Genomic DNA, 115,343 nt, shown 5'->3' on the forward strand with positions numbered 1-115,343 from the left:
GAAAGGGGAGAATACAAATGAGCAAGCGTGATTTGTTATTGGAAATTGGATTGGAAGAGCTGCCTGCCCGTTTTGTGACAGCATCAATGAAACAGTTGTCAGATAAGGTGCAGCAATGGCTAACGGAAAAAGCGATTGAATTCGGAACGGTTGAAGCTTTTTCCACACCAAGACGTTTGGCCGTTCTGGTGAAAGACGTAGAAGAGTCCCAAGAGGATATCGAAGAAGAAGCAAAAGGCCCGGCTAAGAAAATCGCTTTGGACAGTGAAGGCAACTGGTCTAAAGCCGCATTGGGATTCGTCAGGGGTCAAGGCATGACTTCAGAGGACATTTATTTTAAAGAACTCAAGGGTGTAGAATATGCCCATGTGAATAAATTCATAAAAGGACAGCAGACCGTTCAGCTTTTATCTGAGCTTGCTGAAATCATCAGCGGCATGACGTTCCCGAAAAATATGCGTTGGGCCAATCAGGAGCTCCGCTTCGTCCGTCCGATTAAATGGCTGATTGCCTTATTCGGCAATGACATTGTGCCATTCAGCATTGCTGATGTGGAAACGGGCCGAGAAACAAAAGGACACCGTTTCTTGGGCGATAGCGCTAGCATCGAACTGCCGGAACTGTACGAAGATACGCTAAAAGAGCAATTTGTTATGGCGAATCCAGATAAACGCCGGCAAGTTATAATGGATCAGATTAAAGAACTTGAGCAGGAGAAAGGCTGGATCATCCCAGTCGATGAAGACCTGCTTGAAGAAGTCAATAATTTGGTAGAGTATCCAACGGTGTTATTTGGAAATTTTGAAGAAGAGTTCCTTGAGCTTCCAGCTGAGGTGCTTATCACATCGATGAAGGAACATCAACGTTATTTCCCTGTTAAAGATCAGGACGGGAAGCTGCTTGCTCACTTTGTAACCGTGCGTAATGGCGATGACCGCCATTTGGATAAGGTTTCTAAAGGGAATGAAAAAGTATTGCGTGCCCGCCTATCGGATGCAGCATTCTTCTACAAAGAAGATCAGAAAAAAGAAATTTCGGATGCTTTGAAAAAGCTTGACAGCATCGTTTATCATGAAGAAATCGGTACATTAGCCGAGAAAACTGCCCGGGTAACTGCTTTGACCGGTGACCTTGCGGATGCTTTGGATTTAAAGGCGGAAAAAGAAATGGCGCTTCGTACAGCGGCAATTGCCAAGTTCGATTTGGTGAGTCAAATGGTTTATGAATTCCCTGAATTGCAAGGGTATATGGGTGAAAAATATGCGCTCTTAAAAGGTGAAGCTAAAGAAGTGGCCGCCGCAATCAATGAACATTATATGCCAAGACATGCGGATGACAATGTACCGCCTTCAGTGATTGGCGCGGTTGTGAGTTTAGCTGAAAAAATGGATACTTTGTCTTCATTCTTCGCTATTGGCGTCATTCCGACAGGTTCCCAGGATCCTTACGCATTAAGAAGGCAGGCGAGCGGTGTCGTCCAAATCCTAGCGGAGAAGAAATGGAATATTTCTCTAGAGGAGCTTATTGTTTTAGGCCTTAAAGGACTGGAATCAAAAGGCATCTTAAAACGTGATCTTGAAGAAGTTAAAGCGGATATGTTCACATTCTTTAAAGCACGTGTCAAACATCTGCTTCAAGAACAGCAAATCCGTTACGATTTAATTGATGCAGTTCTGTTCAATGAGATCGGTTATATCCACTCTATCGTGGAACGTGCACATGTCTTGAATGCTAAAAAGGACGAAGCAGGGTTTAAAGAAAGCCTGGAAGCATTAAGTCGGGTCATGAACATTGCTGTTAAATGTGACAATAAGGTGACAGTTGATCCTTCTGCCTTTGAAAATGAACAAGAAAATGCGTTATATGTAAAATATCAAAAAGTGGCAATCCGTTATATGGAATCTAAAGATGAGAATGAGCGGTTTGAACAGCTTGTTTCGCTACAATCGGAAATAGAGTCATATTTCGAGAATACAATGGTCATGGCAGATGATGAAGCAATCCGTAATAACCGTTTATCCTTAATGAAGGAAATCAGTGATTTGGTTGCAGGCTTTGCTGCCATGAATAAAATCATCCTTACATGATCGAAAGGATGGATGGAAATCGGAAACACTTTAAATAGGGTTTCCGATTTCTTAAAAAGATAATGGTCAATAAATAGGACAAAAATGCCCTTATTAAATAATTTAGTATATAATTATTAAATGAATAAATTTTGTTACTTTACTCTGCGAAAGCAGTGGGGTGGTGATTATAATCCAATTGAACAAGCGTCAGGAGCAAATTTTACAAATTGTAAAAGAAAACGGACCGATTACTGGAGAACATATTGCGGATAAATTGAACCTAACCAGGGCGACACTTCGTCCAGATCTAGCCATTTTAACGATGGCAGGTTTTCTTGATGCCAGGCCGCGAGTGGGGTATTTTTATACAGGCAGGTCAGGGACACAGCTTTTGACCGACAGCCTTAACCATCTTTATGTACGAGACTACCAATCGATACCCGTCGTTGTTGACGAGGGCATTTCCGTATATGATGCAATCGTCATGATGTTTTTAGAAGATGTCGGAACAATGTTCGTGGTCGATAAGCATGCATTGCTAGTTGGTGTCTTATCAAGGAAAGACTTGTTGCGTGCGAGTATTGGGAAACAAGAGCTTAACTCCATTCCAGTCAATATCATCATGACTAGGATGCCCAATATTACAATGTGTTCAAAAGAAGACCTTTTGATTGATGTGGCCAAAAAATTGATTGATAAACAAATCGACTCATTACCGGTCGTCAAAGACACAGAAAAAGGCTATGAAGTGATTGGAAGGATTACAAAAACCAATATTACGAAAGCATTCGTAGCTTTGGCTGATGAAGGCTATTAGGGGGCTTGCAAAAGGAATGACGGAGAATATGAACGGTTCTATTATATATGTTGTATCGGATTCGGTAGGGGAAACAGCGGAATTGGTTACAAAAGCCGCTGCAAGCCAGTTCTCGGGATCTGCATTTTCCATAAAGAGAATTCCGTATATTGAAGATGAACAAAACGTGGATGAAGTGATATCACTGGCTAAGTTGGATGGGGCAATCATTGCTTACACTCTTGTGAAGCCGGCTATTAGAGCGTATATGAAAGCACAGGTCGAGAAAGAAAATTTGTCTGCTTATGACATTTTAGGGCCGCTCATGGACATCCTTGAGGAAAGGGCGCCAAAAGGGCCGCTTAATGAACCTGGTCTTGTAAGAAAGCTGGATGATGACTATTTCAAACGTGTGGAAGCCATTGAATTTGCCGTAAAATATGATGATGGACGTGACCCTCGGGGCATTTTACGTGCAGATATCGTCCTTGTCGGTGTTTCACGCACTTCCAAAACGCCGTTATCACAGTATTTAGCCCACAAACGATATAAGGTCGCGAACGTACCTTTAGTGCCTGAAGTGGAACCTCCAGAAGAGCTGTTCCTGGTACCTCCTGAAAAATGCATTGGTTTAAAGATCAGCCCGGAAAAGCTGAACCATATTCGTAAAGAACGATTAAAGTCGCTTGGGCTTAATGATCATGCGATTTATGCAAATGTGGAGCGCATAAAAGAAGAATTGACATACTTTGATACCATCATATCAAGGTTGAACTGTCCTATCATTGATGTAACCAATAAAGCTGTTGAAGAAACAGCCAATTTGATAATCAATATTCTTCAAAACAAAAACCGTTAATCCTTATAAGTAAGATAAATCAAGATGTGAGCTAGGCACTTTATGTGTCAGCTCACATTTTAATGCCAAGGTTAAATAGGGAATAAAAAGAATAAGTTCAAAAAAATTACATAAAATTCCTCGTTGTGTTCAACCGTTAAATCCTTTGATTTGCATGAAAACAAAAACGGAATTTAAATGTTGGCATCTTCTAAACAAATAGACTATAATAAAAAATTGTGAGAAAAAAGTAATCTTAAGGTTTAGACTTAATTAATAAGGAATAAACTAAAGGTTAATGAGATGTCAAGGTTTTTATCATAAAAATAATTCGACATGTTCCGTATAATTCAGGAGGGGCTGGTCTTTTTCAAGGCAAAAGATGTGCTTTCACTTAAATGAGCAGGTATTCCTTGGAGAATAATGTGTGCTCTTTTAGAGGAAACTCTCTGGAACAATGCTGAAAATTCACCATATCTTCATAAAGTTTAGGGGAGAAAAAGGATTATGCAGAAAGATGTAGAATTAGAAGTTATGAATAATAAACCTACGATACACGTCGATGCCGATGCATGCCCGGTGAAAGACGAAATCCTTCATTGTGCAAGTTTGCACGATGTTGAAGTCTGTTTTGTTGCATCATATAAAAATATGATGAATAACCCTGAAGGTAAATGGGTATATGTTGATGCAGACAAAGAAGCGGCAGATCTTTATATAGTAAACTCAGTAAAAAAGGGTGATATTGTCGTTACTGCAGATATTGGTTTGGCTGGAACCCTGCTTCCGAAAAACGTTTATGTCCTTTCGCCAAGGGGAAAAGAATACACGGACGAGAATATTTTCATGCTCTTGGATATGCGTTATCAGTCGGCGAAACTCCGCAGGCAGGGTAAGCATACAAAAGGGCCCAAAGCATTCACGAAGGAAGATCGTGCATGTTTTACAAATAAACTTTTGAAAACATTGTCGAACTTTGCAGGGAATTAGGAAACAGTATCGAATTAAAAACTATCACCAATATTGCAAGGTGGAAAAATGATAAATGGCCGTATAGAAGATGAGAAAATTAATCAAATTCGTGAAGCAGTTGACATTGTTGATTTAATTGGAGAGTATGTCCAGTTAAAGAAGCAGGGCCGCAATTACTTTGGCCTATGTCCTTTTCATGGTGAAAACTCGCCCTCGTTTTCCGTTTCTACGGAAAAACAAATCTTTCACTGTTTTGGTTGCGGGGCAGGGGGAAATATTTTTACCTTCTTAATGGATATAGAAGGCTACAGCTTTGTGGAATCTGCAAAAGTTTTAGCCGAAAAAGGAAATGTTCCTTTGGATGTTGAAATCAATAAGGATTCCAAGCGTTCTAACATGCCGGCAGGCTCGCAGCAAATGGTTGAGGCACATGACCTGCTGAGGAAGTTTTATCATCATCTCCTCGTTAATACGAAAGAGGGGCAGGATGCTCTCGAATATTTACTTAAACGCGGGTTTACTGAAGAGACGATAGAAAAGTTCCAAATTGGCTACTCTTTGGATTCATGGGATTTCGTGTCCAAGTTTCTTTTAAAACGCGGGTTTCCGGCGGAATACATGGAGCAGGCAGGGCTTATTATTTACAGGGAAAAAGACGAGTCATATTTTGACCGTTTCAGAAATAGAGTCATGTTTCCAATTATGGATCATCAAGGAAATACGATTGCATTTTCAGGAAGAGCGATGGGGGACGATGAGCCCAAATATTTGAATAGTCCTGAAACGCCAATCTTTAATAAAAGTAAAACTTTATATAATTTCCATCATGCAAGACCACACATACGAAAGAAAGAACAAGCAGTCATTTTTGAAGGCTTTGCCGATTGCATTTCAGCTGTTGGCGCAGGTGTGGAGAATGCTGTCGCTACAATGGGTACTGCCCTGACGGATCAGCATATACAGCTTTTAAAAAGAAATACTGACCAGATACTTATATGCTACGATTCGGACTCTGCGGGATTGAACGCTGCCAATCGTGCAGTTAATATGCTGCAGGACCACGAATTTTCCGTGAAAGTCGCTCTCATGCCTGATAACTTGGACCCCGATGACTACATAAAGGAATTCGGTGAAAAAAGCTTTGTTTCTGAAGTAATAGGGGCCAGTTTAACCTACATGGCATTCAAAATGCATTATTTGCGTCGAGGGAAAAATGTAAATAATGAAGGAGATCGAATTCAATATATCGAAGAAGTCCTTAAAGAAATTTCACGATTGCCAAATGCAGTGGAGAGGGATCATTATCTTCGGCAGCTATCCTCTGAATTTTCCCTATCATTGGATGCGCTGGAACAGCAGCAGCGTCAGGTGTTCTTTACGGAACGCAAGAAGGGGACACTGCCGCAGCCTGCAGCCCAAAAGCAAATGTCCCTGCAATATGAGCATAAATTAAAGCCTGCTCACCATAATGCTGAAATGAAGTTGATCGCCCATATGCTAAAAAGCAGGGATACGACTTTCAAAATTCAGCAATTGCTTGGACAAACGGTCTTTCATGTAGATGAACATCAGGCAATCATCACCTATTTATATGCGTTCTATGAAGATGGACACGAACCGGATACAAGCTTTTTCCTTACTTATTTACCGGATCCAAACTTGAGAAGGATCGTTTCGGAAATAGAAATGATGTCAGTGAATGAGGAAGTTACCGATAAAGAACTGACCGATTGTATAAATCAAGTGTTGAAATATGAAAAGTTGTTAAAGATAAAAGAAAAACAAGTTGAAGAAAAAGATGCAGTTAGGCGAAGTGATTATGTCACTGCTGCACAAATTGCCATGGAAATCATTAAATTGCGTAAATTGTTGTAGTCGTTTAGGTGTAAGTCCTGGAAGGAGGGGAACTAATGGCTGAAAAACCAGCACGTTCCAAACAAGTTGATAATGAATTTAGCCTTGAACAGGTGAAAGAAAAATTACTAGAGCTAGGTAAAAAACGAGGCTCTTTGACTTTAGAAAAAATCGCTGAAATGATTGGCGGTTTTGAATTGGATTCCGATCAAATGGATGAGTTCTATGAGGTGTTAGCAGAAAATGGCGTCGAAATACTCACTGATGGTGAGGAAGACGAGGATGAAGATGATCCGGATGAGAAGAAGCTTGCAAAAGAAGAAGAGTTTGACTTAAATGATTTAAGTGTTCCTCCTGGCGTTAAAATCAATGACCCAGTACGCATGTACTTAAAGGAAATTGGTCGGGTCGACCTTTTATCGGCAGAAGAGGAAATCTCTCTGGCGACGAGAATCGAAGATGGGGATGAAGAAGCGAAACGCCGTTTGGCAGAAGCTAACCTTCGTCTTGTTGTCAGTATCGCCAAACGCTATGTCGGACGCGGAATGCTTTTCCTTGATTTGATTCAAGAAGGTAATATGGGACTTATCAAGGCAGTGGAAAAATTTGATTACCGCAAGGGATTCAAATTCAGTACGTATGCAACATGGTGGATTCGCCAAGCGATAACCCGTGCCATTGCCGACCAAGCTAGAACGATCCGGATACCGGTGCATATGGTGGAAACCATCAATAAATTGATCCGTGTCCAAAGACAGCTTCTTCAGGATTTAGGACGTGAACCTTCTCCGGAAGAAATTGCGGAGGATATGGACTTAACACCTGAAAAAGTTCGTGAAATCTTGAAAATAGCTCAGGAACCGGTTTCATTGGAAACGCCAATAGGTGAAGAAGACGATTCACATTTAGGTGATTTCATTGAAGACCAGGATGCAACTTCTCCATCGGAGCATGCTGCATATGAACTATTGAAAGAACAGCTTGAAGATGTATTGGATACTCTTACTGACCGTGAAGAGAACGTCTTGAGACTCCGCTTTGGCCTTGATGATGGCCGTACCCGTACTCTTGAAGAGGTAGGTAAAGTATTTGGGGTCACCCGCGAGCGTATCCGTCAAATCGAAGCGAAGGCGCTGCGTAAACTGAGACATCCAAGCCGCAGCAAACGCTTGAAAGATTTCCTGGAATAGAATATATGCCCTTCACAGAGCCCTCTTTGAATGCCCAGCGTTCGGGAGCGGCTCTTTTTTTAGTTTCGATGTAAAAATATCCTGCAAGGACAATGATTACCCATTCAATGTAGAAAATTGTAAAAGCTAAGTCGTCAAAAGAAATGATCATCATGAGGATGTGAGATTCATGGATGAGATGAGAAAGAAAATCATCATTCAAGAAATAAACTCCTGGAAGGAAAGTCGTATGCTTCCGGAGCAATATTGTAATTATCTGCTAGCATTATACTGTCAAGGCGAAATGCCGCCATCCAATTCTGCTAAAACCGGGAGCGTAAAAAACGACATCTTTTCCGGGGTGTTGATTGGAGCCCTTTTTGCATTTATTGTATTTTTGAATTATTTTACTGAAATACCCATAAGAATGCAAATGCTTATGACAACAATTTCAATTCTTGTCTTTGGGCTGGCGGTCCGCCGCTTTACCGGCAGGAAAATCATTTTTCAAATGGCCTTGATGGGCATGGCGCTATCTTTGCTTTTATTAACAGTCAGTTTTGCCGAATTCATGGCGCCCGGCAAAGTGAGTATCCTTTATATTTTCTTGTTCATTAATTGCGGACTTTGGATTTTAATGGGCAAAAAACTGAAGCTGCTCCATTTTTCCATTGCGGGAGGCTTGGGAGCATTGGTCATTCTTTACTTTTTTTTAGTAAATTCTAGCGGTTTTAATTAGTAGTTTTAGGGTATTATTAAATATATGTAAGAAAAAGTAAAAGTGTTTGGAAATATACATAAGTTTTTGACAATTTTAAGAAATTATATAATATCTTCTATTTTTGGGCTTTTACTTGAAACCCTTTTCAAGTAAAATAATATATAGCTGTTTGTATATAATATTAAATATGGTAAGTTTAGGTTCTACATAGGGGAGGGAATACTATGAATCGCAATCCAGTAATGCCTTTTATTATTATCATGGTTTTTGGTATTGGACTTATGTTTTTACTTTCGTTTAAAGGTTTGGGTGATGCCAAAGATCTTGCTAAGGAAAAAGAGGGCGGCGGAAAGACAGAAGAAACAGAAAGTGCCTCAGCATCACCTGAGGACATCTATAAGCAAAACTGTATCTCTTGTCATGGTAACGCCTATCAAGGCGGCGTCGGGCCGGCTCTAAAAGGAGTTGGCGATCGTCTGTCGGTTGACGAGGTCAAAGACGTGATCACTAATGGACGAGGTGCGATGCCATCAGGTTTAGTCGAAGAACAGAACATTGACGCCATGGCCGAATATATTCATGGACTGAAATAATTCATGAAACTGACTCAAGAAATCGTTGGAAAGCGAACTTTTTGAGTCAGTTTTTATTTATTCAGAAAAGGAGATTCCAGATGGGAAGTTTCTTTTGCCCACTGATAGAAAGAGTCCTTATTCTCCTTTCTGTAATTTTCCGATTGAACTTGGTATAATCGAAAGGGAAACGAATTATAGTAAGACATTATTTGAATTAAGAGAGTTGATAAATATGAACCATGAAAAACTATCGATGAGATTAGAACGTGTTGCCATACATATACCAAAAGGAAGCATCCTTGCAGATATAGGTTCCGATCATGCTTATTTGCCGTGCTATGCTGTGACTAACGGCTTGTGTGACAGCGCAATAGCAGGTGAGGTTGTAGAAGGGCCATATCAGTCAGCACGCAAGCAAGTTGCAATGACGGGGCTTGGAGACAAGATAGAGGTCCGTAAAGGAGACGGGCTTGAAGTATTGAAGCCCGATGAAGCGACTTGCATAACGATTGCGGGCATGGGAGGTACTTTAATATCAAGTATATTGGAAAGCGGAAAAGGAAAACTCGGCAAGGCAGAAAGGCTTATTCTTCAGCCTAATGTCGGTGCAGCGAATGTTCGCAGCTGGCTTATTGAAAACGGCTTTGAACTTATTGGAGAGGAAATCCTTGAGGAAGATGGGAAAATCTATGAAATCTTAATTGCTGAAAAAGGGGACCCGCTCCGCCCTTATCGGGTAAACAAGCAAGCAGGCCTCACGTTCGGTCCATACTTAAGAGAGCAATTCAGTGACATTTTCATAAAAAAATGGCAGCTAGAGAAAAAACATTTGGAAAGAATCATCGAACAATTGGATGAAAGCGGAAGAAGCGGACTGGAAACGAAGCGCAACGAATTAAAATCCCAAATTTCCGTAATTGAGGAGGTGCTTAAAGGGTGAAGACAGTGAATGGTCACAAAATCATTGAAACGTTTGAACAATTCTCCCCAAAGCATTATGCAATGGAGGGAGATCCGATCGGGCTGCATGTAGGTCAGCTCAATAAGCCAGTTACTAAAGTGCTGATTGCCCTTGATGTGCTGGAAGAGGTTGTAGACGAAGCGATAGAACATGGCGCGGAATTGATCATCGCTCATCATCCGCTTATTTACCGACCTTTGAAAAGGATCGACACAAACACTGCTGGAGGCCGCATCATCGAAAAGCTGATCAAACATGATATCGCTGTTTATGCTGCACATACCAATTTGGATGTTGCTAAGGGCGGAGTAAATGATTTACTTGCCGAAGCGCTACAATTGCAGGACACAGAAGTATTGATTCCAACTACCGAGACAGCTCTAAAGAAATTGGTCGTATATGTTCCAAAGGCCGACGCACAAAAGGTGAGGGAAGCCATAGGTAAGGCGGGGGCCGGAGCGATCGGGAATTACAGCAATTGTTCGTTTTCCGGGGAAGGTACCGGACGCTTCTTGCCAGGTGATGGCAGTGAGCCGGTAATTGGTTCGCAAGGAAAGCTTGAAGAAGTAGCTGAAATGCGGGTCGAAACGATATTTCCGGAAAATATCGAGAAGAAAGTGCTAGCTGCGATGATCAAAGCCCATCCATATGAGGAAGTTGCTCATGATATATATAAACTGGAGAATAAAGGGGAGTCTCTTGGCTTAGGGAAGATCGGTGTACTTCCAGAAGAAATGACACTTGAACAATTTTCCGAACATGTGAAGCGGACACTTGATGTTGAAAAGGTGCGTGTCGTTGGTGACTTGCAAAGCCCAATCAAAAAAGTGGCCGTGTTGGGCGGAGATGGCAATAAATATTTTACGACAGCGAAATTCAAGGGAGCTGATGTATACGTTACAGGTGACATGTATTATCATACAGCCCATGACGCGATGATGCTTGGATTGAATATCGTGGATCCAGGCCACAATGTTGAAAAGGTGATGAAAAAAGGGGTGGCACGAATCCTTGAAAAAATGTGCCGCGAAAAGAACTACGATGTGGAATTCATTCCATCCAGGCTGAATACAGACCCTTTCCGTTTCATTTAAATATCACGAAAAAGGCAGCCAATAGTGGCTGCCTTTCTTTTTTTCATTTCTTCACTTTAATCTTAGGTAAAATTTTATGCAATGGCGTTTTCTTTTCGGTATTCCAAGTCGATTCATCATTTGCTTCATATTGCTCCAGAAATGCGATAACTTCCTTCGTGATCGGAGTAGGTGTTGAAGCTCCTGAAGTGACGGCAACTGTTTCTGCATCTTTTAGCCATTCAAGGTTCAGCTCGGAAATGTCAGCGATCCGATAAGCTCTCGTGCCGGCAATCTCTTGGGAAACTTGTGCAAGGCGGTTTGAATTATTACTCTTGGGGTCTCCGACAACGATTAAAACATCAGCTTCGCCAGCTTGCTCGGCAACCGCTTCTTGGCGAACCTGTGTCGCTAAACAAATTTCCTTATGGACTTCGGCATGTGGAAACTTTTCCTTGACCTTATCCATGATATCCAATACATCCCATTGGCTCATCGTTGTTTGATTGGTGACAATGATCTTATCACTATTCAATGTCAAGGCTTCCACATCTTCATCCTTTTGAACCAGGTGAACGACATCGGGAGCAACTCCGACAGCACCCTCTGGTTCCGGATGGCCTTTTTTGCCAATATAAATGATTTGATAGCCTTCCGCTTGTTTTTCCCGAATTAAGTCATGTGTTGCGGTAACATCGGGACATGTAGCATCGAGTGTGACAAGACCTTTTTTCTCGGCGATCTTCCTAATCTCAGGTGAAACGCCGTGAGCAGTAAAGATGACGGTTCCGCTGTCCACCTGTTCGATGATATCGTTGCGGTTGCTGCCGTCCAACGTGATGATGCCTTCTTCTTCAAACGCATCCGTCACATGTTTGTTATGAACAATCATTCCTAAAATGTAAATGGGACGTGGCAAGGTTTTATCTAAAGCCGCATTACGGGCGATGACCATGGCATCGACAACGCCATAACAATAGCCGCGCGGGGAAATTTTAATTACTTTCATCTATGTGTCCTCCTTCAAGGCAAGAAACTCTCACTTTTTATACCTTTCTATTATATAAGACCATAGATGATATTACAAAACATCATATTTACATAAAATCAGTTATTGGTAAATTTTTTGAAGCCTTTATATATAGAGCTTCGGACCGGATGACCTTTCCCTTTTGGTTTCGGTACGGACTTGGGCTATGGGGTTAGCCTCATTAGCTTCTTCTTTTTTCTTCGAATCCGTTTTTACCTCAATGTTTTTTTGTGCCTCAACATTTGGCTCGCTTTCAACGGAAGCTCCCTGATCCTCGTTATCACCGGCTGATGAAATGCTCCGGAAAACTTTCCACATGGAAGGAAGGTTTTTAATCACTGGTCCGTACTGTTCCACCATAGGCGTGAATTGTTCCGCCGCTTGTAACACTTTTTGCGTGTTGGAAAGCATGTTATTAAGGGACTCGGGGTTTTTTAATGTTTCTAAGATACCGCCTCCGCTGCTTCTTGAAGATCCGCTGCTTCTTGAAGAACTTTGGTTAGAGGAAGCGGCTGGCGCAAATAAATTTGGCGAAGCTGCTTTTTGTTTCGACTTACCGAGTATTTTTGACAATAACCCTTCTTTCTTTGCTGGCCGCATCTCCTGCCGCTGCGGCTGGTTGAAAGGGCCGCGGTAACCTTGAGGTCCCTGTGGCACTTGCCGTCCGTTTTGTACCATCGGCCGCTGCATCTGCTGATAAGGGTGGGGGATTTGCGGTGACTGTCTGAATGGTGCAGGGTGCTGCTGCATCCTTCGGCCATTTGGTGGTGGCTGAAAACCGGGTCCGGGTTGACGATTTCTATTTGGGAACATAGGTTTCACCTCCTCAGATATTATATGCTGGTGTAATCTTCTATATAAATTATGCAACTCGACAAAAAAGGTTTGAGGAAAGAGTGACTGGGCAGTTGTGAAGTAACCAGAAAGAAGGTAAGATGGTAACGGTAGTCTTTTAGCTCCATGTCTGCGGGGGATACGCTATGACCAGGACAGGGGCTTTTCGTTTGCAAGAGTCCATTTTAAGAGAACTAACCTCAGCGCTTGCGCTATTGTAAAGTAATGGGTCACATTGAAAAAGTAGATGGCCTGCCCCATTATGGGTCAATCCCTATTTTCTTCACGAGCAGCCCAGGCGCTTGCGCTTTTTGTGTAATCCAGTTTCAGCGCCTAGCTCGTTGTGAAAAAGAGGATCGCCCTCATAAGGCAAAAAGCGCCTTATGGGTCAATCCTTATTTTCTTCATGAGCAGCCCAGGCGCTTGCGCTTTTTGTGTGAAATTTATTATAATAACAGGACATGTCTAATGACTGACAGGATAAAGGAGTTTTTTGATGAAACAAAATCAATTTGAACGATTTAATTTGAAAAGCTACATTCTAGATGCGGTTCGTACTTTAGGGTTCGATAAGCCGACGGAAATTCAAGAACGCGTGCTTCCGTCGCTTTTAAAGGGAAGTAGCTTAATTGGACAGTCGCAGACAGGAACAGGAAAGACACATTCCTATTTGCTGCCGATCATGAACAGGCTTGATGCCGGTAAGAATGAAGTTCAAGCGATTATTTCCGCACCAACCCGTGAGTTAGCGAACCAAATCTACAAAGAAGCTTTGAAAATTGCTGACCATTTCCCTGAGGATGAGCAGATTCAAGTCCGTTGTTTCATCGGTGGTACTGATAAACAGCGAATGATAGATAAATTGAAGACACAGCCGCAATTGGTAATCGGTACGCCGGGCCGGATCAAGGACTTGGTTGAAGCTCAGGCATTACAGGTGTATACAGCTAAAATGCTTGTAGTCGATGAAGCGGACCTTATGCTAGACATGGGATTCATTGAAGATGTCGATTTATTTGCATCACGTATGGCTGAAAAGATACAAATGCTTGTCTTTTCGGCAACGATCCCAGAAAAATTGAAGCCGTTTTTGAATAAATATATGGAGAATCCAAAGTATGTTCAAGTGAATCCCAAGCAGGCGACCGCTTCGAAAATTGAACATGTTCTTATACCGCTTCGTCACCGTAACAAAGAGCAGTTACTTCATGATATCATCGTTCGTTATAATCCATATTTGGCGATTGTTTTCACGAACACAAAGAAAATGGCGGATCATGTGGCTAATTCTTTGAGCGAAAAAGGATTGAATGTCGGTCGTATTCATGGGGATTTAACGCCTCGTGAGCGTAAAAAAATGATGAAGCAAATCAATGATTTGGAATATCAATTCATCGTTGCGACAGATCTCGCTTCCCGTGGAATCGATATTGAGGGTGTAAGTCATATCATTAACTATGAATTGCCTTCAGATTTGGATTTTTATATCCATAGGACGGGTAGGACGGCTCGTGCCGGATATTCAGGCATTGCCACTACCATTTACGATACTTCTGATGAAGATTCATTGAACCGTCTTGAAAAAATGGGCATTCAGTTCCGGGATGCCGATATCCAAAATGGTGATTGGGTTGATATCGACGAACGTAATAAACGGAAAAACCGAAAAAAACAAAAATCTGATATCGATGTTAAAGCGAGCAGGCACGTCAAGAAGCCAACTAAAGTCAAGCCTGGATACAAGAAGAAAATTCAACGTGATGTGGAAAACTTTAAAAAACGCGAACGTCGTATACAGAGAAAGAAATAGGGGAGAAATCAGATGCTGAAGATTGGATCGCATGTTTCAATGAGCGGGAAAGGTATGCTTCTTGCTGCGAGTCAAGAAGCGGCTTCGTATGGCTCCAACACATTCATGATCTATACAGGGGCCCCTCAAAACACGAGACGTAAAAAAATCGAGGATTTAAATATCGAAGCCGGAAGACTGCATATGGAGGAGAATGGAATCAGCGATATCGTAGTCCATGCTCCGTATATCATTAATATAGGAAATACCACGAATCCAGCCACATATGAGCTTGGAGTCAACTTTTTACGCAGCGAAATCGATCGGACCGAAGCGATTGGCGCCAGGCAAATCGTACTTCATCCAGGTGCGCATGTTGGTGCAGGCAGTGAACTGGGAATCAAGAGAATCATCGAAGGTTTGAATGAAGTGCTGACTGCCGACGATAAAGTTCAGATTGCCCTTGAAACGATGGCGGGTAAAGGTTCTGAATGTGGCAGGTCTTTCGAGGAGCTGGCGATGATCATTGATGGTGTAACCCATAATGAAAAATTATCGGTTTGCTTCGATACTTGTCATACTCACGATGCCGGATATAATATCATCGAGGATTTTGATGGCGTACTGAATGAATTTGATAAATTGGTCGGTGTTGACCGCATCAAGGTCCTTCACATAAACGATAGCAAAAACGAATGCGGCACCCGCAAGGACCGGCATGAAAACATTGGATTTGGTCATATTGGTTTTAAGGCGTTGAATGCTATTGTCCATCATCCGCAATTAAGCAGTGTTCCGAAAATCCTGGAAACACCTTATGTAGGGGAAGACAAAAAAGACAAAAAGGCACCATATAAATTTGAAATTGATATGTTCAAGAATAATCAATTTGATGAAGATTTATTGGATAAGATCAGATCTCAACAATAATCATAATAGGACGATTCATCGAAAAAGATGAATCGTCCTTTCATTTGCAATTGAATTAAGTATGCTCAAATAAAGACTGAAGCTGGCTTAAGTTCTTTAAAAAGTGGAAGTAAGGTTGTTGAAGAGGGATTCTATTTCCCTGGCTGTGCTTGCTCCGGCAACTTTTGTAATTTGACCAAGCACGTTCTGTCTTTGACGTATATCAAAAATGTTAATATTTTTACCTGCTAGAAGTGCAGTGATATCCTGTGCTTGTTTTTGAGTGAGTGCAACCTTATGCTGTTTAGCAAGTGAAAGCAGTTCATCGGGGCGAATACTGTTGATTTTATGATTGACCATCATTTCAAATAATTTCAAACGATCTCCTCCTTTGTTAAAACATATGAAGGAGGAAGACGTATGTGAACATGAAACTTTGTTTGATTACAGGAAGTTTGGTTCAGCTCACATTTTTTTGTGGTTCTGGGCGTACCGGCACTTGTTCAGAGGACCGGATTCTTTACATCTGGCCTTCTTTGATTTATACTAACGATTGTTAATCGTAATGATTCTTAAAAAAAAGGTGATCTCTTTGGATAATGTAGTAAACCCCATAGTTAAATTTGAAGATATATCTTACAAATATACAAAAGATCTAGTGCTGGAACATGTTTCGCTTGAAATTCCTAGAGGGGCCTTCTTAGCAATCGTTGGGCCGAATGGATCCGGTAAGTCGACGCTTTTGAAGTTGCTGCTTGGTCTGTTCAAGCTCCAAAAAGGAAAGATTGAAATATTCGGGGATGACATACGACGGTTTAAAGATTGGCAAAAGGTCGGTTTCGTATCCCAAAAGGCGAACTCCTTCAACTCTGGGTTTCCTGCCACAGTTTTTGAAGTAGTTCAGAGCGGGTTGACCAAAAAAATCGGCTTGTTTAAGTTTGCAGGCAAAGAGGATAAGCAAAAGGTGAAGAAGGCTCTGGAATCCGTGGATATGCTTGAATATCAGAACCGCAATATCGGGGAATTGTCCGGAGGCCAACAGCAGCGGGTGTTCATAGCCCGTTCACTGGTCAGCGAACCGGAACTGATGATATTGGATGAGCCTACGGTTGGCGTTGATTCAAAACACGTCCACCAATTTTATGAAATGCTTGAGATGTTGAATGAAAAATTAGGAATAACCCTGATTTTAGTAACCCATGATGTTGGTACTGTGACCGATAAAGTCACACATGTAGCCTGTTTAAATAAAAAGCTTCATTTTCACGGGGATGCCTGTGAATATAATGAGTTGGATGAAGGTGAGCTCTCGTCCATTTATGGACATGGAGTCCAATTTTTAAATCATGATCATTAATATGTTTTGGAGGATAGCCCAATGATATCGGGGATATTGCAATTTGAATTTTTGCAGAACGCTTTCTTGACCGGGATCATCATCGGAGCGATTGCGCCATTAGTGGGCGTTTTTGTCGTGGTAAGGCGGATGTCGATGATTTCCGATGCGCTCAGTCATGTGGCGCTTGCTGGAATAGCGTGTAGTTTATTGCTGCAGAAGAGCTTTCTATCTTTAGCAGGATTGAATCCGCTTTATATAGGAATGGCATTTTCTGTAGGTGGTTCATTATTCATTGAAAAATTAAGAGGGGTGTACAAGCATTATCAAGAGCTTGCAATCCCGATCATAATGTCAGGCGGCATGGGTCTTAGTGTCATTTTCATATCCATTGCAGATGGTTTCAATACCGATTTATATGGTTATTTATTTGGAAGTGTCAGTGCCGTCAGTCGGGCGGACTTGTATGTCATTTTGGCAGTGGGGATAGTCGTAGCCTTGATGCTCACCCTGTTGTATAAAGAATTATTTCTGTTATCTTTTGATGAAGAGCATGCGAAAGCGTCTGGAATACCTTATAAAGCGATTCATTTTATTTTTATCGTCATGGTCGCATTGGTCATTGCCGCTTCCATGAAAATCATTGGCATATTACTTGTTTCTTCGCTCATGACTCTCCCGGTAGCTGCCAGTCTCCGCTTTGCGAAAGGTTTTAAGCAGATGATTGGTTATTCGGTATTATTCGGTGAAGTTTCCGTCATAGGCGGATTATTCTTATCATACAACCTTGATCTCGCTCCTGGCGGGACCATTGTAGTAATAGCTGTACTAATTCTCATCTTGTCAATTTTGTTTGATAAGTGGAAAAATCGATAGATGGGGTGATGTATTATGAACGTAACGACTGCCATGCAATTATTAAAAGATAAAGGTTTTAAGCATACAGGAAAGAGGGAAGAAATGCTTCAGCTTTTCTCTTCCAGTGATAAATATTTAACGGCCAAAGATGTATTGGAAAATATGAAACAGGATTATCCAGGTTTAAGCTTCGATACGATTTACAGAAATCTTTCCTTATTTGTCGAACTGGGCATCTTTGAAGCGACCGAGTTGGAAGGGGAAAAGCGTTTTCGTTTTACATGCGGTCATTCCTTCCACCATCACCACTTTATCTGTTTGAATTGTGGAAAAACGAAGGAAATCGAAGTGTGCCCGATGCAGGAACTTCAGGAAAGCTTGAAGGACTACGATGTTTCGGGACATAAATTTGAAATTTACGGACGCTGTCCCGCATGCAGCGTATCTTTGGAAGCATAAAAACCATTGACCTCCAGTCAATGGTTTTTTCTTGTTTCATTTTATGGTTGCCGGTTGCCCTGCCATCCAAATATTCACCCAGGCAGAGGCTTCTTGCCAATTGTTGACCCGAATCACCCTTTCAGGCACGGGATCTTGGTTGTAAGGAGTATTAAATAAAATCACAGGTATTTTACACTCTTCCGAAATCGCCACTGCATTATCGTGCTTGTCCTCTAAAAAGAGATCGACTTCGAATTTTTTGGCTGCAGCCACTTTATCGTGTGACCCTACAAGCTCAATATGATCATATAGGACTTCATTCGACGTGAACCAATTTTTGGTTACATCCAATAAACGATTGCTTCTGGCACTGATGAAATAAAGGTTGGCTTGTTCTGTCCATTTTTCCAATACATCTTTCGCACCTTCAGCCAATAATGATTCTGAATAGATGAGTGGCTCGCTCTCAATGAACCATTTAGTGAAATCCTCTTTTGGAACATTCACGAAGGGGAATAAGTCATATTCGGTAATGTCTTCATAAGATAAATTAAGCTGAAAAGCTTTATTTAAAAAGGGGACCATGGAATCAGGTCTTGTAACAGTCCCGTCTATATCGATGCCAAAACGTTTTTTCATGATGAATCTCTCCCTCATATTCAATACTTGTAATAGTGTAACATATCCCAACATAGCTTTGGAAAATACCCGTATTTATTTCCAAGACATGAAACCATTTTCACGATGGGTTCCGCGATTTTTTACATACACTATAAATGCTTCACAAATGAAAGTGAGGGATGCACGAATGGAAAAAGATCAATACTCCAGTATTGACGATGAAATGCAATTGGCGAAAGAGGGCAGTGAACCAACCGTTGTGGATGATCAGCATCATGAGCGGTATTATAATGAAGATACACCTGAAGATGACAGACGATATGAAAGTCGTGGGACCATAACCAATATGGATAACCGGTATCAGGAAGAAACGTCTGCAGAAATTTCAACACCGCCTCAGCGAATCAGGTCATATAAAAATGATGGGCCTGCAGAGGATAATGGTTCTGGGGATGTGGCATCGAGAGGGAAAGCGATTGGTGTCATAGCTTTGATCATCTCCATTTTATCTTTATTCATGATGCCTTTCATTTTAGGGATTGTGGGTATCATTGTAGGGATAGTCGCCAGAAGCCGGGGATCGAACTTGGGTACTTGGGCCATCGTCATTGGTGCAATCTCCATCATCGTTGGCATATTCATCCTGCCGTTCTTTTAACATCATTAAACCCTTTGATGTCATTTTCCAAAATGCATCAAAGGGTTTTTTAAATGGAATAAAACAAAAAATCCCGATAATGAAAATCCGGGATTTTTTTTGTTTTATTTATTTAGTAAAGCTGCAGCAGCTTCGGCTCTTTGTTTTTCATAGTACTCTTCCGCGATTTTGTCAATTTCCTTTTTAAGTTCCTCGACCATCGTTTCTTCAGGCACTTTACGAACAATTTGACCTTTTCTAAACAGTAAACCTTCACCACGTGCCCCGGCAATGCCGATATCAGCCTCACGGGCTTCCCCAGGGCCGTTTACCGCACAACCAAGCACTGATACCTTGATTGGCGCTTTAACCGTCTGGATGTACTCTTCAACCTCATTGGCGATGGAAATCAAATCAATCTCGATTCGACCGCAAGTAGGACAGGAAATTAAAGTGGCCATGTTGGAAGCAAGGCCAAATACTTTTAGAAGCTCCCTTGCCACCTTCACCTCTTCGACGGGATCGGCACTTAAGGAAACACGCATCGTGCTTCCGATGCCCTGACTTAGGATGGCACCTAGTCCGGCAGCGCTTTTTACGGTTCCTGAAAACAGTGTGCCCGATTCCGTGATCCCAAGATGTAGGGGATAATCGAATGCTTTTGAAGCTTTTTCATATGCCTCGATGGCTAAATTCACATCGGAAGCCTTCATGGAAACGATAATGTCATGAAAATCTAGATCTTCCAGGATCTTGATATGGTGTAAAGCACTTTCTACCATTCCATCAGCAGTCGGGAAGCCATATTTCTCGATGATTTTCTTCTCTAGAGAACCAGCATTGACCCCGATGCGAATTGGTATTCCTTTAGCCTTCGCAGCTTTCACCACTGCTTCAACCTTTTCACGGCGACCGATGTTACCAGGATTTATCCTGATTTTATCAGCTCCGCCCTCGATTGCCTTAAGAGCAAGTTTATAATCGAAATGAATATCGACTACAAGAGGGATGTTTATCCGTTTTTTTATCTCAGAGATTGCATCAGCTGCCCTTTCATCCGGGCAGGCGACACGTACGATTTGACATCCAGCTTCTTCAAGGCGAAGGATCTCTGCAACCGTTGCTTCAACATCATGTGTTTTTGTCGTTGTCATGCTTTGTACAATAACTTCATTATTGCCGCCAATCGTTAAGTTTCCGACTTTAATTGGCCGCGTCTTGGTGCGATGTATGATTTCACTCAAGTGGAATTCTCTCCTTTAGGAAAAAATCAGTTTTGATTTTTAATTTGTTTCTCTGAAATATTGTATCAATGTACATACCGCTTGACAAGGAAATAGGACGCATAATGTTTTTTCATCATGAGGAATTTCCTGATTTTGGATAAACTAAGTGCTGGGAAATCCCCTTAATGGTTCTTGTGAAGGGGCAGATTCCTATTTTGGGGGTTATTTGTAAACGGGAATCTTATATGTTTTGCCAATTTGCATATCCTCGGGCTTCAATCCTTCATTCAAACTTTGAAAGTCAGTGATGATCGTTTCGATTGGCTGATTGGATCCGCCTTTTTCCGTTTCGACGATGGAAAGTAAAGTATCACCCGGTTTTATGGTAATTTCTTTATAAGCGGCAGTTGGTGCGGATGCAGGCTGGCTGGCCGGGACCGCCGGTTCGCCTGTTGAGGCCGGTGGATGGGAAGCCGGCAGGGTACCTGTAGTCAAATCAAAATAAATAATAAATAAAGTGAAACAGAATGAGATAAAAAGCAGTAGCCGTTTCAATTTTCCATCCTCCCAAGCTTGTCTTTACTTCATCTATACTTGGAGGGGGCAAAAAATATGCCTAAAAATGGGCGATTTTTCAAATGAAATGTGAGAGTGGCCATTCAAATTTTTCTATTTCAATTGAGTAACATCATTATTATTTGAATGAGTGTTAAGAAAGGAGCGAATTTCCTTTGGAGTCAGACCACTCTTTTTTGCCTCCATTATGAGTAATAACCACTGTACATCAATATGACTCTCCTTCACGTCTATCACCTCTTAAATACTATTTCAACCATAAGTATAGGAATAACTTAGTGAGTATTTTGTCGAATTAAGTAGATATAAAAAAATGATGACTGTAGTCATATGCTGCAAAGGCATGGATTACCAACATATGGGGTTCTATCTAAATGTTAAACAAGCTGATTGAACAGGTGTGCGAGAGGAGACACCCCAGGCGCAAAGACCGCCCTGGTTTCAATCAACGTTTGAATTTTACAAAGCCTTAAAAGACTGTAGGCAAACCGATTCTCATCGCGTTTGCCTACAGTCTGAGTCCAATCTTATTAATGTCAATTTCCGATCTTATTGGCTGATGTTTCTTTAATGGATAAATATAACATCATCAAGGTCACAAACCAGCTAATGATGGAAGCGAACGGTACCATTGCTTGAAAAGCATCCATGATGGTGAAAAATACGGTGGCAAGCGTTATGCTGTAAGCACCGATTCTCCATAGATGTCTATAGGATAGAGGACGGCCAAGAGCATTTTTGAAAAAAAGACCGAAAGCGGCAAGGATTGTCACTTTAATGAAGATTCCGCTAGCAGTAAACAGGTATAATATAAGTAGAAGCAATGGAAGGATGATAGGCAGCACAGATTCAACTGAATCAAGCCAAGTGGATATTTCCTGATTATCTCCCTCCAGAACGGAATAAGGAGACGATTGAACGTTGCCTCCGGATACGAAAACCAGATCAGACTTTAAAAGCGCGACAGCTTCATCAGCTTTTTCGGCTACTTCTTCCGGGGTCATGGCTCCCGTGCCATCTACAAAAATTTGATATCCGTTTTTATTCAGGCTAAATGGCTCATCTTGTTCAGTTGTCAACGTGCCATTTTTGATTTCAAATGCCGGTAAGTCTTCGGATACTGTTTCGTGCATGGCATCTATCCCGTCAACTATCATTGTCCCGAAATAAAAAGCTGATGGGAGAAAGGCGATGAGACTTATAAAGAAAACGAATAAAATCGTTTTCCCGATACCTTGGTTTTTAAAGGAAGCGATATCTTTAGGAGAATACAAGCTTACCCATAGTTGTTTGAATATGTTCAATGTTTTCAGCACCTAACTATATAAGATTCCTAACCAATTTTAACTATATGGGAAAAATAAAACAACCTGTATTCCGCTTCATTGGTTTCAACCATCAGTAATGAGGTAATTATGGAGAGATAAAGTCAAAATATATCAAATGAGAAAGAGGCGTTTAGTAATGGATACACTATTTTGGATAATAATTACCCTCATGTTCATAATGGGGTTTGTCGGTCTGATTTTTCCAATCATCCCAAGTGTTTTATTCATTTTCGCCGGAATATTGCTCTATGGATTTTTTTATTCTTTTGAACCATTTGGCTGGTTTTTCTGGACGGTCCAAATTTTATTCGTCATCCTTTTATTCGCAGCTGATTATATTGCGAACATGGTCGGGGTCAAAAAGTATGGAGGCACGAAAGCGGGAATTTGGGGCAGTACGATCGGCCTTCTGGTCGGGCCATTCGTGATTCCGTTCCTCGGAATATTACTAGGACCATTCATTGGGGCATTCCTGGCAGAAATCCTAGTACATAAAAAAGACCCGGTTACTGCTTCGAAAATCGGCCTTGGTTCCGTTGTAGGCTTTATAAGCAGCGTCATCACAAAAGGCATCATCCAATTTCTTATGATTGGATATTTTCTATTCGTGGTATTCTCATAGGAAATATAATCGAAAAATGAAAAAATGAGGCATAAGGTTTGAAACGGTTACAAAAATTTGATACTCTATTTCTAGCGAGCTTTAGGATCTTTCGAGAACTGAAGCCCTCAAAAAAAACAGCTTACATAGGGAGGAATTTTATTATGGCTTTTGAACTTCCGCAATTACCGTATGCATATGATGCATTAGAACCACACATCGACAAAGAAACAATGAACATTCACCACACTAAACATCACAACACATATGTGACAAACTTGAACAATGCCCTAGAAGGTAACCAAGAACTTCTAAGCAAAAGCGTTGAAGAAATCGTCGCTAACCTTGACGCAGTACCTGAAGCTGTTCGTACAGCTGTACGTAACAATGGTGGCGGACATGCTAACCACACTTTATTCTGGGAAATCCTTTCACCTAACGGCGGCGGACAACCGACAGGTGAATTAGCAGATGCTATCACTTCAAAATTCGGAAGCTTTGACAGCTTTAAAGAAGAGTTCGCTAAAGCGGCTACTACTCGTTTTGGATCTGGCTGGGCTTGGCTTGCAGTCAACAATGGTGAGTTGGAAGTAACAAGTACACCAAACCAAGACAATCCATTATCAGAAGGTAAAACACCGCTTCTTGGATTGGACGTTTGGGAACATGCATACTACCTAAACTACCAAAACCGTCGTCCTGAATACATCAATTCTTTCTGGAATGTTGTAAACTGGGATGAGGTTGCAAAACGTTACAGCGCTGCAAAATAATTGGTAATTAAAAAAGACAGGATTCCTTTTGTGAAAAGGAATCCTGTCTTTTTTTTGTTTCTTTAATCCGAACGGAACAACGCACAAATTCACGAGTAAACTCTTCAAATTCACGAGTAAACTCTTCAAATTCACGAGTAAAAGCTCAAAACTCACGAGTAAAGGTCCGAAATTCACGAGTAACGCACAAATTTACGAGTAAACACTCCAATTCCTGAGTGAAATCTCGAAACTCACAAGTAAAATCCTAAATCTTATGAGTAAAAGCTGAAAATTCACGCTAAAAAGCTCAAAACTCACGAGTAAACACTCCAAATTCATGAACATCCCCTTCGTCTTCGCCAATCAAAGAGTTTTCTTTACACTGTTCTTTTTCAAATTCAAAAGGAAAACAGTGTAAGGGCAACTACTTTTCTGCCATCGCCATCCTGGCTCGCCAATCAAAGAGTTTTCTTTACACTGTTCTTGAATTAAAAGGAAGTGCTTTTAAGGAAAACAGTGTAAGGGCAACTACTTTTCTGTCTTCGCCATCCTGGCTCGTCAATCAAAGAGTTTTCTTTACACTGTTTCAGTAATGGGAAAGTCTATTAAGGAAAACAGTGTAAGGGCAACTACTTTTCTGTCTTCGCCATTCGAAGAGTTTTCTTTACACTGTTCTTGAATTAAAAGGAAGTGCTTTTAAGGAAAACAGTGTAAGGGCAACTACTTCTCTGTCTTCGCCATTCGAAGAGTTTTCTTTACCTTTTTTTACATAAATTCTTTTGTTTTTTCAAACACTAGAGTGGAATTTAAAGGAGAGTTAAAACAATGGGTATTTTAGAGAGATGGTTGGGTGAAGCGGGGGGAAAGAAGGATCTGCACCTCCTTTTGTTTATTGGAGGGCTGTACAGCCTAAGTATTGCTTTATCCAATACATTCGTTAATGTGTACTTGTGGAAACAATCCGGTCAAATTGTTGATATTGCCGTATATAATCTAACCGTGGTGCTTTTTCAACCGCTTACTTTTGTCTTTGCTGGCAGGCTGGCGAAAAAAGTGGATCGAATCATTGTTTTGCGTCTGGGTGTTATCTTTTTGGCTCTATTTTATTTATCAGTCCTATTGGTCGGTACACGGGCAACGGATTTTCTTTGGTTGCTTGGTGGACTGTTAGGAATCGGTTATGGGTTTTATTGGCTTGCCTATAATGTCTTGACTTTTGAGATAACTGAACCGGAAACAAGGGATTTCTTTAATGGTTTTTTAGGGATTTTGTCATCCCTTGGGGGAATGGTCGGTCCGATTCTTTCAGGGTTCATCATTTCGAGGCTTGAGAAATTCACGGGATATTCCATTGTATTCGGATTATCTTTGCTATTGTTTTCCATTGCGGTGTTTCTTAGCTTTTCGCTAAAAAGACGTCCGGCTCATGGCAGGTACTGCTTCCTTCGGATATTGCAGGAACGGAAAAATAATCGGAATTGGCTCTTGATCACACGTGCTCACTTTTTTCAAGGGATACGAGAGGGCACCTTCATGTTCATCATTTCGATTAACGTTTTCATTCAAACGGATAGTGAACTTGCCTTAGGGAGCTATGGTCTATTAAATTCTGCCATTTCATTCGTTGCGTATTTTTTCGCTTCACGATATATTAAACAGCCGATGCGGAAAAATGCCATTCTTATTGGAGGAATCCTGTTGTATGCAGGGGTCTTATTGATTGCATTTGATATCACATTCGGGAAGCTTCTCATTTATGGGGCAATTGTCGCTACCGCTTATCCTATTCTTTTGGTCCCTTATATATCGTTGACGTATGACATTATAGGCCGGGCTTGGAAAGCAGCGGAAATGAGGATTGAATATATCGTAGTTCGGGAACTATTCGTTCATATTGGAAGGATTGTATCGATATCAGGATTCATACTTTCGGTCATGTTATTCGACCTAAAGGAAGTACTGCCGATCTATCTGTTAATCGTCGGGGCAGGGCATACTGTGATATATTGGTTTGTACGGAAAATCGAGTTCATTGACCAAGATTGAAAAAGAGGCCTTAGAGGCCTCTTTTCCAATACAGGACCTACGGTTTTAGGATTTATGAGCCGTAAGTCACTTTTTATGTAAAGTTCAATAGATGTTTAATATTTCTAGAACACTAAGGTAGAAAAAAATATAAATGTTCTATAGAATAGTATAGGATCTATTATGACTATGTAAAAAGGATGTGTGGCTTAGTGTGAATAAAAAGAAAAAGAAAAAGACGCATGTGCCTTTCAGATTGAATATTCTTTTCTTTTTAGTGTTTGTTTTGTTTTCCGCTTTAATTTTACGCTTGGGTGTTGTACAGATTGTTTATGGCGATGATTACCGGCGTGAGATTGAAAGAACAGAGGAAGTGACCGTGAATAATTCGGTGCCCCGTGGGAAAATGTATGACCGTAATTTGAAACTGATGGTCGATAACCAACCACTGGATGCAATTACATATACACGAAAGCAAGGTACGAAACAAACAGAAATGGTGGAAACGGCTGAGAAACTCGCGAAGTTGATCGAAAAGGAAACAGACAAAGTGACTGAACGCGATAAAAAGGATTTTTGGATTTTGAAGAATCCAAAGCTGGCCGAGAAAAAGATTACCGATAAAGAGCGGAAAAAAGTGGAAGAGGGCGATATGGAAGAAAGTGATTTGTATAAGCTTCAGATTGATCGGATTACTGAAGAAGAAACAAAGCTTTCGGAAAAGGATCTTGAAGTTCTTGCCATCTATAGGGAATTTGCAAGCGGATATGCCCTTACCCCGCAAATTGTGAAAAACAAGAAAGTAACAAAAGAAGAATTCGCCAAGGTGAGTGAAAACCTTGATTCGCTCCCAGGGGTCGATATTTCTACAGATTGGGATCGTTTTTATACATATAATAAAACACTTAAATCTGTATTGGGTAAAGTTTCCTCATCTGAAGAAGGGTTGCCTAGTGAAAGCTTGAACTACTACCTCGCACGTGATTACAGTCGGAATGACCGTGTAGGTAAGAGTTATATTGAGGCGCAATACGAAGATATCCTCCAAGGGCAGAAAGCGAAAGTAAGGAATGTGACCGATAAATCTGGTAACGTCGTCGATTCAGAAGTGATTACCGAAGGTTCTCGAGGAAAAGATCTTATATTGACAGTTGATATGGATTTACAGCTTGCAACTGAGGAAATCATTGAAAAGCAATTAATTGCCAAGAAAAAAATGGGTAACACCAAATTCTTGGACAGGGCCTTTGTCGTCATGATGGATCCCGATACAGGGGAAGTATTGACGATGGCTGGTAAGAAATATGAGAAGGACCCAAAAACGGGGAAATCCTCCATCGAAGACTTTGCATTAGGAAATATCACGACTTCCTATACGATGGGTTCTGCGGTTAAAGGTGCTACGGTTTTAACCGGTTATCAGCAAGGTGCGATCCAGCCTGGTACGTACTTTTACGATACGAAGTTGAGAATCAAAGGTACACCGCCCAAAGGTTCATATAGTGACTTCGGGAACATAAATGATTTGACCGCATTGAAAGTATCTTCGAACGTTTATATGTTCAGAACGGCAATTAATATTGCAGGTGCGCATTATGTGCCGAATGAACCTTTGAATATTAGTTCAAGCGCGTTTTCGACCATGCGTAATTCATTTGCCCAGTTTGGCTTGGGTGTCCGCACGGGAATTGATCTTCCTAATGAAATGAGCGGGTTCAAAGGTTCCGAAGTATCTCCAGGTAAGCTGCTTGACCTTGCTATCGGACAGTATGATACGTACACACCAATGCAGCTCGTGCAATATGCTTCAGCGATTGCTAATGGCGGTAACCGGATGAAACCGCATATGGTTAAGGAAATCCGCGATCCGGTTGATAATAATGAGGAATTGGGACCTGTTGCCGAAGACGTTTCACCGACTGTCCTTAATCGTCTTGATATGAAGGAAGAATGGATTGAACGTGTTCAGAGCGGGTTCGAGAAAGTTGCGATGGAACAAGGCGGAACGGCTTATACCTATTTTGGGAAAAAATCGTATACAGTGGCAGCTAAAACAGGGACGGCGGAAGCATTCTATGACGGGCCGAACCGGACGAATTATAGCAAGCCCCAAGAAACGATGAACATCACGCTTGTTGGCTATGCCCCAGCTAAAAATCCTGAAGTCGCTTTTGCGGTCGTTGTGCCATGGGCATATCAAGGACATACGGGTCACAGCATGAGTAAAGAAATAGGTGAAGAAATCATGGATACTTATTTCGAACTGAAAAAAGAACGGGCTAAGAAGGAAAATACCGAAACCTCGACTGATTTGAGAGTGGAGAATGGTAAAGACGTTCAAAAGGACCAAGCTGAAGTTAGAAAAAGCCAGGAAAATGAATAAAAGGTTAAAAACACGTTTTTGGGTAAAACCGAAAACGTGTTTTTTTGTCATAAAGTAAAATTGCTCAGTGGTGTCATGCTATCAGTATGCCTCGACCCCTGCACTTTCCCCTTATGAAAAAGACTTATAATCACTTCAGTTGGAGTTGGAGTAATTTTCCGCTCATGTAAACAGCCACTTGGCACAAAATAAGGGAGTGATTAAAGTGTGAGATACTGTTGTTAATTACTTTCTGACTACCTTTACAATATATAAACAATTATTTACTGAACATTTACAATTGCTTTAAACGGAATTTACAGTCTGAAAGTATGATGTGATAGTAGGACAAAATATTCATACAAAATTCTTAGGGGGATATACAAATGAGACGTTTCAAATTTATGGCAATGACTGCAGTAATGGGTGGAGTAATCGCAGTGGCAGCTGGATGTGGATCTAATGATACTTCAAACAGCGGTAAAGGAAATGAAACGGCTTCAGATCAACTCAAGGGCGAAGTGATTATGGATGGTTCATCGACTGTGTTTCCAATCATGGAGGCAGTTGCTGAAGAATATATGGCAGAACAACCTGATGTTAAAGTATCTGTAGGATCATCGGGAACAGGTGGCGGATTTAAAAAATTCATCGCTGGTGAAACGGATCTAAGTAATGCGTCCCGACCAGTCAAAGACGAAGAAAGTGCGTTACTTGATGAAAAGGGAGTTAAGTATACAGAAATGAAACTTGCGTTTGATGGTATTTCTGTCGTTGTCAATAAAGATAATGAGTTCATCGATAAAATGACAGTTGACGAACTAAAAAAGCTTTGGGTTGACAATGGCTCAGTGAAGAAATGGTCTGATATACGTCCGGAATGGCCGAAGGAAGAAATTAAATTTTACTCTCCGGGAACTGATTCTGGCACATACGATTATTTCAACGAAGTTATTTTAGAGGAAAAACCAATGGTCGAAAATGCAACTCTTTCTGAAGATGATAACGTTCTTGTACAAGGGGTCGAAGGTGACAAAAATGCGATTGGTTTCTTCGGATTTGCTTACTATGCAGAAAATAAGGATAAATTAAAAGTTGTATCCATCGATAATGGTAAGGGTGCTGTCGAGCCTACCCATGAAACGATTAAAAGCGGAGAGTATGCACCACTGTCTCGTCCTCTTTACACATATGTATCCAATAAAAGTGTAGCTGAAAAGGAACAAGTGGCTGATTATACTCAATTCGTCATTGAAAATGCTGGAGAGCTTTCTGAAGAAGTAGGCTACGTCAGCTTACCTGAAGAAGAGTATAAGAAGGATCTTGAAAAATTGAAAGAACTAAAAAAATAATCTAATTAACAGGCTGCCCAATCTCTTCTTATAAATAGAGGGATTGGGTAGCCCCTTAATATTGCGTGTCTGAATGGAGGATACATGTTGGAACCGAAACAAACAGATGCCTATTCTGTACAGCGATTGATTCTAGAAAAGAAAAGCAAAAAAAGATGGAATATAGAGAAAATCATTCCTAAGCTGTTGTTCCTTACAGCAGTGATTTCAGTATTTATAACCATTGGGATAGTCCTTACGTTGATTTTTGAAACATTTATATTTTTTGAGAAAGTGTCCATCGTGGAGTTTTTAACAGGACATAAATGGTTACCCTTTGCATCCACGCCTTCCTTTGGGGTTATGCCACTTGTTGTTGGAACATTAAAGGTAACGGTAATAGCGGCGATAGTTGCAGTTCCGATAGGTCTTGCAACCGCCATTTTCTTGAGTGAATATGCATCTGAGAAAACACGGAGAATCATCAAGCCGATTTTAGAAGTTTTAGCTGGAATCCCTACTATCGTTTACGGCTTCTTTGCCTTAACCTTTGTAACGCCAGTATTGCGGGATATATTCCCTTCCCTTGACATGTTCAATGCTTTAAGTCCTGGGATCGTTGTAGGAATCATGATCATGCCGATGATTGCCTCTTTATCGGAAGATGCACTTGTCTCAGTACCGAAATCGATTCGTGAAGGTGCGTATGCTCTAGGTGCTACAAAGCTGGAAACGACGATTAAAGTGGTATTGCCAGCGGCCATGTCCGGTATCGTTGCTTCAATTGTCCTGGCTTTATCCAGAGCAATTGGAGAGACCATGATCGTAAGTGTCGCAGGTGGATCGACTCCAAGTATGAGTATGGACGTCACAAATTCTATTCAAACGATGACTGCCTATATCGTACAGGTGAGTACTGGAGACGCAGGGTATGGGACAACGATTTACTACAGCATATATGCGGTTGGAATGACACTGTTCGTCTTTACGCTTATTATGAATTTATTGGCGCAGTTCATCTCCCGCAAGTTCAGGGAGGAATATTAAAACATGAAACTGATAAACAAAAATCATGTTGTAAAAAAAATGCCCACTCGGCTGGCGGTTAACTCGATATGTAAAGGCTTATTCTTCTTAGCAACCTTATTTGGCCTTCTGGTATTGGCCATCTTATTTTATCGGATATTGACTCAAGGAATTGGTCATTTAAATTTTGATTTCTTCCAGAATTTCGCTTCTAGGAGACCGGAAGAGGCTGGTGTAAAGGCAGCTCTAATCGGTTCGATATGGTTAATGGCCGTCGTTACCCCAGTTTCCCTTCTTCTCGGTGTGGGAACGGCGATTTATTTAGAGGAATATGCACGAAAGAATTGGATCACATCTTTTATAAAGTTGAATATTTCAAACCTGGCAGGTGTTCCGTCAATTGTATTTGGATTGCTCGGTTTGACGGTTTTCGTTAGGGCTCTAGCCTTGGATCGCTCCGTGTTGGCAGCAGGTTTGACGATGAGTCTACTCGTCTTGCCAGTCATCATTGTTGCAGCTCAGGAAGCCATACGATCTGTACCGCGTGATTTAAGGGAAGCTTCTTATGGAATGGGTGCAACAAAATGGCAGACGATTTTGAAAGTGGTTCTTCCAGCTGCGATACCTGGTATTTTGACAGGTGGAATACTCGCTTTATCCCGGGCGATTGGGGAAACGGCACCATTAGTGGTGGTTGGTATCCCGTTGTTCATCGCCTTTTTACCGCAATCGGTCATGGATACATTTACGGTGCTACCGATGCAAATCTATAACTGGACATCCCGGCCACAGGAAGAATTTCAGCAGGTTGCGGCTGCAGGTATCATCGTTTTACTTGCTCTGTTAATTTTAATGAATTCGATAGCTGTCATAATCCGTAACAAATTCCAGAAAAGATACTGATTGGAGGAAGGAAAGAATGAATATGACATTAACGGGACCCAAAAAGGCTCCAACAGTTGGAATAGAAAATGCAAATGCAGATTCCGTTTTAAAAGAAACGGTGTATGAAACGTCAGATCTCAATTTATGGTACGGTGAAAACCATGCTTTAAAAAATATTAACTTAGATATGTATCAAAATGAAGTGACCGCCATTATCGGGCCTTCAGGATGTGGAAAATCTACCTACATCAAAACGTTAAACCGGATGATTGAGCTAGTCCCAGATGTTAAAACGACTGGGCAGATAAAATATAGGAACCGCAATATTCTAGATCAGTCTTACAAAGTAGAAGATTTAAGGACACAGGTTGGTATGGTTTTCCAAAAACCTAATCCCTTCCCTAAATCAATTTATGAAAATGTTGTATACGGACCAAAAATCCACGGTATCAAAAATAAAAAGATTCTAGACCAAATCGTAGAAAAGAGTTTAAAAGGGGCAGCCATTTGGGATGAAGTGAAAGACCGTCTGCATGAAAATGCGTATGGACTTTCTGGTGGACAGCAACAGCGCCTTTGTATCGCTCGTTGTCTGGCGATTGAACCAGATGTCATTTTAATGGATGAACCAACTTCTGCTCTTGATCCTATTTCCACTTTGAAAATAGAAGAATTAGTCCAAGAGCTAAAAAAAGATTTCAGTATCATCATCGTTACTCATAATATGCAGCAGGCAGCTCGTATCTCTGATAAAACGGCCTTCTTCTTAAATGGGGAAGTCATCGAGTATTCCGACACTAACACCATCTTCTCGAACCCGAATGATAAGAGAACAGAAGATTATATTACCGGACGTTTTGGCTGAATGAAAAGGAGATGCGACAATGGTTGTTCGTGAAAATTTTGAGCTTCAATTAAAAGAATTGCAAGAGAAAATAGTGAAGTTGGCTAATTTAGCTTCAGGTGCGATATCAAAATCATTTACCGCACTGGAAAACAAGAATTTTGAAGAGGCTCTTGAAGTTATTGATGATGATACAATAGCTGATTTACTAGAAGAGGAAATTAATGACTTTGCAATTTTGCTGATTGCTAAGCAGCAGCCGGTTGCGATTGATTTAAGGCGTATCATTGCTGCCATAAAAATAGCTTCAGATATTGAAAGGATGGCGGACTTTGGCGTGAATATCGCTAAATCAGCCATCCGAATCGGTGACCAGCCATTTATTCTGCCATTAACACCATTAAAGCAGATGCATGATATTACATTAAAGATGATTGAACTTTCGATAGATGCATTCGAGAAGGAAGATGTTGTTCTTTCAAGAGAAATCATTGAAATGGATGATGAGGTCGATCGCTTTTATGGAGAGATGATTCGAAGTCTCCTTCGACTTTCAGATGAAAAAAACCTTCAGCAGATCACACAACTTTCTTTAATAGCCCGTTATTTAGAAAGAACGGCTGACCATACAACGAATATAGCTGAAAACATTTATTTTCTGGTAAGAGGGAGATATATTGGCAGGAATGAATGAACCCTTCCTAATTTAAAAAAGAGAGGCTTTTTCTCGGACATCGTCCATTTAAAAGTCTCTCTTATTCTTTAATGGGTCAAAGTATTGGCCAATTGTCTATATGTCATATTATTCGTAACAACAAACTCGTCGATTTGTATTTTTTTTGAGAAATCACGGTCATTCATGTAAGCTTCAAATTCAGCAGCATCATCGATGATTTTTTCCTTGGCAAGGCTATCGGCAATTTCGGCTGTGGTCATATTCGTTTTCACTTTAATTGTATAGGTGACGATGGAGGGAACTTTTTTTGAAGTCCCTTTCTCCATTGAATCCATATCCGGATCCTTTGGCTGGACGGTCTTTTTAGCTTTCTCCATAGGATGTGTCACGACGTATCCTTTCTTCACGAGCAATTCCTTAGCTTCATCCGCAGTGGGAGTGGTGCCTTCGAATAATCCGGTGCCATAATAAAAGCCAGCAAAGAGTGTTGTTGTAATAATGATACCGGCGGAAAGACCTTGCAGTCTCGCTTTGTTCATTCTCATTCGCCCCGCAATCTTTGCTGCTCGATCACTGCAATGGTTTGTTCCTTCGTTAACGAGGATTGTCTGGCGATCTGGTCCAAAGGAAGACCTTGACTATATAAAGATAGAACCTGACTTTTCAGAATTTCATGAATGGGTTCGCTATCATTGGATTTGACAGTTGATTTAACCTTTACAGGGGGAACAGGTTCGTCCTGGATAACGAATTCCTCTTCAAGAATCTTCACCTTCTTCTTTAATTGGTAGATATCCTGCATATACGTTAGTGTCAACTGCTCCAAATCTTCCTCTAATTTGGCAACTTTATCTTTACCGAAAAAGGAAATGATGAGAAGGACGATCGCTAATGAAAAAAGAAGGATGATAAGTGTTTCCATGTTTTCACCTCAGAAGCTAATTTTCGACAATATATTTATATTTTACACATATTTTAAAAAAAATGGAGATTTTCATATTTTTATATTTTTCGAAGTGGGCAGTAAACTTCAATTATTGTCTGTTTTTTTTCAAATATTGTCGAAAAGCTATATGACCGTCGTTGAATAAAAAAAATCAGGCATTAAAATGGGAAAAAAACCTTTAAGAGATAACCTACATAAAATTCGACAAAATGTGTTTATTGTCCATCAGCCAATTCAGTGCTAACATAAAGATAGAATAAATCGAAAAAACGAAATATTTTGAATAGTTAAAAATCAGTGAAACTAGAAGAAAATGGTGTGCAGTTCCTAAAGTGGATAATCTCACTGTCAGCGCCTAACGATAAGCTATATAAGGATAAAGAAGGGAAGGGATGATAATATGAATTCGCTATTCGCGTATATGCCGCAAGATAACCCGGATATATTTCGTAAGGGATTAAAAGTCGGGTTATGGATGGATGAGAGTTTTGATTGGTATCCTGAGGAAGATATGATGAGTCATCCAAATGGAGAGATCCGGACGCTTTCACAAACATATACCCAAGGGCAGGTGACATTTTCGAAGTTCACGATTAGAAATACCTCATTCGAGACTAAGCGCCCAAAAGTGTTTTTTCACTATGAAAACGCTTTCGAAAGAGAGGCGGTGGCTTTTTACAGCCCGAATGAACGGGCGATTTTACATGTAGCCCCTCAATCGATTGCCTTATTGGGTGGATTGGTGAAAGGAAAAAGCATTTCCCAATATTGCATTCAAGGTAAGGGAAGCCTTTATCAAGAGGGATGCTTCAAATCATTGAAAGAGGGGCTCTTGGCTTTTTCACCGCTCGCCAAAGGGGAAGTTACCAGCGTGTTTACGCTAGAGACTGAAATCTTGCCGAAGGAATGTGTGGAAGCTGTGGCCTGGGTCATTCATGCTGAAACGAAAGAGGAAGCGAAAGTCATAAACAATCAGCTCCTCCTGACGATGCAAAACGTAAACATTTAGGAATTCAAAAAAGTTAAAGTTGGATTTCCCAAAAAACATACTAGCAATTCGCATCGAATAATGCTATTATAGAAAAGTCCTATGTGAAAAAGTCAATATGTTTGGAGGGAAATACACAATGCGCGTAAATATTACATTAGCTTGCACTGAATGTGGAGACCGTAACTATATTTCTAAAAAAAATAAACGTAACAATCCAGACCGTCTTGAGCTTAAAAAATACTGCTCAAGAGAAAAACGCAGCACGACTCACCGTGAAACAAAGTAAGCAACAGGATTTTTCCTGTTGTTTTTTTTATGTATTTTTTTAAACCCTTCTTCCTCTCTTTCCTTTAATGATTCGGGGATTTCCGACACCGTATTTTCGTAATTGAACAAATATTATGAGATAATGATAGAAGTAGATTAAAGGAGTCGGAAGAGATGAAAGAAAACAAAAAAAAGCTCCGCCAAGAAGTTAGGTCCCGTTTAATGATGCTGACTAAAGAGGAACATGTGGAACTATCGAACCAAATCGCTGAAAACTTATTTTCACTGGAGGAATGGAAAAAAGCAAAAACCATTGGCATCACCATCTCCGTACCGCCCGAAGTTCCAACGGTACGGATCATCGAACAAGCATGGAGTGAAGGAAAAGAAGTGGCAGTACCAAAATGTGATCCTGAAAAAAAGACAATGGAATTCAAGAAAATCTCGTCCTTCAATCAGCTGGAGTCTGTTTATTACGGGTTGCTTGAACCAGTGTCAGAAACAGCCAAGGCTCGGAAAGAGGAGTTGGATGCCTTGATCGTACCCGGTCTTGCTTTTACCAAGGAAGGGTATCGCCTAGGCTTTGGAGGCGGCTATTATGACCGTTTCCTATCTTATTACCGAGGAGATACATTGGCCCTTACATACGAGCTTCAATTAATGGATGAGCTCCCGATAGAGGTTCATGATATAGCAGTAGGCAAACTCATTACCCCTTCCAGGGTCATACGTACGTATGCACATTAGAAGAAGTTTATTAATTATCACTTTTAGCTCATAAAAATCCTGTCCTGTATCACACTATTGATAGGAGGGATTGTTATGCTTCGATTAATTATTCAAATCTTCTTGGTTGGTTTAGCTGTTTATGCAGGTTACAAAAACCGGTACCGCCTGATAAATGTTGCCTTGTCCAACGGCATTTTAAGAAGATTTCTAGTGACTAAATCCTTGGATATGCCAATGTTCAGGGATAAAATGATGCAAAGCATGTTCAGTCAGACCAAATGAGAATGCCGGCATCTTAAAAAGGAACCTTATCAGGGTTCCTTTTTTATTTTTAAAGACCGGGGAAACAGTCTCCTTTTTTACTTTTTTCATGATTTCGTCTATAGTTTTAATTAAGAAACAGGAATTTTAGAAGCTTAAGTTTCATTGGAAAGTGGGGAAGGCATTGGGATTTAAAGAGGATTATTTGTTTTGGGAAACCATAAGGGAGTTGTCTGCCCATTATGATTATCGAATGATCACTGTCACGGAAAATCATCAGGAGATTTGGCTTGAGAGCGATAAGAATAAAGAATTTCCAGTCATAAGACTCATTCGACATGATTTGGATTGGGCTAATTGGCTGAAACGCGATATCGACCGAACTTTGCAGAATGGGGAAAGGATCAGAAGGAAATTATACAAAAAGCCCATTAACATATTAAGTATCTATGTTAGTAAATTCGCCCCGGTGGATGATCATGACTTTAGCGCACATGTGGCTTCCTTTAAAAAAACGAATGTTAACACGTTTCTTTTGATTTGTGAAAACTTTCATGATTCGGTGCAAAATCTTGAACATGTTTTGAAAAAACCACTTTCAATTCACGTTCTTGAAGATCATGAAATAGATGAGGAAAAGATTCTCGCAGTAAAGAAAGACGCCATCTCGGAGTCAGTCAAAAAGGCTAAGGCCGAGCAGAAGGTATTTCAAAATGCCAATAAGCCATTCTTTACATATATATTCATGGCCTTACAAATAGCTGTTTTCATCTTAATGGAGTTTAATGGGGGCAGCACCAATTCCAAAACTTTGATTGAGTTTGGCGCTAAATTTTCCCCTTACATCATACAAGGGGAATGGTGGCGGTTCTTTACACCGATGATCGTCCATATTGGGTTCATTCATTTATTGATGAATACATTTTCATTGTATTTGATCGGAGCTGAAGTTGAAAGGATTTACGGTAATGCCAGATTCCTTTTCATCTATTTATTCGCTGGTTTCGCTGGAACTCTAGGCAGCTTCATCATGACCCCGAATCTTTCGGCAGGGGCGAGCGGAGCCATTTTTGGCTGCTTTGGGGCACTTCTGTACTTCGGCATCGTTTATCCGAAATTATTCATGCGCTCGATGGGCTCATCGGTGATTGTGTTGATCATCATTAACTTAATTTATGGTTTCACCGTTTCGGGAATTGATAATGCAGGGCATATCGGAGGTTTGATCGGAGGGTTCTTGGCTGCTGGAGTGGTGCATCTGCCAAAATCCAGGAATATCTTTCGGCAGCTGGCTTTTCTGATCGGGGCGGCAATACTGACCTATGCCCTGCTTCAATTTGGTTTCAATCATCAGGAAAGTGCAGCTATAGATGATAATACGATGGCCGTGCTGGCCCAAAAATATATTGATGATGGTGAAGAGGATAAAGCGGAAGACATGCTAAACAATTATGTTGATGCAAATCCTGATGCACCGCTATCGCTTTTTATGCTGGGTAATTTATCTTTTGATAATAAGGACATATATAAAGCCAGGGATTATTATGAAAAAGCGATCGAAAGCAATCCGGATTTGCATGAAGCCCATTACAATCTTGCCTTAGCCTACATGAATCTCGAATCATTCGATCAAGCTAAGGAGCAAGCTGTTCAGGCTATTGAGCTTGCCCCGGATAATAAATCATATACTAAACTGCTGGAGGAAATTGAAAATCGACTATAACTTTTGACGCAGCATGATTGGGGAACCGTCTTTCAGGGTAAACAAGACAAGTATTTCACTTTGATTGTTCGCCATAAGCAATAGGGGGATGGTGCTGCCTTTTGGACTCACAGTGGATCCATCCTCCTTTTTTATTCCCAACACATAATTTTTGTAAAGTCCTTCCCACAGTTTCCCCACAATTTCCTCCCTTTTGAATTGAGGGAAGTCGGCAAGCCATTGATTTTTCTTTGACGGCAGATCTGTTAAAGAGATGATTTTATACTGATCCAGATTAACCTGAAATGCTTGACCGGCTTTTTCCAAGCCATTTCGAACCGTTTGATCTGTCAGGCCGTCCAGCGTTTTTTTCCATTGAACCTGTTCTTCTGAAAGGGGACGGTGGAAATATTGAAAAACCGGTGTCGTTACTGTATAGAGTTTATCTTTACTGAGCTGCTGGGCACTGGTGAAAATTGTGTCACTCGGATGAACCTCGGCATAATGAAACGTTATCGCTTCATAACGACCGCTCTCGGTTTCTTTAGTTTTCGCCTTTTGAGAGAGCTCTTGTTTTTTTTGGCGCCAATTTTTTAAAGCTCCTGACAATTTCCCATTTTTGTATAAAAGCGATACGTCCTGACGCAAGTAAGCTGTCTGGTCCAATGAAGAATCCACCCTCCAAGTAATGGTATAGGTTGAATCCCCGGTACTCTCGGGTGCCAGGTGGGTGGAAGCATGTTCAAAATGGAGCGAGGAATCGATGGGAAAAAAAATGATGGTTTCCTCTGCCCTTTTATGATTTGATAAATATAGGATGACAAAAATGGTGGTCAAGACCAAAAAGACGGTATATTTCAATTGTACTCTCATTATTCCCCTCCGTTTTTACGCATGATGAGTGGTTAAAAACATTAATTGGTTGAATTATATTGAAAGAGTCCCACATTCTTGATATTTCATCATATGAATACAGTTGGACATGTATGAGGGGGGATGGTGGAAATTATCAAAAGGGGAATTGGTCGCTTGTTACAAAAAGGCTTATTCGATATACTTTCCCTAAAGAAAAGAGTAAAGAGGTTTACTATGAAAACATATTATGATCTTCAACAATACTTGAAAAGATTCGGTACATTTATCTATATTGGTGATCGCTTAGCCGAGCTTGAAATGATGGAAGCCGAAATAAGGGAAATCCACCGTATGCAGATGATGGATACGAAAGATTATCAAATGGCGATCCTTTTAATTAGACAGCAATTGTCTCTTGAAAGGGAAAAACAGAAAAAAAATTGATAAAAAAGGTGAGAATGATGGAAAAGTGGCTGATGGGTGTGGATTTAGGCGGTACAACTACCAAACTGGCTCTGATCAATTTATACGGAGAGATTATTCATAAATGGGAGATCGGCACGGACATCTCCGAAAAAGGAAAATTCATTACGATTAATATAGCCAAAGCAATTGATGCGAAGCTCGTGGAACTTAATGAACCGAAGAGTAAGATAGTAGGGATAGGAATGGGTGCTCCAGGCCCTGTGAATTTTGTTAACGGTTCCATATATGAAGCTGTCAATTTAGGCTGGAAGGACTATCCTTTAAAAGATTTACTGGAAGTGGAGACATCTCTTCCAGCTGTGATCGATAATGATGCCAATATGGCAGCTTTGGGAGAAATGTGGAAAGGCGCCGGTAATGGTGCCAAAGACCTCGTTTGTGTCACTCTGGGAACGGGTGTAGGCGGTGGGATCATCCATAATGGGCAAATCGTCCATGGTATCAGTGGGGCTGCTGGAGAAATAGGGCATATAACGGTCGTAACGGACGGAGGGGCACCATGCAATTGCGGCAAGACTGGTTGTCTGGAAACGGTTGCTTCGGCAACGGGAATCGTCCGTTTGGCTTTAGAATCCTTGAATACCGCTAATGAAAAGTCATTGCTTCAGCAGAAAGTCGACGAGGGAAATGCGGTTACTTCCAAACTGTTATTCCAATGCGCTGCAGCAGGTGATTCTTTGTCCAAAGCTGTGGTGGATGAGGTAGGCAATTATTTGGGGCTGGCTCTATCACATGTTGGGAATGTTATGAATCCAGATAAAATCGTCATTGGCGGGGGAGTTTCACAAGCGGGAGACATTTTGCTTGATCCTGTCCGTGCTGCCTTCGGAAAGTATGCATTCAAACGGGTTAGTAAATCAACGAAAATCAGCCTGGCCACACTAGGCAATGATGCAGGGGTGATAGGTGGAGCATGGCTCATTAAAAGCCAACTGAATACGTGATCCCTTTGCTGCCCTGTGTTAACAGGGTTATAATAAGAAAAAAAGATGGAATCTTCAAAAAATGCCCCCCTTTTGAGGGGCGGAGGCAATCGATCCTGCATTTAAATAGAGGGGAGAACCATGACCCATGATTGAGGCGCTCTGGCATGGCTCCAGCGCTTCTTCGATGAGGAGGGACCAGGATTGAAAAGGGTCTTCAAAAAACAGGGATATTCATTGTTTTGGGTCGTATTCATTTCACTTTGGCTTAAAACATATATTGCATATAAAACAAGCTTTGAGATAGATATTGATAATTGGTTCCAGGAGTTCATACTATTCATCAATCCTGTCAGTTTCCTTTTGCTTACTCTTGGCGTGCATATATTTTTAAAAGAAAATAGAAGGACAGCATATTTATTGATCATGAGTTTTTCCATCACCTTCGTCCTCTTTGCCAACCTTGTTTTTTTTCGCTTTTTCAATGACTTTTTAACCATTCCCGTTCTGTTTCAAACGAGCAATATGAACGATCTTGGAAGCAGTGTGCATGAATTGATCAATTGGAGTGACCTATTGTATTTTGCCGATATTCTTTTCTTGATGCTGCTGCTGAAATACAAACCAAAAACATTCCATGAATGTCGATGCAATCCAAAGGATCGTAAATTCTTTATGTTAATCGCTTTAGGAGTGACATTCTTTAACTTAGCTTTAGCTGAAGCGGCCCGTCCTGAACTACTGACAAGAACGTTTGACCGCGAAATCCTCGTTAAGAATATCGGTACGTACCATTATCACCTCTATGATGCAATATTACAGACGAAATCATCAGCTCAGCGTGCCCTTGCGGATGGCAGTGAATTGTCGGAAATTGAAAATTATGTCCATTCCAACCAAAAAGAGGTTAATGATGATCTTTATGGTCTGACAAAAGGGAAAAATGTGATACTTATATCATTGGAATCCACTCAAAGCTTTGTCATCAATAAAACAGTCAACGGTGAAGAAATCACTCCTTTTCTGAACGAATTCATTAAAGAGAGCTATTATTTCAAAAACTTTTATCACCAAACTGGCCAGGGGAAAACATCCGATTCAGAATTCATTATCGAGAATTCCCTCTATCCATTAGGTAGAGGTGCAGTGTTTTTCACTCATGCTCAAAATGAATACAAAGCCACCCCCGAAATCTTAACGGAAGAAGGGTACTATACGGCTTCCTTGCATGCCAATAATAAAAGCTTTTGGAATCGTGACATAATGTATGATTCTCTTGGGTACCAGCGATTTTATGACAGTGATGCATACAAAGTCTCTGAAGGGAATTCCATCAATTGGGGTTTGAATGATAAATCGTTCTTCAAACAATCAATCTCTCACTTGAAGAGGATGCCTGAGCCTTTTTATGCCAAATTCATAACGTTAACCAATCATTTTCCATTCACTTTGAATGAGGAAGATCGGACCTTGGAGCCATACGATTCAAATTCCAAAACATTGAATCAATATTTTCCGACCGTACGTTATACAGACGAAGCCTTGGAACAATTTGTCGGTGATTTGAAACGTGATGGCTTATATGAGGATTCCATAATTGTGCTATATGGGGACCATTATGGAATTTCGGAAAATCACAACTCTGCCATGAGCCAGTTCCTTGGCAAGGAAATCACGCCTTTCGAATCCATCCAACTTCAGCGTGTCCCTCTCATCATACATATCCCCGGCCAGAAGGGAAAAACGATTTCCACCGTTTCCGGCCAAATTGATGTAAGGCCGACACTCCTTCATTTATTGGGGATTGAAAATGATGATTATATCGAATTCGGCAAAGATCTATTTTCTGAAGAGAAATTAGAATTCACCGTTCTTCGCGATAGCAGTTTCATCACGAAGGATTATCTCTATACGATGGATACCTGTTATGATAAAAAGACCGGAGCGGCGACTGAAAAGGGTTCATGTGAGAAGTATTTGGAAAAGGCGAAACAGGAGCTTGATTACTCCGACAAAATCATTTACGGGGATTTGCTCCGATTTTATGAGCAACGTTGAAAAAAAAACCTGGCGCAATCCAGGTTTTTTTTGTTTTTCAGGAAAATCAGCAATTATGAAACACGTGAGACTTCCTGAACATCTTTCTGTCTTTCGCTTCATAAAGATAAAACAATGAAAGGGGCGGAGGCTGAATGAAAGTCGTGAGCAGAAGCGGGGATGATTTGGCATATTACAGTCAATTGTTCCAAATTCCCAGGATTTTGATAGAGGATGCCAATCCCGCCATTACTGGCGGGGTTTTGCCAAATGGCATAGAAGTACAGATACCGGGATACATTGTTCAGGAAGAGTCCCGGTTAGATATCGATTTTGCTGAAATTGCTTTACATTATCACCTGCCCATCGATGGGGTATCATTATTGAATCAAGGTGGACAAAAACCTTATTCCGTACCCGTCCGGGTCATGAATCCCATGATTGTCACCGACAAGCCCTATGATTATCAATCACTTCTTGACGATCTTGATACCCTATCTTTTCATTACCCGTTTATTAAGGTTGAATCGATCGGAAGGAGTGTGTTGGGAAAAGAACTTCTTGAGGTAAGGATCGGTCAAGGCGATAAGATCATACATTATAACGGTTCATTCCATGCAAATGAATGGATCACTTCGGCGGTTTTGATGAAATGGCTGAATGATTTTCTGCTGGCAGTAACGAATGATCGTGCACTTTGCGGAATGGATTGTATGCCCTTCTATCGGGATATGACGATTTCGATGGTTCCAATGGTGAATCCGGATGGAGTCGAGCTTGTCCTAAAGGGGGAGGACGCGGCAGAGGGGAAGGTCGATGTTTTAAAAATAAACAATGGCAATCCTGCCTTTTATGCTTGGAAAGCCAATATCCGCGGTGTAGACCTGAATAATCAATATCCTGCCAATTGGGAGATTGAAAAGCGTAGAAAGATTCCAAAAGCCCCTGCCCCAAGAGACTTTCCAGGAGAGGCCGCGTTATCAGAACCAGAAGCATTGGCCATGAAGGAGCTGGCAATGAGACGTAATTTTGAAAGAGTGCTTGCACTTCACACCCAGGGAAAAGAATTCTATTGGGGATATGAGGGACATGAACCTGAAGAGGCAGCGAATGTTGCAAGGGAGTTTGAGGAACGCAGCGGATATCGGGCCGTACAATACGTTGACAGCCATGCCGGGTATAAAGATTGGTTCATTCAGGAATTCAAACGCGGCGGTTTCACAATCGAATTGGGAAAGGGCATCAATCCGCTTCCGCTATCACATTTGCCTGGTATATATGAAGATACCGTCAAGATATTGGTGGCAGGCCTTTATATGTGATACATTTCCGACCAAGGGATATACTTCCAAAAAAATATAAGATCATTATTCGCCACATTTTCTCTTTTTTACTTTATAATGAAAGTCGTAAGGATTCGATTGGTTAATCCTTACTCTCTTTCTAATGTCTCGCTCACATATGCCAGGCGTTTTAGTTTTGAAGTGGGAGGTGTGTGGAGATTAAAGTATCCAAAGCAGCACTTTGTATGCGGCTTTCCATTTGTAAGATGTTGTGTTTCATCCCATTATTTATCTCCACTATCCTTCTTATCTCGGCTTGTGAGCCTTCCAAGGACCTTAGTAAACCCGTAAATGATACGGAAAAAGAACACTCCCAATCAAACCTGGAAACCTCGGTAAGAAATTTAAAGGTCCCGACTGCAGAAACGGATAAAATCGATTCCATTGTTGGATGGCTGGATTCTAAAACCATTTTATATTCTGTGAAGCGGGATGGTAATGAATTATCCCAGTTGATGGCATGGAATTTGGAAACGAATGATACTTCCGTTTTCTATCAGCCGGCTTTTGAGTCTTCTGAAGTATCGATCAGTCCGTCTGGAACGCATATTTTGTTATCGTCTTTCACCTCTTCGGGTAAAGCATCAATCACAATACTCGATAAAACGGGGAATCCACTGTATTCCGTGGCGATCCCAGCCTATGAATTAGCTTATGAGTGGAATTCATTTAAAGATGGCCAGCTTTTTTTATCAAGTTTTTATGAAGATTGGACATACAACAGTTATGTGTTAAATCCAGATGAACAAACAATGGAAACTCTGGACTTTCCGCAGCCCTTTGCTCAATGGGCAAGTGAAAAAGATTTGATGTTTCTCGATTGGGACAGGGAAGAACCTGCTTTGACGGCACCCCTAGAAAGAAAAGCGCTTAATGGGGATGGCACGGACAGCCTTATGCTCGATGTCATTCACTTTAAAAAAATGAAACAAGCGCTGATGACGATTCAAGTGGAGACAGAAAAACAAGATCGGGGTACATATGCATTTTATGATCAAACAAACAAGCCGATCCACTCTTTTTCCGTTCCGCTATTGAAAAGCTTTTCAGATTGGGTGATTCCATCCTATGATTTTATTGAAAAAGACAAGGAATTGATAACATTTATTCCTAATGAATCAAAAGATGCGGACCAATATGAGGGAAGGTTTACCTTAACTAAATTTAATTGGGAAAAAGGCACACAAGAAGAATTGATGAAGGACATGGAAAATGAACCATTAAGCTGTTCGCTTGATGGCAACTTCTGCTTATATGGATATCAATTTGAGAAAATCATTGATATGAAAACCCATCAAATACAAAGATTGTTCAAACAAACATGATGACTTAAAACAAAAGCTCGCCGGATGGCGAGCTTTTTTTCTTCAATGGGCAACAGGGAAACCGCTGTTGATGACAGTCATGACGGTAAACCAGCCAAACACGACTGCACTGCCGGCTGCAAAAATAAATCCTAAGAAGTTTCTCTTTTTTAATGAGGTAAACACAGCTGCTACTCCTAAAATAGCCACAAGACCGAAAACAACCATTAATATCATGTCAAAACCCCCTTTTTCGTAATGAATACCTAATCCCTAATAATATACCCAGAGAATAAAGCAACTACCAAAAATATGTAGAAAAGATTGCATTTGTTAATATCTTAATATTTTTTCAATTATTTGTCGAGGTTTAAAAGGTGACACTTCTATGACTTGAGTATACTGGATTAACATTAGCAGCTTAATTAGTGTAAGATGTAGATAGAAAATCATATTGGAGTTGATGGAAATGAAATGGATACAATTACCTCTAGGCCCGCTGCAAACGAATTGTTATGTAGTTTCTGATGGACAGGATTGCATCATTTTCGATCCGGGTGAAGAGCCGCAGAAAATCATACAGTACATACAAACAAAAAATTTAAAGCCTTTGGCGATTTTATTGACACATGCACATTTTGATCATATCGGTGCTCTTGATGCTATTGGGGATCATTATGGGATACCTGCATATATTCATGAAAAAGAGGCCAAGTGGCTACTTGATCCCGCATTGAATGGCTCTCAAAACTGGTTCCCGGAAAATCCAATGCGCATGAAGCCTGCCGATCACTTCCTGGCAAATGAGCAAGAACTTACTATTGGAGGATTCACTTTCGAAGTATTCGAAACCCCCGGACACTCACCAGGGAGCGTTTCGTATTATGCCAAGGAGCAACGGCTCCTCTTTTCAGGGGACGTCTTGTTCCAAGGAAGCGTAGGCAGAACCGATTTAATAGGCGGAAGCGAGGCAGTGCTGTTAAATAGCATTGAAACGAAGCTGCTGCCACTTTCTGATGATACGATCGTTTTTCCTGGTCATGGGCCTGTCACGACCATTCTGGATGAAAAGAATACTAATCCCTTTTTGAGATAATGACTTTTGCAGGTGCCGTATGGCACCTGTTTTTTAAGTTCTTAATTATGTATAAATATTGAAATGGGTCATTTCCAGAACTATACTGAATATAAAAACCAGGGCCTTGCCTCTGTGTGCATGACTTTGATCCAACTCTGAACTAAGATTTGTCGAAAACATTCATTTTGTAATGATGGCACGCTTAAGACTGCGGGTTGAAAAAATTGAACATTTTGTGAACTTTAAATTTTAGGTTTGAGTATGATTGTCGATAAAAAACGTATTTATGTAAGAAAAGAACATTTAATTTTCATATGATGGAAGATCATGGAGACGGAGGCATTGTGTTGAAAAATCACTTAAAGGAATTGATTGCAGGAAGCCCCCAAAAAAGAATTTCCTATCATGACTATATGGAAGCTGTTTTATATGCGCCAACTATAGGCTACTATGTACGCACAAAAAAGAAGATTGGCTCCAGAGGGGATTTTTATACGTCTGGCAATGTTGGGGATGCTTTTGGTAGATCACTGGCCAGATGGTTCGTTTATTTAATAAAAAGCTGTGGAGTATCACCAAAAATCATCGAGGTCGGCGCGGGGGACGGTAAGCTCGCTTATGATATCCTCGTTTCCATGAAGGAAATGGAACCGCAGATATGGGACTCTTTGACTTATATCCTTGTGGATGAAAGTCCATTTCATAGAAGGCTTCAGCAAGAACGTATAGGGATGTTCAAACAGGCAGTTTCTGCTGCCAGTTTAGAAAAATGGACGAAGGTAAATGGGATCCTCTTTTCAAATGAACTTTTCGACGCGTTGCCTGTACATGTGATTGAAAAGTATAAGGGAGCCCTTGTAGAGGTATTCGTTACTGAAAAGGAAGGCGATTTGGTGGAGGTAAGGGAACCTTTGGACAACCCTGCCATTCTTTCTTACCTTACAGAACGAACTATCACCTTGAATGAAAAACAACGATACGAAGTACCGCTAAAAATGGTTAGTGAATATGAGAAGATCGTTTCCTGTATCGAATCGGGTATACTCCTTACGATTGATTATGGCTATACCGAAAGGGAATGGAAGGAGCCAGCTCATCTTCAAGGGAGCTTGAGGGGCTATTATGAGCATCAAATGATTAAAGATCCACTTATGTATCCTGGTGAAATGGATCTGACGACACATATCCATTTTGATACATTAATCGAAATTGGAAAAAGAAAGGATCTTTCCAATCAGGGGTTTTTTCTTCAAAATGAATTCTTGCTTAAAGCAGGGATATTAGAGGAATTGAGGGACCATCAAGGAACTGATCCATTCTCGAAAACGGCGAAGCGGAATCGGGCAATTCGCGGGCTAATCGTTCCAGGGGGATTTAGTGAACATTTCAAAGTGTTGCTTCAATCGAAGAATTTAGCAGATGATGTAAGGATCTTTCCTGAATGGTGACAAGTAAAAACCCATGAATCAAAATTCATGGGTTATGTAATATTGCTTGTTCTTAATGCGCAGTACCCGGAGTCATCATAAATACGCTCCAGTAGGAAAATCCTGCAAAGAAAACGGTAAGATAGGCGCCGAAAACATAAATATACATGCGCTCAGATAATTTCAAATAACTTAAAAGTACAAAAAAGATCGTTTGTGCAAAGAAAAGCAAAGACGTTTGATGCATATGGCCAAGATAAAAGAAAATTGCCATAATTCCTGTCCAAAATCCACATACTCTGAACATGCGTTCCATCCGAATCCCTCCTTATGTCTAGTCGTGTACATTCTAAATAATTATAAATGAAATTGTAAGGTAATGTAAAGGATGCCTTTTGTTTCTATGTGAGAACCGAAGCCTGGTAAGAGCATGCTGCACAATTGGACATCATATTTTCTAATTCCACAATATTGACATTATTAAACAAGGCTTCGAACATACCTTCTAAAAATGAATTGTGTATGGAGCAGATTGTCCCTGGCTCCACTTCAGTAACTTCCTTGAACGGGCAATTGAAGATACGAAAGTATATTTTATTTTCTTCTTCGCTTGCTTGTATTTCAGGAGATAACCCTGCGATGGTAGCCGCATTTTTAAGCATGCTGACTTTTTCCGCAAAACCAATTCGATCGATCGACTTCGAGTTCAGGGCTAGGGCTAGTTGCTGCTTGATCAGTTCCTCCCCGAAAGCTTTTCCCGTTTCATAAAGAGCCTGTTTTCCTTGTTCCCCTAATGTCATCATCGTCTGGATTGCAATCCTGGAAAGAAGCTGATAGTTCCTGTATGGAAAATGAAGCTGAATGACTTTATCAGATAATCGATAAAGCCGGCTCGGGCGACCGCCTTTACCGGTCTTTCGGGCATTTGAGGTCAACATATCGATATCTTCCAGCTTTGACAAATGTAGACGGGCAACATTTGGATGGATGTTAAAAGAATCGGCAATTTGCTGTACCGATACATCGCCATGGTTGTTCACAATATGCTGATATATATAATATCTGGTGGGATCTGCTAACACGTTTGTTATTTTTAACGTTTGTTCCATTACACCCTCCTGTATTCCATAGTTTACCTATGTCCATTATAATGCAGGCAGAAAAAAATGGAATAATAGAAAGGGCTAACTCCCCTTAGTTTAAAAAAAGTTCACAATTTAACCTGTTTTATAGTGTAAAAAAATATACATCTATTGTACAAATGTTATACAATTGTTATATATATTAAAATTGTATACAAAATGTGAACGGGGAGTGATTAGTATGGCACAGTTAACTTTCTTTTCGTACCCAAGTTGTACATCTTGCCGTAAAACAAAAAAATGGTTAAGGGCCAATCATGTTTCCTTCGAAGAACGACATTTATTCAGAGAAACTCCAACTGCAGCAGAGTTAAAAAGAATACTTGAATTGACAACGGAAGGACTTGATGAAGTCTTAGCAACAAGAAGTGAAGCTTATAAAGACTTACAAGTTAATATTGACGAAATGATGCTATCTGATGTCATCCAATTATTAACAAAAGAACCGAAGTTATTAAGAAGACCCATCCTCATAGACGGGGAAAAACTGGTGATAGGTCATAATGTAGACGCTTTAAGAAATTTGGTTTCCCAAAGGCTTGAATTGAAAGTGAGCATGTAACATGATTCTCGAATTTCTTTTCGGGAATTTTTTTTATTCCGGAGCAGGAATTTGTCGTGGATTGTCGAATCCTTACAACAAGAAATATAGGAGGTGATGAATGAATTGATATCGATTGAAAAGACCGCAGAAAAAATATTAACCCGTGCCATTCAGGAATCTGCATCGGATATCCACATTTTTTTTCGGAGGGAGGGACCACTCATCCAATTCAGGATAGACAATAAGCTTGTACCCCAGGAAACATTATCATTCTTTGAAGCTGAAAGGCTGATCGCTCATTTGAAGTTCCTTGCCTCGATGGATATAGGGGAGAAAAGGAGGCCCCAGAGTGGTGCCCTCACCATTAATTTGGCTAGCCAGGTTGTCGGGCTCCGACTTTCCACTTTACCCACTGCCCATCTTGAAAGTTTGGTCATCCGCTTAATACCCCAACAGAATATCCTACCTCTCGAACAGTTATCCTTATTTCCAAACACCGCCCAAAAATTGATTGCACTCCTGAAGCATTCCCATGGCATGCTTATTTTTACCGGTCCGACTGGCAGTGGAAAAACCACGACATTATATTCCCTGCTTCACCATGCCCACGAAATGATCAATCGAAATATCATTACACTTGAAGATCCCATTGAAAATGTATCTGAAAAGGTACTGCAAGTCCAAATCAATGAAAAGGCGGGCATTACGTATTCTGTCGGTCTAAAAGCTGTCCTGAGGCATGACCCGGACGTGATCATGGTTGGGGAAGTCAGGGATGCAGAAACTGCCAAAATCGCAGTGCGTGCCGCATTAACCGGTCATTTGATTCTTACCACCATGCATACAAGGGATGCCAAGGGCGCCATCTCCAGGTTATTGGAATTTGGTGTAAGCTTGCTTGAGGTTGAACAGAGTTTGATTGGCGTGACAGCACAGCGGCTGGTTGAATTGCGATGTCTTCCATGTAAAGGGGACTGTACTTTTGCTTGCAAAATGACTGCCAGGAATAAAAGGGCCAGTGTATATGAATTGCTCTATGGAAAAAGCCTGGCTGAGGTTCTCAGGATAATGGGAGATGAAAAAGGGATGGCAACGGTCAGCTACCGCCAATTGAAGGATGAAATCGGAAAAGCCGTTGCGATGGGCTATGTGGATTCAGAGGAATATGAACGGCTGGTATACCATGAAACCAAAAAGTAAATGGAGGGTAAAAGAGCAGGCGGTCTTTATTTCGAAGCTAGGTGAATTATTGAAGCATGGTTACCCCTTGGCGGAGGCTTTACATTTTCTTGAATTTCAGGAATCAAAGAAGAAGGCGGAAGACTTCACTCAGGCTAAAGCCGATTTAAGGAACGGATTCCCGCTGCACTTGGTGCTGACCCATCTGAATTTTCATCCGCAGCTTGTAAGTTATATATTTTATGGAGAACAATACGGCGACCTGGAACGGGCGTTGAAGGAAGGAGGGCGATATTGGAAGAAAAGAACCGAGGATATGGATAAAGTAAAAAAGTTAATGGTGTATCCTGTATTCTTAATCTTTTTTGTAGGTATCGTTTTTTATATTCTTCAGAGTGTTCTCCTTCCTAAATTCCAGACAATCTATTTCACGATGGATGTCGATCAGCATACACTCTTGAGATTAATATCAGCTTCCACATTCATTCTTCCAGCACTCCCCTTCCTTTTACTCGGATTGCTCCTATTCCTGTATGTACTCAAACGATTTTGGTTTAACGGATTGTGCCCATTAAGGCAGCGGAGGATTTTAATGGGGATTCCGATATTCGGGACCTTCATCAAATTATACGAAACCTATTTTTTTACAAGCCAATTAAGTGGCTTACTCTCCGGAGGGCTATCTATTAACGATAGCATTAAATTATTCTCGATAAATCAACAGCAGCCTTTTTACCAAAAACTATGCAATATCATTAAGGATGATCTAATCGAGGGCAGATCGCTTGAATTGATTTTTCGGGAGCTTCCATATTTTGATGGTAATTTGCCGGTGGTCGCTGCCAATGGTCAAAAATACGGCAGACTTGATGCGGAGCTATTTCATTACAGTCGTTTTATACTGGAGAAAATTGAAGAGAGAATGAATGCAATCTTAAAAATCATTCAGCCTCTCATGTTTTCACTGATAGGTCTGTTGATCGTGTCCATTTATTTGGCGGTTTTGCTGCCGATGTTCTCACTGCTCGAAAGTATATAGGATTTTATTATTGTATTCCGGAGGTGAAAATGCTCGAAGGTCATCTGGTATTCGGATGATTTCAGGAGCATGATGATATGTTGAAGAAAGTGATGAATGAACGTGGTTTTACACTAATTGAAATGCTAATTGTTTTACTGGTAATTTCCATCCTTTTGATTATAACAATCCCCAATATCACAAAGAACCAGTCTACGATTCAGTCCAAAGGATGTGAAGCATTCGTGAAGATGGCCCAAGCACAGGTACAGGCTTATGAGATTGATAATGCTAAACTGCCCGCAAGTATCGGTGAATTGGAAAGTCAAGGCTATCTCAAACAGACATCCTGTCCTAATGGGGATGATATTAGTTTGGATAGTAAAGGAAAGATAACGGTCGTTGAGTAGGAGAAAAGTGAATATACGGCATTCCAATGGGGGGTATACACTATCTGAAACCCTTATTGTCCTCGTCATTTTTGTACTCCTGATTTCCATCGGTCCTAATTTATATACTAGCTTCACTAAAGGCATGGAAAATAGGCTATTTCTTTCTCAATTCCATGAAGATCTCTTCTATGCACAGCAGTATGCCATCAGTCATGAGAGCTTGATTTACCTCCATATTAATAATGCCAAAAAGGTTTATACCGTTTCGTCTTATAAGGAAGGGATCGTTCTCGAGAGAAGCATACCAAAGGATATTCAGTTTTTAAGTGACACTTTGGGATTCAGCTTCCATTTTAATCAGTATGGAAATGCTTCAAAAGCCGGAACGATTATGATTGACACGTCAAAAGGAATGTACAAATTGATCCTCAATATCGGTAAAGGGAGGTTCAGGATTGAGAAATTGTAAAGGTTACGTTTACCTTGAACTGATGGCCGCATTTTCCATTTGTATTTTCCTGGTCCTTGCCATTTTACCGATTCTTGAAGAGTTAATGACGCATCGGAAAGATATAGCCGTAAGGACAGAAGCCCACCATTTATTATATGAAAGATTGACGGCGTTCATGGACGGGGAGATACAAGCAATTGGTCAGGAAATCAGATACAAAAAAAGATCCTATGAATTGGTTTGGAAGGACCATGGGGATTTCCCGGGGATGATTGAAGGGTGTGTACGTTATGAAGATGAATCGGGTAATCTTGAATCCATTTGTGATGCTGCGAAAAAATGATGGCTTTACGATGATCGAAATGCTTTTTTCTTTAATGATATTAATGACGACGTCCCTTTTTGTACTACAGCTTTTTTCAATCTTTCACACCCATATGGGGTCCGTTGATAAATTGCATCCTAAAGAGTGGGAGGTCTTTACCATGCAAATGAAGCAGGAGGTCCGGAGTTCCAAAGCTCAGGATGTAATGGGAAATAAATTATATTTGCTGCTTTCAGGTGAACAATTATCATCGTTTGAACAATACGAAGATAAGGTCCGAAGACGAGTCAATGGTATGGGGCATGAGGTCATCTTACAGAATATTTCGAAATTCCGGGTTGAGAAGGATGGCAGTGTCATTGTTATAAATATTACGGATAAAGCAGGGACTACTTTCAGTCGAAGATTTCATCCTTTCTTTAGGAATGTCACGAAAGTCGATGAATAATCAAAAAGGAGTCGTTTTCCCAATGGTCATGATTGTAGCGAGTGTTTTCATCATGTTTTTGATACTAATGATCGATCAGTTTATCATTGATAAAAAGTTTTATAAAGAAGTGGAAGAATCGCTTGTGGCCGACCATCTCGTCCATTTAGCGATCAAGGATGTGACGGCAGATTGGGGCGAAGAGATCCCCCAAATCATCCAGGGGGAAATTTCATATCCTAATGGTGTGGTGCGGTATTCTTTAATGAAAGAAGAAGGTCCTTACGTTTATATCGAGTTTTCTTCCACGACTAAAAATGACCGCGAGGGAAGAGTCATCATTCAATACGATAAAGAAGCGGGGAAAGTGAAAGAATGGTTGGAAAAGCAGGCTGTGTAAAGCGCAAAATCAAATTTGTTTTAAAATGGAAAGCGACAGGTACACGTGTTCAGCGAACAAGCGAAGGAATAAAAGAAGCGTAAACGGGGCATACTTTGCATAGGGTGATGATTTTATATGTCTACAAACGCTTATATTAAATATCTGACTCAGCAGCTTGTCGAGTATTTTAATCTGACGAAAAAAGAACGAAAAGAAAAGCGCCGTCACAGAAAAGAGGATAAAAACCATGGTATGTCCCATTGGTTTGGCATTGTCCCTTTTGCTTTGTCGATGTTCGTAAGGAAAAATATCAAAAAATAAAACAGATGTCCTGTACTTAGGGCATCTGTTTTTTTATTGTTCTTTACTTATCCCAATGCCCTATCTGAAAGGTAAAATAACCCTCCGTTGATGATGGATATTCGGATGTTGGGTTCATATTGAGCTTTTAAGGCATCTTTTTCGGTAAAATAGCTTTCACTTTTTTCGTCCATATCCTTGTAAAAATGCTCCAATAAATTCAAGTCATTCTGCCAGCGAAGCATGGCTTCCTCTGCCCAGGAATGGTCATCATCCTCGAAACTGGTCCTGATGTATGTATCCAATCTTGCCAATCCGCTCTTGGGCATGATGAGCGGTGAAAGCGTAAAGGAGTAATCGGGTATTTTTGGGGTGACCTTTATCGGTAAAACCCGGTGGTGAAACTTTTCCATGATCTCACCTGAGATTAAATTCAGTCCGATCGACATGAAGGTATCCTTTTTACGGTCGCATTGATAGGATATTTTCACATTCAGGGTCAGCCAAGGAAACAAAGGATTATTTCCCCCTTTTGTTGGAGGGGTATCCTCAAAAAGTCTAGTATACCCTGCCAGCTTTTTGGTAGATTGAATAATCTGGTGAAGGCGAGGGGAGCCAAAATAAATCATTTCTCCCTTTAAATCGGATGGAGCTTGTTCTGGATCGGTAATGAAAGTCATCTGTGCTGGGTTCGGAATGCCACCTGTTTTTTCTAGATAATGCCAATAAAAGGGTCTGTTCATTAATTCTTTATCCATATCAATCGTCAATTGGACTGTAAGGTGGGTTGGTGCATTATCCAGTATTTCACAATCGTTGGCTTTGAAGTATGTTAATAAAAAATCATGAATTTCCTGTTGCTGCATGAACCTCACCTTCCTTCATTGATTGAGCGAATTGGATTAACGATGAAAAATTATCCATCTTGATTTTCATTTCACCCTCTGTTTTGGATTCGCCGACCACATCAATCAAATATTCTTCAATGTTGTTAATATCCAGTTTGGTTAGAATATCATCCAATTCGCCGATTACTTTCTCGAATAAATTTATTTTTTCATATAGTAATTTCAGAATATGTTCTTCTACTGTATTTTTCGTGGCAAAGTTATAAATCATCACATCTTCTTCCTGACCAAGGCGGTGTATCCGTCCAATTCTCTGTTCGAGCCTCATCGGGTTCCATGGCAGGTCAAAATTAATCAAGTGATGGCAAAACTGAAGGTTTATCCCTTCCCCGCCAGCTTCTGTTGCAATTAATACCTGTATATTCTTTTGGAATAATTCTCGCATCCAGTCTTTCTTTCCGCGCTTAAAACCGCCTCGGAAAGGAACTGAAGAAATTCCATTCTGCTGCAGGTACCATTGTAGATAAAGCTGCGTCGCCCGGTATTCGGTAAAGATAATGACTTTATCATCAATTTTCTTGATCAGTTCCAAAGCTTTTTCAGCCTTGGAGTTCTGAACCGTTTCATTCACTTTAGAAAATAAGTCATCAAGTTTTGCCAAAAAGTCAGGGGAAGGCTGATCATATTTAGCTTTCATATTCTTTAATGTATAAAAGACCGCCTCTCTGCTGCTGCATGCTTCCCTTTGGAGAGTGAGAGCCGAAAAGGCATTTCCTTTAGAACCATCCGAAATAGGTTTGAATTTGGAAACGGCATCGTACAATGCTTGTTCCGTTGGAGAAAATTCAATGGTGATGGTCTCCACATGCCGTTTTGTCCATTCGATACCAGTATCGGCCCGCCGGTTTCGAATCATGACAGTGTTGACAAGTTCCTTTAGGTGTTCATCTTCAATGATGTTCCGGCCCTTCCCTTTATACTTTTCCGAAAAAAGTGAGGCATTTCCCAAGTGGCCCGGTTTCAATAACGAAACGAGGTGGAAAATTTCCTCGACTTTATTTTGAATCGGAGTGGCTGTCAGGAGTAAACAAAATTTCTTTTTCAGATTTTGAACGAATTCATAATTCTTCGTCTTATTATTTTTAAGTTTATGAGCTTCATCAATAATGATGAAGTCGTATTCCTGCTTGAAAATGATATCTCGATGTGGAGCGCGTTTCGCTGTATCAATGGATGAAATGACCACATCACAGGAGTCCCAAACATAACTTTTTCTCTGAACGACTGCCGGTATATGAAACTTTGTATTCAATTCAAAAGCCCATTGTGTGACAAGGGAAGCCGGAACAAGGATCAAAACTTTTTTTACAAGGCCCCTAATCATATACTCTTTTAGTATCAATCCAGCTTCAATTGTTTTTCCGAGCCCTACCTCATCAGCTAAAATGGCCTTTCCATTCATTTTTTCCACCACTTGCTTGGCTGCTTCCAATTGATGCGGAAGCGGGGTTAACTGCGGAAGGTGCTTGGGCGCCTGTAAACCTTCAAAATCAGGGATGATAAGATTTTCCTCCATTTGAACCGCCAGCTTATAAAGCTCCCAATTTCCCCATGGACCGTCATTTTCCATCTTTTGCAGAAACTCGTCATTCCATTCAGAATTAAAGGATATATTGATTTTCATAGAAATAACTCCCTCTTAAATCATAATTTCCTTAATAAAAGGTCAAAACCCGAACATTTCGTATGTGAAGTAAGAAAAATATTTCTCTTCAAAAGATATTGCAGAGATAAGTTTCTTAGGGTAGGATATAAGTATATTTAGAAAATTCCAATTTTCAAATGCTTCAAAGAATCTTTGTACATCGATTTTACAGTTCGCGTTTTCTTAGTATGGGCTATAGGCTCTTAATTTATCCAAGATTACTGAAGGAGACCAATCAAACGGTTTCTGATGTTTCAGGAGAATTGGCAGAGAATGCATTCCATGATGCTCAGGGGTTTTACCGATGCTTGGTGGCTTATTCGCTTCCTTTCATTGGTAGACCATTTATATGCGGGTGAAGATAAGGGGAGAGACTACGGATGTAGCGCCGAAGGAGCAAACTTAGCAGTGAATCTCTCAGGCAAAAGAACTCTTATTGGACGCAACTCTGGAGAGCGCCGCCCGGATTGGGACGGCCACCAAAGGGGAAAACCTATTACATAGGTAAACTTTCAGGTTTCAGGACAGAGAAAAAGCTCAAACGGGCTTTCTCTGTCCTTTTTTGTGCTTTTTTCACATCATGAATCAGGATATATCTGATGCGTAATGACAAGAAGCTTTTTGATAATGAAGCCCATTAATTTTAAAAAATCTGAAGGGGGTCATTTTTTGACCAATTTAAAAAGAACACCACTATTTGAGGTTTATCGTGAATACGGAGGCAAAACGATTGATTTTGGCGGCTGGGAACTTCCTGTCCAATTTTCGGGTATAAAAGACGAACATGAAGCCGTACGAACAAAAGCGGGGTTATTCGATGTTTCCCATATGGGGGAAGTCGATGTTAAGGGTCCTGGAAGCCTTTCCTTTTTACAGAAGATGCTGACCAATGATATATCAAAGCTGCAACAGGGCGGTGCCCAATATACCGCCATGTGTTATGAAAACGGAGGCACGGTCGATGATCTTATCGTGTATAAAAGGGCCGAGGACGACTATCTGCTTGTGGTCAATGCAGCGAATACAGAAAAAGATTTCAATTGGCTGCAAGCTAATTTAACGGAAGATGTCCAAATTACGAATGTATCGAGTGACTATACACAGCTGGCACTTCAAGGACCATCTGCAGAAAAGATATTACAAAAATTATCGGGAAATACTGACTTAAGTGAAATTGGATTTTTCAAGTTCAAGGAAAATGTCCTGATCAACGGTATCTCCACGCTGGTATCCCGTACTGGATACACTGGTGAGGATGGCTTTGAGATATATAGTGACAGTGAAAATGGTCCTGCCCTTTGGAAGGCGATTATGGATGCCGGAAAGGAAGAGGGGGTTCAGCCGATTGGTTTAGGTGCTCGTGATACCCTGCGTTTTGAAGCGAAACTGCCGCTTTATGGACAGGAGCTTTCAGCGGACATCACCCCGATCGAAGCCGGGATTGGTTTTGCAGTAAAAGTGGATAAGGAAGTGGATTTTTTCGGGAAAGCCGTTCTTGCTAAGCAAAAGGAGAAAGGAGCTCCCCGCAAGCTTGTGGGAATCGAGATGATTGACCGTGGCATTCCACGTCATGGGTATAAGGTCTATAGCGGTGATAAAGTCATTGGCGAGGTCACGACCGGTACCCAATCACCAACGTTGAAGAAAAACGTGGGATTGGTACTTATCGATAAGGAATTTTCGGTGCTGGAAGCGGAAGTCGAAGTGGAAATCCGTTCCAAACGTTTGAAAGCCGTTATCATACAAACACCTTTTTATAAAAAACCACGTAAATAGAGAGGAATGGTCATTAGATGAAACATCGTTATTTACCCATGACAGAGCAAGATAAACAAGAAATGCTGGAAGCGATAGGGGTATCTTCTGTTCAAGAACTTTTCAATGATATCCCTGAAAGCGTTCGTTTTCAAGGAGAATACGATATCAAGCCTGCTAAATCGGAACCTGCATTAATGAAAGAATTATCAAGGCTTGCTGCCAAGAATGCGGACCTTAAAACCTATGCTTCCTTCCTTGGTGCGGGTGTCTATGACCATTACGCGCCGGTCATTGTCGATCATGTTTTATCCCGTTCTGAGTTTTATACGGCTTATACACCTTATCAGCCTGAAATTTCACAGGGGGAGCTTCAGGCGATCTTTGAATATCAAACGATGATATGTGAATTGACGGGCATGGATGTAGCTAACTCCTCCATGTATGACGGCGGGACGGCGCTAGCTGAAGCAGCCATGCTTGCTTCAGGCCAGACACGACGCAAGAAGATTCTCATTTCAGGAACCGTTCATCCTGAATCAAGAGAAGTCGTTAAGACATATGCGAAAGGGCAACGCGTGGAAGTGGTCGAAATTCCTTATAAAGACGGTGTGACGGACTTAGCTGCTTTAAGGGAATTGGCGAATGAGGAAGTTGCAGGAGTGATCGTGCAATATCCGAACTTTTTTGGCCGCATCGAGCCATTGAAAGAAATGGAAGAAATCATACATGGTGTCAAGTCGATGTTCATCGTTTCCAGTAATCCGCTTGCATTGGGAGCTTTGACATCCCCTGGTGCACTTGGTGCAGATATCGTAACGGGGGATGCTCAGCCATTCGGCATTCCAGCGGCATTCGGTGGACCTCATTGTGGATATTTTGCCGTTACTAATAAACTTGTTCGGAAAGTTCCGGGCCGCCTCGTCGGTCAAACAGTGGATGAAAATGGTAAAAGGGGATTCGTACTGACGCTTCAAGCCCGAGAACAGCACATTCGCCGTGACAAAGCCACTTCCAACATTTGCTCCAATCAAGCTTTGAATGCGTTGGCAGCTTCTGTTGCAATGACCGCGCTTGGGAAAAAGGGTGTCAAAGAAATGGCCGTGCAAAATATCCAAAAAGCTCATTATGCGAAAAAAGCAATTATGGCAAAAGGGGTGGAAGTGATATTCGATGGTCCTTCTTTCAATGAATTTGTCATTAAACTGCCTTCTTCGTTTTCAGAAATCAATAAAAACCTTTTTGAAAAAGGGATGATCGGCGGCTTTGATTTAGGGACGGTTTATCCTGAGCTGAAAGACCATATGCTGGTTGCGGTAACTGAACTTAGAACAAAAGAAGAAATTGATGCACTTGCGCAGGAATTGGGGGATCAACATGAATAATCAAGATCAATCACTCATTTTTGAAATCAGTACTTCCGGTCGAATCGGGTACAGTCTGCCAGAAATGGATGTTGCAACTATTCCGCTCGAAGAAATTCTTCCTGCCGACTACATCCGTGAAGAAGAGGCAGAGCTGCCTGAGGTGTCCGAACTGGATATCATGCGTCACTATACAGCACTCTCCAAACGGAATCATGGGGTGGATTCGGGTTTTTATCCGCTGGGTTCATGCACGATGAAATATAATCCGAAAATAAATGAAAACGTGGCGCGCTTCAACGGCTTTGCCCATATTCATCCATATCAAGATCCAGCTACCGTTCAGGGAGCATTGGGACTCTTATTTGATTTGCAGGAACACTTAACGGAAATCACCGGGATGGACCAAGTGACATTACAGCCTGCAGCAGGTGCACATGGTGAGTGGACAGGGTTAATGATGATTCGCGCTTTTCACGAAGCGAATGGCGATACAGAACGGACGAAAGTGATTGTACCCGATTCTGCACACGGTACGAATCCTGCCTCTGCCACTGTTGCCGGACTTGAAACGATTACAGTGAAATCCGATGAAAATGGATTAGTCGACCTTGAAGATTTAAAGCGTGTTGTCGGACCGGATACGGCGGCCTTGATGTTGACGAACCCCAATACATTGGGATTGTTTGAAGAGAACATTTTGGAAATGGCAGAACTTGTCCATGATGCAGGTGGGAAGCTTTATTATGACGGAGCCAATCTGAATGCAGTCCTATCAAAAGCACGCCCGGGTGACATGGGCTTTGATGTGGTTCACTTAAATCTCCATAAAACATTCACAGGCCCGCATGGCGGCGGCGGTCCGGGTTCTGGTCCTGTCGGAGTGAAAGCGGACTTGATTCCTTACTTGCCTAAACCGCTTGTGGTCAAGCAAGGGGAGCAATTCGTTCTTGATTATGATCGTCCGCAATCGATTGGCAGGGTAAAACCTTATTATGGTAATTTCGGGATAAACGTGAGGGCATATACGTACATCCGTTCAATGGGTCCTGATGGCCTTAAAGCCGTCACCGAGAATGCTGTCATCAATGCCAATTATATGATGCGTAGGTTGGAACCATTTTTTGACCTGCCATATAATCGTCATTGTAAGCACGAATTCGTATTAAGCGGACGCCGGCAAAAGAAATTGGGGGTAAGGACTCTCGATATAGCCAAAAGATTGCTGGATTTCGGGTACCATCCTCCAACCATTTACTTCCCGTTGAACGTGGAAGAAGGAATGATGATAGAACCGACTGAGACCGAGTCAAAAGAAACGCTGGATGCGTTCATCGATGCGATGATCCAGATTGCCAAGGAAGCGGAAGAAACCCCTGAAATCGTTCAGGAAGCTCCGCATACTACGGTTATAAAAAGGCTTGATGAAACTCTTGCTGCAAGAAAACCTGTACTGCGTTATCAAGCCTAGATTGATAGCTTATACGAAAAAAAATCCCTGCCTGCCGGCGGGGATTTTTCATGTTTATGTAAGAGTTCATTAAAGTCCAACAGTTAACTTTCTTTTCCTTGAGCTATTGAATTAAAAAGAGCCCATGCGGAGATGGGGTCTTACTTCTTTGCTTTGATTTTCCCGGTCCACATTTTGAAACCGCCCTTTAGGTGAAAAAGTTCCCTGTAGCCCTTTTTGTATAGCATGGCTGCAGCTCTGCCGCTGATGATTTCGCTTTGAGCGTACAAATATACAGGCTTGTCCGGCCTAATTTCGACCAAGCGTGTTTTCATTTGAGTCATAGGGATGTTTCTTGCGCCTAAGATATGACCATTATCGAAATCATTCGGCTCCCGCACATCGATTAGCTGCACTTTTCTGTAGTTAGCGATAAATTCGTCCTGTGTTAGTGTTTTAACGATTTTACGCTGGCGGTACCAATTAAAAAGTGAATACGCAATAACCACTCCTAAGATGATGAGCAGTGTATATAATATTTCCAAACATAAAAACTCCCTTCTACCTTAACGAATACAGACAATCTTTATTATATAATTGCTTTACGCAATAATCAAAAAGAATTTTCATCAAATTCTTCATCGACTTGATAGTACTTTCTTTTTTAGAGTGTTAAAGTCTGTTAAACTACTACATGTGAGTTTTTTGTGGGGTATTGAAAATCAGTCTATCGAAACGAGGGGTAAGGATGGCTAAAGATAAATGGGGTTTTATAGATTCGGGGTATTGTTCACCGGCTTTTAATATGGCGCTGGATGAAGCGCTGTTAAACTGGCAAAGCAAAGGGGAAATTCCGCCAATCATACGCTTTTACGGCTGGGATCCAGCTACATTGTCGATCGGTTATTTTCAAAAGGCGGAAGCGGAAATTGATTTGGAAGAGGTCAAAAGGCAGGGTCTTGGTTTTGTCCGCAGGCCAACAGGAGGACGAGCGGTACTGCACGAGCATGAATTGACTTATAGCGTAATCGTTCCAGAATCCTATCCGGGAATGCCGACTACCGTTACTGAAGCATATCGTGTCATTTCTGAAGGAATATTAATGGGATTCAGGAATCTGGGATTGGATGCTTATTTTGCCGTGCCTCGGACCGATCAGGAAAAAGCGGCTTTAAAATCGCCCAGGTCTTCGGTCTGCTTTGATGCTCCAAGCTGGTATGAACTGGTCGTTGAGGGCAGGAAGGTCGCTGGCAGCGCTCAAACCAGGCAAAAAGGCGTCATCCTTCAGCATGGATCCATTTTGCTTGACCTTGATGATGATAAACTCTTTAGCGTATTTAAATTCTCAAATGACAGGGTTAAAGAGAGAATGCAAAAAAACCTAAAAAACAAAGCTGTGGCCATAAATGACATCGCAGGGAGAAAGATTACCATCCCTGAGGCGAAAGAAGCTTTTGAAAAAGGTTTTGCCGAAGGACTTTCGGTCGATTTAGAGCCATATGTCCTTACCGAAAAGCAATTGCTGGAAGTGAAGGCCATTGCAGAAAGCAAATATGAAAGCGATGAATGGAATCTCATGAGATAGAGGAAGCAAAATCAGAGTGGATAATAAAAAAGTTTTTTCAGATTTGTTTGACCAAATAACACATCCCTTGCAGGGATAAGCCCTAAAAGGGATGGGGAAAAAGCAAGGTCCAAATTAATTGAAATCTGATGAAAAATTATCGTAAATCGACATTTTCCTCCCTTTTGCTAACTATATTAATTGATTTATCGTTTGACAAAATAAAAAGTTATTCAAAACAAACACAATATATAGTGGTTGAAATATTTAATACGACACTATATATTGATTTTTGAGTTTCGCTATGATAAATTTAGGGTACTTGTTAAGCGAAACGGACATGTAAGGTTACATAAGGATTTTTGCGGCAGCAAGAACGGATCATGAAACATATAAAGGAGAGGGAATTATGTCGGTTGTAATAAAAGAAGCTTTAAAGGTTGATCTAGAAAGGTTGAATAAGGATATTTCTTTATTTCCCCAGGTTCACCCTGTAACTGCTGATATGAAAATGGCACATAAGGGAGTGTCCCGTCTAGTCATGCTTGACCGCTATTCTTTTAAGGATACTGAAAAAATCACACTCTCGGCAGGCGATTTCGTCGTGTTGACGATTAAGGAAGATCCGAAATTCCCGGCAAGGGGTCTCGGTTACATCGTTGAAATTGATTGGGAAACCAAAAAAGCCAAAGTATTGGTGGATGAAGAATTCCGTGGCGTATTGGATAATCCGGAAGAAGTGGAGACGGGAATTGTAAACCGTCCGTTGGATATAATCGAAAAGCCGCTTGAAATATACTATGAACAAATTGCGAAACGTAATGCAACGGGATTGGCATCAGTGGAAACCACGGAAGAAAAGAGAACGGAATGGTTCAATAAATTCTATGAAGAATTAAAGAACCTTAATTTTGTCCCGGCAGGTCGAGTATTATACGGGGCGGGTTCCAATACGGATGTTACTTATTTCAACTGCTATGTAATGCCATTCGTACCGGATTCACGTGAAGGGATTTCAGAACATAGAAAACAAGTGATGGAAATCATGAGTCGCGGCGGCGGAGTGGGAACGAACGGGTCGACACTGCGTCCTAGAAACACTCTGGCAAAAGGGGTAAATGGAAAATCCTCCGGTTCAGTCTCATGGCTTGACGATATTGCAAAACTGACGCATCTTGTTGAACAGGGCGGTAGCAGACGGGGCGCGCAAATGATTATGCTTGCTGATTGGCATCCTGATATTGCGGAGTTCATCATTTCTAAAATGCAAAACCCAAGGATTCTGCGTTACCTAGTGGAAAATACTCAAGATGAAGCCATCAAGAAATATGCGACGGATAAATTGAAATTCACGCCGCACACGGAACAGGAAACGGCTATGTATCAAGGGATCATTAATTATAAGGAGATTCCTGGCCAAGGCGGATTTAGCGAGAAAATTATTAGGGATGCAGAAGAAAAGCTCCGTACAGGGGGAACGTACAGTGTCCATAATTCTGATTTTCTGACTGGAGCCAACATCTCGATTTGCCTGACTAAGGAATTTATGGAAGCGGCGGAACAAGATGAGGAATATGAGTTGCGTTTTCCAGATGTTGAAAGCTATAATGCCGAGGAAATGGCCATTTACAATGAAGAATGGCATAATGTCGGTGATGTTCGCGAATGGGAGAAAATGGGGCACAAAGTCCGTGTTTACCGTAAAATCCGAGCTAAAGAGCTTTGGAATTTAATAAACATTTGTGCAACATATTCTGCTGAACCAGGTATTTTCTTTATCGATAATGCTAATGAAATGACGAATGCCAAAGCATACGGTCAACAGGTCGTAGCCACGAACCCATGTGGAGAACAGCCATTGGCCCCATATTCAGTGTGTAACCTTGCGGCCGTCAATCTGGCTGAAATGGCTGATAAAGAAAGCAAAACGGTTAATTTCGAGAAGCTTAAGCAGACTGTCGAAGTCGGTGTGCGTATGCAGGACAATGTCATTGACGCAACTCCTTATTTCTTGGATGAAAACAAAAAACAGGCACTGGGCGAGCGACGGGTTGGACTTGGTGTCATGGGTCTGCATGACCTTTTGATCTACTGTGAGACGGAATATGGCTCTGAGGAAGGAAATATCCTGGTTGACAAGGTGTTTGAAACGATTGCGACGACAGCTTACAGGGCTTCCGTGGAACTCGCTAAAGAAAAAGGCAGTTTCCCGTTCCTGATCGGGTCAACGGACAAAGAAACCGATGAGCTAAGAACACGTTTCACACAAACCGGATTTATGGAAAAAATGCCTGAAGATATCAGGGAAAGTGTTGCTGCACATGGCATCCGTAACTCTCATTTATTGACAGTGGCCCCTACAGGAAGCACAGGAACGATGGTTGGAGTATCAACAGGTCTTGAACCATATTTCTCCTTCACGTATTTCCGCAGCGGCCGTCTTGGTAAATTCATTGAAGTGAAGGCTGACATTGTTCAGGAATACTTGGACCGCCATCCAGAAGCCGATACAGAAGAGCTTCCAAAATGGTTCATTTCCGCTATGGAATTAGCTCCAGAAGCACATGCTGATGTTCAATGCATCATTCAACGCTGGATTGACAGCTCGATCAGTAAAACGGTAAATGCTCCAAAAGGATATACTGTCGAACAAGTTGAAAAAGTTTATGAACGTCTATACAAAGGCGGAGCAAAAGGCGGTACGGTATATGTGGATGGCAGCCGTGACAGTCAGGTTCTTACGCTCAAAGCGGAAGAAAACCAAATGGACGAGCAGCTTGAAATGGATGAATTGACTGATGTGGAAGTAAAGAAAAAAGTCGTATTGGTCGATACGATAAATGAACTGCGTTCGACTAACGTTACGATTGGGTCGGAAGTGGGCAACACTTGCCCGGTGTGCCGTAAAGGAGAAGTCCAGGAAATGGGCGGATGCAATACTTGCACGAATTGCGGAGCACAATTAAAATGCGGGCTATAAGCTGAAGTAAGGGAAGTCGTTAAGGTATGCTGCAAAGCTAGCTTAACGGCTTTTTTTAGTGTTTTAAATGTTTTTAGGAACACTATTCACTTACATGCCAATTGTTGCTTTGTAATAAAGTTTGATTTTTGGAATAAATATTGATAATTAGAAATAAGAGTTAATAATCCGTAATATAGTTTGATATAAAATAACCTCTTTAGGTAAAGAATACTAAAGAGGTTATTTTATATCTTTCAGAAAAAAGGCATGCAGGAAATGCTTAGAAGTTATTAGAAGAAAAAGAATTGAATGAAAAAATTAAATATAAAAATTAAAACTGGTGAACCAGCTGAGATGACTACAGATTTTTTAGTCACAATTAATATTATTGGTCAAGTTCTAGATCTTATAATAAAGCAGCGAAGACTATAGCTTCACTGCTTTATTTACTTCTTTATTTCAGTAACTTAGTAAGCTCTGGAATTGTGAAGAGCCATACCGCATTTTTTCGTTCAGTAGGTGAATTAGCAGAAAATTTCACATTAGTTGGTATTTCTTTTGAATCTAAAGTCCATTTCTTTGTTAAAGAATCGTAGCTTAAGTCAGTAATCTTTTCACCGTTATCCGTTGAGACTGCGACACCAAAGTCATTGTCATTTACGATGGCTAATGTTTTACGATCAGGAAGTAAAGTTAAGCCCTCAGCTTTTTCCATATCCCACCCGTGCTCGCGGAGATTAAGAATTTCCTTCGTAGAGGCCATTTGAATGTTAAGCTTTTTCAATTCTGCAGGATCGTTAATTGTTTCAAGCTCTTTTCCATTAACTTTTTTATTGGTTAGGTCTGTTGCTTTTGTAAGATCGACGAGGTTAATAACGTTTCTCATCTCGCCATTAATATCCTTGCCTTGCTCAATAACGAGAAGCTGCTTATCACTTACTGCGAAAATGTCACCAATTTTCAAGTCCATAGCTTTTTTAAATTTTGACATATTGACTGGGTAAGCATACATTTTTGTTTTGTTACTCTTTGGATCAAAAACAACAATACGTGTAAATAGGGCATTGTTTGTCTCTCCGTTAATATCTAAAATACTTTGCACGGATGAAAAAACCTTTCCGCTAGGGCTAATACTTAATCCCTCCATGCCACGGTTTGGAATTCGATATTTCAAGATTTCTGGTAGACCGTTACCTGGTTGAAGTTTTTGTACTAATTGACCTTTATTTGAAAATTTCGCGATGAATGGACCGTATTCATCAGAAATCCAGAAATCACCTTGTTTATCTACAGCAATTCCTTCTGGGTCCATACCGTTAGGATCATAGTTTAGTTTTTCCATCGTTGGTAAAAGTGGAATTTCTAGAGAAGAACCTGTTTTACCAGGAGCAATTGGTAGTCCTGTAATATAAGAGTTATTTTTATTCTTTAATTTAATACTTTCATTAATTTGTGCTTTACCTTTTTTAATCTTTAAAATCCCAATTTGCGGTTTGAATGCTGGTGATAGGAAATACTTACTTGCTGATGCTTGTCCATTTTCTAAGTAGGTTGGTGCATCGCCGTTTGGACCTCGGTCTGTCAGGGCATAAAATTCATATTCTCCGGTTTTCTTGTCGTATGATTTGAAGGCTAGTGCAGAACCAAAGCCTCCAACAAATCCATAAGGAAATACGTCAGAAACTGAATCATGTGCAGGTGCGAATAAATGAGAATTAACGCTAACTGAATATTTTTTCACATCAATATTAGATTTAGCTGAGGCTGTCCCCGCTAAAAGTGAGCTTGCTAATAATGTTGTACAGAGCGATGCTGCAAAAATGCGTTTCATAATAGGCCCCCTATAGTTGTATTAACTGTTACTATAGCATCATAAAATGATTGAGATATTAATTTTTTGTAAAAATAGGATAAATATACTTTATTTATAATCGTGTTATGAACGTATAAGTTAAAGCTAATGCTTGGTCAATATGACGTTGACGGGCTGCATTTTGTTTAATGCTTTCTTTTGGGTTTAAATGGAAATGAGTCTTTTTGTAATACTCATATGTCTTAAGCAAAGGCTCAAAGAAATTGAAGAGTTTGAAAGTCATTTTCCGGATGGGGTATATATAAAACCAGGGGAAACAAATGAACCTAAAGTTCGGTTTAGAGCCTTGTCCAAATATTGTGCTGAACATGGAAAAAATCCAATCGATTTGACGGACGAAGAAAGAGAACAGTTTATTATCCATGAATAAATAGATCAAGACCAGAGTTGTTGATTAAAGTGCCTGACCCCCGATACAGTCAAGTATTACCGCACTGGGGGTCAGCACTTTTTCTGAATTAATTAGCGCACTTAAAAGGTAAAAAGTTCTGATCAGGGACAATCGGTTCGGTTCTTGTGCTAACGGAAGCTTATGTTAAAGATTGGCCCACAGAAAATTATCAAACTTTTTTACAAAAAATGTGCAAGGCTTCACAAATAAAGAAACCGTTTTGATCAAACTTTTTTTCAAAATGGTTTCTTTTATTTCACGTAAAATGTGGGTTTGTGAGGTGTTTTTGATCAAAATTTAATCCAAAGCTACACCAATAGAGAAGACCGAATCATCGTAAATTCGGTCTTCTTTTTGCGTTCAATCAACCATTTTCATTTTGCTGCCTTATTTCCTTTTCGGCTAGATATTGATTGCCATCTTTCAATACCGAAAATTCATCGACAGAGTCACCAGGTATATTCCTTGGGTTTGGATATTTATTATCTGTTTGGACAGTGATTGTTTGTTTCCCCGTTCCATTTGTCAAGAAGTCTCGTTTATTAGCCATATTGCATCTCCATCTCCTTCATTTTAAATTTCCAAGTAAAAACAATGATGAGGATAACAGAATAAAGAAAAACTATCCTTATGAATTAGATTGTGTAGTTCGATTGAAAGTATGAACAAATCGATAAAAGATTGGAGAACGAAATGAAACCATTTATGCCGCAGTTAGTTTATATCGAGCCCAGGGCATTGGAATACCCGCTTGGCCAAGAATTGAAAAAGAAATTCGAAGATTTGAACATTGAAATCCGTGAGACCACATCACATAACCAAATCAGGGATCTTCCTGGGGAAAATGATTTGCAAAAATATCGTGTCGCAAAATCGACGCTTGTGGTAGGAATCAGAAAAACATTGAAATTCGATTCTTCAAAGCCATCTGCTGAATATGCCATACCCCTTGCTACAGGGTGTATGGGGCATTGTCACTATTGCTATTTACAGACGACACTCGGAGCGAAACCGTATATTAGGACATATGTGAATCTTGACGAGATTTTCGAGGCAGCCGAAAAATATATAAATGAGAGAAAGCCTGAAATTACCCGTTTTGAGGCAGCCTGTACATCGGATATTGTCGGAATTGACCATTTGACACATTCTTTAAAAAGGGCCATAGAATATTTTGGGAAAAGTGAATATGGGGTTTTAAGGTTCGTAACTAAATTTCATCATGTCGATCATCTGTTGGATGCTGAACATAATGGAAAAACGAGATTTCGGTTCAGTATAAATTCGCGTTTTGTGATAAAGAATTTCGAACCAGGCACTTCGAGCTTTGAGCAAAGGATGGAAGCTGCACGCAAAGTGGCAGGTGCCGGATATCCCCTGGGTTTTATCGTAGCTCCAATATATCGTCATGAAGCATGGAAGGAGGGGTATTACGAATTATTTGAACGATTGAGTGAGGCGTTAAAAGGGGTGGATATACCGGATTTGACTTTTGAATTAATCCAGCATCGGTTCACTGGTCCAGCAAAAAAAGTGATTCAAAAAAACTACCCGAAAACTAAATTGGAACTGGACGAAACCAAGCGTAAATATAAATGGGGCCGATATGGCATTGGTAAATATGTTTATCAAACCGAAGAAGCGGCAGAACTGGAAACAACCATTCGTGGGTATATCGCGGAATTTTTCCCGAAAGCGGAAATTCAGTATTTTACCTAATGTAGGCATTTTTCTGATTAAAACTGTCATAAATCCCTCTAATCCTGCTTAGAAATGTAAAGACCGGATTAGGGGAGGGCAGCTATGATTATTGACGGCGTTTTTTCCGGAGGCGGGATTAAAGGCTATGGTTTAGTGGGAGCCCTGCAGGAATTAGAAGAACGGGGTTTTGTATTCCATCGGACAGCCGGTACAAGTGCAGGATCCATAATTGCAGCTTTCGTGGCAGCTGGGTACACCGGAAAAGAAATGGAAAAGCTATTTCTTGATATAGATTTAAGCGGCCTGCTGGATAAAAGGCGTGGTCTTTTGCCTATCCCGCTTGCCAAATGGCTCCTTGTATACTGGAAACTTGGCCTTTATAAAGGCGACGCGTTGGAAGGTTGGATTTCCAGTAAACTTGCCGAAAGGAATGTAGTCACCTTTAAGGATGTTCGACCGAAATCCCTTCGTATCATAACCTCTGACATCACAAATGGGAAATTGGTGGTTCTGCCTGATGATCTACCGAACTATGGCATTGATCCGATCACATTTCCAGTTGCAAAGGCAGTAAGAATGAGTTGTAGCATTCCTTATTTTTTTGAGCCAGTCAAACTCGATGTCGGAAAAAGCAAATTCCTTTTTGTTGATGGAGGTGTTTTGAGCAATTTTCCTATGTGGTTATTCAATTCAGATCATGTAAGGAAGGAACGGCCGGTCATAGGCTTGCGGCTAAGTGTCGATGAGATATGGAAACCGCATAAGGTGGATAATGCGGTTGAATTGTTCTCCGCACTATTCAAAACGATGAAAGATGCCCATGATGCACGATATATCTCCAAGAAACACGTTCATAATATTGTATTTATCCCGATGAAGGGAATTTCTGCAATGGATTTCAATCTGAATGATGAACAAAAGGGTGAATTGATGAAACGGGGCAGACTGTACACGAAAGAATTCCTTAAAACATGGACTTATTGATGATAAATAAAAAAATCGGGCTCTTAAAAAGAAGCCCGATTTTTCTTTTTATTCTTTTTCCCTTCGATGACGGTTAAGTGACTATCCGTTTTCTTTCTCCATTTTATTTTCTTTGATGATTTTGCTGCAGAGAAGCTAGCCACATTGTCTTTTTTCGAAGTTCGGTTTTTTAGCCTTTTTTTCGATTGGCGGGCAGCCTTTCGGAATGCTTGCTGCTCTTTCTTAACTGGTTTTCCCTTTGTTAATCCGGTATAAATCATATAAATAATCCCTGCGACAATGGCTATTATGAGAATGTTTCTAAAAAAGCCAATCGGGTCATTAAATAGTCGGCTCAATAGTCCGAGGACTCCGAGGGCGATGATTCCGTATATCATGAAAGATATGAAACGTTTCAACAAAGACACCTCCTTAAGAGCATCATAAGCATTTTTAGCTTATTTTAAACATTCTTCATGTAAAATATTTGAAAAAGATGAAGGTTATTCCCTTAGTTTAGTATATGATTTTTCATCATCAAAATGTGTATAGATGTTTTACACAATTACATCCGACTCTAACCCTTTTTTGGTTTCCTTTTCCATCCTCAACAATTCTTGGAATGAGGCTAATGCGACTTCGACTTGATCATCTGTCGGGGCTTTGGTTGTCAATAACTGCAGCCAAAGGCCAGGATAGCCAAGGTATCGCAGAATGGGAATATCCCTTACTTTGTTGGTCAACTGCAATACCTCGAAGGCTATGCCAAGCACGACGGGGATAAGCAAAACGCGATTGACGACACGAACCCATAGTGGATCTATTGGTACAAGAAGATAGACAAACATCCCTACAATGACAGTAAATAAAATAAAACTGCTGCCACAGCGATAATGAAGGCGGGAACTTGCCTGCACATTCGCAACCGTCAATTCTTTTCCGCTTTCAAAGCAATTGATCACCTTATGCTCTGCTCCGTGATACTGAAAGACCCGCTTGATCAATGGCGTCATGGATACTACATAAATATATACGAGCAGTAAGATCAATTTGAACAAGCTTTCCACTAATACCTGGGCCGTATGGCCACTGAAAATGGGTTCTGTCAATTTTGCGAGGAAGACTGGAATCAAGGTGAAAAGCAGCTTCCCAAATAGGAAGGAAAGAACGCCGATTACGGCAACTCCAAGCCATACACTCATTTTAGAAGATTCTTTCGTTTCATTTTTCTTTTCTTCCTGCTTTTCCCCGTCTTCTTCTTCATACTGTTCAGTTGAAAAGTTCAGATGTTTCGAGCCGGTGGCACTTGACTGAACCAGTGATACGATACCCCGTAGAAACGGTACTCTTTTTAATCTGTTGACAACAGGTTTCGATTCACGAGGCAGATGATAATATACAATCGTCGAATCTTTGCGGCGTACCGCGGTGACTGTGTGATGTTTGCCGCCGAACATGACGCCTTCCACTACAGCCTGCCCTCCGTAAACGGGTTTTTGAACCTCAGACATTTCTACACCAACCTAATAGTTATTCACGTAGCTCTCTCAAGGGTGCTAACATGTTTATTATCAAGCATCACAAGGGTATAGGCGCTCCTCCAAAATTTGAATGGAGGCTTTAACCCTGCAATTACTTTATGAATGTTGAATCACAGGAAAGTAGTATCCCGTGTACATTATAAACTTCAACAGAGGATGGGTATTTTCCTCTGAAAAAAGCAGATTATTTATGATTTAATCATACAGAATAAATCACAAAACCTCTAGTGATTCTCCTTTCTAAGAATAAAAAAAAATAGTTCTATTTAACAAAGGGCATACTACGTAGCGGAGGTGATTGATATGTCTTCTAATGAAAAGGGACAAATTCAACAGGAATATCAAAGCATGTTAATCTACAATGTATTTGCTGTCGGTTTTGTTGGGGGGGCTTTTGCCAGTTTTATCGGCATCATAGTCCATTATTTTAACTTTATGGATTTTAGCCCAAAATTCATACTTACCTCGTGGTCCAATATGACCTGGATCGATCATTGGCTCGGTACGGTAATGACGATAATTTTGTTCGGAATTCTATCCATGGGGATCGCTTTTATATACTATAGTCTTTTTAAAAGGATGAAGAGTATTTTTCCAGGTATTATTTTGGGGGTGGTTTGCTGGGCTTTGATGGTATTTGTCCTGAAACCGATGTTCGTCGATTTGCCGACCTTTTCTAAAATGTCTGCAAATACGGTTATAACTAGTGTATGCATTTGTATTTTATATGGTCTTTTTGTAGGGTTTTCTATATCATACGATCAACAGGAATATATCCGTCAAAAAAACAAAGCCGAGAAGCAATCGGAAAGCTGATTGCTTCTGTTGTAAAAAAGTAGTAAGACAATTTGTAATTATGATAGAATGTTCATGGAAAGCATTCTTTTAACATGAGCAGGTGTTTGATGATGACAAAAATCTTACTAATCAATGGTCCGAATTTAAATCGCTTGGGGAAGCGGGAACCTGCGCATTATGGATCCTCGACGCTTGCGGATGTGGAAGCGCAATTAATGCAGCAAGCTCAAGGGTTAGATGTGGAATTGACTTCTTTTCAAACGAACCATGAAGGAGCGATTATCGACAAGCTCCATTGGTCAGAGGATCATGGGATCGACGGGATTATCATTAATCCTGGAGCTTTTACTCATTATAGCTATGCGATTCGTGATGCAATAGCCGGAATTGATGTTCCAGTGGTGGAAGTGCATATTTCGAACATACATGCCCGTGAAAGCTTTCGGCATGATTCAGTGACCGCACCGGTAACTGCGGGACAGATTGTCGGCTTGGGGATACACGGATATGAATTGGCGTTGCAGGCGATCACAAAGATTGCAAAGGGGAGAAATTAAATGAATAAACTAATGCGCTTAAGAGCCTCAATGGAAAAGGCGGGCATTGATGGTTTTTTGATTACCAGTACATATAACCGTCGATTCATGACCAATTTTACGGGAAGTGCAGGCGTTGTCCTTATTTCCCAAAAGGAAGCTAAATTCATCACTGATTTCCGATACGTGGAACAAGCGGGCAAGCAGGCGCCGGACTATGAGATCGTTCAACACAAAGGAACCATCATCGAAGAAGTCGGAAAGCAGGCTAAGGCGATGAATATCGGCAAGTTGGGCTTTGAGCAAGAACACCTGACTTATGCTACATATAAGGCATACGAAGCGGCCATTGATGGTCAACTTTTGCCGGTCTCGGGGATAATCGAGAAATTACGCTTGATAAAGACTTCATCAGAGATTAAGATATTAAAGGAAGCGGCTGCTATTGCTGATGCTGCGTTTACACATATTCTGGATTTCCTGCGTCCAGGGATCTCGGAACTGGATGTATCCAATGAACTTGAGTTCTTTATGAGGAAACAAGGGGCAACTTCTTCTTCCTTCGATATTATTGTAGCATCCGGCTTAAGGTCCGCACTTCCGCATGGAGTGGCTACGGATAAAATCATCGAAAAAGGCGATTTCGTCACATTGGATTACGGGGCATACTATAATGGGTATGTGTCTGACATCACTCGGACATTAGCGGTTGGCCAGCCAAGTGAAGAACTTATTAATATTTATGACATTGTTTTAGAAGCTCAACTGCGGGGAATGGCTGGGATCAAACCTGGTATGACTGGCAAGGAAGCGGATGCACTAACTCGAAATCTAATTGAAGAAAAGGGATATGGGCAGTATTTTGGACATTCGACTGGACATGGAATCGGTCTTGAAGTTCATGAAGGTCCAGCATTATCCTTTAGGTCTGATATCATTTTAGAACCAGGTATGGCCGTAACCGTTGAACCGGGCATTTACATACCGGGGGTAGGCGGAGTGCGGATTGAAGATGATACAATCGTTACACTTGATGGTAACGAAGCACTTACTCATTCAACCAAAGAGTTAATCATTCTGTAAACATGTACATGTAGGAGGACAAATTTATGATTTCTGTAAACGATTTTCGCACGGGTGTTACGATTGAAGTAGATAATGGAATTTGGCAGGTTATCGAGTTCCAACACGTTAAACCTGGTAAAGGTGCAGCTTTTGTACGTTCTAAACTTCGTAACCTTCGTACGGGTTCAATCCAAGAGAAAACATTCCGTGCTGGTGAAAAAGTTGCTAAAGCACATATCGAAAACCGCAAGATGCAGTACCTTTATGCAAGTGGAGATAGCCATGTATTCATGGATAACGAAACATATGACCAAATCGAGCTTCCTGCATCAAGCATAGAACGTGAACTTAAATTCCTTAAGGAAAATATGGAAGTGCATATCATGACTTTCCAAGCGGAAACACTTGGGGTCGAGCTTCCAAACACAGTGGAACTTGAAGTGGCGGAAACGGAGCCGGGAATTAAAGGCGATACATCTTCAGGCGGCACGAAGTCAGCCGTACTTGAGACGGGCCTTTCGGTTCAAGTTCCATTCTTCATCAACCAAGGTGACAAACTATTGATCAACACTAATGAAGGTTCTTACGTATCACGTGCATAAATGAAAGGAGGCCGAGATTAATTTCTCGGCCTCAAATTTTAGACAAAAAGGTTTCGGAATGGTCTTATTCCGAAACCTTTTTGATTTTTTATTGGATTGGACTTCATGATGACGTAGATGATCTGCTTCTTCCATTTATTCTTGCCAAATAAGGAGTGTCACCACTTTCTGATGGTCCTTACTTTCTGTACACTGTGATAAAAATGAACGAGCCGCACAAATGGATGAGGATGAATTGTACACACGATGGCCCTCTTTAATCTCCAAGCCATAAAAAAACTTAGGAAAACTCGTTTTCTTCGAATTTGTCTACAGACTGTAGACCGGGATTAATTTCTCGGTCTTTTTTTGTTTTTTTGATCCAGGAAGATATAAAAAATCAATAAATGGTCTGTTTCTTTAATAGCCTGTCATCATTGCAGGCTGGTCGGCATATATTTTATTGAAAGTGGTGTATACAGGAGGATTGTCAAAATGGAAACGATTCTTTCTTTTTTACCGAAAAAATTATACGAGCAACTCCGGGGTATGACACCGATGATGATCGATAAGATGGAAGAACTGCGAATTCGGGTTGGAAGGCCGCTTGAGGTCATTGTAGGAGGGGAACCATACTTCTTTTCATATGAAGTGACCCATTCGGATGCGGATCAATTATTGAATCAAATAGGTCAATTTTCGTTATATACACTTGAAGAAGAATTAAAGCGAGGATATATAACAATAGCAGGCGGACATCGGGTGGGGCTTGCTGGCAAGGTGATTCTGGAAAATGGAGCGGTCAAAGCGATCAGGGATATTTCCTCATTCAATATTCGGGTTGCACGTGAAAAAATAGGTGCAGCTGAACCGCTCACTCCTTACTTATATGACGGGGAATGGCAGCATACCATGTTGATCGGTGCTCCGCAAACGGGAAAAACGACCATATTACGTGATATTGCAAGAATGATATCCAGTGGTAATGAAAAACATGGCATTGCCCCTCAAAAGGTGGGGATAGTGGACGAGCGCTCGGAAATTGCCGGATGTGTTCATGGTGTGCCGCAGCTCCAATTTGGAACAAGGGTTGATGTGCTCGATGGATGTCCTAAAGCGGAAGGGATGATGATGATGATCCGTTCGATGTCCCCGGATGTATTGATTGTGGATGAAATAGGCCGCGCAGCGGATACGCTGGCTGTGCTGGAAGCCGTGAACGCAGGTATTAAACTCATGATAACTACACATGGCCATACACTGGATGAAATTAAAAAGCGGCCTTTTATTGCCGAAATATTAAAGCAAAACATCTTTGAACGGTTTATAGAATTACAGAGAAGTAAATCCGGTAAGAGGAGCTACAATGTCCTTGATGCTGCCGGAGTTCCCATTTTCTTGGGGGGGAGTGTGAACCCGCATGTTTAAGTTAATAGGTGCAGCGATCATTATCATTGCAACGACATGGGCAGGTTTCGAAGCTGCGAAAAAATTAAGTATGAGGCCTCGTCAACTGAGACAGCTGAAAGTCGCCATGCAATCGCTTGAAGCCGAAATCATGTTTGGTCATACACCTTTGAAAGAAGCGTCAAGGAAACTTTCCAAACAGATGGCCAAACCTTTATCCATCTTTTTCGATGCATTTGCAAACCGACTCGACTCCGGAGAGACCACCGTCAAGGAAGCATGGGATGATAGTTTGAAGAAAATATGGCAATCCCTTGCTTTAAAACAGGGAGAATTCGAGATTCTTTCACAGTTTGGGGAAACGCTTGGAAAAAGCGATAAATATCATCAGCAAAAGCAAATCATGCTAACGATGGCACACTTGGAACGGGAAGAGAGCGATGCACTCGACCGACAGGGAAAATATGAAAAAATGATGAAAAGTCTTGGGTTTTTATCAGGGTTATTATTGATCATCTTACTGATGTAGGAATATGTGGGGGGAATGAAAATGGGCATTGATGTGGACATCATATTTAAAATAGCAGGTGTGGGGCTAGTAGTGGCATTTCTTCACACGATACTAGATCAGGTTGGGAAGAAGGAATATGCCCAGTGGGTGACACTTTTCGGATTCATCTATATTTTATTCATGGTAGCTTCTGTAGTAGAGGATTTATTTCAAAAAATTAAATCTGTATTTCTATTTCAGTAAGGGAGGGATTCGCGATTGAAATCATAAAAATCGTGGCCATTGCCCTAGTTGCCACCTTTTTGGCACTGATCGTGAAAGAGCAAAAACCAAATTTCGCATTCCTGCTTGTCGTTTTTGTAGGCTGCTCCATTTTTCTTTTTTTAGCTGACAAAATATACGAAATTATTTTAATGTTAGAAAAAATTGCGGTTAATGCGAATGTAAATACCGTGTATCTAGAGACCATCTTGAAAATAATTGGAATTGCCTATATTGCAGAATTCGCTTCTCAAATTACAAAAGATGCAGGGCAAGGTTCGCTCGCTTCCAAAATAGAATTAAGCGGAAAAATCTTGATTCTTGCCATGGCGATTCCGATTTTAACGGTCATTATCGAAACGATTATACAGATGCTCCCAAGTTAAGGGATTACTCCTACTAGTCAATGAGGTGAATGTATGAAGCAGCGGATGCCTTACTTATCCATTCTATTCGTTTTACTCTTTTTTTTGCATGCATCTATTGGACAAGCTGCCGAAAATCCTGGAAATGGTGAAATCGAACAAGAGCCGATCATGCAGTCCGAGCTGGTACAAGCCCAAATAGAAAGGCTGGGTGTCGATGAGCTCAAACAATATTGGGATGACATCGTTACGGAATATGGAGGATTTCTACCGGAAAGCCAAAAAGGGAGCTTCATGGACTTCGTAAGCGGCGATAAGAAATTTTCCTTTGAGGAATGGATAAAGGGAATGACAAAATTCATTTTTCATGAACTGCTCGTCAATGGAAAGCTGCTAGGATCACTCATTTTATTAACCGTCTTCAGCATGTTCCTCCAGTCTTTGCAGAATGCGTTCGAGCAGAACTCCGTGAGTAAGGTCGCTTATGCAATCGTTTATATGGTGCTGATCATTTTGGCCCTTAACAGTTTTCATGTGGCGATTGAATATACAAAAGATACGATAGATTTGATGATTTCCTTTTTAATGGCGCTCATCCCTTTACTCTTGGCATTGATAGCTGCTTCAGGGGGACTTGTATCAGCAGCTTTCTTTCACCCGGTATTAATGTTTTTGATGAATACAAGCGGTATCTTGATCCAGTTTGTCGTCCTTCCGTTATTATTCTTTTCAGCGATTTTAAGCATCGTCAGCACGCTGACCGAACATTATAAAGTGACACAGCTGGCACAGCTTTTCCGTAATTTTGCCATCGGTATCCTTGGGGCATTCATGACCATATTTCTTGGTGTAATATCCGTACAGGGGGCATCATCTGCTGTAGCTGACGGAGTGACGATCAGGACGGCCAAATTCGTGACAGGTAACTTTATACCGGTAATAGGGCGCATGTTTACCGATGCAACCGATACGGTCATAAGTGCCTCCGTTCTTTTGAAGAATACAGTCGGCTTGTCTGGCGTCATCATACTCTTGCTCATTACCACGTTTCCCGCCATAAAAATCCTGATGATTTCTTTTGTCTATAAATTGGCAGCGAGTCTTTTGCAGCCGCTTGGCGGAGGACCTGTAATAAAATGCCTCGACATTATTAGTAAAAGCATGATTTATATTTTCGCTGCATTGGCCATTGTCTCACTCATGTTTTTCTTAAGTATCACGGTAATTATCGCATCTGGAAACATTACTCTGATGGTTCGTTAGAAAGGAGGAGGGCTTGGTGAGTTTTTTAGCTGGCTGGGTATCCAACATCATCATATTTGTATTGCTGGCTACTGTGATCGATATGCTCCTTCCGAATTCAGCTTTACAGAAGTATGCCAAAATGGTTATCGGACTTTTACTGATTGCGATCATCATCACTCCTATATTGGGATTATTCAACAAGGATTTTGATGATATTCTCACTGCAGCTACTAGTGAATTTGAGGATCAGAAAAAAAAAGATTTAGGAAATTTGACAGAAATGAAGAAAAAAGAAATACAAGCTACCCAGGGTGCATATATTTTAAAACAAATGGCTGTTGACTTACAGGCAGAAGTGGAAGAGGAGCTGATGGTGGATTATAACATGAAGATTAGTTCAATTGATGTAGGGGTCAAGAATGAAGAAGCACCTGGTGCTGATGATCTGCAGAACATAACCATCTCATTGGAAAAGGCAGAAGGGAAAGAAAACTCGGAGATAGAGGCAGTAGCGAAGGTTGATATCAATGCAGATAGCCCATCCACTTCAAATGATGCCAATCTGGATGCTGTCAGAAGGTTTCTGGCAACAAGTTGGTCTGTTGATGAAGAGATCATTGAAATCGCCGGGGAAAGGAAGTGACTGAGTATTGAACAAAGACAAAGGTCCATTATCCTGGCTGCAAAAACTATTAAATAAAGACCCTGACCAAAAAGAGCCTAAGGAAAAAAAACCTTCCCTGTATGTCTATGCTCTAATAGTTGTCCTTTTGGGATCGGGAATCATGATGGCCGGGAATTTGTTAACCACCAACCAGACGGGAGAAACATCAAAAGTGACGACTGTATTCAATAATGATAAACAGCAGGATGATGAAGAGGATGTTGAAACATTCGGTCAGAAGAAATCAGAATTCAAGACTACAAAAGACTATGAAATATATCTACAGAATGAAATGAAGGAAGCGCTTGAATCCATCGCAGGCGTCCAGGATGTAAAAGTCGTAATCTACGTCGATGCATCCGAGAAGAAAGTATATGAACGAAACAAAGTCACCCAAAAACAAGTCACTGAAGAAACCGACCAGGAAGGCGGCAAAAGGACGGTCGAAGACACATCGGTTGATGAACAGCTCGTTTTGATCAAGAGCGGTGAGAAAGAAGGACCGATTATTTCGGAAACGAAAAAACCTAGTGTGCGAGGAGTCCTGGTAGTCGCAAAAGGGGCCGAGAACATTCAAATAAAGAAGTGGATCATCGAGGCTGTCACACGCTCACTTGATGTACCGAGTCACAGGGTTTCTGTCATGCCTAAAAAATAAGGGGGAAAATTTACATGCTATTAAAAAAACAAACCGTTTGGTTATTGACTATGCTAAGTTTGGTCGTTGTGCTTTCAGTCTATTATTTAACCGCTCCTGAAGAAAATGCCGCCGATATGACGTCAACAGAGCAAATGGAAAAGGAACAAAATAAAACTGAAAGCAAAACAGAGAACAAAGCGGATACAAAAGGGGAAACTAAAAGTGAAAAAGAAACGTCCAAAAATACAGAAGGTTCCTCTGTAACCATTGCATCTGGAGATGAGTTCGAATCCTTAAGGATGCAGATTGAAGATGAACGGGCGAAGCTGAATGAAGAATTGACTGCAAAGATGGGCAACACGGAATTATCAGCTGAAGAACGGGACGAGGCTTATGCAAAAATCGAACAATTAAGTGAAACGAAAGTAAAAGAAAATATTATCGAAAACTTAATTGTTGCCATGGATTACAATGCTGCACTGGTCCGGGTGGACGGAACGGATGTAAAGGTGAGTGTCAAGGCCGATAAACAGACCAAAACAGAGGCCAATAATATTATCCGCCTCGTAAGGAAAGAAGTAAGCGATGCGCAAAATGTAGTGGTCGACTTCCAACCGGAAAAGTAATCACACATACAGAACGCTGATACAGAACAGTTCAACATCATAAAAATTTGAAAGCCCTCCTTAATAAAAAAGGGAGGCTTTTTATTATGATTTTTTTAACTATCTCAAACCGGGAAACTTTAGAGGAAAAGTTTTTTTATGTCAATTGATATCAGGAATTCAAATAGAATCGGTATTAATGATCCTCCGTAATATTCTAGAAAAGTAATTAAAGTGGATATTATTGCTGATTTTCTACGAGTGAAATGCAAAATTCAAGAGAGAGCGTTAAGGTGCCCCAGTTGAAAAATATTCACAATATTATAATAAAGGTGTAATATAAAAGTATGGATAACAAGTTACAACTAATCTATCATTGAATTTGTATAAGCTAATATTGTATGATGTTAGAAGCTGGTCATAAACTTTTCAATTCTCTAAGGGAAACAATATTTTGAGAAAGTGAAATATCTGTTATAATACAGATGAGGTTTGTATTCAGTTTATTCGCATTCGCATAAAGAAAGCGGCTACTTTGTGCAGTATTGGACAAAGTAGGATAAGCTAAGAGTAAGGTTACATAAAATATTATGCCTCACAAACTCATATTAAATTAGACAAGGGGTGCCACAAAATGAAAGTGCAAGAAATACGTGAAATTATTAAGCTAGTCGATCAATCAAATATCAGTGAATTCGTTTTTGAAAATGAAGGAACGAAAATTAAAATGAAAAAAACTGAAACGGGTACAGTGTTACACCCAGCAGCAGTTCCAGAAGTTGTTCACACCAATGCAGCTGTAGAGGTAAAGCCCGCAGCCGCTCCTGCACCTGAAGTGCCGAAAGCTGTTGAACCAGCAAAACCGACTGCAGCAGACACTGAAAATTTACATAAAATCACTTCTCCGATGGTCGGGACATTCTACCAATCTCCTGCACCGGATTCACCTGCATACGTAAAAACAGGCGATAAAGTAACGGGGGATTCCATCGTGTGCATCGTGGAAGCCATGAAGCTTTTCAATGAAATCGAAGCCGAAGTAAGCGGTGAAATCGTTGAAGTCCTTGTAAAAGAAGGCCAGCTTGTAGAATATGGTCAACCATTATTTTTAGTAAAGCCTGAATGAGGAGCTGTTTCTAAATGATTAAAAAGGTATTAATTGCCAATCGCGGGGAAATTGCTGTCCGAATCATCCGGGCATGCAAGGAATTAGGAATCGAGACTGTTGCGGTCTATTCAGAAGCAGATAAAGAAGCATTACATGTTCAACTTGCGGATGAAGCATATTGCATCGGTCCTAAATTATCAAAAGACAGTTATTTAAATAAAACGAACATTATCAGCACAGCCAAGAAAACGGGATCCGATGCGATTCACCCAGGATATGGCTTCCTTGCTGAAAATGCTGACTTTGCTGAGCTATGCCGTGAATGCAATATCATTTTCATCGGTCCAAGCCCTGAAGCTATCAATAAAATGGGAACAAAGGACGTAGCAAGGGAAACCATGCGCAAAGCTGGTGTACCGATCGTTCCAGGTTCTAAAGGCATAATTAAGGATACGGATGAGGGTGTGGCCTTAGCTAATGAAATGGGCTATCCAGTCATCATCAAAGCTACTGCCGGCGGGGGCGGTAAAGGTATCCGCGTCGCAAGGACGGAAGAAGATCTGATTAAAGGCATTAACATCACACAGCAGGAAGCCGCGACGGCATTTGGGAATCCAGGCGTCTATATTGAAAAGTTCATCGAGGACTTCCGGCACGTTGAAATACAGGTCATGGCAGATAATCATGGCAATGCCATCCATTTAGGTGAGCGTGATTGTACGGTCCAGCGACGTTTGCAAAAACTTGTTGAAGAAACCCCTTCACCCGCATTGGATGGTGAAACACGTGCGGAAATGGGGCAGGCTGCAGTAACGGCAGCACTTGCCGTTAATTATTCAGGTGCCGGAACAGTAGAATTTATTTATGACTATGTGAATAGAAAATACTACTTTATGGAAATGAATACACGTATCCAGGTTGAACACCCAGTTACAGAAATGGTAACGGGCGTGGATTTGATTAAAGAACAGATCCAAGTTGCTTCAGGCAGCAAACTATCGCTTTCGCAAGAGGATGTCACTTATAACGGTTGGTCTATCGAATGCCGGATCAATGCTGAAAATCCAGAAAAGAATTTCATGCCTTCTGCAGGTAAAATTCAAATGTATTTACCGCCAGGCGGCTACGGAGTTCGTGTTGATTCCGCGGCATATCCTGGGTACTCGATACCGCCATATTACGATTCCATGATCGCTAAATTGATTGTCCATGCACCTACTAGGGAAGAGGCAATCGATAAGATGAAACGCGCCTTAGGTGAGTTTGTCATTGAAGGGATCAGTACCACAATTCCTTTCCATATTAAGTTACTTCAGCATGAACAATTTGTTTCCGGAGAATTTAATACCAAATTCCTTGAAATATATGATGTAATGAACTCATAATGTAAAGGAAGACAGGAGGTGCTTTTGAATGAGTGAAATGGAAGGCCAATTACTCGAAATGAATGATTATAATAGTGGGCTGGGCAAAGTGGAGATCGCACCTGAGGTAATAGAGGTGATTGCGGGTATCGCTGCATCGGAAGTTGAAGGTGTTGCACATATGCGCGGGAATTTCGCCACGGGTGTCGTTGAAAAGCTTGGGAAAAAGAACCACGGTAAAGGTGTTAAAGTGGACTTAACGGGAGAATCCATCAAAGTCGAACTTTATTGTGTCATGAAGTTTGGTGTTTCAATTCCGAAAGTTGCTCAGGAAGTGCAAGATAACATTCGTGAAGCTTTGTTGAATATGACCGCTATCGACGCGGGCGAAGTGAACATTCATGTAGTGGGCATTGCGTTTGAAAACGCTAAACAAGAAGCGGATTACGAACAAGAAGTGTAAGTGGCTTCATTCGATTCGCACCTGCAAAAACCCGGCAAAAAGCCGGGTTTTTGTTTTTTTGAATGGTAACTCCAGATACCCCGTTTTTGAGGCCTGCTTATAATATTAAATTTAAATGAACATAATAAGGCGGTGTCTGGAAGTTTCCCTTTAATTCAAGGGTGATTTCTGTTAGAGTGTAAAAGGTGAAATATGAGCATGAAAGCTAGGCATGAGCTTTTTGACACTTTCAAAAAGTATGGGACTGTGTTGGCCGTTTAATTCCGAAAGTTATCTTGAATTGTTATCCTGAATCAAGATATTTGAGTCTTTTGGCCTTAATTTTAGTGGGATTTAGCTTGTTTTTTAAATAATATGGCGAAAATCTTAATATTTTTGAAAAAATGTTATTTAATGTTCGTTTGTTCTAGCATTTTCATATATAATAGTAGATGTTAAAGGAGTAAGATTATGAAAAGAAGAGAAGCCCGTGAAAAATCCCTTCAAGCACTATATCAAATAGATATTGCCAACTCGAATGCAGAAGAAGCAATGGAAAGCGTACTGGATGGTGCTCCTACTGATGAATACTTCAAGAAATTAGTAATGGGGATAACGGAAAATCGTGAACAAATTGATGGAATGATCAGGGACAACTTAGAGAATTGGACGTTGGAAAGACTGGCGAACATTGATCGGAATTTACTGCGGATCGCGGTTTATGAAATGATTCAAAGTGAAGATGTTCCTGTAAGTGTTGCAATGAATGAAGCTATTGAAATTGCTAAGAAATTCGGTGATGATCAATCGAGCAGCTTTGTAAATGCCGTTTTATCCAAAGTGAAGGTGAAAAGCGGCAGTTGAAGCTGCAGCCTTGAACAAGGATTCTCAGCAATTTCTTTAGCAAAATTAACTTGGGAGGAATAAACACATGTCAGCTCAAATCATTAATGGTAAAGAAATTGCAGAGTCAGTTAGGCAGGAAATCAGTAAGGAAGTTCAACATTTACGTGATAAAAATATCGTTCCGGGATTGGCTGTAATCCTGGTGGGTGACAATCAAGCATCACAAACCTATGTGCGCAATAAGCAAAAGGCCTGTGAGGACTTGGGCATGCATTCCGTATTAATTAAAAAGCCTGCGGAACTCTCTCAGGAGGAATTAATTCAGAGCATTGCTGAATTAAACCAGGATGACAGCATTCATGGTATATTGGTGCAGCTGCCATTGCCTGGACATATTCAGGAAAAAGCGATCATTGAAGCGATTTCCCCTGAAAAGGATGTAGATGGATTCCACCCGATTAATATTGGGCGGATGATGACGGGACAGGATGCATTTTTACCTTGTACTCCATACGGCGTCATGGTGATGCTTGAGTATATCGACTATGACCTTGAAGGTAAGCATGTTGTCATCGTAGGGAGAAGTAATATCGTTGGAAAACCAGCGGGACAATTGTTTTTGAATGCAAATGCTACTGTTACATACTGTCATTCACGGACAAAGGACCTTGCCTATTATACCAAGCAAGCCGATGTCGTTGTGGCCGCTGTCGGAAAGAGGGACACGATCACGAGTGACCATATTAAAGAAGGCGCAGTCGTCATTGACGTCGGAATGAACAGGAATGATGAAGGGAAGCTTTGCGGTGATGTGGCGTTTGATGAAGTGAAAAATAAGGCTTCATACATTACACCTGTTCCTAAAGGCGTTGGTCCCATGACGATTACGATGCTTATGAAGAACACGGTCAAATCTGCTCAAAAAGCACTTGAACTGAACAAGCAAGCATTAAAAAGCTGAAAAAAACGTTAAATTATTTTAAAGAAGCGGACCTCTTGTTTTATAATAACGGGAGACCGCTTTTTTTTCCATTCATGGATCCATAAGTAAGTTTTCTTTATATCCGATTTCCATCGGAAGGAGACATTATATGAGCAACCAACAATATTTGAGTGTGTCGGCTTTAACTAAGTACATCAAAAGGAAATTTGATGCCGACCCTCATTTGCAAAATGTATACATAAAAGGTGAAATTTCGAATTTTAAACAACATACAAGCGGACATATGTATTTTACTTTAAAGGATGAGAAGGCCCGACTTCTTTCCGTTATGTTTGCCGCCAATAATAAAGGGATGAAATTCCTGCCCGAAAATGGTATGAAGGTACTTGTTAAGGGCGATATATCATTATATGAAGCTGGGGGACAGTATCAGCTTTATGTGAAGAGCATGGCCCCTGACGGTGTGGGGGATTTGTATCTTGCTTATGAACAGCTGAAGAAAAAGCTGGAGGCGGCAGGTTTGTTTTTGGCCGAACATAAGAAGCCGATCCCGCAGTACCCTAAGTCTGTAGGAGTCATAACATCCCCGACCGGAGCTGCATTAAGAGATATCCTGATAACTATCAAGCGGAGATATCCAATCGCCAGGATCATTGTTTATCCAGCACTTGTGCAAGGGAATAATGCCGCTAAATCGATTGCCAAGGCAATTTCAATGGCTAACGCAAGGGCAGAAAGCGATGTTCTCATTGTCGGAAGGGGTGGCGGATCGATCGAGGAGTTATGGGCCTTTAATGAGGAGATAGTGGCTGAATCGATTTATGATTCCGATATACCGGTAATTTCTGCTGTCGGTCACGAAACGGATTTCACCATTGCTGATTTTGTCGCCGATATGCGTGCTCCTACACCGACTGGTGCAGCGGAGTTAGCGGTTCCTCACTTGAATGAAATACTCGAACGCCTGATGAACCGCAAAAATCGGTTGACCCGTTCCATTCAAGAAGCGGTCAATTTTGAACGAACACGTTTGACCAGGTTGGAGAGGTCTTATGCTTTCCGTTATCCGCATAAAATGTATGAACAGAAGCTGGAACAGCTAGACAAGACGATGGACAGGCTAGGGAGGACCAGCACGCGATATTTCATCAAAAAGAGAGATGAGCTGAATCAGCTGAACGAAATTCTCAAAAAGCAGCATCCTGAACAAGCGGTGAAAAATGCGAAAGATGAATTGCAGCAGCATGCAAAGCTTTTACGTAGGGCCATGGAAGCCATCTATCGGCAAAAATCCCAGCAATTCGTTCATATTACAGCCACTTTGTCTGCCCTCAGTCCACTAAAAATCATGGAACGGGGCTATGGATTGGTTTTTGCAGAGGATGAGACCTTAGTGAAAAGTACACAGCAAGTATCAAAAGGGGATAAGATAGCGGTTTCGATTAAAGATGGAACCCTTGAATGTGAAATTAAAGAAATAAAGGAGCGGATTGAACCATGACAAAAAAACAGGAAGCTACATTTGAAGAAGCGATGGAGAATCTCGAAAAAATTGTAGAACAGTTGGAAGAAGGCGATGTGCCCTTGGAAGAGGCCATCTCCATATATAAACAAGGAATGGATTTATCAAGGCTTTGCCATTCAAAGCTTAAGGCTGTTGAAGATCAGTTGACTCAAATTTTACGCGAAGATGGGGAACTTGAAAACTTCGCTGTACAGGAGGAAGAATGACATGGGTACGGCGTCCTTTGAAATGTTTTCTAAAGAATATAAAACGGTTATAGAACGGGAAATCGTGGAATATGTCAATAAACTTAAAGCACCGGCAGTGGTCAAAGAAGCCATGATCTATTCCCTGGAGGCAGGAGGTAAACGAATTCGCCCGTTATTGGTCTTTGCTGTTCTGGAGGCCTTTGGAAAAAGCTTGAGGATCGGGATTCCTGCTGCGGCTGCCATTGAAATGATCCATACATATTCTTTGATTCATGACGATCTTCCGGCGATGGATGATGATGATCTCCGCCGCGGAAAACCGACGAACCATAAAGTGTTCGGTGAAGCGGTGGCAATACTGGCAGGTGATGCGCTTCTTACATATAGCTTTCAATTGGTGACGGATATGGTCGATCCCGAGGTGACGGCTGAAATGAAGCTGAATCTTGTAAGTGAAATTGCGAAGTCTGCCGGGGCCGAAGGAATGGTTGGAGGTCAAGTTGCCGATATGGAAGGTGAAAGTAAACAGCTGACCCTTCAGGAATTGGAGTATATCCATGAACATAAAACAGGGAAGTTATTGACTGCAAGCATCCTTTCCGGTGCTATATTAGCCGGAGCGAATGAAGAACAGCAACTCTATTTACGTGACTTTGCATACCACCTGGGGCTTGCTTTTCAAATTCGGGATGATATTCTGGATATTGAAGGGTCCGTCGAGTTGATCGGCAAGCCGGTTGGCAGTGACGTTGGTAATCATAAAAGCACATATCCTTCTTTACTTACGCTTCAAGGGGCAAAGGAAAAGTTGGAACATCATATAGAACTTGCCCATGCCGCTTTAGGAAAAACAAACTTACAAACGGGTTTGTTGAATGAACTAACCGATTTAATAGCGAACCGTAACCATTGATTGAGCTAAATTTGTTATCAATTGAGGTTTTATGGTATACTCATTGTGCAAAAATATGTGAAAATCAAAATGAATTTTTTAATTGAGATATGTGATAAATGGGTATATTAAGCCGCCGAAATCACCTGGGTGTTGGCGGCTATTTTTTAACTTAAAACCAATTTTTCGGTCTAGTCATCCATAGCCCTCTTTAACGAGGCTTTGTTTATGCTTACAACCGAAAATTACAGAAAGTGAGTGGTCCTGTTTGGATCTTCTATCTATAAAAGACCCTTCTTTTTTGAAGAAGATGAATAATGAAGAACTTGTCGACTTAAGTGTGGAAGTACGTAAATTCCTTGTGGAAAAATTATCGGTGACAGGTGGACATATTGGTCCCAATTTAGGTGTCGTCGAGTTGACTATAGCCTTGCATAAAGAATTCGACAGTCCGAATGATAAAATTTTATGGGATGTCGGACATCAATCCTATGTCCATAAGATCCTGACTGGCAGAGCAGGAGAGTTCGACACCTTAAAGAAATACAAAGGTCTTTGCGGTTTTCCTAAAATGATTGAAAGCCCCCATGATGTTTGGGAAACCGGTCACAGTTCGACTTCCCTTTCAGCGGCGATGGGAATGGCGGCTGCCCGTGATATCAAAGGTGAAAACAGTTTTATTTTGCCGGTGATCGGGGATGGTGCCCTAACAGGCGGAATGGCGCTTGAAGCGTTGAATCATATCGGAGATGAAAAGAAGGACATGATCGTTATCCTGAATGATAATGAAATGTCCATAGCCCCTAACGTAGGTGCCCTGCACACGATATTGGGAAGATTGCGTACAGCGGGCAAATATAACTGGGCAAAAGATGAATTGGAGCTTCTTTTGAAAAAAATCCCTGCAGTCGGTGGTAAACTTGCAGCTACAGCTGAACGGCTGAAGGATAGCATGAAGTACTTATTGGTTTCAGGAATCTTTTTCGAGGAGCTCGGTTTCACATACCTTGGACCAGTGGATGGTCATAATTATGAAGAATTGCTGGAGAATTTAAGATATGCCAAGAAAACGAAGGGACCTGTACTGCTGCATGTCATCACGAAAAAAGGCAAGGGCTATTCACCTGCCGAGCTGGATACAACAGGAAACTGGCACGGGACAGGCCCATACAAAATCGAGACAGGCGATTTCGTGAAATCCACTAGTAAAGGTCCTGCTTGGAGCGCTCTTGTAAGCGATACTGTCAGCAGGCTAGCCCGTGACGATGAGCGGATTGTCGCGATTACACCTGCAATGCCCGTTGGTTCGAAATTGGTGGGCTTTTCTCAAGAGTTCCCAGAGCGTTTCTATGATGTGGGGATTGCCGAGCAGCATGCTGCAACTTTTGCAGCTGGATTGGCAACGCAAAAAATGAAACCTTTCCTGGCTATATATTCAACTTTCCTGCAAAGGGCTTATGACCAGGTGGTGCATGATATCTGCCGCCAGAATTTGAACGTATTCATTGGGATCGATCGTGCCGGATTGGTTGGTTCCGATGGTGAAACGCATCAAGGCGTTTTCGACATTGCTTTCTTACGCCATGTACCGAATATGGTGTTGATGATGCCGAAAGATGAAAACGAAGGTCAGCATATGGTCAATACGGCCTTAAACTATAATGATGGTCCGATTGCTATGCGTTTCCCTCGTGGGAATGGTTGGGGAGTTGTGATGGATACCGAATTACAGCAGATTCCAATCGGTTCGTGGGAAGTTCTTAAAGAAGGAACGGATGCTGCCATCTTAACGTTCGGTACAACGATTCCGATGGCTCTTGAAGCGGCAGAACTGCTAGAGAAAGAGGATTACTCAGTTAAGGTGATCAATGCGCGGTTCATTAAGCCTTTGGATGAGAACATCCTAAGCAGTCTCCTTGGTGAAAAAATGCCTATTTTGACAATAGAAGAAGCGGTTCTTCAAGGTGGTTTTGGTAGTTCAGTACTTGAATATGCCCATGACCAAGGATTTTATGGGGCAATTATAGATCGAATGGGAATACCTGATAATTTCATTGAACACGGAAGTGTCGATGAACTTCTTGAAGAAATCGGTTTAACGACTGAGACAGCCATCAAAAAGATTAAAATGATAACACCCAAAAAAGAAAAAAGGGCCTGACAATATGAAAGTGATGAAAGAAAGAGTAGATGTATTACTTGTAGAACAAGGCTTGGCCGATACACGTGAAAAAGCGAAACGTATGGTAATGGCAGGCCTTGTCTACGCGAATGAAGAGAGGTACGAAAAACCGGGGGAAAAAGTGCCGGTCGATCTCGAATTTACGATCAAAGGAAAAGTCATGCCTTACGTTTCAAGAGGCGGTCTTAAACTTGAGAAGGCATTAAGGGAATTCGATTTACAAGTGAATGGTAAAATACTGCTTGATATCGGTTCATCAACTGGTGGGTTCACGGATTGTGCATTGCAAAATGGCGCTCTCATGTCTTATGCGCTTGATGTGGGCTATAATCAACTTGCCTGGAAGCTTAGGCAGGATGAGCGGGTTAAAGTAATGGAACGGACCAATTTCCGTTATGTTACACCCGCCGATCTTGATGGGGAGATGCCAAACTTTGCAAGCATTGATGTTTCTTTCATCTCGCTCACGTTAATTTTACCGGTGCTAAAGACCTTGCTCGTCCCGAATAGTGATGTCGTTGCCTTGGTTAAACCGCAATTCGAAGCTGGGAAGGATCAAGTGGGTAAAAAGGGGATTGTTCGCGATCCCAAAATCCATAAACAAGTATTGGATAAGATCATTTCTTTTTCTATAAAGGAAGGCTATGATATTAAGGATGCCTCCTTCTCACCGATTACCGGTGGTGATGGAAATATTGAATTCTTACTTCATTTACACTGGCAAGGGTCGAAGGATGAAGGCACGATATTGCTTTCGAAAACGGTTGACGACATCGTTGGAGAGGCCCATGCCCAATTTAAAAAAGAATAGGTAGAACTTTGTATGGCTCCTTTAGCTGAATGGTTGGCTAAAGGAGCTTTTTAACTATACAATGTGGGCATGCACTGAATCATTTAAGGGTGGATACATAAAATAGGTACGTAAAAAATACACTTGTATTCATTTTTAGAGAAAAAGTTGTACAATTGCATAAAAATCCGATAACATTAATATTAGCCACTTACTAAAGCGGCCTATTTGTACGTACTGAAGATAACGAAGAAATCCCATATGGGGGAAGCTTGCTTAAGTAAGAAATGAAAGTGATTCCATTAAATGAGCAACAGTTGAGAAGAGGTGCTTCTACTTATGAATAAAGGACAACGACATATAAAAATAAGGGACATCATAACGAATAATGATATTGAAACCCAGGATGAGTTAGTTGAGGAATTGAAGTTAGCTGGATACAATGTAACTCAAGCCACTGTTTCAAGGGATATTAAGGAGCTTCACCTTGTAAAGGTTCCTTTGACGGATGGAAGGTATAAATACAGTCTGCCGGCAGACCAGCGCTTCAATCCACTTCAAAAATTAAAGAGAATCCTTGTCGATGCATTTGTACGCATTGACTCAGCCAACAATTTACTGGTTATGAAGATGCTCCCAGGTAATGCCCAGGCAATCTGCGCATTGATTGATAATTTAAATTGGCAAGAAATACTCGGGACGATCGGCGGCGACGATACTTGTTTGATTATCTGCCGTTCTGAGGAAGATGCAAAGATCATTTCCGGCAAATTCTTGGACATGCTCTAATAATGTTGTGAGGTGACCTAGATTGTTAACAGAACTATCGATTAGGAATTTTGCGATCATAGACAGCCTGTCCGTTTCATTTGAGAAAGGCTTGACGGTCTTGACAGGGGAAACAGGGGCAGGGAAGTCAATCATAATAGATGCCGTTCATCTTTTAGTTGGGGGACGCGGTTCTGCAGAGTTCATTCGGCATGGTGAGTCTAAGGCCGAAATAGAAGGATTATTCCAAATTGAAGATGAAAAACACCCGGTCTTTGCCAAAGCGGAAGAGTTTGGCCTGGATATGAATGATGGGATGGCGATACTTCGAAGGGACATCTCACAAAGCGGCAAAAGCGTTTGCAGGGTAAATGGAAAGCTTGTAACGATTTCCACTTTACGCGAGGTAGGCCGAACATTGATAGATATCCATGGTCAGCATGAACATCAGGAATTAATGGATGAACGACTCCATCTTCCGCTGCTCGATCAATTCGGCGGTGAAAAGATCGCATCTGCACTCACTGAATACCAAAAGCTATATAAACGCTATGAAACCGCTTCTAAACAATTGAATGGCTTGAGCCAAAATGAACAGCAAATGGTCCACCGCCTTGATTTGATCCAATTTCAATTCGATGAAATCCAAAAAGCTGATTTGAAGTTACGCGAAGATGAAGAATTGATGGAAGAGCGGAAGAAAATTAATAATTTCGAAAAAATTCATGAAGCGCTGCAAACCAGTTACAATGCTTTAAATGGTGAGCAGCATGCAATTGATTGGCTTTCCGTAGCCATGAATAATTTGGAGGAAGCGGCAGGGCTTGATGAGGGTTTAAAGAACAGCTCTGAAACCGTTTCAAATAGCTACTTCCTGCTTGAAGAGGCCGTGTCAAACATCCGAGACCAATTAGACTCTTTGGATTATGATACAGAACGTGTGGAATTCATTGAAAGCCGCCTTAATGAAATAAATCAATTAAAGCGTAAATACGGGCGGACCATAGAGGAAATCCTGGAATATGGAGCCGCAATAGAAGAAGAAGTAGAAAAACTGCTAAATAGGGAAACCCATATAGCGAAGCTTGAAAAGGAAATGAAATCCATAAAGGCAGATTTAATTGTCGAAGCAAAGAATCTTTCTGAACTTCGCCAGAGCTTCGCTCAGCAATTGACCAAAAAGATCCATAAGGAATTAAAAGATTTATACATGGAAAAGACAATTTTCGAACCACATTTCCTTCAAACGGCTTATACTTTCGATGAATTGTCAGATAGGGGCATTAATCAGTCAGGCCTGGATTCAATGGAATTTTATATTTCCACCAATCCAGGTGAACCGTTAAAACCTCTTTCCAAAATCGCATCTGGCGGAGAACTGTCGAGGATCATGCTGGCTTTGAAAAGCATTTTCTCCAAACATCAAGGCATAACATCCATTATATTTGATGAAGTGGACACAGGTGTGAGCGGAAGGGTTGCACAATCCATTGCCGAAAAGATCTATAAAGTGGCAACTGGATCACAAGTATTGTGCATATCCCATTTGCCACAGGTGGCCGCTATGGCGGATACCCACCTTTTCATAGCAAAAAATGTAAGGGCGGGACGCACGAATACCTCGGTCAAGCCGCTAATTGAAACGGAAAAAGTAAAAGAAATCGGCAGGATGATTTCAGGAGTCGAGATAACGGATTTGACGAAGCAGCATGCCAATGAATTAATCCAGCTGGCCAAAAGGCTGAAGATTACATCATGAAGGGCCGGTAAGGAGATTATTTAAATTTATCATAAGCATTCATTGTAAAGCTATCCAAAAACGGATAGCTTTTATTTTTTGCACCTGTTATAAATGACTGTCATGAGGGCTAAATTAAAGGTGTAGCCATAAAGTTTCAGAGAGCGAGGAGAGTGAATGGATTGAAATTTATATGGATAAACAGGATCATCGGTGGAATTCTCCTTGTTTCGCTATTAACATTAGGGTTATACCAGCCATCTCGTGAATATTTTTTAATTCCAAATCATCTTGTACTATTTGAAGGAAGTCAATATAGTATTTCCAAATCATTGCCTGTTTCTGCAAAAACTTCGGGATCCAGTGATGGAATTTCGCTTCATGATGAACAAGCCTCGATTACGCTTGGTGCTGAAAAACCAGGTACGAATGAAGTGTTACTCGATGTAGCAGGCTTACCTGCCAAAAAGGTCGACATCAGGGTGTTAAAAGACTTTAAAGTCATGCCTGGAGGCCAATCCATTGGAGTAAAGCTTAATACTCTTGGGGTTCTCGTAGTAGGTCATCATCTTATTGATACTGCGCAGGGGAAAAAATCACCGGGAGAAAAGGCAAAAATTGAAATCGGTGATATTATTACAGAAATCAATGGTCAGACGATAAAGAAGATGGGGGATGTAACCCCTTTTGTTCAGCAGGCAGGCGAAAAGGGTGAGGCGTTGAAACTTGTCATTAACCGTGATAATGAAGTGCTTCATAGTACCCTATTACCTCTAAAAGATAAGAATGAAGGAACTTACAAATTGGGTTTGTATATCCGTGATTCGGCAGCTGGCATCGGAACGATGACGTTTTATCACCCGGATTCAAAAAAATACGGGGCGTTGGGACATGTTATATCCGATATGGATACAAAAAAGCCGATAGTTGTCAAGGACGGACAGATTGTCCAATCGACGGTCACATCTATCGAAAAGGGAAGCAATGGTGATCCAGGAGAAAAATTGGCACGCTTTTCTTCCAATAAAGAAAAAATAGGAAATATCAATCGCAATAGTCCCTTCGGAATTTTTGGGAAGTTAAATCAAGATTTTAAAAATGGAATTAACGATAAGCCACTCCCCATCACCCTTTCCCATGAGGTAAAGGAAGGACCAGCAAAAATCCTTACAGTGGTGGATGGTTCTGAAGTGGAGGAATTCGATGTTGAAATCGTCAGTTCCATACCACAGAAGTTCCCCGCAATTAAGGGAATGGTCTTAAAAGTGACGGATAAGGAATTGCTTCAAAAAACGGGTGGGATCGTTCAAGGTATGAGCGGCAGTCCTATCATACAAAATGGGAAATTAATCGGTGCAGTCACCCATGTATTCGTTAATGATCCTACAAGTGGGTATGGAGTCCATATCGAATGGATGTTAAACGAAGCCGGTATAAATATATACGACAAAGATAATTATGAAAAGGCAAGCTAAGAATCCGGGTATCCTTTTGGATGCCCCTTTTTAATGGAAAGTGATGATTATGATAAATTTTGGGTAGGAATTAAATTGATTTTTTCTAAAAATAGAGGTTTTTTTGAAACGATGTGATAAAATGATAACGATGAGAAGATTTTTCGACAATTGCTTTATTCGAATAGCAAACGAAGTCGAAAACAAGAGATATCCGGAGAATAATATTGAATTCCTTATATTTTTTCAAAAATAAAAGGAATTTAGTTTCCATTGTCGAAAAGTTCAATTACAATAGAATTTAGTCATATAGAAAAAAAGACCAATTGTAGTTGAGGAGGAAATCAAGCGTGAAAAAAATTAAGGTGTGCGTTGTAGATGATAATAGAGAACTTGTTGGCCTTCTGGAAGAATACATTTCTGCACAGGATGACATGGAAGTAATTGGGGTGGCACATAACGGTCAAGATTGCCTGGGTATGCTTGAAAGCGTTGACCCGGATATATTGATCCTCGATATTATCATGCCTCATTTAGATGGGTTAGGTGTGCTAGAAAAACTTCGTGAAGTAAAACGGGGTGCCATGCCTAATGTGATTATGCTTACTGCCTTTGGTCAAGAAGATGTAACGAAAAAAGCTGTTGAGTTGGGGGCGTCTTACTTTATCCTGAAGCCATTTGATATGGAAAATCTGGCCAATCACATACGTCAGGTAAGCAGTAAAGGGCAGGCAGTTTTAAAAAATCATAGTCAGTTTAGCTATCGTCCCCAAAATGAATCCAAGCCGAAGAACCTTGATGCCAGCATCACAAGCATCATTCACGAGATTGGAGTCCCTGCACATATAAAGGGCTATTTGTATTTAAGGGAAGCCATATCCATGGTATATAATGATATTGAACTATTGGGTTCCATCACCAAAGTTTTATATCCGGATATCGCAAAAAAATACAATACTACGGCGAGCCGTGTTGAACGTGCCATCAGGCATGCGATTGAAGTGGCCTGGAGCCGTGGCAATATAGAATCCATTTCATCACTTTTCGGTTATACCGTAAGCATGACCAAGGCAAAACCTACAAATTCCGAATTCATTGCCATGGTTGCCGATAAGCTGCGCCTTGAACATAAAGCTTCTTGACAAGGGTAGAATCGTGGATTTGACGGCAATTTGGACGGGAAGTTAACCGTGAATTTATCGCTATTCCGATAAACTTTCCGGTGGAATACCAATAAAGACTGATCGTATTTGGCGGATAAACCCGGCATCTTTACGAGTCAGTATATAGGAAAATTCCGCAGTCGTCCAAACTGGGCGGCTATTATTTTTGCGTAGGGGCTTGTATTTATATCAATCCGTAATCGATTGAATGAATTACGTCATGACCATCGTATGACCCAAACGGAATTTGCCGCATGTATAAGGCTCAGTTTTACCCCTACGGAAAAGAGGCCAGTGAACCTTCGCTTGGCAATACCATGCTCATTAGCGGAAGGCTCGAAATGACGGTCAACGAAATATTTTATAGATAAGAATCGTGACGTCCTTGTTGGGCGTTTTTTTATGCTTTCGGCTTGCCGACTTCGTTTGAATCTTTATTAGGTAAGGCAACTTTAGGCCCACTTCCATACACTCGACGATGCGCCTTGCAACACACAGTTGGAAAGGTTGTAGCGTCATATCGGATATAGAGCGGCCCGCGGGGATTATGCAAGATTAAGACTGAAATGGGTCAAATAATTGAGGATCTCCATAAATATGAAGGATCTGCCTACAAAGCATAGTGTAAAAAAGATTTTCTTATTTGTAGCTGGGTGAAGAGTATTTTTTGGATATTTCAATCATTAGGAATTTAAAAATCGTATCCCCTGTGACCTCATTAGCTGAAAAAGTGGGCTGGACCTTCAATACGGGAAAATTCCTGTTGTACCTGGAAACCATTTTCTAATGGGGGATTGAAGTGGCATGCACTGGTGCACATGGGGCTAACTGATTGGCAAGCAGCTCCCTTCTTGAGGAGCTGGCTTTTGGAAATACGCAATACGCTTGGTCGTCTGCTTCCTACACGCCAGCAAGATTGATACCGGACGAAAAAGAGCAGTCCAAAGGTTCCTGTTAAATTTCCTTTTTACCTGATTGAGCGACATTTTCTTTTGGAACAGACTCAAATAAAGTAATCAGGTGGACTTATTCGACGTTATAACGACAGTATAAGAGGAATTCGGAAACCTGTTAGGAAAGGAGTGAGAAAGGGGAGGAACTAATCAGAGATTCAAAATAACAGAGATGAGCGAAATATTTGTAACTTCATGGTAGGGAATCCCCTGAAGGTCACGAAGCATCTCATAAATACGAGTGTGTACCGCAATTACCTTCGGCATGCTATCATTTGAGACTTACCCAGCCAGTTCGGGCCGTAAGACGCTTGCTGAGGCGATAGAAACCATGAGTGGTTAGCGTGTTTGATTGACGGATTTAGTTTTATCGGATTTGTTTTCATTATCGCTATAAAGGAGCGGAATAATGATACGGGAAACAAAAGCGAGTAATCAAGGCGGTACTGAGTGCCTGTCTGCATAAGACGTATGATGTAAAAGGGGAAGCGAGCGTATCTATTTTTCGCAAATGCAAAACATACCTTGCAGAAGAAATTGAGTCATTTGATGAAAGGAACCTTCTTTGCAGAAAATAATCAGCTGCATTTTATTTGAGTATTGAGCTAGATGAAAATAATTTGCTGTTTCTGTTCATAACATTGGGATATAACCATATGAGAGAGGCGGCGTTTCTTCATGACCTTAATCTTTGCACATCGAGGCTCAGCAGGAACACATCCAGAAAATACGATTTCGGCGTTCAAAGAAGCTGCGCGTGTCGGGGCGGATGGTATTGAAATGGATGTCCAGCTCTCGAAAGATGGGGAAGTGGTCATCATTCACGATGAAAAGCTCAATCGGACCACGAATGCCTCGGGATATGTAAAAGATAGGACCTTGATGGAGTTGAAAACCCTTAATGCGTCTTCAAACTATAAGGGTAAATTGGGGAAAGAAAAGATCCCGACACTTGAAGAACTATTTATTTGGCTTGACGAAAATCAGCTTTTTTGCAACATTGAATTAAAAAATACGCTTTTTCTGTATCCAGGCTTAGAAGAGAAAGTCATCCGACTCATCCGTACTTACGAAATGGAGGAAAGGATCATTCTTTCTTCTTTCAATCATTACAGCTTGGTCAAATGTCATCAATTTGCACCTGAATTGGAAACCGCACTGCTTTATAGGGATGGTCTATATATGCCTTGGATATATGCCAAGGCAATAGGCGGAAGTGCAATCCACCCAAATATCCGGGTTGCCCCTGATGCTCTCATTCAAACATCGATGAGTATGGGTGTTCCTGTACGGCCATATACCATTAATAAAGAAGCCGAGATGAAAAGGCTATTCAAATTGAGGTGCAGCGGCATCATAACCGATTTTCCGGAGGCAGCCGTACGGGTCAGGGAAGGATTGAAATCAAGATAAAGAAAGAAGGTGCCATACGAAACATGGCACCTTCTTTTTGCGTTTAAAATTTATTGAACCTGCTTTGGACCTTATTTTGTTTTCGATCTCGATGAAGGACGAAGCCGGCGATGAAGGCTATTCCGCCAATCGTAATGAGCAGTCCTATTAAAAATTGCAGCCAAAGGACTGGATAGGGAGGCTGCAGAATACCAAACACCATGTCCCTCATTATTTTTATACCATAGGCAGCAAAGGCACCGGGTATAAAAAGTATCAAAAAAGCGATTAAACGTTTCATGCGGTCAAATCCCTTCCGAAAATTCCGTCTTTAAAAAATGATAAAGGATATAAATTATTTGTCAAGTTTCGGGAATCCAGATAATGACTGGGAGTAGGTAGCTGTTTTTAAAGAGATCCGATATGGTAAAATGGTGTGGAGTATGAAAAAAATTGCATTGATTGATCTAATAAAAGAGGTAATTATATCTTAAGGGGGATGGCTCATGCAAAAGGTCATGATAGTAGGGGGAGGAGTGGGAGGGACAACCGTGTTGAAACTCCTATCGGTAAGTGAAGTATTCTCCATTGTTTGTATGGCTGATACGAATGAATCCGCTGAAGGGATGCTTGCTGCAAAGGAACGAGGGATTCCTACTGTGAATAATTGGAGCCTGGGATTGGAGCGGGATTTGGACATCATTTTTGATACGACCGGAGATCCTTCTGTCTATAAAAAGATAAAAAGGGACATGGGCGAACAAACGATTCTCATTCCTGGAAGTGTCGCCCTCATTATGACTAAGTTGTTTGAAGAGAAAAATCGTTTAATAAGTAAATTGGAGAATACCTCGGCAAAAATGGACTTGATCCTTAATACGACCAGTGAAGGGATGTTGGTGATTGATCATGAAGGATTCATCATCATGTTCAATGATAGTGCAGAACGTGCAACTGATAAAAAGCGCGAGGGTGTGATAGGCAGACATATCAAAGATTTCATCCCTTCAACTGGATTGCTGCGTGTGATGCAAACGAACCAAAAAGAAGTGAATCAGGAAATCACCCTTAGCAATGGAACGGAACTCATAACGACAAGGATACCTCTTGTGAATGCCGATAAGGAAATCATAGGGGCTTTTTCTGTGTTTAGGAATAAAACGGAAGCTGTACAATTGGCGGAGCAGATCACTGATTTAAAAGAGATACAGACGATGCTCCAGGCGATCATTCAATCCAGTGATGAAGCCATTTCTGTTGTGGATGATCAAGGCAGGGGGCTGTTGATCAATCCGGCATATACAAGAATCACTGGTTTAACAAAGACTCAAGTGATCGGTAAGCCGGCTTCCATCGATATTTACGAAGGTGAAAGTATGCACATGAAAGTGCTTCAGACAAAAAAGCCTGTTCGGGGTGTCAATATGCGTGTCGGCCCAAAACATAAGGAAGTGATCGTGAATGTTGCTCCGATCATTGTGGACGGGTGCCTGAAAGGGAGCGTTGGCGTCATTCATGATGTATCGGAAATTCAAGCCCTGACCCACGAACTGAATCGGGCAAGACAGATTATCCGGACATTGCAGGCTAAATATTCCTTTGATGATATAATCGGTGCTTCCGAAGAGATGAAGCTTCCCGTTGAACAGGCGAAATTATCGGCAAGAACACCTGCTACTGTCTTATTAAGAGGGGAATCAGGGACTGGCAAAGAGTTATTTGCACATGCCATCCATAATGCGAGCGATAGGAAATTCAATAAATTTGTTCGTGTAAATTGTGCGGCCATTTCGGAATCATTACTTGAAAGTGAACTGTTCGGGTATGATGAAGGAGCCTTTACAGGGGCAAGCAGGGGCGGAAAGGTCGGTTTTTTTGAAGAGGCAAATCAAGGGAGTATCTTTTTGGACGAAATTGGTGAATTACCAGCCAACATCCAAGCAAAATTACTTCGGGTATTACAAGAAAAAGAAATCGTCAGAGTGGGGGGGACGAAGCCGATTCCCATCAATGTCCGGGTCATAGCCGCTACGAATATCAATCTCGAAGAGGCCATCGCTAACGGATCATTCAGGGAAGACTTATATTTCAGGCTGAACCGCATGCCTATTTTCATTGCTCCATTAAGAAAGAGAAAAGAGGATTTAAGAGAATTGGCGGAGCATTTGATTAATAAAATCAATCAGGAATATGGACGAAGCATAGAGGGAATTACAGCAGCAGCTATACATAAGATGCAAATCTACAACTGGCCAGGTAATGTTAGGGAACTGGAAAATATCTTAGGGCGGGCAATCATTTTCATGAAATTGAACGAGACGATCATTGATATACATCATATTCCGGATTTTATCGAAGAGATTCCATTAAAACAAGAGAAATTATTAATGAAGCCTACTGGCTACGTATCGGGGAAACCGCTCTCGGAGATAATAGACCAGTATGAATCCGAAATCATTCAGCAAGCTTTCCATACCCACAAGGGAAATAAAACACTTACGGCAAAAGCTCTTGGGATTTCTGTCAGAAATCTATATTACAAAATGGAAAAACTAAAACTGTGAAATTTTTTGCACGCAAGTAATTGCGCACTATGAAAAAAGCTGCACGGAATTTTCTGATTTATTTTAATTTAAACGAGACTCCACTTCTAACATGAAATTTTTTTCAATTTGTTATAGGCTATAGTTGCCCAACATATTAACCAGCATCCCCTTTTTTTGGATAAAAACGCTCTCATTATGTATTTTATTGGCATGTTATTTGCATATTTAAAGGTGTATGGATTTTTCAAGGGAACCATTCCCCATAGGGAAAATATCATGGAGTAGCGGATTTTATTTAAAATGAACGTAGGAACAAGTAAGTATGAGGAGAAATTCAGTGTTCTCATATCTGACATGTATTAAAACATCTAGGGAGGATTCCTTTATGGAAATTTTTAAATATCTTGAGAAGTATGATTACGAGCAATTGCTATTCTGTCAGGACAAACAATCGGGTTTGAAAGCGATTATTGCCATTCATGATACAACTTTAGGGCCTGCGCTTGGAGGCACAAGGATGTGGACATATGCATCTGAAGAAGATGCCATTGAAGATGCCTTAAGGCTTGCAAGAGGAATGACATATAAGAACGCCGCAGCCGGCTTGAACTTAGGCGGGGGGAAGACCGTCATCATCGGCGATCCGCGCAAGGATAAAAATGAAGAGATGTTCCGTGCATTCGGAAGGTATATCCAAGGGCTGAATGGGCGTTATATAACAGCTGAAGATGTAGGTACAACGGTTGAGGATATGGATCTCATTCATGAGGAGACGGATTTTGTCACTGGGATTTCCCCTGCATTCGGTTCTTCGGGTAATCCTTCCCCTGTAACTGCATATGGGGTATACCGAGGCATGAAGGCGGCTGCAAAAGAGGCATTCGGAACCGATTCTTTAGAAGGCAAGGTGGTTGCGGTCCAAGGCGTCGGGAATGTTTCTTATAACTTATGCCGTCACCTTCATGAGGAGGGCGCCAAGCTGATCGTTACGGATATCAATAAAGAAAGTGTGGCCCGTGCGGTTGAATCCTTTGGGGCGACTGCAGTGAATCCTGATGAAATTTATGGAGTCGACTGTGATATCTATGCACCTTGTGCATTAGGGGCTGTCATAAATGATCATACAATCAATCAAATCAAGGCCAAGGTCATTGCAGGTGCGGCCAATAATCAATTAAAAGAACCTGTTCATGGCGATCAAATTCATGAAAAAGGTATTATATACGCTCCCGATTATGTTATTAATGCAGGTGGAGTCATAAACGTGGCCGATGAGCTTTTAGGGTATAATCGGGAAAGGGCCCTTAAGAAAGTGGAAACGGTTTATGATACAATTGAAAGAGTCATCGAGATTGCAAAACGTGATCAAATCCCAACTTATAAAGCTGCGGATAGAATGGCAGAGGAGCGAATTGCTCGCATGAGGAATTCAAGGAGCCAATTCTTGCAAAATGAAAAACATATCTTGAATGGAAGAAAGTGAATGTAGTTTTACAAGATTAGATTCCTGTGTTTTTTTTTATAAACACAGGAATTTTCATCATGGATAACGTAATAAACATAGGGCAAGTAAAAATGGTGACAAATTGTTTGTAATTGTGAGGAGGAGTGGTTTTGGCTGAAGAATTTGACCTCGTTATCCTCGGAGGAGGAACAGGCGGGTATGTGGCGGCAATAAGGGCTGCTCAATTAGGATTGAAAACGGCTGTCGTGGAGAAAGGCAAACTCGGCGGAACGTGTCTACATAAAGGCTGTATCCCTTCGAAAGCACTTTTAAGGAGTGCGGAAGTATATCAGACTGCAGTGAAAAGTGAAGAATTCGGTATTGTTACCGGGGATGTAAAGGTAAATTTCCTTAAGGTGCAGGAAAGAAAGAATAAAGTAGTCGATCAACTCCATAAAGGAGTTCAGCACTTGATGAAACAAGGAAAGATAACGGTTTATGAAGGGTTAGGGCGTATACTTGGTCCTTCTATATTTTCACCGATGCCTGGGACAATTTCCGTGGAAATGAATGATGGCAGTGAAAATGAAATGCTCATTCCTCAGAATGTCATCATTGCAACGGGTTCGCGTCCGAAGACACTGCCAGGTTTAGCGATTGATGGGGAATTGGTGCTTACATCGGATGAAGCTCTAAAGCTTGAGAGCCTGCCAAAATCAATGATTATTGTAGGCGGTGGAGTTATCGGCATTGAATGGGCTTCGATGCTTAATGATTTTGGTGTGGAAGTGACAGTATTGGAATATGCAGATAGAATCATCCCGACTGAAGACCATGATATTTCCAGTGAAATGCTTCGTCTCCTAACGAAAAAAGGAGTCAAGTTCGTTACAGGTGCCAAGGTAATGCCTGAAACCCTGAAAACGGATGCTTCAGTATCCATTTCTGCTGAAGTCAAAGGTTCGGCAGAGGAATTCACAGCTGAAAAAATGCTTGTTTCAGTAGGCAGATCAGCAAATGTTGAAGGAATCGGCCTTGAAAATACGGAAATTGTGAAAGAAAAAGGTTTTATTGAAACCAATGATTTCTTCCAAACGAAGGAATCACATATTTATGCAATCGGTGATTGTATCGGCGGTCTTCAATTGGCTCACGTTGCCTCCCATGAAGGTATTACGGCCGTCGAACATATCGCAGGCCAAAAACCGGAACGGCTGGATTATTCGCTCATTTCAAAATGTGTGTATTCAAGCCCTGAAGCTGCAAGTGTCGGTTTGACGGAAGAACAGGCAAACAAGGAAGGCTATGACCTTAAAATTGGGAAATTCCCATTCCGTGCAGTTGGTAAGGCCCTTGTTTTCGGGGAAGCGGATGGCTTTGTAAAAATCATCGCCGATAAGAATTCGGATGACATATTGGGCGTTCATATGATTGGGCCACATGTTACGGATATGATTTCTGAAGCGGGACTTGCAAAAGTGCTTGATGCGACACCTTGGGAGATAGGCAAGACAATTCATCCGCACCCAAGTCTTTCTGAAGCAATCGGTGAGGCGGCCCTTGCTGTCGATGGACGTGCCATTCATTCTTAAAGAATAAGGTCAGGAGGTTTTATGATGGTAGAAAAGCGTCATGAACAATTAGGCTTAAATGAGGAAACGGTTTTAGATATGTACCGGACAATGCTTTTGTCCCGCAGAATTGATGAGCGCATGTGGCTTTTAAACCGATCCGGGAAAATTCCCTTCGTGATTTCCTGCCAAGGGCAAGAAGCTGCACAGGTTGGGGCAGCGTTTGCGCTAGATCGGCAAAAGGATTATGTACTGCCTTATTATCGGGATGTAGGTGTGGTACTTACCTTCGGAATGACCGCAAAAGACTTGATGCTTTCCGGTTTCGCCAAAGAGGAAGATCCCAATTCCGGCGGGCGCCAAATGCCAGGTCATTTTGGTCAAAAGAAAAATAGGATCGTCACTGGTTCATCGCCTGTAACGACACAGGTCCCGCATGCTGTTGGAATTGCCCTTGCGGGGAAGATGGAAGGTAAGGATTTGGTAACATTCGTAACGTTTGGGGAAGGTTCATCAAATCAGGGCGATTTTCATGAAGGGGCCAACTTTGCAGGTGTGCACAAGCTGCCGGTCATTTTCATGTGTGAAAATAATAAATATGCGATTTCAGTTCCTATTGAGAAACAGCTATCGTGTGAAAATGTTTCCGACAGGGCGATCGGCTATGGAATGCCTGGAATAACAGTGGATGGCAATGATCCTTTGGAAGTTTATGCAGCGGTGAAAGAAGCGGCTGACCGTGCACGAAGGGGAGAAGGTCCTACACTGGTGGAAACCGTTTCATACAGGCTCACACCTCATTCAAGTGATGATGATGACCGAAGCTACCGGACGGCGGATGAAGTGGCTGAAGCCAAAACGAAGGATTCCATAATGACATTTGGAGCGTATTTAAAAGAAGTGGGAATCATGGATGAGGACCTTGAGAAACAAATGAATGATGAAGTCATGAAGATAGTCAACGAAGCAACCGATTATGCTGAAAATGCTCCATATCCGAAGGCTGAAAGTGCTATGAATCATGTGTATGCACAAAAGTAAGGGGGTAATAGAATGCCAGTGATTTCATATATAGATGCCGTGACAATGGCAATGAGGGAAGAGATGGAACGTGATTCCCGTGTATTCGTATTGGGTGAGGATGTAGGAAAAAAAGGTGGGGTCTTTAAAGCCACTAATGGTTTATACGACCAATTCGGTGAAGCCAGGGTCATCGATACCCCGCTCGCTGAATCTGCAATTGCAGGAGTCGGCATTGGAGCCGCCATGTATGGGCTTCGGCCGATAGCTGAGATGCAATTCGCTGATTTCATCATGCCTGCCATTAATCAAATCGTTTCAGAGGCAGCCAAAATTAGATATCGTTCTAATAATGACTGGAGCTGTCCAATGGTAATCCGTGCTCCATATGGCGGAGGGATTCATGGAGCTCTTTATCATTCACAATCGGTTGAAGCAATCTTTGCCAATCAGCCGGGTTTGAAAATAGTGATGCCTTCTACCCCTTATGATGTAAAGGGTTTGCTTAAAGCTGCCATTCGCGATGAAGACCCAGTGCTTTTCTTTGAACATAAACGCGCGTACCGCTTGATCAAGGGTGAGGTACCTACTGAAGATTATGTACTACCAATCGGTAAGGCGGATGTGAAAAGGGAAGGAGAAGACATTACTGTCATCACCTATGGCCTTTGTGTGCATTTTGCCCTTCAGGCAGCAGAAAAATTAGCTGCAGATGGAATTTCTGCACATGTTCTTGACTTGCGTACCGTCTATCCTTTGGATAAGGATGCTATCATAGAAGCGGCTTCTAAAACAGGGAAAGTATTACTGGTTACGGAAGATAATAAAGAAGGCAGCATCATGAGTGAGGTAGCAGCCATCATTGCCGAGCATTGCCTTTTTGATTTGGATGCCCCTGTAAAACGATTGGCGGGACCTGATGTACCAGCCATGCCATATGCGCCTACTATGGAAAAACACTTTATGGTGAATCCTGATAAAGTGGAAAAAGCAATGAGGGAATTGGCCGAGTATTAATGACTGTTAAGAAGGAGGAACGAATTATGGCTATGGAATTAATGAAGATGCCTCAACTAGGCGAAAGTGTCACAGAGGGGACCATCAGTAAATGGCTAGTGAAGCCTGGGGATCATGTCACGAAATACGACCCGCTAGCTGAAGTGATGACGGATAAAGTAAATGCTGAGGTTCCTTCTTCCTTTACGGGCATCATCAAGGAATTGAAAGCGGATGAGAATCAAACATTGGCAGTCGGGGAAGTCATTTGCTCAATTGAAGTTGAAACGGCAAAGACGGATAACGATAATGCTGGGCAAGCTGTTTCTCAGAGTGAGGGAAATGTTGATGCACCTGTTACAAGAGAAGTGCAGCAAGCGGCTGAACCATCAAGGAAAGCTCGCTATTCGCCTGCTGTGTTAAAACTTTCTCAGGAGCATGGAATCGATCTTTCAAAAGTTAAAGGAACGGGGAATGAGGGACGGATCACCCGTAAAGATTTACTGAAACTTGTTGAATCAGGGAATCTTCCTAAGGCGGATGAGCCTTCCGCAATATCCGATTCGGCTCCTGAAGAGATCGCCCCTCCAGTTAGTCGACAAATCAGTCCCGTAACAAACGTGCCGACTGCTGCTGGTGACAAGGAAATACCTGTTACCGGAATCCGTAAGGCAATTGCGTCCAATATGTTGAAAAGTAAGCACGAAATCCCGCATGCTTGGACGATGGTGGAAGTTGACGCAAGCAATATGGTGAAGTTGCGTGATAATCTAAAATCCGACTTTAAACAAAAAGAAGGCTATAATTTAACGTATTTTGCCTTTTTCGTAAAAGCGGTTGCTCAAGCCCTTACGGAATTTCCAGAGCTCAATTCGATGTGGGCAGGAGAAAAAATCATCCAAAAGAAAGAAATCAATATATCAATAGCCGTTGCAACTGAAGATGCCTTATTTGTACCGGTCATTAAAAATGCAGATGAAAAATCAATCAAAGGTATAGCAAGGGAGATACAGGAACTTGCATCCAAAGTAAAGGCGGGTAAGTTAAAAGCAGAGGATATGCAAGGTGGTACGTTCACTGTTAATAACACTGGCTCATTCGGCTCTGTCCAGTCCATGGGGATCATCAATTATCCACAGGCCGCCATTTTACAAGTTGAAACGATTGTAAAACGCCCAGTGGTCATAAATGACATGATTGCAGTACGAGATATGGTGAATCTCTGTTTATCACTTGATCATCGTGTATTGGACGGATTGGTATGCGGACGATTCCTCGCGAGGGTTAAAGAAATCATCGAAAAGATTTCCAAAGATAACACTTCCATATACTAAATTGAAGAAAAGGAAGCCCGAAGGATTCCTTTACACTGTAGGCAAACTTGATGAATCGAGTTTGCCTACAGTTTTTTTATGAGTGGTAAAGTTTGAACGTTATTAGGAACTTCAGGCATGGGGTCTCCCTGAATGCGCTATTCTAAACAGGAGTCTTGCAAACCGTTCCAATCACCAGATGAGGGTGGCCCCTGAACATAATTAGTCTAGCTGTTATCGATTTCCCGTTCACTTTTGATTTAGTCAAAGATGAAGGATGCCGAAGTCTTTCGTCAAAGTTTAACCCTGCCATTTCTCTTTTCCGTAGAAAAACATCGACAAAAATTTTATTTTTGCTATTATTTTATTATGAGCTGTTCTAATACAGATCAGGGGCTGTACATGTTTATAAGAGGCGAAATAGGCCAGTGTTTTTCTTTATCTCAGATTTGCTAATTTCTATTGTCTTAAATTTTAAGAAAAATATGGTAGAATGTTAGTATAATCCAGATTAAATTGACGGGAGGGTGGTTTTCTTATCCAAAACTGACTGAGCGTTCGTTCTCCCAATGAAGGGAAAGGGCGTATGAGGCGGCTAATGATAAGAAAGCGATTACAGATGGATCTGAAAGATGTAAAAAACATAACCTTTCCTAAGCCTTCTTTTGAAGAGTGGAAAGAAGCTGCGGAAGCAAGTTTAAAAGGGAAAAGTGTAGAAAATCTAAAAACGAATACATATGAGGGCATCACTTTATATCCGCTCTATACAGAAAAGGCGATATTAAAGGAGAAGGTAGCTGAATTGCCAGGATTCTTCCCTTTCACCCGAGGAACGTCCCCAACGGGATATCATGAAAAACCTTGGCTTGTCGTTCAGCCTGTAAGCGGTATCACGGCTGAAGAAGCAAATGAAAAGATGAAAGCTTCTTTCAAGCGCGGTCAAAATGTCGTGGCATACCCTGCACGATTGCTTGTCGAGGGAGCAAGGGCTGAAAAATTGTTTAAGGATATCCCATTAAAGGAAATCCCGGTTTTCATTGACATTAAGGGGAAACAAAAAGGATTATTCCCTCAATTCAAAGCGGTTGCCGAAGCACAAAATACCCAATTGACAGGCGTTATTGCTGAAGATCCCATTGCAGAATGGCTCATTTGCGGTCAGCTGCCAGAAGATACGGATAACTATTTTGCAGACTGGCTGAAGACAATCCAAGATTATCAGAAGGTAGGCACGGATTTAAAAACAGTTTTGATTAATACGGCAGTCTACCATAATGGAGGAGCCAATGCCGTACAAGAAATAGCTTACGGATTAGCAGCAGCCGTCCAATATCTATTGGAAGGGCAAAAGCAAGGTCTTTCTATTGCTTCGGTTTCCGAAAAAATAGTATTTTCTTTTGCAGTGGATTCAAATTACTTCATGTCCATTGCTAAGCTACGGGCTGCAAGAAGGCTTTGGGCAGGCCTGGCAGAAGCTTTCGATACAGCATCGGACCATTTTAAAATGGCGATACATGCCGTTACTTCCGAGTTGACAGAAACGCTATATGATCAGCACGTCAATATTCTTCGGACAACAAACCAAGCCTTCGCTGCCGCTATTGGAGGCATTCAATACCTTCAAATTCATCCATTCACACACGCAACCGGTGAAACCGATGATTTCTCAGAAAGAATTGCCCGAAATACTCATTTGATTTTAAAAGAAGAAACAAATATCACAACTGTGGTCGATCCTGCTGGCGGTTCATGGTATGTTGAGCAACTAACGGATGAACTGGCTGAAAAGGCTTGGGCGAAATTCCTTGAAATCGATGCAGCTGGAGGGATTCTTGAGTTAATTAAACAAGGAACCCTTCAGAAGGAAATAGCTGAAGTTTACAAAGAAAAAGTTCAAAATGCGGCTTTCAGAAAAGAAAGTATCATCGGAACGAATGTATATCCGAATCCGGCTGATAAGATTAAAACCACGACACAGGATAACCATGTGTCATATATGAAAGTTGAGAAGCCGGTTGGCATTACCCCACTTGACTTGGATCGGGTATCCATTCAGTTCGAACAGTTAAGACTACGCAGTGAAAAGTATAAAGAAATTAGTGGGACGGCTCCAACTATTGGTTTAATTAATTTGAAAAATCTCAAATCCTATAAACCTCGTGCAGATTTCGTTACAAGTCTTGCTGCGGCAGGTGGTATTGAAACAACCGGCAGTAAGGGGTGTCAAAGCGTTGAGGAAGCAGTCGATTATGTAGCTGCGACCAAACTTCCTATCTATTGTGTTTGCGGCAGTGATGGTGACTATTCGGAATTAGCACCAATCACCATTAAAGAAATTAAAAAGCAATTTCCTGAAATCACTATTTATAGTGCCGGCAAGCAGCAAGAAGAATTTGAGATTACACTAAGTGAAGCAGGAGTCAAAGATTTTATCCATGTCAAAACGAATGCAATAGCCATTTTAACGGAATTATTGCATAAGCTAGGGGTGAACTGAAATGAAAAAACCGAATTTTTCTGCTATAAATCCTGCTAAGTCCGAGGTTAAAGGTACGTTGGAAGCATGGAAAAAGGAAGCCGAAAAAGCCGTTGGGAAAAACATTGAGAATCTTTTGTTTGAAACCAATGAACAAATAAAAATCAAACCGCTTTATATTGAGGAAGATAATCGTGACTTGGAGCATATGGAAAGTGTACCGGGCATCGCTCCTTTTACAAGAGGGCCCTATCCTTCGATGTATGTCAATCGTCCTTGGACGGTACGTCAGTATGCAGGTTTCTCGACTGCTGAGGAATCCAATGCGTTTTACAGACGTAACCTTGCGATGGGGCAAAAAGGGCTCTCAGTTGCCTTTGATTTAGCTACACACCGCGGTTATGACTCCGATCATCCACGTGTTGTAGGTGATGTGGGAAAAGCGGGAGTTGCCATCGATTCAATTCTTGACATGAAAATCCTGTTCGACGGCATTCCGCTTGATCAAATGTCCGTGTCCATGACGATGAACGGCGCAGTATTACCGATCCTTGCATTTTATATCGTGACAGCTGAAGAACAAGGCGTAACACAGGATAAGCTTTCAGGCACGATTCAAAATGACATCTTAAAGGAATATATGGTTCGCAATACGTATATTTACCCACCAGAAATGTCCATGAAAATCATAGCTGATATATTTGAGTATACATCTAAATATATGCCCAAGTTCAATTCCATTTCCATCTCCGGCTATCATCTGCAAGAAGCGGGGGCGCCGGCTGATATCGAACTTGCCTATACGTTGGCGGATGGGCTTGAGTATGCACGCACCGGAATGAAAGCAGGTATTGATATCGATAAATTCGCACCACGCCTGTCATTCTTCTGGGCTGTAGGAATGAACTATTTCATGGAAGTGTCGAAAATGCGGGCGGCTCGTTTCATTTGGTCAAAACTGATGAAACAATTCGAGCCGAAAAATAATAAAGCGATGGCATTGAGAACCCATTCCCAAACCTCCGGCTGGAGCCTCTCGGAGCAGGATCCGTTTAACAATGTCGCAAGGACCCTTATTGAAGCGCATGCGGCTGCACTTGGGCATACACAATCCCTGCATACGAACGCACTGGATGAGGCCATTGCCCTGCCAACGGATTTCTCGGCACGCATAGCACGTAATACACAGCTATATCTGCAGGAGGAAACGGGGATCACAAAAGTAATCGATCCATGGGCAGGCTCATACTACGTAGAATCACTCACAAATGAATTAATCGAACGGGCTTGGGCTCACATAGAGGAAATCGAAGGCCTTGGCGGAATGGCGAAGGCTATTGAAACCGGCCTTCCAAAAATGAGGATAGAGGAAGCCGCTGCAAAGCGTCAAGCTAAAATCGATTCTCAAGATGAAACGATTGTAGGCGTAAATAAATATCGTTTGAAAAAAGAAGATCCGATTGAAATACTGGAGATTGATAATACAGCAGTTCGCGAAAGTCAGCTTAAGCGTTTGAGCGAATTAAAAGCGAAACGTGATCAGGAAAAGGTGGTTGAAGCCCTTCAGGCGCTATCCATGGCTGCCAGAACTGGCGATGGTAACCTTCTTGAACTTGCTGTGCAAGCTGCAAGAGTACGGGCTTCATTAGGCGAAATCTCCGATGCGATCGAAGAGGTTGCTGGACGTCACAAAGCAACGATCCGTTCGATCAGCGGTGTATACAGCTCGGCATACTCAAAGGAAGCAGAAATTGAGGAAGTCGTCCGCATGACGGAAGAGTTTCTTGAAAATGAAGGAAGAAGACCGCGTTTGTTAATGGCTAAAATGGGTCAGGACGGTCATGATCGCGGAGCTAAAGTAGTCGGAACGGGGTTTGCGGATTTGGGCTATGATGTCGATATCGGTCCATTATTCCAAACACCAAAGGAAACCGCCGTCCAGGCCGTGGAAAATGATGTGCATGTAGTCGGAATGAGTTCGCTTGCTGCCGGCCATAAAACCTTGTTGCCGCAGCTTATTACGGAACTGAAGAACTTGGGGCGTGAGGACATTATAGTGATTGTAGGCGGCGTCATCCCTGCACAGGATTATGATTACCTAATGGAAAATGGAGCTACAGCCATTTTTGGACCTGGTACGGTCATTCCACAAGCAGCAAAGAAAGTGCTTCAGGAAATATACAATCGCCTCGGATATGAGGAAGTGGCTCAATAATGAGTGAAGACAAGAAGCCCGAATGGGTCGATCAGAACAATCAGGAAGGTTTTGCTTCTTCATTAAAGCCAGGTGTAGAATTAGCAGCAAGCCATAACAAACCTTCTACAAGCAAATTCGTCAAAAAACATAATGTAAACATACCGGTCCATGAACTTAAAGAGGGAATCATAAAAGGTGACAGGGCCATGCTAGCTAAAGGCATTACATTGGTTGAAAGCAATGCATCCCACCACTTGGATCATGCACAGGAATTATTGCATAGCATCCTTCCTCATACAGGAAATTCGATTCGCATCGGGATTTCCGGAGTGCCCGGTGCCGGAAAAAGTACCTTCATCGAGACGTTCGGAACCTACTTATGTGACAGGGGCCATAAGGTTGCCGTTCTAGCTGTCGATCCAAGCTCCTCGATCAATGGCGGAAGTATACTAGGCGATAAGACAAGGATGGAGGAGCTGGCAAGAAACCCCCATGCCTTCATTAGACCCTCTCCATCCGAAGGCACTCTAGGAGGAGTTCACCGCAAAACGAGGGAAACGATGTTGCTTTGTGAAGCGGCAGGATTTGATGTAATACTGATTGAAACTGTCGGTGTCGGTCAGAGTGAAGCTATAGTTCGAAGTATGGTCGACTTCTTCATGCTCCTTGTCCTTACAGGTGCCGGAGATGAATTACAAGGGATGAAAAAAGGGATTCTGGAACTTGTGGACGGAATTGTGGTCAATAAAGCCGACGGAGAGAATATTCCGCTGGCGATTAGGACGAAGTCCGAATATAGCCGAATCTTGCACTTCCTTCAGCCAGCAACAAAAGGATGGGCAGGGAAGGCATATACTTGTTCAGCCATAACCGGTAAAGGAATTCCTGAGCTTTGGGATGTATTGAATGAATTTTCCGATTTGACCAAGGAGTCGGGTGTTTTTCAAGAACGGAGAAGAATGCAATCTAAGGAATGGCTTTATTCATTGATGGATCACCAGCTTAAAACGATGTTTTATAAAAATGAAACCGTCAAGAGTCTTCTCCCAATACTCGAGAATCAAGTGATGTCAGGGAATAAAACGGTCACTGCTGCTGTTAAGCAGGCTTTTCAATCTTTTACCGATACATTTAAGTCAAATTAAAAAGAAATGGGATGGGGCAGGCGTGTATTGTTTCCCACGCCTGCCCCATCCTTTTGTAAGTCTTGTTGTAACACACATGATTCCCGCTTACCTTTCGTTTTAAACGTGTTCGGAAATGGTTTATGCAGTTTTGACAGGTAAATATATTGAATCACGAAGTGGCAATTGTTATGATAGGGTAGAAGAGAAAACTTGGAAGGAGCACATGCCATGAATATGGATTTTAATTTTTTAATGAACGACGTAGTCAAACAGGCTCGCGATGAGATAAAGACTGCTGGATATACAGAATTGACTACTCCCGAGGAAGTAGAGGAAGTATTTGCACAAAAAGGAACGACACTTGTTATGGTCAACTCCGTTTGTGGCTGCGCCGGGGGAATAGCTAGACCTGCAGCGGCACATGCAATCCATAATGATAAACGCCCAGATCAGCTTGTAACCGTTTTTGCTGGGCAAGATAAAGAGGCGACGGAGAAAGCCCGTGATTATTTCGAAGGATATCCGCCGTCATCTCCATCATTTGCATTGCTGAAGGATGGAAAAATCATCACGATGATAGAACGCCATGAAATTGAAGGGCACCATCCGATGTCTGTAGTAGAAAAATTACAAGACTACTTCGATCAATATTGCGAAGAAGTGTAAACCATAGCGATAACCTAAAAAACCCGCCCAATCGGCGGGTTTTTTTTATTCATGATTTTGCATAAGTCTTGGACATTTAGGAAAGAAGATAGATAAGGCGAACCGAAATATTCCCTTTTGAAAAAAAGCGCGAATCCAGTAAATTAATTATAGTAATATTCTGAAAAATGAATCTATTATTTACGTTATTGAATAATTATTAGAGTGTGTTAAAATACACATTAGTGTATGAATATTAGTTATTCAAATTTTAACTAAACCGAATTTACTAACAAGAGAATTTAAAATATCATTTTGGAGGAATAATAATGAAGTTGAAAAAGCAGTTAGCATTGTTGCTTACTTCTGTTTTATTAGTAGGTATTTTAGCGGCATGCGGAACATCAGAGAAAGAAGATAAGAGCACAGCTGACAAGGAAGACAAAAAGGTCCTTGTAATGGGAACATCTGCGGATTATCCGCCATTTGAATTTGTTGAAACGTCTAAAAGCGATGAAATCAAAGGATTTGACATTGATATTGCTAAAGCAATCGGAAAAAAATTAGGTTATGAGGTCCAAGTGAAGGACATTGACTTTAATAGTCTTGTGCCTGCTCTGGAAAATAAATCGGTCGATTTCGTTATCTCTGGAATGACTCCAACTGAAAAACGCGAGCAATCAGTCGATTTCAGTGATATTTACTATACAGCTAAAAACATGATCATCACGACAGAGGACAGTAAGATCAAAACGGTTGAAGATTTAAAAGGGAAAACGGTAGGCGTACAGCTTGCATCCATCCAGGAGACATTGGCAAATGACTTGAATAAAGCCCAAGATATCGGGATGAAAGTTGAAAAACGGAATCGTATTCCTGAGGTTGTTCAAGAAATGTCTACAGGACGTTTTGACGCCGTGATCATGGAAGATACTGTGGCAAAAGGCTACTTGAAAGATAATAAAGAGTTGGTGGGCCATTTGATCAAGTCTGGTGATCAAGATGCCGGTTCCGCAATCGCTTTCCAAAAAGGAAGCAAGTTAACTGAAGAATTCAATGCCGAGTTGAAAAAAATGATGGAAAATGGTGAAATGGAAAAATTAATATTAAAATGGTTCGGTGGCAGTGAAACTGAATAAAAAAGAGAGATGAAAAGCGTTCAGAATGCCATCTGAACGTTTTTCCGCGCTTTATTGTTAATAAAATGAAGCAGGAGAAAGGCCCGTAACGGTCTTCATAAGAGAGGATGAATGGAGTGAATCTGGAATTTGAAAGGATTATGCCTTCCCTTCCATATATCCTGGAGGGGATACCGACTACATTAAAGGTTGTAGCGGTAGCGGCAGTAATCGGATTTGTTTTGGGAATATTATTATCTATACTTAAAATCAGCAGAATCAAGCCCTTAAATTGGATTGCTGACTTTTATACATCCATTTTTCGCGGTACCCCTTTAGTGCTGCAATTAATGCTGATTTATTTTGGTTCACCACAAATATTAGGGATTCAAATCGAAGCGTTCCAAGCAGCATTTTTAGCATTCGGGCTAAATTCAGCGGCATACATCTCTGAAATTATCAGGGGAGGGATTTTAGCAGTCGATAAAGGCCAACGCGAGGCTTCCCTTGCACTTGGTGTTCCCTATTCAGGAATGATGCTTAATATTATCCTGCCGCAGGCCATCAAGAATATCCTGCCATCCCTTGTGAACGAATTGATTTCCTTAACGAAGGAATCAGCCGTCGTCACGATAATTGGATTAGGGGATATCATGCGCCGTTCTTATATTGTCGGCGGTGAGACATATAAATTCTTCGAGCCGATATTATTTGCCGGCC

116 protein-coding genes and 2 riboswitches (2 of these 118 running past the window's edge) are annotated in these 115,343 nt (G+C 41.2%); of the genes, 94 read left to right on the forward strand and 22 right to left on the reverse strand.

All coding sequences use genetic code 11. The annotated features are described in order from the left end of the window. From glyQ to ACFVS1_RS04675, 11 genes are all read left to right on the forward strand, one after another. Positions 1-31: the 3' end of a glycine--tRNA ligase subunit alpha gene (gene glyQ / locus ACFVS1_RS04625; RefSeq protein ID WP_034308488.1), read on the forward strand. Its footprint begins 866 nt before the window's first position; the window shows 31 of its 897 coding nt (coding positions 867-897); its start codon lies beyond the left edge, outside the window; it ends in the stop codon at positions 29-31. Beyond that, positions 18-2,087 carry a glycine--tRNA ligase subunit beta gene (gene glyS, locus ACFVS1_RS04630; protein ID WP_387545331.1) on the forward strand — a complete coding sequence of 690 codons (2,070 nt, stop codon included), beginning with the start codon at positions 18-20 and terminating at the stop codon, positions 2,085-2,087. The genes glyQ and glyS overlap by 14 nt, the downstream gene beginning before the upstream one ends. Positions 2,088-2,247: 160 nt before the next feature. Further along, positions 2,248-2,886, forward strand: coding sequence for a transcriptional regulator CcpN (gene ccpN / locus ACFVS1_RS04635; protein ID WP_352919849.1), 639 nt, complete (start codon positions 2,248-2,250; stop codon positions 2,884-2,886). A gap of 28 nt (positions 2,887-2,914) precedes the next feature. Continuing rightward, entirely contained in the window at positions 2,915-3,724 is an 810-nt protein-coding gene (locus ACFVS1_RS04640; protein WP_101223470.1) for a pyruvate, water dikinase regulatory protein, read from the forward strand. A 513-nt stretch (positions 3,725-4,237) separates the two neighbouring features. Next, positions 4,238-4,693, forward strand: coding sequence for a YaiI/YqxD family protein (locus ACFVS1_RS04645; RefSeq protein ID WP_101223469.1), 456 nt, complete (start codon positions 4,238-4,240; stop codon positions 4,691-4,693). Positions 4,694-4,744: 51 nt separating this feature from the next. Beyond that, entirely contained in the window at positions 4,745-6,550 is a 1,806-nt protein-coding gene (dnaG, locus tag ACFVS1_RS04650) for a DNA primase (protein WP_241589932.1), read from the forward strand. A gap of 35 nt (positions 6,551-6,585) precedes the next feature. Beyond that, positions 6,586-7,719, forward strand: a complete 1,134-nt coding sequence (rpoD, locus tag ACFVS1_RS04655) for an RNA polymerase sigma factor RpoD (RefSeq protein ID WP_034308477.1) — start codon at positions 6,586-6,588, stop codon at positions 7,717-7,719. A gap of 169 nt (positions 7,720-7,888) precedes the next feature. Further along, a complete protein-coding gene (locus ACFVS1_RS04660) occupies positions 7,889-8,437 on the forward strand; it encodes a hypothetical protein (protein WP_352919852.1) in 549 nt (182 codons plus the stop codon). A gap of 206 nt (positions 8,438-8,643) precedes the next feature. Further along, complete coding sequence (gene cccA / locus ACFVS1_RS04665) at positions 8,644-9,012, forward strand: cytochrome c550 (RefSeq protein ID WP_352919855.1); 369 nt, start codon at positions 8,644-8,646, stop codon at positions 9,010-9,012. 214 nt (positions 9,013-9,226) lie between these two features. Next, positions 9,227-9,934 (forward strand): tRNA (adenine(22)-N(1))-methyltransferase, encoded by a 708-nt coding sequence (locus ACFVS1_RS04670; RefSeq protein ID WP_387545336.1) that lies wholly within the window; start codon positions 9,227-9,229, stop codon positions 9,932-9,934. Beyond that, on the forward strand, positions 9,931-11,049 hold the full coding sequence (locus tag ACFVS1_RS04675) for a Nif3-like dinuclear metal center hexameric protein (protein WP_387545339.1): 1,119 nt from the start codon (positions 9,931-9,933) through the stop codon (positions 11,047-11,049). The genes ACFVS1_RS04670 and ACFVS1_RS04675 overlap by 4 nt, the downstream gene beginning before the upstream one ends. 43 nt (positions 11,050-11,092) lie before the next feature. Here ACFVS1_RS04675 and ACFVS1_RS04680 read toward each other — a convergent pair whose 3' ends face one another. Together ACFVS1_RS04680 and vrrA are read right to left on the reverse strand one after the other, a co-directional pair. Next, entirely contained in the window at positions 11,093-12,037 is a 945-nt protein-coding gene (locus tag ACFVS1_RS04680) for a 4-hydroxy-3-methylbut-2-enyl diphosphate reductase (protein ID WP_048685698.1), read from the reverse strand. A 126-nt stretch (positions 12,038-12,163) separates the two neighbouring features. Continuing rightward, positions 12,164-12,871, reverse strand: coding sequence for a VrrA/YqfQ family protein (gene vrrA / locus ACFVS1_RS04685; RefSeq protein ID WP_387545342.1), 708 nt, complete (start codon positions 12,869-12,871; stop codon positions 12,164-12,166). Between the two features lie 517 nt (positions 12,872-13,388). On the opposite strand from vrrA, the gene ACFVS1_RS04690 reads away from it, so the two are divergent. After that, positions 13,389-14,702 carry a DEAD/DEAH box helicase gene (locus ACFVS1_RS04690; RefSeq protein WP_098369785.1) on the forward strand — a complete coding sequence of 438 codons (1,314 nt, stop codon included), beginning with the start codon at positions 13,389-13,391 and terminating at the stop codon, positions 14,700-14,702. Positions 14,703-14,714: 12 nt separating this feature from the next. Beyond that, positions 14,715-15,611, forward strand: a complete 897-nt coding sequence (locus ACFVS1_RS04695; protein WP_352919868.1) for a deoxyribonuclease IV — start codon at positions 14,715-14,717, stop codon at positions 15,609-15,611. Positions 15,612-15,707: 96 nt separating this feature from the next. Here ACFVS1_RS04695 and ACFVS1_RS04700 read toward each other — a convergent pair whose 3' ends face one another. Beyond that, the gene (locus tag ACFVS1_RS04700; protein WP_063233031.1) at positions 15,708-15,968 is read right to left on the reverse strand and encodes a DUF2624 family protein; all 261 of its coding nucleotides are present in this window, start codon (positions 15,966-15,968) and stop codon (positions 15,708-15,710) included. A gap of 214 nt (positions 15,969-16,182) precedes the next feature. Here ACFVS1_RS04700 and ACFVS1_RS04705 point away from each other — a divergent pair, with 214 nt between their 5' ends. Genes ACFVS1_RS04705 through ACFVS1_RS04715 form a run of 3 tightly spaced genes read left to right on the forward strand, consistent with a single transcriptional unit; the run spans position 16,183 to position 18,243 of the window. Then, complete coding sequence (locus ACFVS1_RS04705) at positions 16,183-16,947, forward strand: metal ABC transporter ATP-binding protein (protein ID WP_352919872.1); 765 nt, start codon at positions 16,183-16,185, stop codon at positions 16,945-16,947. Positions 16,948-16,968: 21 nt separating this feature from the next. After that, the gene (locus ACFVS1_RS04710) at positions 16,969-17,802 is read left to right on the forward strand and encodes a metal ABC transporter permease (RefSeq protein ID WP_241589821.1); all 834 of its coding nucleotides are present in this window, start codon (positions 16,969-16,971) and stop codon (positions 17,800-17,802) included. Between the two features lie 15 nt (positions 17,803-17,817). Further along, positions 17,818-18,243: a Fur family transcriptional regulator gene (locus tag ACFVS1_RS04715; protein ID WP_352919878.1), complete on the forward strand. Its 426-nt coding sequence runs from the start codon at positions 17,818-17,820 to the stop codon at positions 18,241-18,243. A gap of 36 nt (positions 18,244-18,279) precedes the next feature. On the opposite strand, the gene ACFVS1_RS04720 is transcribed toward ACFVS1_RS04715, so the two are convergent. Beyond that, entirely contained in the window at positions 18,280-18,864 is a 585-nt protein-coding gene (locus ACFVS1_RS04720) for a 5' nucleotidase, NT5C type (RefSeq protein ID WP_387545347.1), read from the reverse strand. A 169-nt stretch (positions 18,865-19,033) separates the two neighbouring features. On the opposite strand from ACFVS1_RS04720, the gene ACFVS1_RS04725 reads away from it, so the two are divergent. Then, positions 19,034-19,504 (forward strand): DUF308 domain-containing protein, encoded by a 471-nt coding sequence (locus ACFVS1_RS04725; protein ID WP_352919884.1) that lies wholly within the window; start codon positions 19,034-19,036, stop codon positions 19,502-19,504. Between the two features lie 104 nt (positions 19,505-19,608). Here the strand turns inward: ACFVS1_RS04725 and ispG are convergent, their stop codons facing one another. The 4 genes from ispG to ACFVS1_RS04745 form a co-directional block, all read right to left on the reverse strand. After that, positions 19,609-20,718 (reverse strand): flavodoxin-dependent (E)-4-hydroxy-3-methylbut-2-enyl-diphosphate synthase, encoded by a 1,110-nt coding sequence (gene ispG / locus ACFVS1_RS04730; RefSeq protein ID WP_241589931.1) that lies wholly within the window; start codon positions 20,716-20,718, stop codon positions 19,609-19,611. A 213-nt stretch (positions 20,719-20,931) separates the two neighbouring features. Next, positions 20,932-21,264 (reverse strand): hypothetical protein, encoded by a 333-nt coding sequence (locus ACFVS1_RS04735; protein WP_352919887.1) that lies wholly within the window; start codon positions 21,262-21,264, stop codon positions 20,932-20,934. Positions 21,265-21,378: 114 nt separating this feature from the next. Beyond that, positions 21,379-21,522 (reverse strand): anti-repressor SinI family protein, encoded by a 144-nt coding sequence (locus tag ACFVS1_RS04740; protein WP_336275661.1) that lies wholly within the window; start codon positions 21,520-21,522, stop codon positions 21,379-21,381. 299 nt (positions 21,523-21,821) lie between these two features. Next, positions 21,822-22,589, reverse strand: coding sequence for a DUF1189 domain-containing protein (locus tag ACFVS1_RS04745; RefSeq protein ID WP_387545351.1), 768 nt, complete (start codon positions 22,587-22,589; stop codon positions 21,822-21,824). 160 nt (positions 22,590-22,749) lie between these two features. On the opposite strand from ACFVS1_RS04745, the gene ACFVS1_RS04750 reads away from it, so the two are divergent. The 9 genes from ACFVS1_RS04750 to phoU all read left to right on the forward strand — a co-directional run bounded on the left by ACFVS1_RS04750 (position 22,750) and on the right by phoU (position 33,136). Then, positions 22,750-23,235 (forward strand): DUF456 domain-containing protein, encoded by a 486-nt coding sequence (locus tag ACFVS1_RS04750; protein ID WP_387545354.1) that lies wholly within the window; start codon positions 22,750-22,752, stop codon positions 23,233-23,235. 143 nt (positions 23,236-23,378) lie between these two features. Beyond that, positions 23,379-23,987, forward strand: a complete 609-nt coding sequence (gene sodA / locus ACFVS1_RS04755) for a superoxide dismutase SodA (RefSeq protein ID WP_034308436.1) — start codon at positions 23,379-23,381, stop codon at positions 23,985-23,987. 807 nt (positions 23,988-24,794) lie between these two features. Next, positions 24,795-26,015, forward strand: coding sequence for an MFS transporter (locus tag ACFVS1_RS04760; RefSeq protein WP_352919899.1), 1,221 nt, complete (start codon positions 24,795-24,797; stop codon positions 26,013-26,015). A gap of 193 nt (positions 26,016-26,208) precedes the next feature. Continuing rightward, positions 26,209-28,377: a peptidoglycan D,D-transpeptidase FtsI family protein gene (locus ACFVS1_RS04765; protein ID WP_387545357.1), complete on the forward strand. Its 2,169-nt coding sequence runs from the start codon at positions 26,209-26,211 to the stop codon at positions 28,375-28,377. 365 nt (positions 28,378-28,742) lie between these two features. Then, entirely contained in the window at positions 28,743-29,708 is a 966-nt protein-coding gene (locus ACFVS1_RS04770; RefSeq protein ID WP_387545359.1) for a PstS family phosphate ABC transporter substrate-binding protein, read from the forward strand. A gap of 87 nt (positions 29,709-29,795) precedes the next feature. Beyond that, positions 29,796-30,734, forward strand: coding sequence for a phosphate ABC transporter permease subunit PstC (pstC, locus tag ACFVS1_RS04775; protein ID WP_387545361.1), 939 nt, complete (start codon positions 29,796-29,798; stop codon positions 30,732-30,734). A gap of 3 nt (positions 30,735-30,737) precedes the next feature. Further along, complete coding sequence (pstA, locus tag ACFVS1_RS04780; RefSeq protein ID WP_056528691.1) at positions 30,738-31,616, forward strand: phosphate ABC transporter permease PstA; 879 nt, start codon at positions 30,738-30,740, stop codon at positions 31,614-31,616. A gap of 16 nt (positions 31,617-31,632) precedes the next feature. Further along, a complete protein-coding gene (gene pstB / locus ACFVS1_RS04785; RefSeq protein ID WP_387545363.1) occupies positions 31,633-32,463 on the forward strand; it encodes a phosphate ABC transporter ATP-binding protein PstB in 831 nt (276 codons plus the stop codon). A gap of 19 nt (positions 32,464-32,482) precedes the next feature. Then, positions 32,483-33,136 carry a phosphate signaling complex protein PhoU gene (phoU, locus tag ACFVS1_RS04790; protein WP_352919910.1) on the forward strand — a complete coding sequence of 218 codons (654 nt, stop codon included), beginning with the start codon at positions 32,483-32,485 and terminating at the stop codon, positions 33,134-33,136. Between the two features lie 68 nt (positions 33,137-33,204). On the opposite strand, the gene ACFVS1_RS04795 is transcribed toward phoU, so the two are convergent. Both ACFVS1_RS04795 and ACFVS1_RS04800 read right to left on the reverse strand, forming a co-directional pair. Beyond that, positions 33,205-33,657: a hypothetical protein gene (locus ACFVS1_RS04795; protein WP_387545366.1), complete on the reverse strand. Its 453-nt coding sequence runs from the start codon at positions 33,655-33,657 to the stop codon at positions 33,205-33,207. Between the two features lie 2 nt (positions 33,658-33,659). After that, the gene (locus tag ACFVS1_RS04800; RefSeq protein WP_387545368.1) at positions 33,660-34,040 is read right to left on the reverse strand and encodes a hypothetical protein; all 381 of its coding nucleotides are present in this window, start codon (positions 34,038-34,040) and stop codon (positions 33,660-33,662) included. 424 nt (positions 34,041-34,464) lie between these two features. On the opposite strand from ACFVS1_RS04800, the gene ACFVS1_RS04805 reads away from it, so the two are divergent. The 5 genes from ACFVS1_RS04805 to ACFVS1_RS04825 all read left to right on the forward strand — a co-directional run bounded on the left by ACFVS1_RS04805 (position 34,465) and on the right by ACFVS1_RS04825 (position 38,035). Then, positions 34,465-35,073: a hypothetical protein gene (locus ACFVS1_RS04805; RefSeq protein WP_352919917.1), complete on the forward strand. Its 609-nt coding sequence runs from the start codon at positions 34,465-34,467 to the stop codon at positions 35,071-35,073. 118 nt (positions 35,074-35,191) lie between these two features. Next, entirely contained in the window at positions 35,192-35,341 is a 150-nt protein-coding gene (gene rpmG, locus ACFVS1_RS04810; RefSeq protein WP_028391797.1) for a 50S ribosomal protein L33, read from the forward strand. Between the two features lie 155 nt (positions 35,342-35,496). Further along, positions 35,497-36,069 carry a 5-formyltetrahydrofolate cyclo-ligase gene (locus ACFVS1_RS04815; RefSeq protein ID WP_387545371.1) on the forward strand — a complete coding sequence of 191 codons (573 nt, stop codon included), beginning with the start codon at positions 35,497-35,499 and terminating at the stop codon, positions 36,067-36,069. Between the two features lie 75 nt (positions 36,070-36,144). Continuing rightward, positions 36,145-36,333 (forward strand): hypothetical protein, encoded by a 189-nt coding sequence (locus tag ACFVS1_RS04820; protein WP_101222568.1) that lies wholly within the window; start codon positions 36,145-36,147, stop codon positions 36,331-36,333. A 163-nt stretch (positions 36,334-36,496) separates the two neighbouring features. After that, entirely contained in the window at positions 36,497-38,035 is a 1,539-nt protein-coding gene (locus ACFVS1_RS04825; RefSeq protein ID WP_387545374.1) for a rhomboid family intramembrane serine protease, read from the forward strand. On the opposite strand, the gene ACFVS1_RS04830 is transcribed toward ACFVS1_RS04825, so the two are convergent. Beyond that, positions 38,030-38,887 carry a hypothetical protein gene (locus tag ACFVS1_RS04830; protein ID WP_352919924.1) on the reverse strand — a complete coding sequence of 286 codons (858 nt, stop codon included), beginning with the start codon at positions 38,885-38,887 and terminating at the stop codon, positions 38,030-38,032. The two genes, ACFVS1_RS04825 and ACFVS1_RS04830, sit on opposite strands and share 6 nt — an antisense overlap. A 216-nt stretch (positions 38,888-39,103) precedes the next feature. Here ACFVS1_RS04830 and ACFVS1_RS04835 point away from each other — a divergent pair, with 216 nt between their 5' ends. The 5 genes from ACFVS1_RS04835 (at position 39,104) to ACFVS1_RS04855 (ending at position 44,983) form a co-directional block, all read left to right on the forward strand. Further along, the gene (locus ACFVS1_RS04835; RefSeq protein ID WP_101222565.1) at positions 39,104-39,313 is read left to right on the forward strand and encodes a YqgQ family protein; all 210 of its coding nucleotides are present in this window, start codon (positions 39,104-39,106) and stop codon (positions 39,311-39,313) included. A 14-nt stretch (positions 39,314-39,327) separates the two neighbouring features. After that, the gene (locus ACFVS1_RS04840) at positions 39,328-40,299 is read left to right on the forward strand and encodes an ROK family glucokinase (protein ID WP_387545378.1); all 972 of its coding nucleotides are present in this window, start codon (positions 39,328-39,330) and stop codon (positions 40,297-40,299) included. Positions 40,300-40,482: 183 nt separating this feature from the next. Then, positions 40,483-42,336 (forward strand): LTA synthase family protein, encoded by a 1,854-nt coding sequence (locus tag ACFVS1_RS04845; protein WP_387545380.1) that lies wholly within the window; start codon positions 40,483-40,485, stop codon positions 42,334-42,336. Between the two features lie 134 nt (positions 42,337-42,470). Beyond that, positions 42,471-43,637: a M14 family metallopeptidase gene (locus ACFVS1_RS04850; RefSeq protein WP_387545382.1), complete on the forward strand. Its 1,167-nt coding sequence runs from the start codon at positions 42,471-42,473 to the stop codon at positions 43,635-43,637. Positions 43,638-43,810: 173 nt separating this feature from the next. After that, the gene (locus ACFVS1_RS04855; protein WP_352919933.1) at positions 43,811-44,983 is read left to right on the forward strand and encodes a YqgU-like beta propeller domain-containing protein; all 1,173 of its coding nucleotides are present in this window, start codon (positions 43,811-43,813) and stop codon (positions 44,981-44,983) included. A 42-nt stretch (positions 44,984-45,025) separates the two neighbouring features. Here the strand turns inward: ACFVS1_RS04855 and ACFVS1_RS04860 are convergent, their stop codons facing one another. Further along, entirely contained in the window at positions 45,026-45,199 is a 174-nt protein-coding gene (locus ACFVS1_RS04860) for a DUF2759 domain-containing protein (RefSeq protein ID WP_034308396.1), read from the reverse strand. A 232-nt stretch (positions 45,200-45,431) separates the two neighbouring features. On the opposite strand from ACFVS1_RS04860, the gene ACFVS1_RS04865 reads away from it, so the two are divergent. Beyond that, positions 45,432-46,058 carry an MBL fold metallo-hydrolase gene (locus tag ACFVS1_RS04865; RefSeq protein ID WP_387545385.1) on the forward strand — a complete coding sequence of 209 codons (627 nt, stop codon included), beginning with the start codon at positions 45,432-45,434 and terminating at the stop codon, positions 46,056-46,058. A 329-nt stretch (positions 46,059-46,387) separates the two neighbouring features. Next, the gene (locus ACFVS1_RS04870; RefSeq protein WP_387545387.1) at positions 46,388-47,488 is read left to right on the forward strand and encodes a class I SAM-dependent methyltransferase; all 1,101 of its coding nucleotides are present in this window, start codon (positions 46,388-46,390) and stop codon (positions 47,486-47,488) included. A 52-nt stretch (positions 47,489-47,540) separates the two neighbouring features. Here ACFVS1_RS04870 and ACFVS1_RS04875 read toward each other — a convergent pair whose 3' ends face one another. Then, positions 47,541-47,783, reverse strand: coding sequence for a DUF2626 domain-containing protein (locus ACFVS1_RS04875; RefSeq protein WP_076365317.1), 243 nt, complete (start codon positions 47,781-47,783; stop codon positions 47,541-47,543). Positions 47,784-47,868: 85 nt separating this feature from the next. Further along, positions 47,869-48,576 carry a helix-turn-helix transcriptional regulator gene (locus ACFVS1_RS04880; protein ID WP_387545390.1) on the reverse strand — a complete coding sequence of 236 codons (708 nt, stop codon included), beginning with the start codon at positions 48,574-48,576 and terminating at the stop codon, positions 47,869-47,871. Between the two features lie 214 nt (positions 48,577-48,790). Here ACFVS1_RS04880 and ACFVS1_RS04885 point away from each other — a divergent pair, with 214 nt between their 5' ends. The 9 genes from ACFVS1_RS04885 (at position 48,791) to ACFVS1_RS04925 (ending at position 53,648) form a co-directional block, all read left to right on the forward strand. Further along, positions 48,791-49,171 carry a Spx/MgsR family RNA polymerase-binding regulatory protein gene (locus tag ACFVS1_RS04885; RefSeq protein WP_352919942.1) on the forward strand — a complete coding sequence of 127 codons (381 nt, stop codon included), beginning with the start codon at positions 48,791-48,793 and terminating at the stop codon, positions 49,169-49,171. A 96-nt stretch (positions 49,172-49,267) separates the two neighbouring features. Next, positions 49,268-50,353 (forward strand): competence type IV pilus ATPase ComGA, encoded by a 1,086-nt coding sequence (gene comGA, locus ACFVS1_RS04890; protein ID WP_387545393.1) that lies wholly within the window; start codon positions 49,268-49,270, stop codon positions 50,351-50,353. Then, complete coding sequence (gene comGB, locus ACFVS1_RS04895; protein WP_387545396.1) at positions 50,337-51,371, forward strand: competence type IV pilus assembly protein ComGB; 1,035 nt, start codon at positions 50,337-50,339, stop codon at positions 51,369-51,371. Before comGA ends, comGB begins: the two co-directional genes overlap by 17 nt. 77 nt (positions 51,372-51,448) lie before the next feature. Continuing rightward, entirely contained in the window at positions 51,449-51,760 is a 312-nt protein-coding gene (comGC, locus tag ACFVS1_RS04900; protein ID WP_272492797.1) for a competence type IV pilus major pilin ComGC, read from the forward strand. 7 nt (positions 51,761-51,767) lie between these two features. Beyond that, positions 51,768-52,211 carry a competence type IV pilus minor pilin ComGD gene (gene comGD, locus ACFVS1_RS04905; protein ID WP_387545398.1) on the forward strand — a complete coding sequence of 148 codons (444 nt, stop codon included), beginning with the start codon at positions 51,768-51,770 and terminating at the stop codon, positions 52,209-52,211. Continuing rightward, positions 52,198-52,536, forward strand: coding sequence for a hypothetical protein (locus ACFVS1_RS04910; RefSeq protein WP_352919948.1), 339 nt, complete (start codon positions 52,198-52,200; stop codon positions 52,534-52,536). Before comGD ends, ACFVS1_RS04910 begins: the two co-directional genes overlap by 14 nt. Beyond that, positions 52,484-52,966 carry a competence type IV pilus minor pilin ComGF gene (gene comGF, locus ACFVS1_RS04915; RefSeq protein ID WP_352919950.1) on the forward strand — a complete coding sequence of 161 codons (483 nt, stop codon included), beginning with the start codon at positions 52,484-52,486 and terminating at the stop codon, positions 52,964-52,966. Before ACFVS1_RS04910 ends, comGF begins: the two co-directional genes overlap by 53 nt. Then, positions 52,959-53,345, forward strand: coding sequence for a competence type IV pilus minor pilin ComGG (gene comGG, locus ACFVS1_RS04920; protein WP_352919953.1), 387 nt, complete (start codon positions 52,959-52,961; stop codon positions 53,343-53,345). The genes comGF and comGG overlap by 8 nt, the downstream gene beginning before the upstream one ends. A 117-nt stretch (positions 53,346-53,462) precedes the next feature. Then, a complete protein-coding gene (locus ACFVS1_RS04925) occupies positions 53,463-53,648 on the forward strand; it encodes a YqzE family protein (protein ID WP_063233067.1) in 186 nt (61 codons plus the stop codon). A 47-nt stretch (positions 53,649-53,695) separates the two neighbouring features. Here the strand turns inward: ACFVS1_RS04925 and ACFVS1_RS04930 are convergent, their stop codons facing one another. Further along, positions 53,696-54,493, reverse strand: a complete 798-nt coding sequence (locus ACFVS1_RS04930) for a YqhG family protein (protein ID WP_387545403.1) — start codon at positions 54,491-54,493, stop codon at positions 53,696-53,698. After that, entirely contained in the window at positions 54,471-56,159 is a 1,689-nt protein-coding gene (locus ACFVS1_RS04935) for a DEAD/DEAH box helicase (RefSeq protein ID WP_387545406.1), read from the reverse strand. The genes ACFVS1_RS04930 and ACFVS1_RS04935 overlap by 23 nt, the downstream gene beginning before the upstream one ends. A 376-nt stretch (positions 56,160-56,535) precedes the next feature. After that, positions 56,536-56,623: riboswitch (glycine riboswitch) on the forward strand. Positions 56,624-56,626: 3 nt separating this feature from the next. Then, positions 56,627-56,710, forward strand: a riboswitch (glycine riboswitch). A 139-nt stretch (positions 56,711-56,849) separates the two neighbouring features. Between ACFVS1_RS04935 and gcvT the strand changes: the two genes are divergently transcribed. Genes gcvT through gcvPB form a run of 3 tightly spaced genes read left to right on the forward strand, consistent with a single transcriptional unit; the run spans position 56,850 to position 60,770 of the window. Beyond that, positions 56,850-57,956: a glycine cleavage system aminomethyltransferase GcvT gene (gene gcvT / locus ACFVS1_RS04940; RefSeq protein WP_483878248.1), complete on the forward strand. Its 1,107-nt coding sequence runs from the start codon at positions 56,850-56,852 to the stop codon at positions 57,954-57,956. 17 nt (positions 57,957-57,973) lie between these two features. Then, positions 57,974-59,320 (forward strand): aminomethyl-transferring glycine dehydrogenase subunit GcvPA, encoded by a 1,347-nt coding sequence (gene gcvPA / locus ACFVS1_RS04945; protein ID WP_352919965.1) that lies wholly within the window; start codon positions 57,974-57,976, stop codon positions 59,318-59,320. After that, the gene (gcvPB, locus tag ACFVS1_RS04950) at positions 59,313-60,770 is read left to right on the forward strand and encodes an aminomethyl-transferring glycine dehydrogenase subunit GcvPB (RefSeq protein WP_352919968.1); all 1,458 of its coding nucleotides are present in this window, start codon (positions 59,313-59,315) and stop codon (positions 60,768-60,770) included. The genes gcvPA and gcvPB overlap by 8 nt, the downstream gene beginning before the upstream one ends. Positions 60,771-60,910: 140 nt before the next feature. Here gcvPB and ACFVS1_RS04955 read toward each other — a convergent pair whose 3' ends face one another. Further along, on the reverse strand, positions 60,911-61,294 hold the full coding sequence (locus ACFVS1_RS04955) for a rhodanese-like domain-containing protein (protein WP_076365383.1): 384 nt from the start codon (positions 61,292-61,294) through the stop codon (positions 60,911-60,913). Between the two features lie 203 nt (positions 61,295-61,497). Between ACFVS1_RS04955 and ACFVS1_RS04960 the strand changes: the two genes are divergently transcribed. Beyond that, complete coding sequence (locus tag ACFVS1_RS04960) at positions 61,498-62,334, forward strand: lipoate--protein ligase family protein (protein WP_352919971.1); 837 nt, start codon at positions 61,498-61,500, stop codon at positions 62,332-62,334. A gap of 388 nt (positions 62,335-62,722) precedes the next feature. Next, positions 62,723-65,293, forward strand: a complete 2,571-nt coding sequence (locus tag ACFVS1_RS04965) for a vitamin B12-dependent ribonucleotide reductase (protein WP_387545411.1) — start codon at positions 62,723-62,725, stop codon at positions 65,291-65,293. Positions 65,294-65,729: 436 nt separating this feature from the next. Here the strand turns inward: ACFVS1_RS04965 and ACFVS1_RS04970 are convergent, their stop codons facing one another. Continuing rightward, positions 65,730-67,106, reverse strand: coding sequence for an esterase-like activity of phytase family protein (locus tag ACFVS1_RS04970; RefSeq protein ID WP_387545414.1), 1,377 nt, complete (start codon positions 67,104-67,106; stop codon positions 65,730-65,732). A gap of 196 nt (positions 67,107-67,302) precedes the next feature. On the opposite strand from ACFVS1_RS04970, the gene ACFVS1_RS04975 reads away from it, so the two are divergent. Beyond that, on the forward strand, positions 67,303-67,518 hold the full coding sequence (locus tag ACFVS1_RS04975; RefSeq protein ID WP_387545416.1) for a hypothetical protein: 216 nt from the start codon (positions 67,303-67,305) through the stop codon (positions 67,516-67,518). A gap of 385 nt (positions 67,519-67,903) precedes the next feature. On the opposite strand, the gene ACFVS1_RS04980 is transcribed toward ACFVS1_RS04975, so the two are convergent. After that, a complete protein-coding gene (locus ACFVS1_RS04980) occupies positions 67,904-68,089 on the reverse strand; it encodes a hypothetical protein (RefSeq protein ID WP_241589702.1) in 186 nt (61 codons plus the stop codon). 143 nt (positions 68,090-68,232) lie between these two features. Between ACFVS1_RS04980 and splB the strand changes: the two genes are divergently transcribed. Together splB and ACFVS1_RS04990 are read left to right on the forward strand one after the other, a co-directional pair. Further along, entirely contained in the window at positions 68,233-69,258 is a 1,026-nt protein-coding gene (splB, locus tag ACFVS1_RS04985; RefSeq protein ID WP_387545419.1) for a spore photoproduct lyase, read from the forward strand. 84 nt (positions 69,259-69,342) lie between these two features. Then, positions 69,343-70,224 carry a patatin-like phospholipase family protein gene (locus tag ACFVS1_RS04990; RefSeq protein ID WP_352919982.1) on the forward strand — a complete coding sequence of 294 codons (882 nt, stop codon included), beginning with the start codon at positions 69,343-69,345 and terminating at the stop codon, positions 70,222-70,224. 23 nt (positions 70,225-70,247) lie between these two features. Here the strand turns inward: ACFVS1_RS04990 and ACFVS1_RS04995 are convergent, their stop codons facing one another. Further along, the gene (locus ACFVS1_RS04995) at positions 70,248-70,622 is read right to left on the reverse strand and encodes an SA1362 family protein (protein ID WP_048677789.1); all 375 of its coding nucleotides are present in this window, start codon (positions 70,620-70,622) and stop codon (positions 70,248-70,250) included. Positions 70,623-70,760: 138 nt separating this feature from the next. Next, entirely contained in the window at positions 70,761-71,714 is a 954-nt protein-coding gene (locus ACFVS1_RS05000) for a DUF1385 domain-containing protein (RefSeq protein WP_352919985.1), read from the reverse strand. A 333-nt stretch (positions 71,715-72,047) separates the two neighbouring features. On the opposite strand from ACFVS1_RS05000, the gene ACFVS1_RS05005 reads away from it, so the two are divergent. From ACFVS1_RS05005 to ACFVS1_RS05135, 27 genes are all read left to right on the forward strand, one after another. Continuing rightward, a complete protein-coding gene (locus tag ACFVS1_RS05005) occupies positions 72,048-72,560 on the forward strand; it encodes a YqhR family membrane protein (protein ID WP_387545423.1) in 513 nt (170 codons plus the stop codon). 92 nt (positions 72,561-72,652) lie between these two features. Next, positions 72,653-73,099 carry a type II 3-dehydroquinate dehydratase gene (aroQ, locus tag ACFVS1_RS05010; RefSeq protein ID WP_352919991.1) on the forward strand — a complete coding sequence of 149 codons (447 nt, stop codon included), beginning with the start codon at positions 72,653-72,655 and terminating at the stop codon, positions 73,097-73,099. Next, positions 73,100-74,161 (forward strand): M24 family metallopeptidase, encoded by a 1,062-nt coding sequence (locus tag ACFVS1_RS05015; RefSeq protein WP_387545425.1) that lies wholly within the window; start codon positions 73,100-73,102, stop codon positions 74,159-74,161. A 26-nt stretch (positions 74,162-74,187) separates the two neighbouring features. Continuing rightward, positions 74,188-74,745 carry an elongation factor P gene (efp, locus tag ACFVS1_RS05020; protein ID WP_034308328.1) on the forward strand — a complete coding sequence of 186 codons (558 nt, stop codon included), beginning with the start codon at positions 74,188-74,190 and terminating at the stop codon, positions 74,743-74,745. Positions 74,746-75,219: 474 nt separating this feature from the next. Then, positions 75,220-76,152: a stage III sporulation protein AA gene (gene spoIIIAA / locus ACFVS1_RS05025; protein WP_352919997.1), complete on the forward strand. Its 933-nt coding sequence runs from the start codon at positions 75,220-75,222 to the stop codon at positions 76,150-76,152. Continuing rightward, a complete protein-coding gene (spoIIIAB, locus tag ACFVS1_RS05030) occupies positions 76,145-76,660 on the forward strand; it encodes a stage III sporulation protein SpoIIIAB (RefSeq protein ID WP_352920000.1) in 516 nt (171 codons plus the stop codon). The genes spoIIIAA and spoIIIAB overlap by 8 nt, the downstream gene beginning before the upstream one ends. Positions 76,661-76,681: 21 nt before the next feature. Further along, positions 76,682-76,885 carry a stage III sporulation protein AC gene (spoIIIAC, locus tag ACFVS1_RS05035; RefSeq protein ID WP_034308319.1) on the forward strand — a complete coding sequence of 68 codons (204 nt, stop codon included), beginning with the start codon at positions 76,682-76,684 and terminating at the stop codon, positions 76,883-76,885. 23 nt (positions 76,886-76,908) lie between these two features. Beyond that, positions 76,909-77,289: a stage III sporulation protein AD gene (spoIIIAD, locus tag ACFVS1_RS05040; protein ID WP_241589925.1), complete on the forward strand. Its 381-nt coding sequence runs from the start codon at positions 76,909-76,911 to the stop codon at positions 77,287-77,289. Between the two features lie 33 nt (positions 77,290-77,322). Further along, positions 77,323-78,531, forward strand: coding sequence for a stage III sporulation protein AE (gene spoIIIAE, locus ACFVS1_RS05045; protein ID WP_387545429.1), 1,209 nt, complete (start codon positions 77,323-77,325; stop codon positions 78,529-78,531). Between the two features lie 16 nt (positions 78,532-78,547). After that, the gene (gene spoIIIAF / locus ACFVS1_RS05050; RefSeq protein WP_241589693.1) at positions 78,548-79,156 is read left to right on the forward strand and encodes a stage III sporulation protein AF; all 609 of its coding nucleotides are present in this window, start codon (positions 78,548-78,550) and stop codon (positions 79,154-79,156) included. Between the two features lie 7 nt (positions 79,157-79,163). After that, a complete protein-coding gene (spoIIIAG, locus tag ACFVS1_RS05055; protein WP_352920006.1) occupies positions 79,164-79,835 on the forward strand; it encodes a stage III sporulation protein AG in 672 nt (223 codons plus the stop codon). Between the two features lie 14 nt (positions 79,836-79,849). Beyond that, positions 79,850-80,443, forward strand: a complete 594-nt coding sequence (locus ACFVS1_RS05060; protein ID WP_387545433.1) for a SpoIIIAH-like family protein — start codon at positions 79,850-79,852, stop codon at positions 80,441-80,443. Positions 80,444-81,056: 613 nt separating this feature from the next. Further along, positions 81,057-81,548: an acetyl-CoA carboxylase biotin carboxyl carrier protein gene (accB, locus tag ACFVS1_RS05065; protein ID WP_387545435.1), complete on the forward strand. Its 492-nt coding sequence runs from the start codon at positions 81,057-81,059 to the stop codon at positions 81,546-81,548. Positions 81,549-81,562: 14 nt separating this feature from the next. Further along, the gene (gene accC / locus ACFVS1_RS05070) at positions 81,563-82,915 is read left to right on the forward strand and encodes an acetyl-CoA carboxylase biotin carboxylase subunit (protein WP_352920015.1); all 1,353 of its coding nucleotides are present in this window, start codon (positions 81,563-81,565) and stop codon (positions 82,913-82,915) included. 37 nt (positions 82,916-82,952) lie between these two features. After that, a complete protein-coding gene (locus tag ACFVS1_RS05075; RefSeq protein WP_222620245.1) occupies positions 82,953-83,357 on the forward strand; it encodes an Asp23/Gls24 family envelope stress response protein in 405 nt (134 codons plus the stop codon). Positions 83,358-83,807: 450 nt separating this feature from the next. Continuing rightward, a complete protein-coding gene (gene nusB / locus ACFVS1_RS05080) occupies positions 83,808-84,200 on the forward strand; it encodes a transcription antitermination factor NusB (protein WP_387545439.1) in 393 nt (130 codons plus the stop codon). 67 nt (positions 84,201-84,267) lie between these two features. Next, on the forward strand, positions 84,268-85,143 hold the full coding sequence (gene folD, locus ACFVS1_RS05085) for a bifunctional methylenetetrahydrofolate dehydrogenase/methenyltetrahydrofolate cyclohydrolase FolD (RefSeq protein ID WP_387545442.1): 876 nt from the start codon (positions 84,268-84,270) through the stop codon (positions 85,141-85,143). Positions 85,144-85,273: 130 nt separating this feature from the next. Continuing rightward, positions 85,274-86,626, forward strand: a complete 1,353-nt coding sequence (xseA, locus tag ACFVS1_RS05090) for an exodeoxyribonuclease VII large subunit (RefSeq protein ID WP_387545444.1) — start codon at positions 85,274-85,276, stop codon at positions 86,624-86,626. Beyond that, positions 86,623-86,856 (forward strand): exodeoxyribonuclease VII small subunit, encoded by a 234-nt coding sequence (locus tag ACFVS1_RS05095; RefSeq protein WP_034308286.1) that lies wholly within the window; start codon positions 86,623-86,625, stop codon positions 86,854-86,856. Before xseA ends, ACFVS1_RS05095 begins: the two co-directional genes overlap by 4 nt. A 1-nt stretch (position 86,857) precedes the next feature. Continuing rightward, positions 86,858-87,751 carry a polyprenyl synthetase family protein gene (locus ACFVS1_RS05100; RefSeq protein ID WP_387545447.1) on the forward strand — a complete coding sequence of 298 codons (894 nt, stop codon included), beginning with the start codon at positions 86,858-86,860 and terminating at the stop codon, positions 87,749-87,751. A 247-nt stretch (positions 87,752-87,998) separates the two neighbouring features. Beyond that, positions 87,999-89,891 (forward strand): 1-deoxy-D-xylulose-5-phosphate synthase, encoded by a 1,893-nt coding sequence (gene dxs, locus ACFVS1_RS05105; protein ID WP_352920026.1) that lies wholly within the window; start codon positions 87,999-88,001, stop codon positions 89,889-89,891. Positions 89,892-89,895: 4 nt separating this feature from the next. Continuing rightward, entirely contained in the window at positions 89,896-90,723 is an 828-nt protein-coding gene (locus tag ACFVS1_RS05110) for a TlyA family RNA methyltransferase (RefSeq protein ID WP_387545450.1), read from the forward strand. A gap of 318 nt (positions 90,724-91,041) precedes the next feature. Then, complete coding sequence (gene ahrC / locus ACFVS1_RS05115; protein WP_034308279.1) at positions 91,042-91,491, forward strand: transcriptional regulator AhrC/ArgR; 450 nt, start codon at positions 91,042-91,044, stop codon at positions 91,489-91,491. Positions 91,492-91,513: 22 nt separating this feature from the next. Further along, a complete protein-coding gene (gene recN, locus ACFVS1_RS05120) occupies positions 91,514-93,229 on the forward strand; it encodes a DNA repair protein RecN (RefSeq protein ID WP_387545453.1) in 1,716 nt (571 codons plus the stop codon). Positions 93,230-93,390: 161 nt separating this feature from the next. Beyond that, the gene (gene spoIVB, locus ACFVS1_RS05125) at positions 93,391-94,683 is read left to right on the forward strand and encodes a SpoIVB peptidase (protein WP_352920034.1); all 1,293 of its coding nucleotides are present in this window, start codon (positions 93,391-93,393) and stop codon (positions 94,681-94,683) included. 329 nt (positions 94,684-95,012) lie between these two features. Further along, positions 95,013-95,804, forward strand: a complete 792-nt coding sequence (gene spo0A / locus ACFVS1_RS05130; RefSeq protein ID WP_352920037.1) for a sporulation transcription factor Spo0A — start codon at positions 95,013-95,015, stop codon at positions 95,802-95,804. Positions 95,805-97,456: 1,652 nt separating this feature from the next. Beyond that, positions 97,457-98,191, forward strand: coding sequence for a glycerophosphodiester phosphodiesterase (locus ACFVS1_RS05135; protein WP_387545456.1), 735 nt, complete (start codon positions 97,457-97,459; stop codon positions 98,189-98,191). A 43-nt stretch (positions 98,192-98,234) separates the two neighbouring features. Here the strand turns inward: ACFVS1_RS05135 and ACFVS1_RS05140 are convergent, their stop codons facing one another. Continuing rightward, entirely contained in the window at positions 98,235-98,471 is a 237-nt protein-coding gene (locus ACFVS1_RS05140; protein WP_101222519.1) for a DUF2627 domain-containing protein, read from the reverse strand. A gap of 205 nt (positions 98,472-98,676) precedes the next feature. On the opposite strand from ACFVS1_RS05140, the gene ACFVS1_RS05145 reads away from it, so the two are divergent. The 12 genes from ACFVS1_RS05145 to ACFVS1_RS05200 form a co-directional block, all read left to right on the forward strand. Next, complete coding sequence (locus tag ACFVS1_RS05145) at positions 98,677-100,734, forward strand: sigma 54-interacting transcriptional regulator (protein WP_387545459.1); 2,058 nt, start codon at positions 98,677-98,679, stop codon at positions 100,732-100,734. 367 nt (positions 100,735-101,101) lie between these two features. Further along, positions 101,102-102,199, forward strand: a complete 1,098-nt coding sequence (gene bcd / locus ACFVS1_RS05150; RefSeq protein WP_241589680.1) for a Leu/Phe/Val dehydrogenase — start codon at positions 101,102-101,104, stop codon at positions 102,197-102,199. A gap of 131 nt (positions 102,200-102,330) precedes the next feature. Continuing rightward, positions 102,331-103,752 carry a dihydrolipoyl dehydrogenase gene (gene lpdA, locus ACFVS1_RS05155; protein WP_352920048.1) on the forward strand — a complete coding sequence of 474 codons (1,422 nt, stop codon included), beginning with the start codon at positions 102,331-102,333 and terminating at the stop codon, positions 103,750-103,752. Positions 103,753-103,776: 24 nt separating this feature from the next. Continuing rightward, complete coding sequence (locus ACFVS1_RS05160; protein WP_352920051.1) at positions 103,777-104,772, forward strand: thiamine pyrophosphate-dependent dehydrogenase E1 component subunit alpha; 996 nt, start codon at positions 103,777-103,779, stop codon at positions 104,770-104,772. Between the two features lie 12 nt (positions 104,773-104,784). Next, the gene (locus ACFVS1_RS05165) at positions 104,785-105,768 is read left to right on the forward strand and encodes an alpha-ketoacid dehydrogenase subunit beta (RefSeq protein WP_241615810.1); all 984 of its coding nucleotides are present in this window, start codon (positions 104,785-104,787) and stop codon (positions 105,766-105,768) included. 26 nt (positions 105,769-105,794) lie between these two features. Further along, complete coding sequence (locus ACFVS1_RS05170; protein ID WP_387545462.1) at positions 105,795-107,081, forward strand: dihydrolipoamide acetyltransferase family protein; 1,287 nt, start codon at positions 105,795-105,797, stop codon at positions 107,079-107,081. A 577-nt stretch (positions 107,082-107,658) separates the two neighbouring features. Further along, positions 107,659-109,557, forward strand: coding sequence for a methylmalonyl-CoA mutase family protein (locus ACFVS1_RS05175; RefSeq protein ID WP_387545465.1), 1,899 nt, complete (start codon positions 107,659-107,661; stop codon positions 109,555-109,557). Between the two features lies 1 nt (position 109,558). Next, positions 109,559-111,751, forward strand: coding sequence for a methylmalonyl-CoA mutase (scpA, locus tag ACFVS1_RS05180; RefSeq protein ID WP_352920060.1), 2,193 nt, complete (start codon positions 109,559-109,561; stop codon positions 111,749-111,751). Continuing rightward, positions 111,751-112,878, forward strand: coding sequence for a methylmalonyl Co-A mutase-associated GTPase MeaB (meaB, locus tag ACFVS1_RS05185; protein ID WP_352920063.1), 1,128 nt, complete (start codon positions 111,751-111,753; stop codon positions 112,876-112,878). The genes scpA and meaB overlap by 1 nt, the downstream gene beginning before the upstream one ends. 210 nt (positions 112,879-113,088) lie before the next feature. Further along, entirely contained in the window at positions 113,089-113,526 is a 438-nt protein-coding gene (locus tag ACFVS1_RS05190) for a BrxA/BrxB family bacilliredoxin (RefSeq protein ID WP_034308239.1), read from the forward strand. A gap of 314 nt (positions 113,527-113,840) precedes the next feature. Continuing rightward, a complete protein-coding gene (locus tag ACFVS1_RS05195; RefSeq protein ID WP_483878256.1) occupies positions 113,841-114,644 on the forward strand; it encodes a transporter substrate-binding domain-containing protein in 804 nt (267 codons plus the stop codon). A gap of 116 nt (positions 114,645-114,760) precedes the next feature. Further along, positions 114,761-115,343, forward strand: the 5' portion of a protein-coding gene (locus ACFVS1_RS05200) for an amino acid ABC transporter permease (protein WP_207439437.1). 77 nt of this gene lie beyond the right edge of the window; the window shows 583 of its 660 coding nt (coding positions 1-583); its start codon is at positions 114,761-114,763; the stop codon falls past the right edge of the window.

It is taken from the genome of Peribacillus sp. NPDC058075 (genome assembly GCF_042885195.1).
Classification (GTDB): Bacteria; Bacillota; Bacilli; order Bacillales; family DSM-1321; genus Peribacillus.

Bases quoted from the DNA above. Each gene is read 5' to 3' on its own strand.
- glyS (WP_387545331.1), top strand. From the start codon at position 18: ATGAGCAAGCGTGATTTGTTATTGGAAATTGGATTGGAAGAGCTGCCT.
- ACFVS1_RS04640 (WP_101223470.1), top strand. From the start codon at position 2,915: ATGAACGGTTCTATTATATATGTTGTATCGGATTCGGTAGGGGAAACA.
- ACFVS1_RS04645 (WP_101223469.1), top strand. From the start codon at position 4,238: ATGAATAATAAACCTACGATACACGTCGATGCCGATGCATGCCCGGTG.
- rpoD (WP_034308477.1), top strand. From the start codon at position 6,586: ATGGCTGAAAAACCAGCACGTTCCAAACAAGTTGATAATGAATTTAGC.
- ACFVS1_RS04660 (WP_352919852.1), top strand. From the start codon at position 7,889: ATGGATGAGATGAGAAAGAAAATCATCATTCAAGAAATAAACTCCTGG.
- cccA (WP_352919855.1), top strand. From the start codon at position 8,644: ATGAATCGCAATCCAGTAATGCCTTTTATTATTATCATGGTTTTTGGT.
- ACFVS1_RS04670 (WP_387545336.1), top strand. From the start codon at position 9,227: ATGAACCATGAAAAACTATCGATGAGATTAGAACGTGTTGCCATACAT.
- ACFVS1_RS04680 (WP_048685698.1), bottom strand. From the start codon at position 12,037: ATGAAAGTAATTAAAATTTCCCCGCGCGGCTATTGTTATGGCGTTGTC.
- vrrA (WP_387545342.1), bottom strand. From the start codon at position 12,871: ATGTTCCCAAATAGAAATCGTCAACCCGGACCCGGTTTTCAGCCACCA.
- ACFVS1_RS04690 (WP_098369785.1), top strand. From the start codon at position 13,389: ATGAAACAAAATCAATTTGAACGATTTAATTTGAAAAGCTACATTCTA.
- ACFVS1_RS04695 (WP_352919868.1), top strand. From the start codon at position 14,715: ATGCTGAAGATTGGATCGCATGTTTCAATGAGCGGGAAAGGTATGCTT.
- ACFVS1_RS04710 (WP_241589821.1), top strand. From the start codon at position 16,969: ATGATATCGGGGATATTGCAATTTGAATTTTTGCAGAACGCTTTCTTG.
- ACFVS1_RS04715 (WP_352919878.1), top strand. From the start codon at position 17,818: ATGAACGTAACGACTGCCATGCAATTATTAAAAGATAAAGGTTTTAAG.
- ACFVS1_RS04720 (WP_387545347.1), bottom strand. From the start codon at position 18,864: ATGAAAAAACGTTTTGGCATCGATATAGACGGGACTGTTACAAGACCT.
- ACFVS1_RS04725 (WP_352919884.1), top strand. From the start codon at position 19,034: ATGGAAAAAGATCAATACTCCAGTATTGACGATGAAATGCAATTGGCG.
- ACFVS1_RS04750 (WP_387545354.1), top strand. From the start codon at position 22,750: ATGGATACACTATTTTGGATAATAATTACCCTCATGTTCATAATGGGG.
- sodA (WP_034308436.1), top strand. From the start codon at position 23,379: ATGGCTTTTGAACTTCCGCAATTACCGTATGCATATGATGCATTAGAA.
- ACFVS1_RS04760 (WP_352919899.1), top strand. From the start codon at position 24,795: ATGGGTATTTTAGAGAGATGGTTGGGTGAAGCGGGGGGAAAGAAGGAT.
- ACFVS1_RS04770 (WP_387545359.1), top strand. From the start codon at position 28,743: ATGAGACGTTTCAAATTTATGGCAATGACTGCAGTAATGGGTGGAGTA.
- pstA (WP_056528691.1), top strand. From the start codon at position 30,738: ATGAAACTGATAAACAAAAATCATGTTGTAAAAAAAATGCCCACTCGG.
- pstB (WP_387545363.1), top strand. From the start codon at position 31,633: ATGAATATGACATTAACGGGACCCAAAAAGGCTCCAACAGTTGGAATA.
- phoU (WP_352919910.1), top strand. From the start codon at position 32,483: ATGGTTGTTCGTGAAAATTTTGAGCTTCAATTAAAAGAATTGCAAGAG.
- ACFVS1_RS04795 (WP_387545366.1), bottom strand. From the start codon at position 33,657: ATGAACAAAGCGAGACTGCAAGGTCTTTCCGCCGGTATCATTATTACA.
- ACFVS1_RS04800 (WP_387545368.1), bottom strand. From the start codon at position 34,040: ATGGAAACACTTATCATCCTTCTTTTTTCATTAGCGATCGTCCTTCTC.
- ACFVS1_RS04805 (WP_352919917.1), top strand. From the start codon at position 34,465: ATGAATTCGCTATTCGCGTATATGCCGCAAGATAACCCGGATATATTT.
- rpmG (WP_028391797.1), top strand. From the start codon at position 35,192: ATGCGCGTAAATATTACATTAGCTTGCACTGAATGTGGAGACCGTAAC.
- ACFVS1_RS04815 (WP_387545371.1), top strand. From the start codon at position 35,497: ATGAAAGAAAACAAAAAAAAGCTCCGCCAAGAAGTTAGGTCCCGTTTA.
- ACFVS1_RS04820 (WP_101222568.1), top strand. From the start codon at position 36,145: ATGCTTCGATTAATTATTCAAATCTTCTTGGTTGGTTTAGCTGTTTAT.
- ACFVS1_RS04830 (WP_352919924.1), bottom strand. From the start codon at position 38,887: ATGAGAGTACAATTGAAATATACCGTCTTTTTGGTCTTGACCACCATT.
- ACFVS1_RS04835 (WP_101222565.1), top strand. From the start codon at position 39,104: ATGAAAACATATTATGATCTTCAACAATACTTGAAAAGATTCGGTACA.
- ACFVS1_RS04840 (WP_387545378.1), top strand. From the start codon at position 39,328: ATGATGGAAAAGTGGCTGATGGGTGTGGATTTAGGCGGTACAACTACC.
- ACFVS1_RS04850 (WP_387545382.1), top strand. From the start codon at position 42,471: ATGAAAGTCGTGAGCAGAAGCGGGGATGATTTGGCATATTACAGTCAA.
- ACFVS1_RS04860 (WP_034308396.1), bottom strand. From the start codon at position 45,199: ATGATATTAATGGTTGTTTTCGGTCTTGTGGCTATTTTAGGAGTAGCA.
- ACFVS1_RS04865 (WP_387545385.1), top strand. From the start codon at position 45,432: ATGAAATGGATACAATTACCTCTAGGCCCGCTGCAAACGAATTGTTAT.
- ACFVS1_RS04875 (WP_076365317.1), bottom strand. From the start codon at position 47,783: ATGGAACGCATGTTCAGAGTATGTGGATTTTGGACAGGAATTATGGCA.
- ACFVS1_RS04880 (WP_387545390.1), bottom strand. From the start codon at position 48,576: ATGGAACAAACGTTAAAAATAACAAACGTGTTAGCAGATCCCACCAGA.
- ACFVS1_RS04885 (WP_352919942.1), top strand. From the start codon at position 48,791: ATGGCACAGTTAACTTTCTTTTCGTACCCAAGTTGTACATCTTGCCGT.
- comGA (WP_387545393.1), top strand. From the start codon at position 49,268: ATGAATGAATTGATATCGATTGAAAAGACCGCAGAAAAAATATTAACC.
- comGB (WP_387545396.1), top strand. From the start codon at position 50,337: ATGAAACCAAAAAGTAAATGGAGGGTAAAAGAGCAGGCGGTCTTTATT.
- comGC (WP_272492797.1), top strand. From the start codon at position 51,449: ATGTTGAAGAAAGTGATGAATGAACGTGGTTTTACACTAATTGAAATG.
- comGF (WP_352919950.1), top strand. From the start codon at position 52,484: ATGAAGATGAATCGGGTAATCTTGAATCCATTTGTGATGCTGCGAAAA.
- comGG (WP_352919953.1), top strand. From the start codon at position 52,959: ATGAATAATCAAAAAGGAGTCGTTTTCCCAATGGTCATGATTGTAGCG.
- ACFVS1_RS04925 (WP_063233067.1), top strand. From the start codon at position 53,463: ATGTCTACAAACGCTTATATTAAATATCTGACTCAGCAGCTTGTCGAG.
- ACFVS1_RS04930 (WP_387545403.1), bottom strand. From the start codon at position 54,493: ATGCAGCAACAGGAAATTCATGATTTTTTATTAACATACTTCAAAGCC.
- ACFVS1_RS04935 (WP_387545406.1), bottom strand. From the start codon at position 56,159: ATGAAAATCAATATATCCTTTAATTCTGAATGGAATGACGAGTTTCTG.
- gcvPA (WP_352919965.1), top strand. From the start codon at position 57,974: ATGAAACATCGTTATTTACCCATGACAGAGCAAGATAAACAAGAAATG.
- gcvPB (WP_352919968.1), top strand. From the start codon at position 59,313: ATGAATAATCAAGATCAATCACTCATTTTTGAAATCAGTACTTCCGGT.
- ACFVS1_RS04960 (WP_352919971.1), top strand. From the start codon at position 61,498: ATGGCTAAAGATAAATGGGGTTTTATAGATTCGGGGTATTGTTCACCG.
- ACFVS1_RS04965 (WP_387545411.1), top strand. From the start codon at position 62,723: ATGTCGGTTGTAATAAAAGAAGCTTTAAAGGTTGATCTAGAAAGGTTG.
- ACFVS1_RS04970 (WP_387545414.1), bottom strand. From the start codon at position 67,106: ATGAAACGCATTTTTGCAGCATCGCTCTGTACAACATTATTAGCAAGC.
- ACFVS1_RS04975 (WP_387545416.1), top strand. From the start codon at position 67,303: ATGAGTCTTTTTGTAATACTCATATGTCTTAAGCAAAGGCTCAAAGAA.
- ACFVS1_RS04980 (WP_241589702.1), bottom strand. From the start codon at position 68,089: ATGGCTAATAAACGAGACTTCTTGACAAATGGAACGGGGAAACAAACA.
- splB (WP_387545419.1), top strand. From the start codon at position 68,233: ATGAAACCATTTATGCCGCAGTTAGTTTATATCGAGCCCAGGGCATTG.
- ACFVS1_RS04990 (WP_352919982.1), top strand. From the start codon at position 69,343: ATGATTATTGACGGCGTTTTTTCCGGAGGCGGGATTAAAGGCTATGGT.
- ACFVS1_RS05000 (WP_352919985.1), bottom strand. From the start codon at position 71,714: ATGTCTGAGGTTCAAAAACCCGTTTACGGAGGGCAGGCTGTAGTGGAA.
- ACFVS1_RS05005 (WP_387545423.1), top strand. From the start codon at position 72,048: ATGTCTTCTAATGAAAAGGGACAAATTCAACAGGAATATCAAAGCATG.
- aroQ (WP_352919991.1), top strand. From the start codon at position 72,653: ATGACAAAAATCTTACTAATCAATGGTCCGAATTTAAATCGCTTGGGG.
- ACFVS1_RS05015 (WP_387545425.1), top strand. From the start codon at position 73,100: ATGAATAAACTAATGCGCTTAAGAGCCTCAATGGAAAAGGCGGGCATT.
- efp (WP_034308328.1), top strand. From the start codon at position 74,188: ATGATTTCTGTAAACGATTTTCGCACGGGTGTTACGATTGAAGTAGAT.
- spoIIIAA (WP_352919997.1), top strand. From the start codon at position 75,220: ATGGAAACGATTCTTTCTTTTTTACCGAAAAAATTATACGAGCAACTC.
- spoIIIAB (WP_352920000.1), top strand. From the start codon at position 76,145: ATGTTTAAGTTAATAGGTGCAGCGATCATTATCATTGCAACGACATGG.
- spoIIIAC (WP_034308319.1), top strand. From the start codon at position 76,682: ATGGGCATTGATGTGGACATCATATTTAAAATAGCAGGTGTGGGGCTA.
- spoIIIAE (WP_387545429.1), top strand. From the start codon at position 77,323: ATGAAGCAGCGGATGCCTTACTTATCCATTCTATTCGTTTTACTCTTT.
- ACFVS1_RS05060 (WP_387545433.1), top strand. From the start codon at position 79,850: ATGCTATTAAAAAAACAAACCGTTTGGTTATTGACTATGCTAAGTTTG.
- accB (WP_387545435.1), top strand. From the start codon at position 81,057: ATGAAAGTGCAAGAAATACGTGAAATTATTAAGCTAGTCGATCAATCA.
- accC (WP_352920015.1), top strand. From the start codon at position 81,563: ATGATTAAAAAGGTATTAATTGCCAATCGCGGGGAAATTGCTGTCCGA.
- ACFVS1_RS05075 (WP_222620245.1), top strand. From the start codon at position 82,953: ATGGAAGGCCAATTACTCGAAATGAATGATTATAATAGTGGGCTGGGC.
- nusB (WP_387545439.1), top strand. From the start codon at position 83,808: ATGAAAAGAAGAGAAGCCCGTGAAAAATCCCTTCAAGCACTATATCAA.
- folD (WP_387545442.1), top strand. From the start codon at position 84,268: ATGTCAGCTCAAATCATTAATGGTAAAGAAATTGCAGAGTCAGTTAGG.
- xseA (WP_387545444.1), top strand. From the start codon at position 85,274: ATGAGCAACCAACAATATTTGAGTGTGTCGGCTTTAACTAAGTACATC.
- ACFVS1_RS05095 (WP_034308286.1), top strand. From the start codon at position 86,623: ATGACAAAAAAACAGGAAGCTACATTTGAAGAAGCGATGGAGAATCTC.
- ACFVS1_RS05100 (WP_387545447.1), top strand. From the start codon at position 86,858: ATGGGTACGGCGTCCTTTGAAATGTTTTCTAAAGAATATAAAACGGTT.
- ACFVS1_RS05110 (WP_387545450.1), top strand. From the start codon at position 89,896: ATGAAAGTGATGAAAGAAAGAGTAGATGTATTACTTGTAGAACAAGGC.
- ahrC (WP_034308279.1), top strand. From the start codon at position 91,042: ATGAATAAAGGACAACGACATATAAAAATAAGGGACATCATAACGAAT.
- ACFVS1_RS05135 (WP_387545456.1), top strand. From the start codon at position 97,457: ATGACCTTAATCTTTGCACATCGAGGCTCAGCAGGAACACATCCAGAA.
- ACFVS1_RS05140 (WP_101222519.1), bottom strand. From the start codon at position 98,471: ATGAAACGTTTAATCGCTTTTTTGATACTTTTTATACCCGGTGCCTTT.
- ACFVS1_RS05145 (WP_387545459.1), top strand. From the start codon at position 98,677: ATGCAAAAGGTCATGATAGTAGGGGGAGGAGTGGGAGGGACAACCGTG.
- bcd (WP_241589680.1), top strand. From the start codon at position 101,102: ATGGAAATTTTTAAATATCTTGAGAAGTATGATTACGAGCAATTGCTA.
- ACFVS1_RS05160 (WP_352920051.1), top strand. From the start codon at position 103,777: ATGGTAGAAAAGCGTCATGAACAATTAGGCTTAAATGAGGAAACGGTT.
- ACFVS1_RS05165 (WP_241615810.1), top strand. From the start codon at position 104,785: ATGCCAGTGATTTCATATATAGATGCCGTGACAATGGCAATGAGGGAA.
- ACFVS1_RS05170 (WP_387545462.1), top strand. From the start codon at position 105,795: ATGGCTATGGAATTAATGAAGATGCCTCAACTAGGCGAAAGTGTCACA.
- ACFVS1_RS05175 (WP_387545465.1), top strand. From the start codon at position 107,659: ATGATAAGAAAGCGATTACAGATGGATCTGAAAGATGTAAAAAACATA.
- scpA (WP_352920060.1), top strand. From the start codon at position 109,559: ATGAAAAAACCGAATTTTTCTGCTATAAATCCTGCTAAGTCCGAGGTT.
- meaB (WP_352920063.1), top strand. From the start codon at position 111,751: ATGAGTGAAGACAAGAAGCCCGAATGGGTCGATCAGAACAATCAGGAA.
- ACFVS1_RS05190 (WP_034308239.1), top strand. From the start codon at position 113,089: ATGAATATGGATTTTAATTTTTTAATGAACGACGTAGTCAAACAGGCT.